This window comes from Janthinobacterium lyxosi (genome assembly GCF_051380665.1).
Classification (GTDB): domain Bacteria; phylum Pseudomonadota; class Gammaproteobacteria; order Burkholderiales; family Burkholderiaceae_D; genus Janthinobacterium.
The window spans coordinates 1-107,500 of sequence record NZ_JBNYXM010000018.1; the positions used below are offsets into that span (position 1 = coordinate 1).

Genomic DNA, 107,500 nt, shown 5'->3' on the forward strand with positions numbered 1-107,500 from the left:
CCAGTCATACGCGATGCTCAAGGCTGGTATGAGCATCCTGAGCTGCCACCCTTTGACGAAGGCGATGCCGCCAAATTCAAGGAATGGATAGACGCCCAGGAGCTGGAGGTGCAGCGCATCTGGATGGATGGCGATGCACCCGACTTGGCAGAGCGTTACCTGGAAGGTGATGGCGATCCGAGCGCATTGGTCGACTGGCAGCCCACGGCGCCAGGCCCAGGCTGGTTTCTGCTTGCCCTGTATGACGAAGAGAACGACGGCCCTGTCGCTTGGTTCGGTCGCCGCAAGCCGGCGGCGCAATGAGCGCCCGCCAAGCAGCGCCGGCCGAATCGCCGCGCGAGCTGGCCTGGTCTTCATGAATGACGGCGCCGAGCCGGCCTACAGCAAGCTCGATTGTCCTGCTTGCGGTGGTAGCGGGCACGCCGCCGATGCGGCGACCGAGAACCAATCAAAAGGCACTTTGAAACTAACTGAAAGCGAAAAATGAGCGATATGAGCGAAGTACGAAAATTCCTGCGCCTGCCATCAGTGATCGAGATCGTCGGCATCCAGCGCACTGCCATCTACGACCGCATCAAGAAGGGCACCTTTCCGGCACCGATCAGCCTGGGGCCGCGCGCGGTGGTGTGGGATTCGAGCGCGATCACTGACTGGCAGGACAAGATCATCGCTGAAGCGCACGGGCAAACGGCAAAAAAGTAATGGGGGTAGAGATGTGGGTAGGGGAAAAAGAAAAAGCCCCTTCACAGGGGCTTTTTCACAATACTGGCGGAGACGGTGGGATTCGAACCCACGATACAGGTATAAGCCGTATGCATCCTTAGCAGGGATGTGCCTTCGGCCACTCGGCCACGTCTCCTAGCTGATTACTCAACTATGTCTTTGCAGCTAACTGCGCTGCAGCGACGAACGTCATAATATCGATTGCCCCCCCTTTGGTCAAGGGCGTGGGGCAATATTTTTAGATATTTAAGCTTTTTCCAGCTCGAACGCTTTATGCAGCGCGCGAACGGCCAGTTCCATGTACTTTTCATCGATCAACACGGAGATCTTGATTTCGGAAGTGGAGATCATCATGATGTTGATGCCCTCTTCCGACAGGGTACGGAACATTTGCGATGCCACGCCAACATGGCTGCGCATGCCCACGCCGACGACGGACAGTTTCGACACTTTCGCGTCGCCCGTGATGCTGGCAGCGCCCAGCGATTCACGGTTCGCTTCCAGCACGGCCAGCGCGCGCGTATATTCGCCGCGCGAGACGGTGAAGGTGAAGTCCGTTTTACCGTCGACCGACTGATTCTGTATGATCATGTCGACTTCGATGTTCGCGTCCGCCACCGGCCCCAGGATGTGGTAGGCCACGCCTGGGCGGTCGGGCACGCCGAGCACGGTGATTTTGGCTTCATCGCGATTGAAGGCGATGCCGGAGATGACTGCTTGTTCCATGTTTGTATCTTCCTCAAACGAAATCAGGGTGCCTGAATTGGCTTCTATTTCCAGCGGCAACATCGGGTCGGTCAGCGACGACAGTACGCGCGTGGGCACGCGGTAGTTGCCGGCAAATTCCACCGAGCGCGTTTGCAGCACCTTGGAACCCAGCGAAGCCAGTTCCAGCATTTCTTCAAAGGTGATGGTCTTCAGGCGGCGCGCCTCGGAGACCACGCGCGGGTCGGTCGTGTAGACGCCATCGACGTCCGTGAAGATCAGGCATTCAGCCGCCTTCATGGCGGCGGCGATGGCCACGGCCGAGGTGTCGGAACCGCCACGGCCCAGGGTCGCGATGTTGTCGTTCTCGTCGACGCCCTGGAAACCGGTAATGATGACAATCTTGCCCGCATCGAGGTCGCGTTTGACTTTTTCGTCATCGATCGACTGGATGCGTGCCTTGGTAAAGGCGGAATCGGTCTTGATCGCGACTTGCCAGCCAGCATAGGATACGGCTTGTTTGCCGATCGCCAGCAGTGCCATCGACAATAGGCCGACGGACACTTGTTCGCCTGTCGAGGCGATCATGTCAAGTTCACGGGGATCGGGTTGATCCATGATTTCCTTGGCCAGTCCAATCAGGCGGTTGGTTTCGCCCGACATGGCCGATGGCACCACCACGATTTGATGCCCGGCGTCGTGCCACTTGGCAACGCGCCTGGCGACATTCTTGATACGGTCAGTCGAGCCCATCGACGTACCGCCATATTTGTGGACGATTAAAGCCATAAGAGTGAAGTTTCCGCTCAAGAAGAATAAAAAAGGAGGGCTTTACTCTACATGCCGCAATGCAAAATAACAAGCTAAAAAGCGCATTAGCTCATACCGATTGCGCATATGGAAATAACCAATCCATGCAGTCGGGAGCGCATGGGCAGCCACTTGCCGGCCACCCCGAGAGTGGCCGTGGCGGCTACCCTTACGCTCAGCAGGAGATCCAGCGCAGGGCCACGCGGGGACGATCCAGCAGACTCAGGCAATGGCAATCGAGGCCAATACCCGCCGCATACAGCAATTGTTGCGCCGCACAGACAAGGGGCAGGCGTTCGCGCTCCCAGGCGGGCACGTCAAACGCCTGGTAATGGTATTTCAAGCTCTTGGTGGGACGGTTCAGGGCCAGCTTCAGGCGCTCGCCGCCCTGGCGGAAATCGATCGTCAAGGTTTGAGCTTGCAACCAAGCAATATCGATGCCTTGGCCACCCGCTTCCACCGCATCGAAATGCAGCACGCCGCCATACGCGGGAAACGCCAGGCTGGCTTCGCCCTGCCACGAAAATTGCTGGCTGGCTTTTTCCAGGCCGGGAATGTTCGCGTCGCTCTTGTCGCGCATGCCCGCCAGGTCATCGAGCTTCGGCGTCAGATACAGCCGGTCGCGGTGGCGCCGCACGTGGCATTCGGGATGCGTGACCAGCAATTGCGCATCGGGCCGCGCTTCCAGCAACTGTGCCAGCATTTCCGCCAGCCACGCCGTCGATGGCATGCGCAAGCCGCGCGTGCCGAACCAGTGACGCAGCAGGTTGTAGCAGCGGTCCGCGCTCAGCTCGCGCAATTTCGCCAGCTCGATGCAATCGCCGTCCAGACAGTTTGTCAAATCCTGCGTCGCCAGTTCCGTCAGCAGGCGCTGCGCCGACTGCGCATGCTGGGCGCTGCGGGCGAAGCGTTCCTGGAAACCGGGAAAGGCCTGCGCCAGCACGGGCATCACCTGGTGCCGCAAGGCATTGCGGGCAAAACGGGGATCATCGTTTGATTCATCGTGGATGTGCGCAATCGCATGTTTCGCTACATACGCTTCGAGCTGCCTGCGCGACACGGGCAGCAAGGGGCGCGCCATCACCAGGTCCGGATTGCCCAGCAGCTCAGGCGCGCTATTGGCGCCATCCATGCCGGACAAGCCCGCCGTGCCGGAGCCACGCAGCAATTGCAGCAGCACCGTTTCAGCCTGGTCATCCTGATGGTGGGCCGTCAGCAGCAGGCGCACGCCATGCGTGGCGCACAGCTCGCCCAGGGCCGCGTAGCGGCGCTTGCGGGCCGCCTCTTCCGTGCCCGTCTTCGCATTCTTTTCCAAGGTGACCTTGCGTGCGTCAAAGGCAATGCCCATGCCGGCACACAATTGCTCGCAGTGCGCCAGCCAGGCATCCGCATTCGGGCTCAGGCCGTGGTGCACGTGAAACGCGTGCAGGGTCACGCCCTGCTCCTGCGCCCAGGCATGCGCCAGGTGCAGCAGGGCCGCGGAATCGAGGCCGCCGCTCAGGGCAATGCCGACGGGACCGCCCGCTGGCGGCACGCAGGCGTCCAGCGCGCTGGCGAAAATATCGGCGACGGTGGCGGTTTGTTGCTTTTTCATAAGACTCCAGGAATGCAAAGAGGGACAGGCGGCTAAACGGATGGGTTCGTTTAGCGGACTGTCCCTGGTGTTCTTGCTGCCGGCTCGTGCCGGCGATGGCTTACTCGCTCGGCGTCGTTTCCTTGAACTTGCCGTAGCTCAACAGTTTTTCATGGCGCGCCTGCAGCAAGTCCTTGGTTTTCATGCCATGGAACTGGCGCAAGGTGTCGGCCAGGGCGCGCTTCAGCAAGGTCGCCATCTGTTTCGGATCGCGGTGGGCGCCACCCAGCGGTTCGTTGATGATTTTGTCGATCAGGCCCATGGCTTTCAGGCGGTGGGCAGTCAGGCCCAGCGCTTCAGCCGCGTCGGAAGCGCGCTCGGCGCTCTTCCACAGGATGGAAGCGCAGCCTTCCGGCGAGATCACGGCATAGGTCGAATATTGCAGCATCAGCACGGCGTCGCCCACGGCAATGGCCAGCGCGCCGCCGGAGCCGCCTTCACCGATGATGGTGGCGATCAGCGGCACTTTCAGTTCGGCCATCACGTACAGGTTGTGGCCGATGGCTTCCGACTGGCCGCGCTCTTCCGCGTCGATGCCGGGGAAGGCGCCTGGCGTGTCGACGAAGGTGAAGATGGGCAAGTTGAACTTTTCAGCCACTTTCATCAGGCGCATGGCCTTGCGGTAGCCTTCCGGCTTCGGCATGCCGAAATTGCGCAGGGCGCGCTCTTTCGTGTCGCGCCCCTTCTGGTGGCCGATGATCATGCACGGCTGGCCGTTGAAACGGGCCAGGCCGCCGACGACGGACAAATCGTCCGCGTAGCTGCGGTCGCCATGCAATTCGTGGAAATCGGTAAAGATTTCATTCACATAATCCATGGTGTAGGGACGCTGCGGGTGGCGCGCGATCTGCGCCACTTGCCACGGCGTCAGCTTGGCGTAGATATCTTTGGTCAGCTGCTGGCTCTTCTTGGCCAGGCGGTCGATCTCTTCCGAGATGTCGACGGCCGAATCGTCTTGCACGAAGCGCAACTCTTCGATCTTGGAATCGAGTTCCGCGATCGGCTGTTCAAAATTGAGGAAAGTCGTTTTAGTCATTGTACCTCCAGGTTTTACCGGCCACGGCGCCAGGGCGCGCGGCGTTATCTATGTTTATTTTACCGTACCGGCTGCTGCGCCGGGGGCTGCATCGGGTGCGGCAGGGGCGGCTGCGGGATCGAGACTGCGCCACAAATACCAAGTGGCAACGGTGCGCCACGGTTCCCAATTGGCGGAAACTTCGCGTGCATCGCTGCGGGAAACAGGTTCGCCGGAGAAATAATTGACGCTGATACCCTGGATCAAACCGGGGTCGTCAAGCGGCAAGACATTCGGCCGTAGCAGATTAAATATCAAAAACATCTCCGCTGTCCAGCGCCCGATGCCGCGGATCTGCACCAGTTCGGCGATGACGGCTTCGTCATCCATCTGATCCCACTGGCTCGCGTGCACGCGCTTGGCCTTGAAATGGTCGGCCAGGTCGAGGATGTATTCGGTCTTGCGTTTGGACAAGCCGCAGGCGGACAGTTGCTCGGCGCCTGCCTTCAATACTTGCGAGGGCGTGCATTTCGGGCAAGCGGCCAACAGCTTTTTCCAGGCAGCATCCGCCGCTTTGGGCGTAATCTGTTGGCCCACCAGCGAACGGGCCAGGGTGGTAAACGGGTCGCTATGGCCGACCAGGTGCAGGTCGCCAAATTGCGGGATGAGCTTTTTCATGATGCGGTCGCGCTTCATCAGCTCGATCTTCGCCTCTTCCCAGTAGTGCGGCACCTGGATCACCTGCGCCAAGTCCGTCACCTTGGGCGCTTCCCCGTTTTCCCTGGACGTTGGCATCATGCGCGGCGCCAGTTGGTCGAGCCGTCAGGCTTGTCTTCGAGAATGATGCCTGCCGCTAACAGTTCGGCGCGGATCTTGTCGGACTGGGCAAAGTCGCGCGCCTTTTTCGCCGCGCTGCGCGCCGCGATGGCCGCTTCGATGCCGGCCGCCTCGTCCTCGCCACCGGCGGCAGCGCCGACGGTCGCTTGCAGGAATTGCTGCGGCGTACGCTCCAGCAAGCCGAACACGCCTGCCAGGCCTTTCAGCTGGCGCGCCAGGGCCGGCGACTTGCTCTTGTTGACTTCCGTCGCCAGGTCGAACAGGGCGGCCACGGCCAGCGGCGTGTTGAAATCGTCATCCATGGCCTCGGCCACGCGGGCGGCATGCGCCTCGCTCCAGTCGATGGCGCCCTCTTCCACCACCACGTCGGCCAGCGCCGTGTACAAGCGCGTCAGGGACAGGCGCGCATCATCGAGGTGCACATCCGAGTAATTCAGGGGGCTGCGATAGTGCGCGCGCAGGATGAAGAAGCGGATCACTTCGGCATCGAACTTTTGCAGCACTTCGCGGATGGTGAAGAAGTTACCGAGCGACTTGGACATTTTTTCATTATCCAGGCGCACGAAGCCGTTATGTATCCAGTAATTCACGCTGGTATGGCCGAACGCGCCTTCGGATTGGGCGATCTCGTTTTCGTGGTGCGGAAATTGCAAGTCCGCGCCACCGCCGTGGATGTCGAACTGTTCACCGAGCAAGGCGCACGACATGGCCGAGCACTCGATATGCCAGCCCGGGCGACCCTTGCCCCATTTCGAGTCCCATTTGACTTCTTCCGGTTCCGACTCTTTCGACGACTTCCACAGCACGAAGTCGAGCGGATCACGCTTACCCGTGTTCACATCGACACGCTCGCCCGCGCGCAGGTCGTCGAGCGACTTGCCCGACAGCTTGCCGTAGTGTGAGAAGTTGCGCACAGCGTAATTGACGTCGCCATCGGCCCCCTGGTAGGCCAGGTTCTTCGCTTCCAGCTGCTCGATCAGGCGCAGCATCTGCGGCACGTACTCGGTGGCGCGCGGCGTGTGGTCGGGCGTCAAGATGCCCAGCGCGGCCGTGTCTTCATCCATGTAGCGGGTGAAACGCGTCGTCAACTGGGAAATCGTCTCACCGTTTTCCACGGCGCGGCGGATGATCTTATCGTCGATGTCCGTAATGTTGCGCACATAGGTGACATCGAAACCGGAGGCTTTCAGCCAGCGGTAGATGACGTCGAAGGCCATCATCATGCGCGCATGGCCGATATGGCAATAATCGTAGATGGTCATGCCGCAGACGTACATGCGTACCTTGCCAGCTTCCATCGGGACGAATACCTGCTTCTCGCGAGCCAGGGTGTTGTAAATCTTTAGATTGCTCATCGTACTTTGCAAGTGGAGCGGTCGCCAGCCTGGCAAAACGACAGACAGGCGCGGACACCGGGGGTGCCGCGCCACTGAACTGCCGTGTGCGCCAAGACTGGTCGAGCCGCTATAGTGTTGTTCTTGTTTGTTAGAATTAGGGCGTTAGCGGTCAAGTATAACATTGATAAAAACCATACTGGCCCGATATGAATCAGGTTTTTACGCTGCTCAAGCAATTTTTCATTTCTTTACAATTAAAGCAAGTTTAGAGAAAAATAACGATCAAGGACACCTTCATGCAAGAAATCAAATCGAAACGCCTGTCTTTCCTGGCCCGCTTTTGTACCCTGTTTGCCGGCCTCACCCTGGGCAGCGCCGTCGTGGCAGCCGCACCTGCAACCCCTTCGGCTGCCCTCGACCCCACGCCGCACGTGGCCCTGAAAACCAGCATGGGCGAGATCGTGCTGGAACTGGACCAGGAAAAAGCCCCCCTAAGCGTGGCCAATTTCTTGCAGTACGTCAAGAGCGGTTACTACAAAGGCACCGTGTTTCATCGCGTCATCGACGGCTTCATGATACAGGGCGGCGGCTTCGACAAGAACATGAAGCAGAAAGCGACAAAAGCGCCGATCAAGAACGAGGCGCAAAACGGCTTGCAAAACGTCAGCTACAGCATCGCCATGGCGCGCACGGGCGACCCGCATTCGGCCACCTCGCAATTTTTCATCAACGTCAACGACAATGGCGCACTCGACTACCCTGGCCGCGACGGCTTCGGCTACACGGTGTTCGGCAAAGTCGTCAGCGGCATGGACATGGTCGACAAGATCAAGGCCGTGCCCGTTGCCGACAAGGGACCGCACCAGAACGTGCCGGTCACCCCCGTGGTGATCGAATCGGCGACTTTACTCAAATCAGCGCCCGCAAAACTGTAAAATAGCGTTTTTGCGGCCCTGAACCACGGGGCCGTCGAATCATTCTTCATCTAATTTATTAAGGATCATCATGACCTCCGTCATCATCACCACCAATCTGGGCAAGATCACCGCTGAACTGGACGCCGAGAAAGCGCCGAAAACGGTTGCCAATTTTCTGGCCTACATGCAAGCCGGTCACTACGACAACACGATTTTCCACCGCGTCATCGACGGCTTCATGATACAGGGCGGTGGTTTCGAGCCAGGCATGAAACAAAAACCTGCCGACACCACCGTGGAAAACGAAGCCAAGAACGGCCTGAAAAACGATACCTACACGCTGGCCATGGCCCGCACGTCGGACCCCCACTCGGCATCGGCCCAGTTCTTCATCAACATCAAGAACAACAGCTTCCTCGACTATCCAGGCCAGGACGGCTGGGGCTACGCCGTGTTCGGTAAAGTCACGGACGGCAAGGAAGTCGTCGACGCCATCCGCGCCGTAAAAACCTCGCGCACCGGCATGTTTGCCGATGTGCCAGTGACCGACGTCATCATCGAGAAGATAGAAGCCGCTTAATCAGGCTCTGGCATCATGAATAACAGGCATTGCAGCGTTTTCGCCTCTCCATGCACTTCACTTTTTGGGAGCGTTGAACGATGACAATGCCTGCCGCACTCTTTATTTCCGACCTGCATCTGCAGAGCTCGCACCCGCGCACCAGCGCGGCGTTTCTTTCTTTCCTGGAACACCATGCGCAATACGCGCAAGCGCTGTATCTATTAGGCGACCTGTTCGAATACTGGGCCGGCGACGATGACCTGGAAGACCCGTTCAATGCGCGCATGACGGCTGCCATTCGCGCCGTCAGCGATGCTGGCGTGCACGTGTACTGGATCGCCGGCAACCGCGATTTCCTCGTCGGCTCCGGCTTTGCCGCCGCCGCTGGCGCCACCCTGCTCAGCGAACCGCATGCGGCCACGATTGCCGGCCAGCGCATCGTCTTGCTGCATGGCGACGCCGAATGCACGAAAGACGTGCAATACATGGAGTTTCGCGCCATGGTGCGCCAGCCCGCCTGGCAAAAACAGTTCCTGTCCATGCCGCTGGCACAGCGCAAGGCCATCATCGACGGTTTGCGCCAAAGCAGCCGCGAGCACAATGGCGAAAAATCCATGGACATCATGGATGTCACCGCCGACGCTGTCGCGCAAGTGTTTGCCGAACACGCCAGCACCGTGATGATTCACGGCCATACGCACCGCCCTGCCCTGCATGTAGTCGACAATACCTTGCGCTATGTCCTGCCCGACTGGGAATGCGACGTGACGACGCCGGAACAGCAACGCGGCGGCTGGATCGCCATCGATGCGCGCGGCAACATCACGCGCCATGATCTCAACGGCGACATCATCGACTAGGCCTGCGCCGACCACCGCACGGGCATTTGTCCGATAGCCGCGCCCGCCTGGCCTTGCTGTAATGGCGCCATGCATACTGTTTACATCGGCACGGCCGGCTGGAGCCTTTCCAGCGCCGCCGCCAGCCACTTCCCCCTCGATGGCAGCCACCTGCAGCGCTATGCCCAGGTGCTGGACTGCGTGGAAATCAACAGCTCCTTCTACCGCCCGCACCAGAGCGCCACTTACGCGCGCTGGGCCGCCAGCGTGCCCGAACATTTCCGCTTCAGCGTGAAATTGCCGCGCAGCATCACCCACGAACGGCGTTTGCGCGACTGTGCGGCCGAACTGGATCGCTTTGCGGGAGAAGTCATGCAACTGGGGAGTAAGCTGGGCTGCGTGCTGGTGCAGCTGCCGCCCAGCCTGCATTTCGAGGCGGACGTGGCCGCCGCATTTTTCCATGCGCTGCGCCAGCGCTTCGACGGCATGCTCGCTTGCGAAGCGCGCCACCCCAGCTGGTTCGAGGCAGGCGCGACCGAGCTGTTAACGATGCAGCGCATCACGCGCGTGCGGGCCGATCCGCCCGCGGGACAGCCGGGGCCGCACGTGCCGACCACGAGCGTGGCCTACCTGCGCCTGCACGGCAGCCCGAAAATATACCATTCGGACTATCCGGCCAGCTATCTGGCGACGCTGGCCGCCGAATTGCACGCATCGGTGCAGGCGGACAGCTGGTGCATCTTCGACAATACGGCGGCCGGGGCCGCCCTGTTCAATGCGCTGGACTTGCAAGCACAGATCAGCGCCTAGGGCAACGGCGTCTGCAGCACCGCCTGGGTCGTGAAGCCGTACAAGGTACCGTTGCCGAAGGCGAGGATACTGATGTCCGGATGGCCCCATGCCAATGCTGGCGTGGAAATGACGCCAGCCGTATCGATCTTGCGCACCCAGCCTTGGCCGCTCAGGTACAGATTGTCGCTCGCATCGAAGGCCAGGCTGGACGCCCCCGAAAACGGCAAGCCGCCTACGCCTGGCGGACCATCGCCGCCGCTGCCCTTGTTGAGGGTACCGGCAAAAACGCTGGCCCTGCCTGTGCGATCGGCCCTGAAGACGACTTGATACACACTATCGTCAAAATACAGATTGCCCTTGCTGTCAAAAACCAGGCTGCCCGGGTCCATGTGTTCCCAATTGTAAGCAGTCTCGCCCAGCGAGAGCATCATGGCTTCAAATGACAGGAACGCCGAGAACGTTCCGCCGGGAGGGCGGCGGAAGATGCCGTCGGGGCCCCAGCCCAGCCAGGCCATATAGCCCTCCTTGTCGATCGCCAGCCGATACTGCAAAGGCTTGCCGGTACCGGCAGGCAAAGCTTCCTGTGTCGACACCTGTCCATCCTTGCTGATCTTGCGCAGGTTAAACGCGGCGCCAGCCGCTGCCTTGTCGGCAAAATATACGGCGCCATCCTGGTCGCAAGCGATCGCGACAGGACCAAACATGGTCGCACTTGCGCGCGGCCCGTCATTGCTGCCGGCGATACCAGCGATGCCCGCGTAGACGCTGAAGACACCGTCCGGGGTGACACGGCGCAACACCTTGTTTGGCATATCAAGCAAATAGACGTTGCCGGCAGGATCGCTGCACATGCCCGAGCTCCCCACGTATCCCACACGGGCCGCCCCGCCGACAGCTCCGACCACCCGCCTATTGCCCGGCATGAAAGGCATGGCGGACAACACCTTTGCCGTGTCAAACCTGTTCAAACGGTGCTTGCTGACATCGTGGACTATCATGCTGCCTGAAGGCTCCAGCAAGAGCGAACCGAGGTTTGTCCAGCCGGCCGAAGCCCCAGCCGCATCGCTCACCGTCCCGCCCACCAGGGTCGTCACGCTGCCATCCGGAGTAACCCGGCGAATAGAGGCGGAATCGGCCAGCAGCACATTACCGTCACGGTCAGTGACCATGCCTCGGATGTTACTAAAACTGGCGGCGGCGCCTTTGCCGTCCGCGCTCACGCGCTTGTTGCTTCCCGCGACCACGACGGCCACTCCCTGCTGCCAACGAAATATCCGGCTGCCAGCCCCTTCACTGAAGTAAATCGTGCCGCTGGCATCGACGGCAATTTGCGATGGGGATATCCGGTACCCCTTGCCATCAACCAGCTTTTCGGAGCTGACGAGGCCAGCGGGCGTCACCCTGCGAATCATTTGCTGCACCGCATTCGCAAGCAGGATATCGCCATTGCTATCCATGGCCATGCCCGTCGTCCAGGCGAACTGCGCCTGAGCCCCTTGCCCATCGGCGGCCACTGTCTCAGGAGTTGACCAATCGCAGGCTGCGCCGCGCTGTCCCGCCACCGTGCTGACCACGCCAGCTGGCGTAATCTTGCGCAAGAGGGTATTGCAATTCTCGAAGAGATACAGATTCTCTGCACGGTCGATGGCCAGGATCGACACACCGCTACTCATGTGGAAAGTGGCTGCCGCAGCGGCGCCATCGTCGGCGCCTGGCTTGCCGGAGATGCCCGCGTACACGCTCAAGGCGCCGGCAGGCGTGACCTTATGGATGACTTGTCGCACAGCATCGGCGATGTAATAGTTGCCGGCCGCATCTTGCACCATGCCAGACACATTCTGGATTTTCTCCTGCACGCCGGCAAGCACAACAGGCAGGCAACGCACGGCCAGCGTGTTGACGTCGGAATTACCCACCGTCGCCGCGCCCTTGGCGATGCTGCAACCGAGGCCCTCGGATGTGCTTTCGATCTTGCCATCATAGCTGGCGCCCGGCGCCAGCTTGCCCGCAAAGTGAAAGGCGCCGTTGGCCGTGACGGTGACTTTGTCGCTACCGTTCACCAGCACCACCTGAGCGCCGGACACCAACCCGCTTACCGTGCCGCCTAGCAGGTAGCTAGGCGCCTCGGCCACCGGCACGACTGGTGCGACCGGCGCACCCGCATCGCTGGAACCACCGGAACCGCCGCCGCAGGCGCTCAATCCGATTAACAAGGTAAGGCCGCAGGCCACGCGCCCGAACAGATTCTGTTTCTCCATGCACTTTATTCTCATCGTTGCTTTCATTGCTGTTGAGGAAGATTTCCGCCGAATAGTTTCCAATAGGCATTATTCGAGAGCCAGCATATTACCCGTTTAACAATGTTGAAAATACACAGATTGTATTGACATCCAATTTTTTACTGTTATAGTTAACTACAACACCAACTCAATACATCACGGAGCTTCGATGCCTACAGCATTTTTCACGCGCCGCACCGCCCCGCCCTTGTCGGAGCGCATCCCATGAGCGCGGAATGGAACGACAATAGCCCCATCTACCGCCAGCTCAAGGCCAGGGTGGTGGGCATGATGCTCGATGGCGTGCTGCAGTCCGGCGACGCCTTGCCTTCGGTGCGCCAGGTGGCGGCCGATTATCAATTGAATCCCATCACGGTCTCGCGCGCCTATCAGGAACTGGTCGACGATGCCCTGGTGGAAAAACGCAGAGGACTCGGTATGTATGTCTTGGAAGGCGCCCGCGACAAATTGCTGGCCAGTGAACGCGAGCGCTTCCTGCGCGAAGAATGGCCAGCCTTGCTGGAACACATCACCCGCCTGGGCCTGGACCTCGACCAACTACTGCAAGCGAGCCGCGACGGCGGCGCACACGGAGAGAACGCATGAATGCATTGAACAAGGACAGCGTCATCAGCGCACGTGGCCTGCGCAAGCAGTATGGCAAGCAGGCGGCCATCGACGGCATCAGCTTTGATATCGCGCCGGGGCGCATCGTTGGCCTGATCGGACCTAACGGTTCCGGCAAGACCACCACGCTGAAAGCCATCCTGGGCTTGACAGGCTTCGAGGGCGACTTGTCGGTGCTGGGCCGCGATCCCCGCGTGCAGCGCGACGCGCTGATGGAAGACGTGTGCTTCATCGCCGACGTGGCCATCCTGCCGGGCTGGCTGCGCGTGGCCGACGCCATCGATTTCGTTGCCGGCGTGCATCCACGTTTCGACCGCAGCAAGGCCGAACGCTACCTGGCCCATACCAAACTGTCACCGAAGATGAAGGTCAAGGCCATGTCGAAAGGCATGGTGGTGCAGCTGCACCTGGCACTGGTGATGGCGATTGACGCCAAACTGCTGGTGCTCGACGAGCCGACCCTGGGCCTGGACATCCTGTACCGCAAGCAGTTCTACCAGAACCTGCTGGAAGACTATTTCGATGAAAACAAGACCATCGTCATCACCACGCACCAGATCGAGGAAGTGGAACACATCCTCAGCGACCTGATGTTCATACGCGACGGCAAGATCGTGCTGGCCTCGAGCATGGAAGAGGTGGGCGAGCGCTACATCGAGGTGATGGTGGGCCCGCAGCACGTCAATCCGGCGCGCGCCCTGCAGCCGATCAGCGAACGCAGCGTGTTCGGCAAGTCGGTGATGCTGTTCGACGGCGTCGCCCGCACCCAGCTGGCCGCCCTCGGCGAAGTACGCACGCCCAGCCTGGCTGACCTGTTTGTCGCGACCATGAAAGGATCGTACCAATGAGTATTTCGCCTGCAAACAAGCTGCAATGGCTGCTCCGGCGCGAATTGTGGGAACACAAGGGCATGCTGGTGTGGACGCCGGCCCTGATCGGCGTCGTCATGACGGTGCTGGGCGCCCTGATGGCGGCCGCGACCGTCGCAAGGACCAAAATGCACACGGCGCTCATCGTCAATGGCGAGGAAATTTCCTGGAGCACCGTCTTCAATACCCGCACCTTCGGTCCGCGCCGCACGGAAATCATCGACGCCGTCGCCAACAACTATACGTACGCGGCTGCGCCACTATTCCTGGCACTGGGCTTCCTGGTATTTTTCTATTGCCTGAGCGCCTTGCATGACGACCGCCGCGACCGCAGCGTGCTGTTCTGGAAATCGCTGCCCATCTCGGATGCGCAGACGGTGCTGTCGAAAGCGGCCATCGCCCTGCTGGTCGCGCCGCTGATCGTGGCCGCCGCCGCCAGCCTGACTTCGCTGGCCCTGATCCTGATCCTGAGCGGCGTGCTGGCGGTCAACGGCATCCACGTGTTTGCCGAACTGCTTGGCTCTCCCGGCCTGTACCTGGGACCGCTGCGCGTATTCGGCTTGCTGCCCGTGTACTGCCTGTGGGCCTTGCCGACGGTTGGCTGGTTGCTGATGGTCTCGAGCTGGGCCAAGTCGAAAGTCTTCCTGTGGGCCGTCGGCCTGCCGCTGCTGTTGCTCATCCTGACAGTCTGGGCCGGCAAGCTGACGCAGACGGAAAGCGATGTCAGCTGGATACAGATGAATGTCATCGGACGCGCCCTGCTGGGCACCCTCCCCGGCAGCTGGTATCTGTTTGAACCGGAACTTCTGCCGCGCATGCACGCCCTGGCAGAGGGGGGATCGCACATGGCACGCATCGATGTGTTCAGCAATTCCTGGTCCAGCCTGGCCCTGCCAGCCGTCTGGCTGGGTGCGGCGGCAGGCGCGGCGCTGATTTACGCCGCCATCCGCCTGCGCCGCTGGCGCGAGGAAGGCTGACAAGCGCCCTATCGCATCCCCGAAAAAACGCCCCGCCCGTCGGGGCGTTTCCCATTTCCGCACCCCCCAGGCACCTGAAATAATAGCTACTTTCCTGATAGTTATTATCAACGCATCTCCGCATCAAATAAAGGCTATTCAATCGATAGTATTAAATAAATGTGAAAATTATAAATAATTATTTCTATCGCATTGTATTAGCAATCACATTTTATAATCAGCGAACAAAAAAACAACAACTAGCAATCCGATAGCGGGATGGCTTTTGGGATAAAGGGCGCGGAAATACTGGCGCATGGCAGAAAACTCAGTAGAAATATCCCATTTCGTGACAATTCGTGACTATCCCTTTGCGCAAAGCTTGACAGAATAGTGTCATGGGAAGTGATAAAAATGAAATTTAAAGTTTCAAAATTGAAACACTCATCATAGTGAGCGCAGGTGCGGACCTCATAAAAATACGCTGTCCTGCCAGCGAATATCACCAGGTAAGCCAGTTGCAGGCGAAACAAAATGCAAGAAATAATCACCCTGCGAAACAAGTGCAAAATCAGCATTTTTAATGCTGCTGAATTAGCGCTCTTTTACGCCAGCGATTTTTTTCCATTTATGTTTTACTTGTCACTATCAACATCGGCAACACCAAAGTTCGACCACGGCCCAAGCCACGCCGGAGTAAGTAAGGAAACGAACTTAATTATTAATTTTTTAATATTTTAAAAAATTGAACGAGTATATAACCTCTTCCGGAGACTTTCAAATGGCCACCACCCAAAATCCAGCACAAGTTCCCGTCAATGCCGATGGCGCTGGCGCCAAGATCGCCACGCCGGCAAAAAAAGCCGTCGACCCGAAAACCGGCGACCGCAAGCAATATGACGAAGATGAACTGATAAAAGGAGCCGATGCCAGCCAGACCATGCCGCCTGAAAATGTCGTCGAAGTCACGGGGAGCGCCGATAGCGGCAATGCCGGCGCCCTGGGCGCGGCGGCGGCGGTGGCTGCAGCCGCCTTGGCCGCGGGTGGCGGTGGCGCGGCTGCAGGCCAGGCCGGCACCGGCGGGGCCGACCTCGGCACGCCGCAAAGCGATAACAATGGTGGCGCCGCTGGCGCGGCCGGCACTGGCGCAGGTACCGCCGGCATCCCCAGCGGCAGTGTCGTGGACGTTGCCGGCGCGTCGGCTGGCGCGGGTGGCGGCGCCGGCGCTGCGGGCGGCCTGGGCGGCCTGGGCGTGCTGGGCGCGCTCGGCGGCCTTGGCCTGGTTGCCGCCGCCGCTGGCGGCGGAGGCGGTGCCGCGGCCGGCGGGTCCGGCACGGGTGGCACGGGAACCGGCGGCACGGGAGGCGCGGGGACGGGAGGAACGGGCACCGGCGGCACCGGTGGTACAGGCACGGGCGGTACTGGCGGTACGGGTGGCACAGGTACGGGAGGCTCGACCGGCGGCCAGGGTGGCACGGGGAATCAATCCACCACCATCACGGTGACTGACGCGGCCGTGCTGGCCGCCGCGGCCGCCGTCGCCGCCGCCGCCAATGCCCTGGCCGATGACGCCAGCGCCGCCGCCGCAGCGGCCACGGCAGCAGCTTCGCTGGCAGCGGCAAATGCCGCCATCCTCGCCGACCAACTGGCGGCACAGGCCGCCGCTGCCGCGGCGGCCGCCTTGCTCGCCGCCAATAGCGCCAGCAGCGACGATGTTCTGGCGGCCAGCACGGCCGCCGCCGTGCCCGGCGCGCAGGCAGCCGCTACCGCCGCCACAAATGACGACAGCGCGGCAGCCGCCGCCGCTGCCGCCGCTACCACATCGCAGGCCGCCACCACGTCGGCACAAAATGCTGATGCGGCTGCCGCCACGGCCGCGGCCAACGCCGCCGCCGCGCACGCCGCAGCCGATGCGGCGCAAACGCAAGCGGACCAGAGCAACGCCCCGGCATTGCAAGTCATCGCCGATGCAGCCGATGTAGTCGCCGCTGCAGCCAACACCCAGGCAGCGCTGACCGATGCAGCGGTGCTGGGTGTCATCTCGGCCAACGATGCCGCCGCTGCCGCCGCTGCCACGGCGCTGGCCAATGCCACGGACGCCGCCGCGCTGGACCTGGCGGCGTCCGCCGCCGCCAATGCAGCCGTCACGGCAGGCATACAGGCCAGCCTGACGGATGCCGCCGCCCTGGCGCTCATCTCCGATGCCGATGCCGCCAGCGCCGCCGCTGCTGCCAGCGTGGCCGCCGCCACCGATGCTGCCGCTCTCGCCGCCGCCTCGAATGCCGCCGCCACCACGGCAGCGAATGCCGCGACAGCCGCCAATGCCAGCGACGCAGCGGCACTGGGCATCGCCGCCACCGCCGCCACGAACGCCGCAGCAGCAGCCAGCACGCAAGCGGGTCTGACAGACGCCGTGACGCTGTCCATGGCAGCGGACGCCGCTGCCGGCGTCGCCGCCTGGGATGCCTCGATCGCCAACGCCACCGATGCTGTCGCCCTGCAGGCCGCCGCCGACGCCGCCGCCACGAACGCGGCAAACGCGCAGACACAGGCCAACATGACGGATGCGCCCACCCTGGGGCTGATCGCCGATGCCGCTACCCTGGTATCGGATGCGGCGCAGGTGCAGGCCGGCCTGACCGACGCCGCCGCGCTGGCCTTGATTTCCGATGCCGATGCCGCCGCGGCGGCTGCCGCCGCATTGGCCGCCAGTACCGATGCCGTCGCGCTCGACGCCACCGCCGCCGTTGCCGCCAGCGTGGCGGCGAATGCCGTCGTCACAGCCAGTCTGAGCGACACGGCGGCCCTGCAAATCACGGCCAATGCGGCCGCCAGCACGTCCGCCAGCGCCGCCACGCAAGCGGGGCTGACCGATGCCGCCGCGCTGCAATTGATTTCCGATGCCGATGCCGCCGCCGCGCTGGCGGCGCAAACGACGGCCAACCAGACGGACGCGGCGGCCCTGGCTGCCGCCGACGCAGCCGCCGCCAGCGATGCCGCCAATGCGCAGACAGTTGCCGACCAGACCGATGTTGTCGCCCTGCAGCAAGCCGCCGACCAGGCCGATGCCGATGCGGCCGCCGCCAATGCACAAGCTACCCTGCTGGACGTCAATATTGCCCTGAATGCTTTCAATCTGGCCAACCTCGCCGCATTGACTGCCAACGTCACGGCCGGCCAGACCAGCGTCATCGACCTGACGGCCACCGTCAATGCCTTGCAGCTCGATGCCGATAATGCCGATATCACTGCCGGCCTGACGGATGCCCTCGCTCTTGCCGTCACCTCTACCGCCGATGCCGTGCTGGCGGCCGGCTTGCAAGTCACCGCCAACCTGACCAACGCCGGGGCGCTCATCACCGCTGCGGCCACCGCCGTCTCGGCGGCGGAAGCGGCTGCCCTGCTGGGCGGGATCGATATCTCGGCCGTCAGCGCAGCTGCCGCGGCACAGGCCGCCGCCGCGACTGCCGCCACCGCGGCCGCCCTGACCGATGCGGGTGCGCTGGCCCTGGTTTCCACTGCCGATGCAGCAGCTGAACTTGCCGCCCAGACTGCTGTCACCAACTTGAGCGTCGCCAATACGCTGGCGCAAAATGCCCTGACCACGGCGCAATTTGTTGCCAACCAGACCGATGCCGTGGCCCTGGGCCTGGTCTCGTCGGCCGCCAATGCGGCCTCCGCCGCGGCCGTCACGACCGCTGGCCAGACCGATGCCATTTCGCTGAGCCTCATCTCCACCGCCGATGGCCTGGCTGCCGCGTCGGCCGCCAACCTGGCGGCGCTGACGGATGCGACGGCGCTGGCACTCATTTCCACGGCCGACGCGACCGCCGCCAACGCCTTGCAGGCAACGGCCAACCTGACGGATGCCGCCGCACTGGGCTTGATCGCCACGGCCGCTGCCGCAGCCGCCAATACGGCGACGAATGTTGCCAACCTGACCGATGCGGTGGCCCTGGGCACCGTCTCGACAGCCGCCACCACGGCCGCCAACACGGCTGCCGCCAGCGCTGCATTGACGGACGCCACGGCATCGGGCCTGGTCGCCACGGCCAATGCAGCGCTGGCCGCCACGGCGCAAACGACGGCCAATCTCACCGACGCCGTGGCACTGGGCCTCGTTTCAACGGCTGCCAACACGGCCGCCAGCGTTGCCGCCACCACCGCCAGCCTGACCGATGCCGTGGCCCTGGGCACCGTTTCGACGGCCGCCACGGCCGCCGCCAACACGGCTGCCGCCACCGCCGCCCTGACCGACGCTGTCGCCCTGGGCTTGACGGCCACCGTCGACGCGGCTGCCGCCACCGCCGCGCAAACGACGGCCAACCTGACGGACGCCGTCGCCCTGAGCCTGGTGGCGACCGTGAATGCCACCGCCGCCACGGCCGCCGCCACCGTCGCTGGCCTCACCGATGCCGTCCTGCTGGGTACTGCCCACACGCTCGACGTCACGGCCGCCACCGTGGCGGCCACCAAGGCGGCGCTGACGGATGCCGCCGCCCTGACCACCATCGCCAACAACGATGCCGCGAATGCCACCGCCCTGGCCGCCTATTCGGCCGAGCATCCATTCGACCTGGTGGCAGCGCTGGCAGCCACAGTCGCCGCCACCACGGCGGGCTTGTCGAACACCGCGGCGCTGGCGGCGCAAGCCGATGATGCGGCGGCCGCCTCGACAGCCGCGACGGCGGCAGCGTCCCTGACAGCCCTGAACAATGCGCTCGCGGCCGACAATGCCGCCACCGCCGCCGCCACCCTGGCCCTGACTTCCCAGGCGGCAGCCACGGCGGCGCAGCTGGACGACACCCTCGCGGCCACCGCCGCCGGCGTAGCTGCCACCTCGCTGGCAGCGGCCCAGGCGGCGCAGGCGGCCGATACCGCCGCCGCCGCGACGGCAGCGACGGCCGCCAATGCCCTGGCCGCCCTGAATGCCGCCCTGCAAGCGGACGCGAATGCGGCCGCCACGGCCGCCGCCGCCGTGACGGCAAGTGCAGCCACCGCCGCCGCCGTCGCCGACGATCTGGCAGCAGCGACGGCCACTACCCTGGCCGCCACCTCGCTGGCCGCTGCGCAGGTAGCACAAACGGCCGACAACGCCGCCGCCAGCGCCGCCACCATCGCCGCCAACGCGCTGGCCTCCCTGAATGCGGCACTGGCCGACGATGCAGCGGCCGCTGCGGCTGTGCTGAACTCCAGCAACGCCACGGCCGCCGCCGTTGCCGCTACCGCCGCCGACACGGCTGCCGCCGCCGCCGCCGCCGTGGCCGCCATCTCGGCCGCCGCCACGCAGCACGCGCAAGCCGACGATATTGCCGCCGCCGCGGCCGCCCTCACGGCGTCCATCTCGCTGGCAGCCACGCAGGCCGCGCAGGCAGCCGATCTCGCCGTCGGCACGACTGCGGCAGCGGCAGCGAACGCGCTGGCCACGCTGAACCAGGCCCTGGCCGACGACAGCCTCGCCGCCGCAGCAGCCACTGCGGCGACCAACGCCCAGGCAGCCCTGAATGCGGCCACAAGCACACTCAACGCGGCGATATTGACGGCCAGCGCCTCGCTCGCCGCCACCAATGCCGCCTTGGGCGTCGACGCCACGGCGGCCAGCACGGCGGTCGCTGCGGCAGCCGCACAAGTCATTGCCGATGCCGCGTTGGCGGCCGATGTCGCCCTTGCGGCCCTTGCCACGTCGGCCAACAACGCACTGAACGCCGCCAGCGCAGCGCTGGCCGCCGACAATGCCGCCGCCAATGCCGCGCATACGGCCGCCCTCTCGGCGGCGGCCACCCTGGCGGCGCAACTGGCCGACACAGCGGCTCTCAATGCCCATGCCGCACTCAACGCGGCCATCGCCAACCTGAGCGCCGCCGTAACGGCCGATGTCAACGCCACGGATGCCGACAATGACAGGACGCTGAAACTGAACCTCCTCCTCACCGCGCAGGGTGCGGCCGATGATGCGGCCCAGGCCAATGCCAATGCGGCAGCTGCCCATGCGGCACTGGCAGCGGCCCAGGCCGACGATACGGCGGCCGCCACCGCTGCCGCCAATGCGACTGCGGCGCATGCGGCGGCCGTCGCGGCGCAAAATGCGGATGCCGCCGCGGCAGCGGCAGCGGCGCAAGCGGCAATCTCGCTGGCCGCCACGCTCAATGCCCAGGCGGACGATGCCACCGCGGCAGCCGCCGCCACGGCCGCCGCGAATGCGCAACTGGCGCTGGATGCGGCCCTGGCAGCCGACGCCAACGTCGCCGCCACCGCTGCCACGGCAGCGGCCGCCCAGCTGGCGGCGCAAAATGCGCATGACGCCGATGTTGCCGCCGCGGCAGCGGCCGTCGCGGCTGCCATTACCCTGGCAGCCACGCAGGCGGCGCAGGCCGATGATGCGGCGGCCGCGCTGGCAGCGGCCAACGCGGCCAACGCCCAGGCAGCGCACAACGCCGCCGTCGCCGACGACCAGGCCGCAGCGGACGCGGCGGCCGCCGCCTCCCTCGCGCAAGCGGCTGCCACGGCCGCGGCAGCAGCCGATGCCGCCGCCATCGCCAGCGCAGCGGCAGCGGCATCCGCGCTGCTCGCCGCACAGGCAGCACAGGCCGACGATACGGCCGCCAATCAGGCAGCGGCGAATGCCGCTGCCGCCACCGCCGCGCATACGGCGGCCATCGCCGCCGATGCGCTCGCCGTCAGCGCGGCGGCAACAGCGGCCAGCGCACTGGCAGCGGCCACCGCTGCACAAAACGACGATGACGCCGCCGCGGCAGCTGCCGCTCAGGCAGCCATCTCGCTGGCACTCACGCAGGCGGCACAGGCCGACGATGCGGCGGCTGCCGCTGCCACCCTTAACGCCAACAACGCGGCAGCAGCCGCGCTGGCCGCCCATGCCGCCGATGCGGCGGCCCCGCTGGCGCAGGCACAGGCAGCGGCATCCCTGCTGGCCCTGCAAGCGGCGCAAGCCGACGATGCCGCCGCCGCCAGCGCGGCAGCAGTAGCGGCGCAGGCGCACGCCAATGCCAACGCGGCCTATGCGGATGACGCGGCGGCAGCCCAGGCCAATGCCGACGCGCAGGCAGCCGACATCGCCCTGGCGCAGGCAAATGCCCTCGCCGCGCAGACCGACGCCAACGCCCTGGCGGTGATATCGAATGCGGATGCCGCCCACGCCGCCGCGGTGCAAGCCATCGCCGACCAGACCGATGCCGTGGCACTCACCCAGGCTGCCGATGCGGCAGCGGCAGCGGCGCTGGCGGCGGCGCAAACGGCCAACCTGACGGACGCCAGCGCCCTGCACCTGGCCGCCGATGCGGCAGCGGCCGCCGCCCTGCAAGCACAGGCGCAGGCAGACCTGACGGACGCGGGCTCGCTGACGGTGGCGGCGAATGCCGATGCCGCAGCGGCGGCAGCGGCCCAGGCCCTGGCCGACCTGACGGATGCGAGCCAGCTGTTCGTGCTGAGCCAGAATGCCCTGCACAACCCGCTGACGGTGGCCGACTTCAGCACCGGCCTGCCGGCCGCTGGCGGCGACGTGATCGACATGTCGGCCATCGCCGACCTGACGGCGTCGGTGGCGGTGGGCGTCAACGTGGGCACGGACTTTGGCAACGACAACCTGTTCATCTTCGACGGCACGTCCGTGTCGATCGGCGCTGCGGCCAGCGCCATCGCGGCCGACAACAGCGTCTTGTCAGGACAGGGCTACATCGTCATCGCCGATGCGCAAAACAGCGGCGCCGTGACGGTGTATCACTCGACTGACCTGAGCAACGCCAACGCCATCGACACGGCGCTGGTGCTGCTGAGCGGGGTAAACATCACGCAACTGACGGCCGCAAACTTCGTCGTCTGACGCCGTGCACCCACGCCAGGCGCCGCGCCTGGCACGGCAGCGGGAGCGTGCAGCAGCGCGCTCCCGCCCCTACCTTGAAATGCGTCAGGCCTTGGGCCAGAAAAGCACGGGATGAGATTACGCGGTTTCCCAGCATTGTTTTTACTGCCACGTGGCGCAGCCTTGCTGGCGGCCATGGCCATGGCATCCATCAGCTCCTTCGCCCATGCCCAGGGCGCCACGGCCTGGAGTTTCGACCAGGTCTTGCAGCAGGCGCTGCAAAGCCATCCCGCCGTGCAGGGCAAACGCTCGGCGCAAGCGGCCGCGCGCGCCGACCTCGATGGCGCGCAGTGGCAGCGCTTTCCCAGCCTGTCGGCCGAAGTCCCAACAGGTTCGCAGGAGACGGGCGGCGTGGTGCGCATCGAGCAGCCGCTGTGGAGCGGCGGGCGCATCGACGCCGGCATCGATGCCGCCGGCAGCCGGGTCGACGCGGCCGGCGCCGCCATCGAAGAAGAACGCCTGACTCTCTCCCTGCGCGTGATCGCCGCCTACACCGAGGCGCTGCGCCAGACGGCGCGCGTGCGCTCGGCCGAAGCAGGCCTGGCCGAACACCAGCGCCTGCTCGACATGATCAAGCGCCGCGTGGTGCAGTCGGTCAGTTCGCAGACGGACCAGCGCCTGGCCGAATCGCGCACTTACCAGGCTGCCAACGACGTGTCGAATGCGCGCCAGGCGCTGGAGAACGCGCTGGCGCAGCTGTCGCAACTGGCCGGCAAGCCGGTGCGCCTGGTCAGCGCCACGGGCATCGGCGTGGGCGAACCGCTGCCCGACGCCAGCCTGGAACGGGTCATGCGCCAGGCCATAGCCTACTCCCCCACCCTGCACCGCCTGGAGTTCGAGGCGCAGGCAGCCGATTCCGAGATCACCCTGCAGCGCTCGGCCTACATGCCGAAAGTCGTGCTGCGCATGGAAAAGCCCACGGGCGGCATGAATGCCGATAACCGCACGCGCGCCATGCTGGTGCTGCAGGCGCAGCCGGGCGCCGGCTTGTCTGCCAAGGCTGGCGTGGACGCCGCCGTGGCCCGGCGCGAAGGCGCGCGCGCCGCGCACGACGTGGCCGAACGCGAGGTGCGCGAACGTTTCACGCTGGACTGGAACGAGGCCGAAGCGAGCCGCCAGCGCCTGGGCAACGCGGGCGAGGCCAGCACCACTTCAACGCAGGTGTTCGAATCGTATGCGCGCCAGTACGTGATCGGGCGCAAGAGCTGGAACGACGTGCTCAATGCCGTGCGCGAAGCGACCCAGGCGCAGTTTTCACTGGAAGACACGCGCGCGCAGGCGATCGCCGCCAGCCTGCGCTTGGCAGCGCAAACGGGCACCCTGGCCGGACGCACGGCGCCAGCAGGCATGGCGCGCGCGCACTGACACCGACATGATGCACACAGGAGACAGCGTGGATACCTCCATCAAACATGGCTTGCTGACACTCATCGAGCGGGCCGCGCGCCTGACGGGCCAGCACGTGCCCGCCGCGCGCCTGGCCGACCTGCAGCGCCGGCTCGATGACATCGATGACCATGGTGCGCCCGCCATGGTTCTTACCACCATCTGGCAGGCGGCCGGGCTGGAAGGCGTGGCGCACCTGCTGCACGAGCCGACGCCGGGCGAGCTGCCGTTCGCCGCCTACAGCGCCAGCACGGGCTGGGGCTTGCTGCAGTCGCGCAGTGCCGACGGCACCTGGTGCGGCGAAGGTATCGATGGGCGTGCCTTGCAACTGGCGACACTGGCCGGCCTGGCTTGCGTGGGCCTGCCGCGCCGCAGCGAAAAAAGCGGCGCCCGCCCCGGTGCCCTGGGCCTGGTGCGCAACGCCCTTTGGCTGAAGAAAAGCGTGTTTGTCGACGCCGTGCTGGCCACCGCGCTGGTGACCCTGCTGACCATGGCCACCTCGCTGTTCTCCATGCAGGTGTACGACCGCGTGATCCCGAACCAGAGCTTCAGCACCCTGTGGGTGCTGGTGGTGGGCGTGGCCCTGTCGATCGGCCTGGAATTCATCCTCAAGCAGGTGCGCAGCCGCATCGTCGACCATTCGTGCAATGACGTCGACCATGAATTGTCCGAGTGGTTTTTCCAGCGCATGCTGGGCATCCGCATGGAAGCGCGCCCCGCCTCCGTCGGCACCCTGGCGGCGCAAGTGAAAGGCTTTGAAATGGTGCGCGGCGTGCTCACCTCGACGTCGCTGTTCGTGCTGACGGACGTGCCCTTCGCCCTGATCTTCCTGGCCATGATCACCATCATCGGCGGGCCGCTGGTGGTGGTGCCACTGGTGGCCTTGCCCCTGGCCCTCGTGTGCGGGCTGATGTTCCAGCGCGCCATCCAGGCTCACACGCGCAAAAACCTCAACGCCAGCAACCGCAAGGCCGGCTTGCTGGTGGAAGCCGTCGATGGCGTGGAAACGCTCAAGGGCAGCAGCGCCGAATGGATGATGCAGGCGCGCTGGGCCGAACTGGTGGCCGAGACCAGCCACGCGGAGCAGAATATCCGCGACTATGCGGCCCTGTCGCAAAACATCACGGCCGCCTTCCAGCAGCTGACCAACGTGGCGCTGATCTCCATGGGAGCGTGGTTCGTGGCCGAGAACCAGATGACCATGGGCGCGCTGATGGCGTGCACCATCATCAGCAACCGCGCCCTGATGCCCATCGTGCAGCTGCCCGCCGTGATGGTGCAGTGGGCGCACGCGCGCGCCTCGATCGATGGCCTGGAACAGGTCATCAGCCTGCCCAATGAGGCGGACAACGCACAGTTCGCGCTGACGCCGCGCAGCCTCGATACGGGATTGCGCTTCGAGCGCATCCGTTTTACGTATGGCGGCGCGCAAAAGGTGGCGCTGGAAGTGGACAACCTCACCATCCGCCCCGGCGAGCGCGTCGGCCTGGTGGGCGCCATCGGCTCGGGCAAGAGCACGCTGCTGAAACTGGCCTCGGGCCTGTACCAGCCGGCCGAAGGCAAGGTATATCTGGGCGACGTCGACATGGCCCTGCTGGCGCCGGCGGTGGTGCGCGAAATGATCGGCTACCTGCCGCAGGAAACGCGGCTCTTCAGTGGCACCCTGCGCGACAACCTGTTGCTGGGACTGGCCGACCCGGGCGAGGAAGCGATCCTGGCGGCAGCCAGACGCACGGGCTTGATCGAGCTGATACTGGGCCAGCCACGGGGGCTGGCGCTGGGCATCACGGAAGGAGGACGCGGCGTCTCGGGCGGCCAGCGGCAATTGATCGCCGTCACGCGTCTGCTGCTGGCCAAGCCGCGCATCTGGCTGCTCGACGAACCGACGGGCGCCATGGATGCGAAGACGGAAGCGCGCATCGTCGGGCTATTGGGCGAACTGGCGGCCGAAGGCGTGACCATGGTCGCCACCACGCACAAGAACGCCCTCTTGCCCCTGCTCGACCGCCTGGTCGTGCTGCAGACGGGGCGGGTGCTGCTTGACGGCCCGCGCGACTTTGTCCTGGCCAAGCTGTCGGGCAAGCCGCAGGCCGTACCCAGTCCCGCACCTGCGCCGGTGGCGCAAGGAGCGGTGGCATGAAACTGGCCCGTGTCGAAACGAAAGAGGAAGCGAAACGGGGCCGGCTGCTGATCTGGAGCTGCACGCTAGCGCTGGCTTGTGTCATCGCCTGGGCTTCATGGGCGGAGCTGGACCAGGTCACGCGCGCCAACGGCCAGGTGATCGCCAGTTCGCGCAACCAGATCATCCAGGTGGCCGATGGCGGCGTGCTGGCCGAGCTGCGCGTGCATGAAGGCAGCGTGGTGAAAAAGGGCGAACTGCTGGCGCGCTTCGACCGCACGCGCGCGGAAACGAGCTACCTGGAAAGCACGGCCAAGGCGGCCGGGCTGAAGGCGGCCGTGGCGCGCCTGCAGGCGGAAGTGTTTGGCGGCGCGCCGAAGTTCCCGCCCGAGCTGCAAGCGTTTCCGGAATTTCGCGCCAACCAGCTGGCCCTGTTCAGCAAGCGCCAGGGCGCCGTGCAAGCGGAAGTAAGCTCGCTGGAAAGCGCCATGAAGCTGATCAAAGAAGAGCTGGAAATGAACTTGCCGCTGTTGGAAACGGGCGATGTCAGCCGCGCCGAGGTACTGAAACTGCGGCGCCAGGTGGTCGACATCCAGGCGCAGATCACCAACCGGCGCAACAAATACCTGCAAGATAGCCAGACGGACCTGGTGAAGGCCCAGGAAGACCTGGCCGGCGTGCTGCAGACGGTGACCCAGCGCAAGGAGCAGCTGGGCTCGACGGATATCTACGCGCCCACCGACGGCATCGTGCGTAATGTGCGCCTCACCACCCTGGGCGGCGTGGCCAAGCCGGGCGAGGAAATCCTGCAAATCGTGCCCACGGACGACGACCTGATCATCGAAGCGAAAGTCAAACCGGCCGACATCGCCTTCATCAAGCCCGGCCTGCCCACGGCCGTCAAACTCGACGCCTATGACTACGGCATTTACGGGCGTTTGCGCGGCACCGTCAGCTACATCAGCGCCGATACTTTGAGCGAGGATAACAAGGGCAACGAGCAGCCATACTACCGCGTGCAGATCAAGACCAGCGGGCGCAACCTCATAGGCAAGAATGGCGAGCCGATCTTGATCCAGCCCGGCATGACGGCCACCGTGGAAATCAACACGGGCCGCAAAACTGTCTTGCGCTACCTGACGAAACCGATCACCAAGACGTTTTCAGAGTCGATGGGGGAGCGGTAATGTAGCGGGCTACTTCAACTGACCGATGACGCTGGCCACCTTGGCGGTAATCATGTCGACCGCGGGGCCATTGGCGCCATGCGGCAAAATGACATCGGCATTGCGCTTGGTGGGTTCGATGAATTGCTTGTGCATCGGGCGTACTGTTTCCAGATACTGCTCGATGACGCTTTCCACCGAGCGACCGCGTTCGGTGATATCGCGTTGCATGCGGCGGATGAAGCGCACGTCGGAGGCCGTGTCGACAAAGATCTTCAGCGACATCATGTCGCGCAAGTCCGCGTCATACAAGGCAAACAGGCCCTCGATCACGATCACCGGGGCCGGCTTGACTGGAATGGTCCTGCTGGAGCGATTGTGCAGCGTGAAGTCGTACTCGGGCATCTCGATCGCCTCGCCATTGCGCAAGGCCTGAATGTGCTGCACCAGCAATGGCCACTCGAACGCCTGCGGATGGTCGTAATTCTGCTGGCGGCGAACTTCAGGGGAGAGATGGGTTTGATCGCGGTAGTAGTCGTCCTGCATCACGACCGAGACCATGTCGGCGCCAAAGGACGCGAGCACCTGCTGTGATACGGTTGACTTGCCACTGCCGCTTCCGCCAGCGACACCAATAACAAACGGTTGGAAAGAAATCTTATTCATGCCGAATGATACCGGAAACGCGATCGAACTGACAGGGAGCGGCTGAAAAGCCGGGCCTGTCACGCGCCATGCACCAGCCGCGCATACAGCTCGGCCACGCGCTCGGCCGTGATGCCGTCGCGCTGTTCGATGGCCAGCGGGTGGTCGGTCGGCTCGAGCTCGATGTACGGGTGCACGCCATCGTCGCGCAGGTGCACGCGGGTTTTCAGGTTCAGGGTATCGGGATACACGGGCAGCTGCGTGCTGAGCCAGCCGAAGAAGGGGCCGATGTGTGTACGCCTGGCTTCATTGAAGCAGGCATCCCAAGAGTCGAAGCTCTCACCGCTCAGCGATACCCACACGCCCCAGCTGAACGGCTCATCCGAGCCATGCACGGGGATGTCGATGGTGGCGCGCACGAAGCAGTACGCTTCGTCGACGACGCAGGCGTCGCTGTCGATTTGGCAGCGCGCCGTCCGTTCGGCTGGCGCCATCTGTTCGTACAGCCACGGCGCATCGGCGCCGAAGCTGGGCATGCCCGTGTGGGTCTCGCCGCAGGAGCGGCAAAGGAAGGAAAAACTCATGCGTGAAGGCCGCCTATTCGAATTGTTTTGTGGTGTTGCATGCAAAATAGTTACTTAGGGAACCTGTGCGCTTGGTATTCGAGCAAGATGATATTCTAAACAAGCTCAAGATGCGCAGACGGGACGACTCGCGCCACCGGCATTGCATGCTTGACCTCTTTCAGTATCGATTGACTATTTACCAGGAATAAACAATGAACGAAGAAAAATTCTGGCAGCTGATAGAGCAAATCGACCGAGAGGCCATGGAAGACGGCGACGCCGATGCCGCGGTGGAAGCATAGACCGAAGCGCTCGCCGAGTTGCAGGTCAAGGACATCAAGGGCTTCGAGGAGTGCCTGGCTAAGGCACTGTACAAGCTCGATGACAAAGTGTTTGCGGACCATGCCGGTGCATCAGGAAAGTCGGATGACGGTTTCCTGTATGCGCGCTGTTTCGTCGTCGGCTCGGGCAAGGCTACTTATGACAGCGCTCTGGCCGACCCCACACTGATGCCCGATCAAATGGACGACTGGCTGGAAGAACTGTAGAGCGTCGCTCCCGAGGCTTGGTCCGAGAAGACAGGGCGTGACACCGATGACTGGGATTTTACCGCCAGCGTCGATTATGAAACCGGAAGCAATTCCGCCGCCTGGCCTGGCGAAGGCGGCAATGGACGCTATCGCCGCAAGCAAGGCGCATATAAAGCTGGCCGAAGACGATGCCGGGCAATCGGATGCGCACATGGCGGCAGCTGAAGCCGTGTTACGCAGCGCCTTGCAAACGGCCCAGCAAGACACCGCCCTGATCACTTGCCTGGGCGCCGTGCTGTGTGACCAGGGTAAGTACAGGGAAGCCGTCAACGTACTGGAAACGGCGCTCAAGCTGGGCTCGACGGACAGCCATACCCATTACAACCTGGGGGTGGCCCTGGCGGGACTGGCAAAACCCCGCAAGGCCATGGCGCAATTTGACAAGGCGCGGGGCCTTGCCGCTTCCAGACAGACCTGGACCGCCTATTTCGACCCGCAGGCCCAATAGGTGCATGCTCGGAAAATTATTCGAACTGCTTGCGGAACGCCTCGAACTGCGCCGCCAGGCCATCGAAGTCGCTGCGCAATTGCAGCACTTCCTGCTCCAGCTGGGCCACACGGCTGCCCTGCTGCGGCGTGCTGACGGCACCGGCAAAACCGGCCGCCGTCTCGATCTGCGCCAGTACTTCTGCCCCGCCCAGCAAGTGGCCGTAGCGCGGTTCCTTGGCGCCGGGGGCGACGGCCAGCTTGGCCACCAGCGGCGGGTATTTATCGATGAGGAATTGCAGGCCGGATTCCACTTCCGCCACCGACTTGAATTCATGCACGCGGCCGCTGCGGCTGCGGATTTCGCCCGCCGTCTGCAAGCCGCGCAGCATCAATATCGTCAGGATGGCCAGCTTGTCCTGCTCCAGCGACCACTTGATGCGCATGCGGTGTTCGTACTTGGCGACGCGCGCGCCCGCCTGCGTGATGCCATTGACGAATTTGCGCTGCATCAAGCGCTGCAGCACATCGTAGACGGTTTCCTCGGACAGGGCCATGACGGGGTCGCGGCTGGACAACTGGTTACAGCCGTTGGTCAGGGCGTTGAGCGACAGCGGGTAGCTGTCCGGCGTCAGCGCTTCCTTTTCGGCCAGCACGGCCAGCACGCGGATCTCGAAGGGGTCGAGCATATTGGGATTGTCAGTACTTTTTTCGCCTGCCATCACATCAGTATTCATGCCTATATCCTTAATCAACCAGCTTGTTCATTTGCTCGGAATCAAATTTATCACACTCGGGCACAGCCTGGCAGCATATGCCCGCCGCCTTCAGGGTGGCGAGGATGGTTTCGATGCGCTGTTCCTGCGCCACGGCATGCGTGATCAAGCCTTGCAAGGCTTTCGACAGCGGATCGTCACCGTTGGGCGTGACGCCATACGCGGCGAACAGGTGGGCCGTGCTGCCCTCGCGCAGGGCGTTGACATCCTTTTGCACGATGTGCGCCGGGTTGCCCACGGCCGTGGCGCCGGACGGCACGGGTTTCAACAGCACGGCGTTCGAACCCACCTTGGCGTACTCGCCCACCGTGAAGCTGCCCAGCACCTGCGCGCCGGCGCCGACGATGACGCCCCGCTCCAGGGTCGGATGGCGCTTGGCTCCGCTGTGCAGCGAGGTGCCGCCCAGGGTCACGCCCTGGTAAATGGTGCAGTCATCGCCGACAATGGCCGTCTCGCCGATCACCACGCCGAAGCCATGGTCGATGAAGACGCGCCGGCCGATGACCGCGCCCGGATGGATCTCGATGCCCGTGATGATGCGGCCGATATACGAGATGAAGCGCCCCACCCACTTCATGTGCCGCGTCCAGCACCAGTGCGCCCAGCCGTGCATGACGATGGCATGCAAGCCCGGGTAACAGGTCAGCACCTCCCAGCCATTGCGGGCGGCGGGGTCACGTTCGATGATGCTGTTGATGTCTTCGCGCAGGTGGTGGAACATAAGACGGATTTCTGAATAGGTAAGAGACAAGACGCAAATGGTAGCGTATTCGGCGGGGAACTGCTGGAGGGAGCTGCCGTTGAGAGGCTCCTCAACGGCAAGCAGGGGTCAGACCCGACGGGTCTGACCCCAAATGACGCTAACTTAAGCTTCTAAAGCAATCCGCTGGCGGCGCGCTTCGTACAGACACACGCCGGAAGCGACCGACACGTTCAAGCTCTCGACGGAGCCGAACATCGGGATGCTGACGAGGATGTCGCAGGTATCGCGCGTCAAGCGGCGCATGCCTTCGCCTTCGGAACCCATGACGAGGGCCGTCGGGCCCGTGAAATCGGCTTCGTACAAACCTTTTTCGCCATCGTCGGTGGTGCCGATCAGCCAGATGCCGCGCTCCTTCAGTTCGCGCATGGTGCGCGCCAGATTCGTCACGGTGATGTACGGGACGGTTTCGGCGGCGCCGCTGGCGACCTTGGCTGCCGTGGTATTCAAACCCACGGCGCGGTCCTTCGGCACGATGACGGCATGTGCGCCGACGCCGTCGGCCACGCGCAGGCAGGCGCCCAGGTTGTGCGGATCGGTGATGCCGTCGAGAATCAACAGCAGTGGCGGGCCATCGATGGCGTCCAGCAGCTCATCGAGATTGCGCGCCAGCGACAGCTGCGAGGCAAAGGCGATCACGCCCTGGTGGCGGCGCGTGCCGACGATCTTGTCCAGGCGCGACGAGTCGACGGGCATGACGCGCACGTTGGCAGCCTTGGCGGCGGCGATCATGTCCTTCATGCGGCCGTCGACGCGGCTGGCATCGACAAAAATTTCTTCCACGGACGACGCTTCGTGACGCAGGCGCGAGGTGACGGCGTGGAAGCCGAAAATCATTTTATTCTTCATGTGTTATCGCTTCTTTTAACGCTTGCTTTTGCTTGTTTTTGATACAGTTTTTGCTGCACGTGGTGCCGCTGCGGCAGGTGCCGCGGCAGGTTTCTTGCTGCGCTTCGGCGCGGCGGCCTTGGGGGCTGCCGCCTTGGGGGCTTCCTTCAGGGCTGCCTTGGCTTGCGCCTTGGCTGCAGGCTTGGCGCCGTTGGAACGGCCGCCGGAACCATTGCCGGCCTTGGCGCCAGTTGTAACGCTGGCTTTGATCTCGTGGCGTTGCTCGGTCGCGGGACCGGGCTTGACCATGGATTTCTTTTCGCCCTTGCGTTTGCCGCCCGACTGCTTGGCCGGCGCTTCTTCGCCTGCCAGTTCCGCATCGGTGACCAGACGCAGGTCGATCTTGCGCGTTTCCAGGTCGACACGCGCCACTTGCACCGTCAGACGGTCCGTCAGCTGGTAGCGCTTGCCCGTGCGTTCGCCGCGCAATTCATGGCGCGCATCGTCGTACTGGAAGTAGTCGGTGCCCAACTCGGTGACGTGCACCAAGCCTTCGACAAACAGGGTGTCGAGCTGCACGAACACGCCGAAGGTGGTCACGCCCGTGATGGTGCCGGTGAATTCTTCGCCCAGCTTGTCTTGCATGAAGTAGCATTTGAGCCACGCTTCCACATCGCGCGACGCTTCGTCGGCGCGGCGCTCGTTGGCCGAGCAATGCACGCCCAGCGCGTCCCAGATAGTCAGGTCCGTCTTTTTCGGCTTGCCGTCGGCCTTGTCCTTGGCCTGCTGCTTGCGCGTGGCGTTCGATACGTTGGTGTTCAACACGACTTTATCGGACAGCTTCGGCTCGTATTTCTTGCCTTGCAAAATAGCCTTGATGGCGCGGTGCGTCAGCAGGTCGGGATAGCGGCGGATCGGGCTGGTGAAGTGGGCATACGCCTCGTACGCCAGGCCGAAGTGGCCGATATTGTCCGGGCTGTAGACGGCTTGCTGCATCGAACGCAGCAGCATCGTTTGCAGCAGGGCCGCGTCGGGACGCAGCTTGATCTGCTGCATCAAGGTCTGGTAATCCGATGCCGATGGCGTGTCGCCGCCCGTCAGGTTCAGGCCGACTTGCTTGAGGAAGGTGCGCACTTGCGTGAGCTTTTCCTTGGTCGGGCTGGCGTGGATGCGGTACGTGCCTGGATGCTTGTTGCGCAGCAACAAGTCGGCCGCGCAGACGTTGGCCGCCAGCATGCACTCTTCGATGATCTTGTGCGCTTCGTTGCGCGTGCGGGGGATGATCTTTTCGATCTTGCCGGCGCTATTGCAGACGATATACGTTTCCGTCGTCTCGAAATCGATGGCGCCCCGCTCCGTGCGCGCTTTCAGCAAGGCGCGGTAGACGGCTTCCAGGTTTTGCAGGTGCGGCAGGATGTCCGCGCGGCGTGCCGCTTCGGGTCCCTTGGTGTTGCCCAGCACGGCAGCGACTTCGTCATACGTGAGGCGCGCGGCCGAATGGATGACGGCCGGGTAGAACTGGTACGCCTTCAGCTCACCCTTGTCGCTGACGACGGCGTCGCAGACGAGGGTCAAACGGTCGACAGCCGGATTCAGCGAGCACAGGCCATTCGACAGTTTTTCCGGCAGCATCGGGATTACGCGACGCGGGAAGTACACGGAGGTGCTGCGTTCAAGCGCATCGATATCGAGCGCGTCGTTCGGTTTCACGTAATGGCTCACGTCGGCAATCGCCACGATCAGGCGGTAGCAGTTGGCGCGGCCAATCTTGACGGGTTCGCAATATACGGCATCGTCGAAATCGCGCGCGTCTTCGCCATCGATGGTGACGAGCGGCACGTCGCGCAGGTCGACACGGTCTTTCAGGTCGGCGTCGCGCACTTCGAATGGAAGTTTTTCAGCTTGCTTGATAGCGGCGGCGGAAAAGATGTGCGGCACGTTGAATTTGCGCACGGCAATTTCAATTTCCATGCCGGGATCATCGAGCGCACCGAGCACTTCGACGATCTTGCCGACAGGCTGCTTGAAGCGCATCGGTTGCTCGGTCAGCTCGACGCTGACGATCTGGCCGGCCTTCGCCTTGCCCACCGAACCGGTGACTAAAATGTCCTGGCCGATGCGCTGGTCTTCCGGCGCCACGACCCAGGTGCCGTTTTCCTGGATCAGGCGGCCGATGACGTGGCTATTGGCGCGGTAAGTGACTTCCACGATCGTGCCTTCCGGGCGGCCGCGGCGATCCGTGCCGACGATGCGGGCCATGACCTTGTCGCCATGCAGTACTTTCTGCATTTCTTTCTCAGGCAGGAACAGGTCGGCGCTGGCGTCGTCGGGAATGACGAAACCGAAGCCATCGCGGTGGCTCGTGACGCGACCGGCGACTAGCGCGCTCTGGTCGGCCAGGCTGAAAACACCGCTGGCGTCAGACTTGAGCTGGCCGTCGCGCTCCATCGCCTTCAGGCGACGGACCAGGACATCCATGGAATCGGCATGCACTTGCAGCGTTTTCCCGAGAGACTGCGGGTCGAGAGGCGCGTTGACGCTGCGGAATATGCCGAGAATGTCCTCCCGGCTGGGGATGGTGTGGTTATTTTGGCTCAAAAGTATTTCTATAGTTGTTATTGACAGTGATCAAACGGAAGACAAAGACCGATGACATCACCGTCAATATTGACACGGTGATGTCCGGTAGTGTACCGGAGGACGCCTTGATTTGCCTAACGGACAGCGTAGCGGAAACCGAACAAGTACCCCGCCGATGAAAAAAAGGAGAAAAGCTGCGCAATGCATTTGACTTCGGCAAATATTGCTCTATAATCTCTGTCTCTTGCAGCGACAAACCCTCACGGGGATGCAGTTGCAGGGAAGCGGTACAGGGTTGATGTGCAGTATGGAGCGAAAGCTCATCTGGCGCAAAACTCTTCAAGTCGCTATAATAGCAGAATTGTTGTGAAGTTATTTTTCAACAAGTACTCGAGCAGTAAAGTAATAAGTCACAGCAGCATCAGTGCCCACGTGGCGGAATTGGTAGACGCGCATGGTTCAGGTCCATGTGCCTTCGGGTGTAGGGGTTCGAGTCCCTTCGTGGGCACCATTACCTAATTCGCAAAAAGGCCGCAAACTTTCACGAGTTTGCGGCCTTTTTCATTTCCGAGACGAAAATCCCCCTCCCGCCAGCCGGCCACACTGCCGCAGCCAAGCAGCACGCCCCTCCTACGGACAGAGACAGGCGAAAAATCGCTGAAAAAATAGGCATATTTTGCCTTTTCTCATAGGGAACGACCGTTTTCAGGCGAAAAAACATGTTTCTTGAAGAAAAGTGCAAAATGTTGATTGACCGAATGCGCGCCAGCCCTTATGATTTTGTCCTCGCTGCAGAACACGCAGCGACAAGCAGCAAGCAGTAACAATGCCCACGTGGCGGAATTGGTAGACGCGCATGGTTCAGGTCCATGTGCCTTCGGGTGTAGGGGTTCGAGTCCCTTCGTGGGCACCAGCAGCAAGTTGTTGATTGTTGTGATCCGCAGTAAAGTAGTAGGCAATAGCAACAAGTAGAAAAAGCAGGACAATGCCCACGTGGCGGAATTGGTAGACGCGCATGGTTCAGGTCCATGTGCCTTCGGGTGTAGGGGTTCGAGTCCCTTCGTGGGCACCACCAGCAACGAGTTGTTTTCGTTGTAGTCCGCAGTAAAGTAGTGAGACAGTCGCAATAAGCAGCATCAGTGCCCACGTGGCGGAATTGGTAGACGCGCATGGTTCAGGTCCATGTGCCTTCGGGTGTAGGGGTTCGAGTCCCTTCGTGGGCACCATTACCTAATTCGCAAAAAAGCCGCAAACTTTCACGAGTTTGCGGCTTTTTTTCATTTCCGGATGCCGCGCGGCCTCCCGGCCTGCGGCACCCTCCCTTATTTGGCCAGTACCGCCTTGACGGCGTCAAACAGGCTCGTCGTCGGACGGCCAATCAGCGCGCTCAATTGCTTGTCATTGTCTTCCAGGCCGCCCCTGGCCGCGCCCGCATCGGAATCGGCCAGCAAGTCGGCAAAGCCTTCCGGCACGCCCACGCCCACCAGCGCCGCCTTGAAGTCCACCTGCGGCAAATCTTTATACACAATCGCCTTGCCCGACTGGCGCGCCACTTCGGCCGCGTACTCGGCCAGGGTAAAGCCCTGGTCGCCGGCCAACTCATAGATGGCGCGCGGCTGCTCGGCCGTCAGGATGGCGGCAGCGGCGGCAGCGTAATCGGCGCGCGCAGCCGACGAGAAGCGGCCATTTTGCGCCGCGCCCAGCACGACGCCATGCTCGAGCACGGGCGCCAGGTGTTCCGTATGGTTTTCCAGGTACCAGCCGTTGCGCAGCAAAGTGTACGGCAGTCTGGACGCGCGGATGGCCGCTTCCGTGATGACGTGCTCGGCGGCCAGGCCCAGCGGCGACGTGTCGGCGCGCAAGACGCTGGTGTAGGCCAGCAGGGCCACGCCGGCGCGCTTGGCCGCATCGATGACGTTCTGGTGCTGCTGCGCGCGCTGGCCCACTTCGCTCGACGAAATCAGCAAGATTTTCGTTGCGCCTTTGAAGGCCGAATCGAGGCTGGCGCCATCGTTGTAATCGGCCTGGCGCACTTGCACGCCCAGCGCGGCCAGGTTGGCGGCCTTGGCCGGGTTGCGCACGGCGGCGATGATGTGCGCTGCGGGGACGGATGTGAGCAGGCTGGCGATGACGTGCTGGCCCAGATTGCCTGTGGCGCCGGTGATGACGATCATGATTTCTCCTTGGAGGGTGGGTGGTAAGACCCTATAATAGGACTATTACTTACTTATTGTAAGTACGTACCTTTTGGTAAGTATTAATTCAAACGACAATTGTTAAGGCCAACTATCATGTCCACAGACACTCCCGGCGCCAGCCTGCGCGCCGCCCTCGCCCGCCAGAACCAGGGAGCGCAATTGCTGGTGGCCGCCTGCCCGTCGCGCGCCGTGCTCAGCCACCTGACCAGCCGCTGGGCCGTGCTGGTACTGGTACTACTGCTGAGCGGCACGCGGCGCTTCAGCGAACTGCGCCGCGAAGTGGGCGGGGTCAGCGAAAAAATGCTGGCGCAAACCCTGGAAGCGCTGGCGGGCGACGGTTTCGTGCTGCGCCGGGCGTATCTGGTGATACCGCCCAAGGTGGAATACAGCCTCACGCCGCTGGGACGCGAAGCGGCCGAACGCCTGGCCGTGCTGGTCGACTGGATCGAGGATAATTACCCGCGCATCGAACAGGCGCGCGCCGAACTGGCGCCGCAGAACGCGCAAAACGCGGCGTAAACAGCGCACAAACGCATTGCTTTTGGTCATCAAGAATTATCGTTTACTCCTACTTGCCTTGATGTAATACTAGCCTCACGATACGCGTAAGGGCGCGACACCATGAATCAGTTGATTTCCTCCATCGCCGACCGGGCCAAAGTGCTACTGGTGAGCAATTCGCCTAACGATGTGCGCGAACTGCTGTATGTGCTGGACCGGCATAACCTGGGCACGGGACTGGCGGGCGATATCGACGAAGGCGTGGAACTGGCAGCCGGCGGCACGGACCTGATCCTGCTCGACGCGGCCCTGGCCGGCACGAATATCGGCGCCACCTGCATGCGCCTGCGCAATGCGGGCGGACGCCATGGCGTGCCCCTGCTGCTGATGTCGGCCACCCCCAGCGCCGAAGAACAGGGCCGCAGCGTGGGCGCCGGCGCCAGCGACTACATCAAGATGCCCTTCAATGCGCGCGACGTGGCGGAAAAAATCCTCATGGAACTGGCGCTGCACAAGGCCGAGGCGCCCACACCGCGCGCCATCACGCCACCGCGGCCCCTGCATCCGCAAACGCTGGAAGTCAATTACCATTCCATCCTGGCCGGTTCACCCGACGCCGTGCTGCTGTTCGATATCGATAACCGCCTGCTGATCGACGCCAACCACCTGGCCGAAGGATTGTTCGGCATGCCGCTGGCCGAGCTGTTGCAAGGCGGCATGGAGCCGCTGTTCCCCAGGCATCAGGACGATGGCCGCGCCTCGCCGCAACTGCTGGAAGAAAAGATCCGCGATACCTTGCAAGGCAAGATCGTCGTCTTCCGCGCCAGTTGCTGCCACCGCGACAGCCATCCGATCGCCTGCGAAATCCGCTTGATGCGCCTGTCCGTGCCGGGCCGGCAGCTCGTGCATGCACGCATCATCGACTTGACCGAACGCAACCTCGCCGAAGCCATGCGCGCGGGCCAGAGCACCCTGCTGGAAATGGTCGCCAAGGGCGCGCCCCTGACCCCCACCCTGAACCAGCTGCTGCTGCTGATCGAAGGCCAGTCGCGCGGCGTGGTCTGCTCCATCATGCTGCTCGACGACGACGGCATCCACATGCACAGCGCGGCCGGCCCCAGCCTGCCGCCCGACTACATGGCCCTGCTCGAAGGCGTGGCCATCGGCCCCGGCGTGGGCTCCTGCGGCACGGCCATGTTCCTGCGCGAACCGGTGGTAGTCAGCGACATCATGCACGACCCGCTGTGGGCGCCCTACCGCGAGCTGGCCGCGCCGTTCGGTTTGCGCGCCTGCTGGTCGCGCCCCATCTTCGGCCAGGATGGCGCCGTCCTCGGTTCGTTCGCCATGTATTACCGCGAAGTGCGCAAGCCCGATGCGCGCGACCTGGAGCTGATCGACACGGCTACCGACCTGGCCGGCATCGCCATCGGCCGCATGCGCCATGAACGCGAGCTGCAGCGCCACCGCGCCCACCTGGAAGAACTGGTGGACGAACGCACAGCCGCCCTGACGCTGGCCAAGGAACACTCGGAACAGGCGAACCGCGAACTGGCCGCGGCGCTGGAAAACCTGTCCATCACGCAGGAAGAACTGGTGCGCCGCGACAAGCTGGCCGCGCTCGGTGCGCTGGTGGCCGGCATCGCGCATGAACTCAATACGCCGATCGGCAACGGCCTGGTGGTAGCCACCACCATGGCCGAACGCACGCGCGAAATCCAGGCCAGCTTCCTCGATGGCCTGCGCCGCTCCGAACTGGGCGCCTACCTGACCCAGGCCAACGAGGCGGACGCCATCATGCTGCGCAACCTGCAGCGCGCCGCCGACCTGGTCTCGAGCTTCAAGCAGATCGCCGTCGACCGCGCCAGCTCGCAGCGCCGCCACTTCCTGCTGCGCCAGTTCGTCGCCGAGCTGGTGCTGCCCATGTGCACGCCGCTCAAGGCCGCCGGCCTGAGCCTGACGCAAGACGTGCCGGACGACCTGGCCATGGACAGCTACCCCGGTCCGCTGGGCCAGGTGCTGAGCAATCTGCTGGAAAACTGCCTGCGCCATGCCTTCGAGGACCGCAGCGGCGGTAATATCGCCATCACCGCGCGCGGCAGCGACGACGGGCAGACGATCACCCTGTCCATCAGCGACACGGGCGTGGGCATCGCCGCCGACGACCTGGCACATGTCTACGACCCCTTCTTCACGACCAAGCTCGGTTCGGGCGGCTCGGGCCTGGGCCTGCACGTGGCGCACAACATCGTCACGGGCGTGCTGGGCGGCCATATCGACGCCACCAGCAGCACCGGCGCCGGCAGCGGCACCACCTTCACCCTGCAACTGCCCGCTGCGGCGCCGCAATCGCCCGCTCCCTGAATGGCAGGCGCGCTACAATGCCCGCAGGCTTTTCTTTCGGAGCACTTATGAAATACCTGATCGCCACGGCCCTGCTGGCCGCCTGTGCCTGCGCAACGGCCGGACCGGCGCCCTGGTACCAGTGGCGCAGCAAGGTCGACGGCACCCTGTCGTGCGCCCAATCGACCTTGGGATTTGGCTGGGAACTGGCCTCTGGCCCCTACAAAGATAGCCGTTGCGAAAAACCGGCGCTTGTTAAATAATGGGGGCATGACCACACGGGGCACCGGCTTGAGATCAAGCGATGGCATTGCGGCGTCGAAAGAGTATGGAACGATAAGAACGTATCTATTCAAACCGAGGAGACCACATGTTTACGAATCCCGAACAATTCGCATCGGCCACCAAGGCCCTGTTTGAATTCCAGCTGATGACCTTCAACACCCTCACCTCCAAGGCCGTGCAAGGCGTGGAACAGGTGCTGGCACTGAACATGGCCACCGCCAAGTCCGGCATCGAGGATGGCCTTGCCGCCGGCAAGGAAATCAGCCAGGCCAAGGATCCGAAGGCCGCCATGGCTGCCGCCGCTGCCCAGCTGCAACCGGGCGTGGCCGGTGCAAAAGCGTATAAACAGCAACTCGACGACATCATCAAGGAAATCCACACGGAATTCACCACGGCCGCCGAAGCCCATGTGGCCGAAGCGAAAAGCAATTTGAGCGCCCTGATCTACGACGTCACGAAAAACGTGCCGCCGGGCTCGGAAAATGCCGTGGCCATCGTCAAGGCCGCCATCGACAATGCCTTCCTCGGTTATGAACAAGTGACCAAGGCCACGAAACAGGCCGTGAAAACCGTGGAAGATCAAATTGCCAAGGCCAGCGCGCAAGTGGCGCAGGCAACGGAACAGGCCACAGCAGGCGTACAAGCTGCAGCTGAAAAGGCGGCGCCGGCTGCCAAGCCGAAGGCGGCTAAAAAGTAACACGCCCCAAGAGCAGATACCGGGGTCGTACCCAGCAGGGTACGACCCCGGCTTTTTGCCGGACTCACTTCACCGGCATGATCCGGTACACGCAGCGCCTTCCCCCCTCCAGCAAATACTCGCTGCGCTCCACCGTGCAGTCCTCCCCCAATACCCGCTGAAAAATGGCCAGCTCCGAGCGGCAGAAATTCTGGCATGCCGTGGCCGCCGCGCAAATCGGGCAATGGTTTTCCACCAGCAAGACACTGCCATCGTCCTGCGGCTCAGCATGCGCCATGTAGCCCTCGCCATCGCGCGCCCGCGCCAGACTGTCCACTCTTTGCGCCAGCGCAAGCTGCGGGTCGACCAGCTTGGCGTAGGCGGCTTCGCTGCTGCGCTCGCGCGCGCCGATCAGTTTATCGAGGCCTTCGTCGCCGAACAGGATTTTGACTTGCGCGATCAATTCCAGCGTCAGATCGGCATGGCGGTCGGGGTAGTGCGCATGGCCCTCGCGCGTCAGCGCCCAGCGCCGCGACGGGCGGCCCACCTTGTCCGACACGTCCTCAAAAGCCACCAGGCCACGCTCCAGCGCCGCTTCGAGCTGGCGCCGCGCACCCATGGACGTGATATCGAGCAAGGCCGCCAGTTGCTGCGCCGTCTGCGGCCCGCGCATTTTGAGCAGGAACAAGGTCTGCTCGGACGTGCTCACGCTCATGCCACGGCCTTGGCATCCACGGCGCCGTCCAGCTGGCGACGCCAGGCGGCCATGCGCCACGCGGCCCAGGCGGCGGACACGGCACCCGCGACGAGGATCAGCCGCGTGTCGATCAGGGTCAGCACGGAGCCGCTCAGGGCCACGACGATGTTGGCGATGCAAAAGGTGGTGGCCAGCAAACCCATCACGGCGCCCTGTCCGTGCGCGCTGAAGCGCTCGGCGCACCAGCCCTGGATCACCGTGTTGTACAGCGCATTCGGAATGCCGAACAGCACGATGGCGGCGATGCCCACCCAGATATTGCCCAGCGCCAGCACGCCTACGGCCAGCGCCACGCCGCAGGCATACCAGCTGGCGCGCAGCAGCGGCGCATGGCGGCTGGGACCGCCCGCCAGCAGCGAGGTGATCGTCATCGTGCCGCACAGGCCCACATTCACCCAGGCAATCTCCTGCGCATGGTAACTGGCCGTCTCGACCAGCCACAGCGGATAAAATTCGTAAAAACTGGCCACACCGCAGGTCAGCGCCAGTTGCACGATGAACAGGGTACGCAACTCCTCATGGCGCAGCAGGTTCAGCGAATGCCGGTCGCGCGCCACTTGCCACCACGACGTCGTCAATAGCGAGGGTGTTTCGCGCGGCAAGCCGGCGGCCACCAGCACGGCGACGAGCATCAGGGCGGCGGCGGCGATCCAGAACGGCACCGTCACGCCCCAATGCAGGGTCGCGCCCGCCAAGATCGGGCCCACCAGCCAGCCCAGGTAAAACGCGCCGTTCAACCACGACATGGCGCGCAGGCGCAACGGTCCCGTCAGCTGGTCGGCCAACATGGCGCGCGCCACGGCGCCGTTTCCCTCCAGCAAACCCGTGATGAAACGGGCCACGATGAACAGCGGATAGGACTGGATCACCAGCGCCCAGGCCGTGATGGCGTGGCCGATGGCCGCGCCCACGGCCGTGCGCATCAGCAAGGGACGGCGGCCATAGCGGTCCGACAGCGGCCCCAGCAAAGCCGAGCCGATCAGCAAGCCCAGCGGGTTGATGGTCAGCGCCAGGCCGAACAGCAGTTTCGACGGCAAGCCGAGGAAATTATTGAAGGCATTCGGCGCCTCGGCCGCAAACAGGGGCGGCAGGATCGGATACGGCAGCGAGGCGCCGATGGTCGATAGCAGCGCCAGCATACAGGCGGCGGAAATTAAAATGATGTTTTTCATGCGGCCTCGGCGGATTGTGTCTGGCAAGCATACGTGGCCATGCCATATAAGTAAACTAAAGTGTTTATTAATTATACCCATCATTGCCCATGGCGCGAACCGTGCGCGCCATCGCCTCGGCTATCATTGCCCCATGAATCACGCTTAACAGGGCAAACATGACACTGTCAGAAATTGAACACCAACACGGCTTCACCTATCCCTCGCTGTATCGCCAGCTGGAGCGCGACGGCATGCTCGACATGGGTGAATACGGCCCCGACTGGTACAAGCTGGTCTATCCCACCTTGAAAGACCGGCCCACCGTGCTGCTGCATGCGGACGATTTCGAATTGCTCAGTATCAAGGCCGTTGCCGACGCCGTGGATACGCTGCTGGACGCGGGCGACTATCGGAAAATCGATTCCGCCTTCCAGTTCATCCCGTTTGCGCATACGGGCGCCGGTGACCACTACTGTTTTTTCGCTTCAGGCCAGCAGGATGGCGAGATGCCCATCGTGCTGCTGTGGCACGACCAGAATGAAGCCCAGTCTCTGGCAAAAAACCTGCAAGACTTCCTGTTTCAAATGTTGTTAAATAGCATGGCGGACCAGGATACGTACAACGACGTCAGCAACGAGGAATTCAGGGATCAATTGACAAAAACCCTGGGCACGCATGCGCGCTACCTGACAGCGCGGCAAGCCGAGGTGCTACAAGCCTTGCTGGCCAGGGACATCATCGATTACGAGGTGGTGCTGCCGAAAGGACGCAAGGAAGTGCACCGGGGCTTGCTGACCGATATCGAACTGGCCAGCCTGCGCGAGGAACTGATTCCCTACGAAAAATTCGACAGCTGTTTTGCCTACAGCACGGCTGGCTGAACATAATTCGCTGGGCAAGCGACGGATGAAGGTTTAAACTGTATATAAACACAGTAAAACCTATCACCTTGCATCTTGCCTTATTGCCATCACCATGCTGAGAGTCCTGGAAAATCCCCTGTATTATCTGGATAATTTCCAGGATGTGCTGAGCTGGATAGGCGCGCGTTACGCCGATCTGCTGAGTCTTGAGGAAACGCAATTCATCGCCGCATTCGGCGCGCTGCCGCAGCCGTCGCGTGCCCTGTTCGTGCGCCTGGTCATGCGCAAAGGCTGTCTGTTTCGCGCCAGCAAGCTCAATTACCCTGAAATCGGCGACACGCGCGCGGCCGCCCTGCCCTTGCTGGCCACGGGCTGGGTGGTAGCCGATCCTGCCATCTCGCTCGATGCATTGTTCGAGCAACTGCTGAAAGGGGAAATCGTCCAGGCCTTCCGCCTCGCCGCGCCCCTGAAGGCGGCGCGCAAGGCGGAGCAATTGGACGCCTTGCGCGAACAGCATACGGACGAGAAACCGTTTTCCGCATGGCATCCGGCCTGCACCGATGTGCTGTACCGCATCGGCCTGCAACCCCTGTGCGACCGCCTGCGCCTGATTTACTTTGGCAACTATCACCAGGACTGGTCGGAATTCGTGCTGTCCGACCTCGGTGTGTATCACTACGAAAAAGTGGAATTCTCGCCGCAATCGCGCGGCTTTCGCACGCGCCAGGATATCGAGCACTATGAAGTGCTGCACCAGTGCCGCGAACGCTACAACGACAGCGCGCCGGCGGACGAAGTGCTGCAGGAACTGGCTGCGCTACCTTTGTCCCAGGACAATACCTGGCTGACCAGTCGGCGCGACAAGCTGCGCTTCCAGATCGCCCAGCATCTGGAGAAATGTCAGGACTGGCCGGCCGCCTACCGCGCCTATGCCGATTGCCGCTATCCGGGCGCCCGGGGCCGTGCCATCCGCGTACTGGAAAAAGATGAACAGCCGCAAGCGGCCTACGAACGCCTGACGTTCGCCCTGGCCGCGCCGGAAAGCGAAGCGGAACAGCAATTGCTGCTGCGCATGGCGCCCCGTTTGCGGCGCAAGCTGGGCCACGCAAAACAGGCGGCCAGCGCCCCCGCCACCGTGGAGCGCATCGAGCTGCTGCTGCCGTATCCTGAACAAGCGTGCTACGTGGAAGGCGTGGTGCAGCAACATCTGATGCAGGATGACGCGCCCGTGTATTACGTGGAAAACACCCTGATCAACTCGCTGTTCGGCCTGCTGTGCTGGCCCGCCATCTTCAAGGCCATGCCAGGCGCCTTCTTCCACCCGTTCCACCGTGGCCCGGCCGACTTGCACAGCGCCGATTTTTACCAGCGCCGCAGCCTGGACTTTGCCGCCTGCCTGGCGCAGCTGGACGACGGCACATATCAAGCGACGATACGCACCACGCTTGCCGCCAAGCAGGGCATCGTCTCGCCCTTCGTCAGTTGGGAGGTGCTGGACGGCGGCTTGCTGGACCTGGCGCTGGCCTGCATCCCGGCCGGCCACCTGAAAAAGGCGTTTGAACGCATCTTGCTCGATATCAAAAGCAACCGCAGCGGCTTGCCTGATTTAATCCAATTCTGGCCGGCAGAGCAGCGCTACCGCATGATCGAAGTCAAGGGTCCGGGCGACCGCCTGCAAGACAACCAGCTGCGCTGGATCGCGTATTGCGCCGAGCACGCCATGCCCGTCAGCGTGTGCTACCTGCAGTGGGAGGCCGCGTGAAGTACACGATCGCCGTGCGCGCCCTGTGCGAATTCACCGCCAAGGTGGGCGACCTGGACTTGCGTTTCACGCCCTCGCCCACGGCGCAGGAAGGCATGGCCGGCCACGCCACCGTCACCGGCCGGCGCGACGACGATTACCAGCGCGAAATCAGCCTGTGCGGCAACTTCGGCCCCCTGCATGTACGGGGCCGCGCCGATGGCTACGACCCCGCACGCCGCCAGCTGGAAGAAATCAAGACCTACCGGGGCGACCTGGATGCCATGCCCGCCAACCACCGCCAGTTGCATTGGGCGCAGGCGCGCATCTACGGCCACTTGCTGTGCCAGCAGCTGAACTTGCCCATGCTGCGCGTGGCGCTCGTGTATTTCGACATCGCCAGCCAGAAGGAAACCGTGATGCACGAGGAATGCACGGCCGAGGCACTGCGCCTTTTCTTCGAACAGCATTGCGCACTGTTCCTCGACTGGGCCGAGCAGGAAATGGCGCACCGGGCCAGCCGCGACGCGCAACTGACGGCCATGGCCTTTCCCCATGCCAACTTCCGTCCGGGCCAGCGCCAACTGGCAGAGGCCATGTACAAGGCCAGCAGCCGCGGCTGCGGCTTGCTGGCGCAGGCGCCCACAGGCATCGGCAAGACGGTGGGCAGCCTGTTTCCCATGTTGAAAGCCACCGCCGCGCATGGCCTGGATAAACTGTTTTTCCTGGCCGCCAAGGTGCCGGGACGCCAGATGGCGCTCGACGCCTGCGCCATCCTGAAGGATAGCGCGCCCCTGCTGCCCCTGCGCGTGCTGGAACTGAGCGCCAAGACCAGCGCCTGCGAACATCCGGACAAAGCTTGTCACGGTGAATCGTGTCCGCTGGCCAAGGGTTTTTATAACCGCTTGCCGCTGGCACGTGAAGTGGCGCTGGCCAGCGGCTTGATCCTGGACAAGGAGGCCGTGCGCGCCATCGCCTTGCAGCAGGGTATCTGCCCCTACTACCTGGGCATGGAGCTGGCACGCTGGAGCGATGTCGTCATCGGCGACTACAATTATTACTTCGACCTCAGCGCCATGCTGTACGGCATGACCCTGGCCCACGACTGGAAAGTCAATGTGCTGGTCGACGAAGCGCACAATATGGTGTCGCGCGCGCGCAGCATGTATTCGGCCGAACTGGCACAGATCGACTTGAAAATGCTGCGCAAGTTCGCGCCCGAAGCCTTGAAAAAGCCGCTGGACCGCCTCTCGCGCCAGTGGACGGCCCTGCTCAAGGAACAGGATGGCGACTACCACGTGCATCCTGCCTTGCCGGACAAATTCTTTGGCGCGCTGCAAGGCGTGGCCACGGCCATCGGCGACTACCTGGCCGAGCAAGCGGGGGCGCTGGACGAAGACTTGCAGCGCTTTTATTTCGACGTGCTGCTGATCAACCGCCTGGCAGAGAGTTTCGGCGCGCATTCGCTGTTCGATGTCAGCAAAACAGGCACGGGTACCACCGTGTGCATCCGCAACATCGTCCCTGCCCCATTCCTCAAGGAACGCTTCGCCGCCAGCCATAGCACGGCCCTGTTTTCCGCCACCCTGAGTCCGTGGAATTATTACAGCGACACCCTGGGCATGCCGGCCGACACGGCCTGGGTCGACGTGGAATCGCCGTTCCAGGCGGAACAGCTGGCCGTGCGCGTGGCCGACACCATTTCCACGCGCTACCAGCACCGCGCCGCCTCGCTGCTGCCCATCGCCCAGCTGATGGCGCGCCAGTACGCAGAAACGCCGGGCAACTACCTGGCCTTTTTCAGCAGCTTCGACTACATGGAAAAGACGGCCACCCTGTTTGCCCAGCATTATCCCGACGTGCCCATCTGGCAGCAGCCGCGCCGCATGGATGATGGTGCCCGCGCACAATTCCTGGGCCGCTTCGGCCTGGAGACGCGCGGCATCGGCTTTGCCGTGCTGGGCGGGGCCTTCGGCGAAGGCATCGACTTGCCCGGTGCGCGCCTGATCGGCGCCTTCATCGCCACCCTCGGTTTGCCGCAGATCAATCCCGTCAACGAACAGATCCGCCAGCGCATGGGCGACATCTTCGGCGCCGGCTACGACTACACCTATTTGTATCCGGGCATGCAAAAGGTGGTGCAGGCCGCCGGCAGGGTCATCCGCACGCAGTCGGACAAGGGTGTCGTGTATCTGATCGACGACCGTTTTTCGCGCCCGGAAATCCGGCAACTCTTGCCCACCTGGTGGAATGTGCAACTAGCCAACCAGTAATTTCAGCTTCTGGTAGCCCGCCTTGCTCACGGGTATCCTCGTGTCATCGCGCAGGATGGCCACGTGACTGTCTTTGGTGGCCGCCTCGATACGGCGGATGCCGTCGATATTAAGCAGATACGACCGGTGCACGCGCAGGAACTTGGCGGGATCGAGCTGGGCTTCCAGCTCCGCCAGTCTCTGGCTTTTCAGGTAGGACTTGCCTTCGGAACGGATGCTGATGTAATCGTCCTGCGCCTCGATGTAGTCGATGCGCGCGCTGGCGATGACGTGGACCTTGGCGCCGTCGCGTATCAGCACGCGGTCCAGGGGCGCTGCGCGCGTAGCCGCCTCGCGCGCCACCGTCAGCACAGTCTCGGGCGTGCTGCGGTTGGCGCGCGCATGGGCCAGCGCCTGCTCGAAGCGCTGTTCGCTGAACGGTTTCAGCAGATAGTCCAGGGCATGGCATTCAAATGCTTTCAAGGCATGCTGGTCGTAGGCAGTGACAAAGATCAGCTTTGTCTTCGCGCCGATCAGCTCCGCCACCTCGAAGCCGTCCAGGCGCGGCATCTGGATGTCGAGAAACACCAGTTCCGGTTCCAGGTCCGCGATGGCCTTGACGGCCTCGAAGCCGTTGGCGCACTCGGCTACGATGTCGATATCGTCATGGCGCGCCAGGTATTCGCGTAGCACGCTGCGTGCCAGCAATTCATCGTCGACGATGGCTACCCGCATTTTTGCCTGCATCATGCTTCCTCCGTGTCGCCGGTCTGCGCCGGCATGGAAATCATCACCTCGAAATGGCCGTCGCGCCGGCCCCAGTGCACGCTGGCCTCGTGGCCATAGGCGCCGGCCAGGCGCTGGCGCACATTCTCCAGGCCCACGCCATTGCCGCGCTCCGGCCTTTGATCCGCATCAACCGGATTGCGCACGGTAATCTGCAACAGGCTGCCTGCGCGCCTGGCCTCGATGGCGATCAGGCCACCCTCCGTCAAGCCGCAGATACCATGCTTGACGGCATTTTCCACCAGCGGCTGTATCAGCATGGGTGGCAGCAGGCAGGCCAGCGCGGCGGCGTCGATGGCTACAGCCACTTGCAGACGCGCGCCGAAACGCACTTGCTCGATGGCGAGAAAGTGGCGGATCAGCACCAGTTCCTCTTGCAGGGTGATGTGCTTGTGCGCTTCCAGGCTCAGGCTCTGGCGAAAGAAACTGGCCAGCTGCACCGTCATCTGGCGCGCGCCCGCCGCATCGATGGACGTCAAGGCGCTGATGGAGTTCAGGCTGTTGAACAGGAAATGCGGATCGATCTGCGTGCGCAGCATGCGCAGTTGCGCTTCCTGCGCCATCAGCTGCGCTTCCAGGCCCCGCTGCTCGGCCATCCTGGCACGCACGAATTCCAGCAACAGATAATGCACGGCGGCAGCCAGGCAATACAGCAGCACGCCCAGGCCGAAGAACAGGGCCAGCAGCGATTGCGTCAGGTTCACGCCCAGCCAGCGCAGCTCCAGCAACAGACTGACGCTGTTCAAAAATTGCAGCAAGGTGGCCCACAGCAAGCCCGCAAACAGGGCCGCCACACCCATCACGCTGGCAATGGCGAGCGGATGGCGGGCGTGCAAGGGATAGGCGCGGCACAGGTAAAACGCGGAAAAACCCGAACCGATCGCATACACGAGCGTGGCGGGCACCACCAGCAAGACGGCGTTGAGCCAGGGCGCATGGGCCACCCTGGCCAGGATGAAGGCCAGGGCCAGGCCCAGCGCGATGCAGACCAGGAACACCACTACGGCGCCACGCCGCTTCGACAAGGGCCCGGACATGCGCGCCTAGTTGCGGATTTCCAGGCCGCCCATGATGGCGTAGCCCGTCACGTACAAACGCTTGTTCTGGTTCGGCGGTACGATGGTCTTTTCTTCGAAGCCGCCCAGGATGGGCGTGCCCTGCAGCACCACGCTCCAGTCGGGCGGAATCTTGATGGTGACGCCGCCGCACAGGGCAAACACGTTGAGCACGGCCTCGCCTTCCATCGATGCCTGGCGCAAGTCGATTTCGCAGCCGGCCATGATGACATTGATATCGCCGCCCCTGAAGCGCTGCGACGACACGCGTCGCACATAGCCGCCCAGGATGGCCGTCACTTCGATGATGCTGTCATCGTCCGCCTGCCCGTCTGCGCCGGGCGCTGCCGCCACGCCTTCCTTGTCCAGGGAAACGGCGCCATTCCTGGCCTGGCCAAACGAATCAGGCTGTGCAGTGCTGTCTTGCTGTGCGGCAAAGCGCCGGCGCCGCTGGCGTTGCTGCGCGCCGGGCAAGGACTTCGACACCACGGCCACGCCCAGGCCGATGATCAGCAAGGGCCACAGCAAGTCCCAGTTCAGGTAGAAGATGCCCATGTGCTTGAGCGTCCAGACCACGCCCAGCAGCACCAGCATGCCGCCCAGTAAATAGCCGTTCGCGCTGCGGCTTTGCGACAGTTTCAGCAAGCCAAACACGATCAGCGCCGTGGGCCAGAAGCGGAAGGTGTAGCGCACATTGATGAAGCCGAGATTATCGAGCAGGAACAACAGCCCCAGGCCGATGACGATGACGCCCAGCACGATCTGCGATGGCGAGTGCAGCGGCGGTTTATTTTTCATGCTCGGACTCCCGATAGGCAATAAAATGTTTGTTCAGCAGCGGTTCCAGCACGAGGCCCACGCCCCAGGCGATCAGCAGGGCCGGCCAGCTGTTATAAAAATTCAAGTTCCACAGTTCTTCATACGACACATACCACCAGGCAGCGAAAAAGATCAGCCACAGTCCACTCAGCACCTGCTTGGCGGACACAGGCGTAAGCAGCTTGTTCAGGCCGAAGACGACCAGTATCAGCGGCCAATAATGCCATAGTGCATAGTAATCGTGGAGATAGATCACATCGAGCCGGTCCAGCAGGATGACGGCGCCGATGGCGATCAGCAGCACGCCCCACAGCAGCTGGGTACGGCGGCAATAAGCTGGTTCAGGTTTCACGGCCCCCCCCTTTGAGTTGGTTGATCGTAAAGATACGCGGATTTCGGGCGCGCGAAAACACCGCTTCGGCGAATGGCGGACAGGTGGCGGTGAATGGCGCAAGGGCAGAAACGACAGACAAAAAAAGACCGGCTAGAGCCGGCCGTGAAGGGGTTCGCAGTACACACCGCGACCTGGAGTTGCAGTGCACAGCCGCATGCGCCAACGCGCCGGCAGCGGAAATCTGGTGCCGATCCTTGAGGCGACCGGCTGACCTGCTGGAAGATCGAACATGCCGCCCACTTCACGGCAGTGCGTCTCAACCAAGCAAAGCCATGATACTCCTGATCGCCATACAGCACCGTTCGCTAGCGCACACTGATGCGGTTTTGCTGAGCTGCATCAAACGGCGTTGGCCTGCGGCGGCTGCAGCATGTCATTCCGGATCCATGCCAGCACCGATGGCCCCTGAGGCTGCCAACCCAGCAAGGTGCGCGCCCTTGCGCCGCGCACGCGGCTGTTGGAGCCGAGGCCGTAGGAAGCCATTTCGTAGCCCCATTCGGCAATCGCCTCGGGCAGCGGCCAATCCCGCGCAGGCTCCAGCTGCAATGCCTGGGCGATGGCGGCCGTCATGTCGCGGAAGGCCGCTTCGCCCGACTCGACAAAGTAAAACGTGCCGGCGGGCGACTTTTCCAGCGCCAGCAAATACAGGCTGACGACATCGTCGATATGCACGTTCGACCAGATGTTGCGGCCAGGACCCACGTGGCGCACGATGCCGCTCTTGCGCGCCTGCTTGAGCAAACGGGGCAATTGCACGCTGTCGCGCGGCAAGGCGCCGTGGCCGTAGATCAGGGTGTTGCACAGCACGCTGGCGCGTATGCCCTTGTTTGCACTGGCCAGTACCAAGTCATCGATGGCGACCCGTGCCGCCTTGTCGGCCGTGGGCGCCGGCAACTTGTCTTCGTCATAAATCTGTTCCGTCCCCTCGCCGCCCGAGGCATCGCCCACGATGGACGAGCCGCTCGTGTGCAGGAACACTTTGTTGGTGCCGGCCAGCGCTTCAAGGATGGCTTCCACGGCGCCCCGGTGGTCGCTGTTGGCCGCATTGATGACAGCGTCTGCCGCCTGCGCCTGTTCGATGAGCAATTCGCGGTCGTTCAAATCGCCCGGCACACCCAACACGCCGACCTTGGCCAGCTCGGCCACCTGTTCCGGTTTGCGCACCAGGCCCGTGACCTGATGACCGGCGCGCACGAGGCCCGCCGCGATGGAACTACCGATGAAACCTGCCGCGCCTGTCAAGAATACCTTCATGCCGTTCCTCCTTTGTTGGTTCAGATCGATTGCGATCACATGAACAAAGTATGCCCGCTTTCGTCTTTCACAAAAAGCAGCTACACGGCAAAAGATCTATGACTTGGGCGCAACAATCTTGCTTTTCAGCTGCAGGGCGGCGATGTAGCGGCTCCGGTAGGCGGGGTCTTGCGGCGTGAGCAAGGTGAGCCTGTCGCGCGCGCGCGTGGCGGCCACATAAAAACGGTTTTCCTCTTCCAGCGGGTCAGTCTTGCTGCGCGGGAACTCATCGACGGCCAGGTAAGGCAAAATCACGTGGTTGTACTCGAGGCCCTTGATCTGGTCGATGCAGGCGATGACCAGTCTGGCCTTGCCGGTCGCGACCGTCACGGCCTCTTCCATCTCGCCCAGCCAGCCGGCAAAGCCGCCCAGTGCCACGCCCGCTTCGCTGCATACGGCAATAAAACCGTGCAGGGAACGGGCCACGACCCGCGCCTGTGCCGGGTCGACATAGATGCGGCGCGCCGTCTGTTCCAGCTGCATCAGGCCAAAGATGTGCTGCAGGGCGTCGCCCGCCAGGGCATCGGGGGGCAGCGCGCGCAGGTAATCGACGGCGGCCTGGGTCAACGCCGCCTTGGCCTGGTTGTGCGACTTGGCCAGCTGGTTCGTCAAAAAGCCTTCCAGCAAGTCAGGGTAATTGGCCACGTCGGCCTTGGCTTGCTGGAGCTCACCGCGCGTAAACGGGATTTCCGCAAACGCCACCAGGGCTTCGAGGATCTCGCCGCGGCGCGGGCCGCTCTTGATCGCATGCAAATCCTTACGGGCAATGGCCACCATGCCGCGCAGCATCAGCACTTCCAGGCTCAGCAGATAACTGTTCATGTCCACCAGGCCATACGCGATGCCGCTCTGGAATAGCGCCGTTTCCACGCGGATGGCCTGGTCGCGGTCGCGCAGCAAAATGGCCGTCGTGCCCGCATGCGCGTGTTCGAGTGCGGCGATCAGCTGGGCGCTGCACGCTTGCGGCTGCGTATGGTCGTACTCCAGCAGCTCGATGTGGGTGGCGCGCGACAGGGCCGACACGCTGGCCTTGTTTTTCAGCACGCCCACGGCCTGCGCCAGTTGCGGGCCGTAGCGGTAGGATGCCGTCAGCGGCAAGCGCTGCAAGGTGGGGAATTCCTGCTCGAAGCGCTGGCGCAAAAAGCGGTGGTCGGCGCCCGACCACGTGTAGATCACTTGATCCTTGTCGCCGGCGCCGCAGAAAAACGCGTTGCCACGGCGTATCAGCATGGTCAGCAGGCGGAACGACGCTTCGTTCAAATCGTGCAATTCATCGGCCACGATGATCTGGAAGGCCGGCAATTGCTGGCGCAGCGGCTCGTCGCCATCGAGCATGCGCACCAGGTCGTAGGTGGCGTCGAACGGTGCGCGGAACTGGATATCGCCCGTGTCGGCGCCGCGCAAGCCTTCATATTCGCGCAGCCACAGATAATGCGTGCGCGACATGCCCAGCATTTCCAGGTTATCGTCCAGCGAGTTGCTCTCAAAGTCAGGATTTTGAAAATCCAGACGCGCCTTGGTGCGCAATTGCAATTTCAGGAATTCGGCAATCGCCCCGTTGGTCGTATTGATTTCCAGCGGATAACGGTCAGCATATTTCTCGGAGACCACTTCCAATGCTTCCCAGGCCACCGGGCGCAGCTCTTCATCGCTGCGCATGGATGCCACCTGCATGTTTTCCAGCTGCAACAGCACCTTGGCGGCAAAGGCGTCGAAGGTGTCGATGACGAGGCGCTTGACGACACCGAGCGGCACGCCCACTTCCAGCAGGCGCTGGCGCAGGGCCACGCGCGCCGCCTCCGTGAAGACCAGCGCCAGCATGCGCTCGGGCGCGCGGCCACGGTGCAGCGCCTCGGCCAGGCGCAGGGCCAGGGTCGTCGTCTTGGCGGCGCCGGCATTGGCATCGATCAAGACCACTTTCTTTTGCGACGTCTGGATGGCGACCTGCTCCGGCGTGGGCGTGATGCGTTTGGGAATGAACTGCGGGGCGTTATCTGTACTCAAAAGAATTCCTGAAAAGGGTAGCAGCTGGCTGTCTCGGACTTAGCAGGCGCAGGTGCGCAGGCCGGCAAAGATGTCGCCGCGCTCAGGCGCGTGAAAGGCGCGCATGCGGGCCGAATGCAGGCGCGGCGACGTGGCGAAGGCGGCGCCACGCAGCACCTGGTGCTGCATGAAATATGGCACCGAGTATTCGCGCCAGGCATCGGGCGCAAAGCCCGGATACGGCTCGAACGGCGTCGCCGTCCACTCCCACACCTGGCCCCAGTGAAAGCGCGGATGGCCGGACAGCGCAGCATACTCCCATTCCGCCTCGGTCGCCAGGCGCCGTCCCGCCCAGGCGCAATACGCTTGCGCTTCATACAGGTTGACATGGCGCACGGCTTCATTCGGCGGCAAGGTCGTGCGCTGGCCGAAACGCATGGTGCGCCACTGCGTCGCTTCGCGCAGCCAGTACAAAGGCGACGAGCGCTCCTGCTGCATCAGCCAGGCGCTGCCGGCCGCGCTCCAGAACTGGCGGTTCTGGTAGCCGCCATCGGCGACAAAATCGGCAAACTGGGCGTTCGATACGGCGCAAGCATCGATGGAAAACGGCGGCACATAGCAGCTATAGGGTGGCGATTCATTGTCGAAGACAAACCCGGCCCCGCGCGGCGAGCCCAGTTCGATGCTGGCGCCAGGAAAAGCGATCTCCCCCGCCGCTGCCGGCAAGGCGGGACTGGCGGCCAAGGACTCGGGGGCTTCCAGGCCCAGCCATTGCAAGCCGGCCAGCATTTCCTCGCCGCACAAATCCTCATGCGCCAGCGCCAGCCGGTACGGCGCCAGGGCGCTGTCGACATTGGCTTCGCGCGACAGCTTGTCCAGCACCCGGTCGAGTACTTCGTGGCAATACGTTTTCACGGCACCCGGGCTGGGCAATTCCAACTTCCAGCGCGCGCGGTGCTCGACCATGTTGGCGTCGAACAAGTCGTCGCCGCGTGTCAGCAGGGAATTGTAGATGGCGTCGGCCGGATGGCTGGAAGCGGCTTCGCGCAGGATGTACCACTCGGCAAACCAGGCGATGTGCGCGAGTTGCCATAAGGGCGGATTGAGGCGCGGATGGCGGGGCAGGCCCGCCACCACGTCCAGGCCGGCACTGACATAACAGTCGAACAGGGACAGGGTGTCCTGGCGCGCAGCCTGCAGCGACTGGGCCAGTTGCTGCGCGCCGGCGTGGCGAAAAGAAGTGTTAATTAAAGTCATGGCCTGATTGTAACGACTTATGCCAACATTTCACCAGTCGCCGAGGAAACAGGGAGGGCACTGCCCTCCCCCGGACTACTTGACCAGCAGCTCGCCCTGCAGCGGCGTGACGACGGACTTGGGCATGCTGACGATGAAGCTGCTGCCCTTGTCGGCCACGGACTGGATGGCCAAAGTCCCCCCATGGCGCAGCAGCACGTGCTTGACGATGGCCAGGCCCAGGCCCGTACCCTGGGTTTCGCGCGAACGGCTCTTGTCGACGCGGTAGAAACGTTCCGTCAGGCGCGAGATATGCTCGGGGCTGATGCCGATGCCCGTATCTTGCGCAATGAATTGCGGTCCGGCCGGGCCATCCTGCCAGCGCAGGGTGATGGCGCCACCGGCCGGCGTATAGCGCACGGCGTTCGAAGCCAGGTTGCCGAAGGCGCTGTACAGCTCGTCGTAGCTGCCCAGCACGTCCGGGCCGTTGCATTCCATCTTGATCTCGTGCTTGCCGGCCGACAAGCCCTTGGCGTCGCGCAAGACTTGCTGCATGAGCTTTTTGACATCCACCGGCTCGGGACGCAGCGGATAGTCGACCGATTCCAGGCGCGACAGGGTCAGCATGTCTTCGATCAAATGCTGCATGCGGTGGCCCTGCTCCGTCATCAGCTTGAGGTGGGCGGCGCGCGTGGCGGCATCCAGGTCCAGCTCGGCAGAGGCGATTTCCAGGAAACCGACGATGACCGTCAGCGGCGTGCGCAGTTCGTGCGAGGCGTTGGCGATGAAGTCGCGGCGCATCATTTCGATGCGTTCCGTCTCCGTCACGTCGTGCGTGACGAGAATCTGGCGGCGGTTTTCAAACGGGATGATTTGCACGATCAGCTTGCGGTTGCGGAAGGTGATCGTCAGCGGCTGGTCGTAGCGGCCAAGGATGATGTAATCCATGAACTCGGGGCTGCGGATCAAATTGGTCACGCGCATGCCCTTGTCGCGCTCGTGCGTGAGCCCCAGGTGTTTCTCGGCGGCCGGATTGCACCATTCGAGGAATAGCACATCGTCCATGATGACGACGCCGTCCGGCAACAGGTGCATGGCCTGGCGGAAACGCGCCAGCCATTCCGTCAGCTCGGCCTGGTTTTTCTCGTCGTCGCGGCGCATGCGGTACAGGCGCGCGAAGATGCTGGTCCAGGCGCCCCAGCCGTCGGGCAGCTTGGCGCTTTGCGGATTGTCCAGCCAGTTACTCAGCTGGAACAGGTACGACAGCTGCACGAACACCATCATGGCCATCAGCACGAAGGCGATGCCCAGCGCATACGTGGCGCCAAACAGATACCAGACGACGGCAACGCCCAGCAGCGCCAGCACCATGCGCAAGGCGGCCGGCACCCAGAACAGCAATTTCGGATTCATAGAGGCCAGCTTTACTTTTCAGACAACATGTAGCCGACGCTGCGTACGGTCTTGATCAGGCTTTCCGCCTCTTTCAAGGCTTTGCGCAAGCGCAATACGTGGACATCGACCGTGCGTTCTTCGATCACCACATGGTCGCCCCACACCTTGTCGAGCAGCTGGCTGCGCGAAAACACGCGTTCCGGATGCGCCAGCAGGAATTTCAGCAGCTTGTATTCGGCATGGCCGATGTCGATCTTCTGCTCATCCATCATCACGGTGCAGCTGACGGGGTCCAGCGCCACGTTGCCGGCGCGCATGGGCGCCTGCGCGTGCTCCGGACTCTTGCGTCGCAACAGCGCTTTGGCGCGCGCCAGCAGCTCGCGTGGCGAGAACGGCTTGGTGACGTAATCGTCGGCCCCGCTGTTCAGGCCGGCCAGCTTGTCTTCTTCCATGCTTTTGGCGGTGAGCATGATGACGGGGATGGCGGCGAAATTGCGGTCGGCGCGGATGCGCGACAGCAGACGCAAGCCCGTCTGGTCCGGCAACATCCAGTCCAGCAGAATCAGATGCGGCGTGCGGTGCTGGATAAATTCCCAGGCATCGGCAACGTTTTGTACGGAACAGCAATTCCAGCCGGATTCGCGCAGCGAATAGGTCACCAGTTCAACGATGGCCGGTTCATCTTCAACAATCAATACTGTGGTTTTATCAGATGCCATAAAGCTTACTCAGGGAGCTCCTCGGAAATGGCGGGAGCAGCCACCTTGGTATGGCGGATGTCCTTGCCTTCAACCACGTAAATCACGTATTCGGCGATGTTTTTCGCATGGTCGCCGATCCGTTCGATGGCCTTGGCCACCCACAGGGTATCGAGCGCCGCCGAAATCGTGCGCGGATCTTCCATCATAAAGGTGATCAAGTTGCGCATGATAGACCGAAATTCATGGTCGATGATGGCATCTTGTGCAATTAATTGTAAGGCCTGCTTGCCATCGTTGCGGGCAAACGCGTCCAGCGCGTCGTGCAGCATGTCGGTGGCCGTATTGGCAATGCCACGCACCATCTCGTAATGGTTGACGACGCCGTTGCCCCGCTTGTGCAGATTCTTCGCCACGCGGGCGATTTTGGTCGCCTCGTCGCCTACGCGTTCGAGGTCGGTAATCACCTTGATGGTGGCCATGATGGTGCGCAAATCGTTGGCGGCCGGCTGGCGGCGCACGATCAGATGGCTACAGGCGTCGTCCAGTGACACTTCCAGCTGGTTGACGACGTCGTCTTCGCGCATCACGCGGTCGGCGCGTTCCGGGTTGCCGATGCGAAAGCACGTCATCGCGTCGAGGAACTGGGTTTCAACGATGCCGCCCATCAGGAGCACTTTCGAGCGGATCGCTTCGAGTTCGTTGTCGTATTGCTTGGATGAATGTTCGCCTATCATGCCGTCTCTCCGTATTCAGTTGTCTTGTATATATAGCTATGCGGGTGGATCAGCCGAAGCGGCCCGTGATGTAATCCTGCGTTTCCTTGCGTGCCGGATTCATGAAAATCTGATCCGTTTCGCCGAATTCCACCAGCTCGCCCAGGTACATATAGGCCGTGTAGTCGGAACAACGCGCCGCCTGCTGCATATTGTGCGTCACGATGGCGATCGTGTAATCCTGTTTCAGTTCGCTGATCAGCTCTTCCACTTTCGACGTCGAGATCGGGTCCAGCGCCGAGGTCGGCTCATCGAGCAGCAAGACGTCCGGCTTCACGGCCACGCCGCGCGCGATGCACAAACGCTGCTGCTGGCCACCCGACAGCGACAGGCCGCTCTTCGAGAGTTTATCCTTGACTTCGCCCCACAGCGCGGCTTTTTTCAAGGCCCATTCCACGCGCTCGTCCATCTCGCCCTTCGACATGTCTTCATACAGGCGCACGCCGAAGGCGATATTGTCGTACACGGACATGGGGAACGGCGTCGGCTTCTGGAACACCATGCCAACCTTGGCGCGCAGCATGTTGACGTCCTGGTCGGCGTCGAGCACGTTACGGCCGCGGTACAGGATCGAGCCTTCCGCGCGCTGGCCCGGGTACAGGTCGTACATGCGGTTCAAGGTGCGCAGCAGGGTTGATTTACCGCAACCGGACGGGCCGATGAAAGCCGTGACCTTCTTTTCGTGGATGTCCAGGTTGACGTTATGCAAGCTTTGCGTTTTGCCGTAAAAAAAGTTCAGGCCCGAAATTTCGATGGTTTTTTTCTTTGGTGCCAAGTCTTGGGCTGGATTCATTTGCGTATTCATATGGGTTCGCTTCGCTCGATATCTGTTTAATTAGGGACTTTTTGGCTGAACACGGTGCGCGACAGGATATTCAAGGCCAGCACGCTGAAGGTGATCAGCAGTGCACCACCCCAGGCCAGCGAGCGCCAGTTGTCGTACGGGCTCATCGCAAACGATGCGATGACGGACGGCAAGTTGGCCATCGGCGCATTCATGTTGAAGCTTTGGAACTGATTATTCAGGGCCGTGAACAGCAGCGGCGCCGTTTCGCCGGCGATACGGGCCAATGCCAGCAGCACGCCGGTGATGACGCCAGCCTTGACGGCGCGCAAGCGCACCAGGGTGGCGACCTTCCAGCGCGGCGCACCCAGGGCAAAGGCGGCTTCGAGCAGGCTGTTCGGCACCAGGCGCAGCATGTTGTCCGTCGTGCGCACCACCACCGGCACGGCGATCAGCGACAGGGCGATGGCGCCTGCATAACCTGAAAAATGTTTTACCTGGGAAACATACAGCGCATACACGAACAGGCCGATGACGATCGATGGCGCCGACAACATGATGTCGGTGACGAAGCGCGTCACTTGCGCCAGCTTGTTTTCTTCGCCGTATTCGGCCAGGTAGATGCCGGCCAGGATGCCGATCGGAGTGCTCACCATGGTGGCCAGGCCCACCATCAGGGCGCTGCCGACGATGGCATTGATCAGGCCGCCGCCTTCGCTGCCGGGGGCCGGCGTCGTTTGCGTGAACAGGTCGACGGACAAGGCACCGAAACCCTTGATGATCAGGGTGAACAGTATCCATACCAGCACGGCCAGGCCCAGGGCCATGGCGGCCACCGACAGGGCGATGCCGATGCGGTGCATCAACAGGCGCTTGCGGTAGACGGGGTTCATGGCCGGCTTGGCCGGAGCGTCGTGGGTGCTAACTTGGCTGAGCTGGCTCATTTCGTGCCTTCCTTGCGGGACATGCCAGCCAGCATCAGCTTGGCGGCGGATAAGACGATAAAGGTGATGACAAACAGGATCAAGGCCAGCGAGAACAGCGAGGACACATGCAGCTCGGATTGCGCTTCGCCGAATTCATTCGCCAGCAGCGAGGTGATGCTGTTACCGGCGGCAAACAGCGACCAAGACAGCTTGTTGGCGTTACCGATGACGAAGGTGACGGCCATGGTTTCGCCCAGCGCGCGGCCCAGGCCCAGCATGACGCCACCGACGACGCCGGTCTTGGTGTAAGGCAAGACGATCTTGCGCACCACTTCCCAGCGCGTGCAGCCCAGGCCGTAGGCCGATTCCTTCAGCACGGCGGGGACGATTTCAAACACGTCGCGCATCACGGAAGCGATGAAGGGGATGATCATGATGGCCAGCACCAGGCCGGCCGTCAGCAAGCCGATGCCCATCATGGGGCCGCTGAACAGCTGGCCGATGACGGGCACGTTGCCCAGGGTGGCTTTCAGGATGGGCTGGACGTGGTCGGCAAACAGGGGAGCAAACACGAACAGGCCCCAGATGCCATAGATGATCGATGGCACGCCGGCCAGCAGCTCGACAGCCGTGCCCAGCGGGCGGCGCAGCCAGGCCGGGCAGATTTCCGTAAGGAACAGGGCGATGCCGAAGCTGACGGGAAAGGCGATCAGCAGGGCAATTACCGACGTCACCAGGGTACCGATGATGGGGATCAGGGCGCCGTACTGGTCATTGACGGGGTCCCATTCTGCCGACACGATGAAATGCAGGCCGAAGGTCTTGAAAGCCGGTATCGATTCCATGATCAGCGAAATGATGATGCCTACCAGGACGATCAGCACCGACAGGGCGAACAGCATCGTCACCTTGTGGAACATGAAATCCTGGAAGCGCTGCTTGCGCATGGTGGAAAGCATTTGCGCGTGACTGATGGAATCGGTCATGGTGCCGCCTGGCATGGGGATCGTGGAGGAGGTAGATTGTGCGCTCATATTGTGCCAGATGTGGGTGGTACTGCCGGTATTGCTGTTTTGAACTCTTGTTTTATCTTGCTTTTTTAGCCAGGACCGCCTGCAAAGGCTTGCGGGCGGTCCTGGCTAACTCCCTGCCCCACCGTGCTGCTGGCGGGGGGGCAAGGATAGCGCAGTACTTACATGGTCAAGCTATCGAATTAATAGATGGCTTTGCCCGATGCGTCTTTCAGGTTGGCTTTCCACGATTCCTGCACCAGTTTCACGACCGATGCTGGCATCGGCACGTAGTCCAGTTCAACAGCGGCGGCGCCACCGTTCTTGTAAGCCCAGTCGAAGAATTTCAGGACTTCTTTTGCCTTGGCTGCGTCAGCCTGGACTTTGTGCATCAGGATGAACGACACGCCGGTGATAGGCCAGCTGTTCTTGCCAGCCTGGTCGGTCAGGACCACGCCGAAGCCTGGGGTTTGCGTCCAAGGTGCCGAAGCGGCTGCTGCCTTGAAGTTTTCGTCGTCAGGTTGCAGGAAGTTGCCGTCCTTGTTTTGCAGCTGGGTGTGCGACATCTTGTTTTTCTTGGCGTAAGCCCACTCGACGTAGCCGATCGAACCCTTGATACGCTGTACGTTGGCGGCGACGCCTTCGTTACCCTTGCCGCCTACGCCGACAGCCCATTTCACAGCCGAGCCAGCACCGATTTTCGATTTGAATTCCGGGTTGGTTTTCGACAGGAAGTCGGTGAACAGAAAGGACGTGCCCGAACCGTCTGCGCGGTGTACCACGGTGATTTCCGTGTCCGGCAGCTTGACTCCCGTGTTCAATGCGGCGATTTCAGGAGCGCTCCACTTGGTGATCTTGCCCAGGTAGATGTCGCCAACGACCTTGCCCGTCATCTTCAGCTGGCCTGGGGTCACGCCGTCCAGGTTGACGATGGTGACCACGCCGCCCATGATGGCAGGGAACTGCATCAGGCCTGCTTCTTCCAGCTCTTCTGCCTTCAAAGGCATGTCCGAGGCGCCGAATTCAACAGTCTTGGCCTTGATTTGCTTGATGCCAGCGCCGGAACCGACGGACTGGTAGTTCAGGCCGTTGCCGGTATTGGCTTTGTACGTCTCGGCCCATTTGGCGTAGATCGGGTACGGGAAGGTTGCACCAGCACCTGTCATATCTGCCGCCATGACGGAAGCGGAAGAAAATGCCATCGCTGCCGAAGCACCCACGACGATAAATTTGAACATTTGCTTCATTTGCATATCAAGTCCTCAGGGTTGTTAGGGCTCAAAGTCCCGGTTGAATGCTGCGCAGTCTAGCAAGCGAATATGACAGCTTTATGACATGGGTGAAAATTCCTGAAATAATTGGCTACGCCCCGAGGATTGCCCTTTTCGGCGTAAAAAATGACAGGACGGGCGACGCTTTATGACAGCTTATGTCACGCTTACGTCATATTTCATGATTACACTCACAACGCGTCATACATGATGAAATACGGCTAGAATTAACTATCTGCAAAGACAAAAGAATATGAAACCTGAACTGCACACGGAAGTGACCAAATCGGGCATCCTGCTTGACCGCGAACTGTCGCAACTGACTTTCAACCGGCGCGTGATGGCCCAGGCGGAAGACCCGAACATTCCGCTGCTCGAGCGCCTGCGCTACCTGTGCATCGTCAGCAGCAATATGGATGAGTTCTTCGAGGTGCGCGTGGCCAGCCTGCTGGCGGCCGGCAGCATCGGCGGTTCGCTGGCGGGCCACCCTGCCCTGGCGGCCAACCTGGAGCGCATCGGCAAGGAATGCCATGCGCTGGTGGAGCGCCAGTACGAGATATTAAATAACGACGTCCTGCCGGCCCTGCGCGAAGCAGGCGTGCATTTGCTGCGCGACAGCGACCGCAACGAGGCGCAGCGCGCGTGGGTCAAGCAATATTTCGACCGCGAAGTACGCCCCCTGCTCACGCCCATCGGCCTCGACCCCGCCCACCCCTTCCCGCAAGTGGTGAATAAAAGCCTCAATTTCATCGTTTCGCTGAGCGGCAAGGATGCGTTCGGGCGCGGCACGGCGATCGCCATCGTCAAGGCGCCTCGCGTCTTGCCGCGCGTCATCAAGTTGCCGGACGAGATATCCGGCGATGGCGTGTCCTTCTGTTTACTGTCCTCCGTCATCCATGCGCACATCTCGGACCTGTTCGCCGGGCGCGAGGTGATTGCCTATTCGCAATTCCGGGTCACCCGCGACAGCGACCTCTGGGTCGACGAAGACGAAGTCAAGAACTTGCGCCAAGCCTTGAAGGGCGAACTCGTGGGGCGCCAGTTCGGCACCTCCGTGCGCCTGGAAGTGGCGCGCAATTGCCCGCCAGAACTGTCACAGTTCCTGCTCGACCAGTTCAGCCTTGATCAAAGCCGGCTGTACCGCGTCAACGGTCCCGTCAACCTGGTGCGCCTGTCGGAAATGATCGACCACGTCAAGCAGCCCGAGCTGCGCTTCCCCCCCTTCTTCCCCGGCCTCGCGCATAAAGCCATCGGCAACGACATCTTTGCCGCGCTCAACAAGCACGACATCCTGCTGCACCACCCCTACCAGTCGTTCCAGACGGTGATCGACTTCGTGCGCAGCGCCGCCTACGATCCATCCGTCGTCGCCATCAAGCAAACGATCTACCGCACGGGCATGAATTCGGACTTGATGGAGTCGCTGATTACGGCGGCGAAAATGGGCAAGGAAGTGACCGTCATTGTGGAATTGATGGCGCGCTTCGATGAAGAAGCCAATATCAACTGGGCCGACAAGCTGGAACAGGCGGGCGCGCAAGTCGTGTACGGCGTGGTGGGACTGAAAACCCATGCCAAGGTGGCGCTCGTCATCCGCCGCGAAGAAGGCGCGTTGCGCTTCTATGCCCACCTCGGCACTGGCAACTATCACCCCACCACCACCAAGCTGTACACGGACTTCGGCTTGCTGACGGCCAACCAGGACCTGGCCGTGGAAGTAAACGAAGTCTTCATCCACCTGACCAGCCTGACCAAGCCGCACAACCTGAACCACCTGTGGCTGGCGCCGTTCGGCCTGCAAAGCGAAATCATCAAGGCCATCCGCAACGAGGCGAAGATCGCCCGCTCGGGCCGGCGCGGGCGCATCATCGTGAAAGTCAACGCGCTGGTCGATGAATCCGTGATCCGCGCCCTGTATGCGGCCTCCACCGATGGCGTGAAGATCGACCTGATCGTGCGCGGCGCCTGCACCCTGAAGCCGGGCGTGCCTGGCCTGTCGGAAAACATCAAGGTACGCTCCGTGATCGGCCGTTTCCTTGAACACAGTCGCATTTATTACTTCCGCAACGACCTGGCGCACGATGTCTACCTGGCCAGCGCCGACTGGATGAGCCGCAACCTGTTCCGCCGCGTAGAAGTGGCCTTCCCCGTGCTGGACCGGGCGCTGAAGCGGCGCGTGATCGCCGAGGGCCTGAATCCGTATTTGAAGGATAATACAAATGCATGGGAACTGGAGCCGACGGGCCACTACGCGCGCCGCAAGCCGCGCGGCAAGCAAACGCCGTTCAGCGCCCAGCAGTATTTGATGCACACACTAGGCACGCCGGGCGCGGAGGTCGGCGAATAGGCAATTCTACACAGAGGAGCACAGCATGGATCTCATCTTGTGGCGACACGCAGAAGCGGAGCCGGGCCTGCCCGACCTCGAACGCGCCCTGACCGTCAAAGGCCAGAAACAGGCGCGCCGCATGGGGGAATGGCTGGCTTCGCAACTACCGGAAAATTGCCGCATCCTCGTCAGCCCGGCCCTGCGTACCTTGCAAACGGCGCAAGCGCTGGGACGCAAGTTCAAGCTGATGCCGGAACTGGCGCCTGGCGCCGAGGCGGAAGACATCCTGAAGGCGGCCAACTGGCCCGCCGGCAAGGAAACCGTGCTCATCGTCGGCCACCAGCCCACGCTGGGACAGGCGGCCGCCCTGCTGCTGACGGGCGAAGAGCAAGAGTGGGAAATGCGCAAGGCCAGCGCGTGGTGGTTCTCGCAACGCGAACCGGGCGACCCCATCAGCGTTTATCTCAAGGCGGTGATGGCGCATGACCTTGTGGTGAAATAGGGATGCTCAAGCAGGGAAATGCGCAAGGCCAGCGCAAGGATGGACAGGTTCTCGCAACGCGAACCGGGCGACCCCATCAGCGTTTATCTCAAGGCGGTGATGGCGCATGACCTTGTGGTGAAATAGGGGTGCTCAAGCAGGGAAATGCGCAAGGCCAGCGCAAGGATGGACAGGTTCTCCCAGCACGAGCCGGGCGACCCCATCAGCGTCTATTTAAAGGCGGTGATGGCGCATGACCTGGTGGTGAAATAGGGATGCTCAAGCAGGGAAATGCGCAAGGCCAGCGCAAAGATGGACAGGTTCTCGCAACGCGAACCGGGTGACCCCATCAGCGTTTATCTCAAGGCGGTGATGGCGCATGACCTGGTGGTGAAATAAGGGAAATGCGCAAAAAGTGTGCTGGGACAAATACTAGCAGGAATTACAACTCAGCAGCCTTGCAAAGCGCTGCCGATCTGCTAGAGTTTAATTGCATCAACTACGTGTTGGAGCGCTGCTCTGGCACCTTGAGCAACCCAGCGGACAGCCGTCCAACAGCGGCTGAAAGATCATGTTAACCTTCCTCGTTTTTCTCTTCATCGCCATCTTCGCCGCCATCATCGGCTTCGTCGCCTTTGAACTGATCGAAGAAATGCGCGGCAGCCACCACAAGCTGATGGACCGCTACCACGAGTAGTGTTCACCTCGGCAATATCGCATGGCGCCAGCGACGGCCACCAAGCCCGTCTCTCGCGCCATCCTTGTTTTTATACTCCCGTTTTGAACTTCGTATAGATGCGCGTCATCAGGCGGCGGATATCGGCCGTGGTCGCTTCCGGCGCGGCCATGCGCTGCTTGTCGGCATCCGACAGGAAGATGGCCTTGTTCTCGCCGATATCCTTGCGTACATACTTGATGCTGGCCGGATTCGGATTCGCGTAGAACACCTTGTTGCTCAGGCTGGCATGCACTTGCGGACGCAAAATGTAGTTGATGAACAGGTGCGCATTGTTCGGGTGCGGCGCGTCGGCGGGGATAGCCATGGTGTCGAACATCAGGGCGGCCGTCTTCGGCACCAGCACCTGGATCACATTGCCATTTTTCGCATCGATGGCGCGCTGGCGCGCGATATTGATGTCGCCCGACCAGCCCAGCGCGACGCAGACGGAACCGTTGGCCATGTCATTGATGTAGCCTGACGAGCTGAACAGGGTCACGTAAGGACGGATCGCTTGCAGCACCTTGCCCGCTTCCTGGTAATCGGCGGCTGCTTTCGAGTACGCGGGCTTGCCCAGGTATTGCAGGGCGGCCGGCAGCACTTCCGACGGCGAGTCGAGGAAGGACACGCCGCACGATTTCAGCTTCGCTGCATATTTCGGGTCGAAGATCAGATCCCAGGCATTGTCGGGCATGGGCATGCCGCCCAACGCGGCCTTGACCTTGTTGACGTTGATGCCGACCGTCGTGTAGCCCCACAGCCAGTCGACCAGGTAATCGTTGTTCGGGTCGATCTTCGACAGCTTGGCCTGCAGGCTGGGGTCCAGGTTGCCCAGATTCGTCAGCTTGCTCTTGTCGAGTTTGCGCAGCAGGCCCGCGTCGATCTGCAGGCGCGCCCACTGGGCCGTCGGCACGACGATATCGTAGCCGGACTTGCCCGCCACCAGTTTCGCATTGAGGATTTCGTTATTGTCGAAAACGTCGTAGCGTACCTTGATGCCCGTTTCCTTCTCAAAATTCTTGATCGTATCGTCGCCGATATAGTCCGACCAGTTATAGATGTTCAGTACTTTTTCTTCCTGAGCCTGGGCAGGCAATGCCAGCACGGCCGCCGCCAAGGTCAATCCCACTCCAATGCGCCGCCCTGCTTGCCATGTGTTTGCCATCGTACCGCCTCCGGAATTAGTCAGAAAATAGTGACGATGATAGCAAGAAGGGCGCGATCAGGTCCAGCCTGATCGCGCCCTTGCTTATTGCGGCTAAATCAACCCCTGCTGCAAATACCGGGGTCGGACCCTGAGGGTCCGACCCCAGCCTTTCGCCGTTGGGGCAAGAATTACACCTTGTCCAGCCCCACTTGCGCCCCCGTAAACACCAGGTTGCCGTTCCGGGCGTCGATGCGGATCTCGTCTTTCGGGCCAAACTTGCCTTCCAGGATCAGCTTCGACAGCGGATTTTCGATCTGCTGCTGGATTGCCCGTTTCAAAGGACGGGCACCATACACCGGGTCGTAGCCCGCTTCGGCGATTTGCTGCAAGGCCGCGTCCGTCAAGCTCAGCTGCATGTCCATGCGCGCCAGGCGTTCTTCGAGAATTTTGAGCTGGATCTTCGCGATGGCGCCGATGTTTTTCTCGTCGAGGCCGTGGAACACCACGATTTCGTCGATGCGGTTGACGAATTCGGGACGGAAGTGCGAGCGTACCTCGGCCATCACGGCCAGCTTCACGACACCGGGATCATCGCTTTCCATGGCCTGGATCTTATGCGAACCCAGGTTCGAGGTCATGATGATGACGGTATTCTTGAAGTCCACCGTGCGGCCCTGGCCGTCCGTCATGCGTCCATCGTCGAGCACTTGCAGCAGCACGTTGAAGACGTCGGCATGCGCCTTTTCCACTTCGTCGAGCAGGATCACGCTGTACGGCTTGCGGCGCACGGCTTCCGTCAGGTAGCCGCCTTCGTCGTAACCCACATAGCCGGGCGGCGCGCCGATCAGACGGGCCACGGAATGCTTCTCCATGAACTCGCTCATGTCGATGCGGATCATCGATTCTTCCGTATCGAACAGGAAGGTCGCCAGCGCCTTGCTCAGCTCGGTCTTGCCCACGCCCGTCGGCCCCAGGAACATGAAGGAGCCATATGGACGGTTCGGATCGCTCAAGCCGGCGCGCGAGCGGCGGATGGCGTCAGCCACGGCCGTGATCGCTTCATCCTGGCCCACGACGCGCTCATGCAGTTTCTCTTCGATGTGCAGCAGCTTGTCGCGTTCGCCCTGCATCATGCGCGATACGGGTATGCCCGTCGCGCGCGACACCACTTCGGCGATTTCCTCGGCGCCCACTTCCGTGCGCAGCAGCTTCGGCTGGTCGGGATCGCGTTTCGGTATGCCGCTGTCAGCCTGCTTGAGCTGGGCTTCCAGCTGCGGCAGCTTGCCGTATTGCAATTCCGACACTTTCTGCCAATTGCTCTCGCGCGTGGCCTGCTCCATCTGCAGCTTGACTTGCTCGATCTCTTCCTTGATGTGCGTGCTGCCCTGTACCACGGCTTTTTCCGCCTTCAGGATTTCCTCGAAGTCGTTGTATTCGCGCTGCAGCTTGACGATCTCTTCCTCGATCAGGCCCAGGCGGCGCAACGACGCTTCGTCTTTTTCCTTCTTCACGGCTTCGCGCTCGATCTTGAGCTGAATCAAGCGGCGCTCCAGCTTATCCATCACTTCCGGCTTCGAGTCGATCTCGATCTTGATCTTCGCCGCCGCCTCATCGATCAGGTCGATCGCCTTGTCGGGCAGGAAACGGTCCGTGATGTAGCGGTGCGACAGCTCGGCGGCGGCGATGATGGCCGCGTCCGTGATTTCCACCTTGTGGTGCAGCGCGTATTTATCCTGCAAGCCGCGCAGGATGGCGATCGTCGCCTCCACGGTCGGCTCGTCGACCAGCACTTTCTGGAAGCGGCGTTCCAGCGCGGCATCCTTCTCGATGTACTTGCGGTACTCGTCGAGGGTGGTCGCTCCCACGCAGTGCAGCTCGCCGCGCGCCAGCGCCGGTTTCAGCATATTGCCGGCGTCCATCGCACCCTCGGCCTTGCCCGCGCCCACCATGGTGTGCATCTCGTCGATGAAGACGATGGTTTGCCCTTCATCCATGGCCAGTTCCTTCAGCACGGATTTCAGGCGTTCCTCAAACTCGCCGCGGTATTTCGCGCCGGCCAGCAAGGCGGCCATGTCCAGCGACAGTACGCGCTTGCCTTTCAGCGATTCGGGCACTTCGCCGTTGACGATGCGCTGCGCCAGGCCTTCGACGATGGCGGTCTTGCCCACGCCCGGCTCGCCGATCAGCACGGGGTTGTTCTTGGTGCGGCGCTGCAATATCTGGATGGTGCGGCGGATTTCATCGTCGCGCCCGATCACAGGGTCGAGCTTGCCCTTGCGCGCCCGTTCCGTCAGGTCCAAGGTGTATTTTTTCAGTGCTTCGCGCTGGCCTTCGGCCTCTTGTGTATCGACCTTATTGCCGCCGCGCACAGCGCCGATGGCCGCTTCCAAGGCCTTGCGAGTCAGGCCGTTTTCACGCGCCAGCTTGCCGCAGTCGGACTTGTCGTCCGTCATGGCCAGCAAGACCATTTCGCTGGACACGAACTGGTCGCCCGCCTTTTGCGATTCCTTGTCGGCCAGATTCAGCAAGGCCACGAATTCGCGGCTGACCTGCACATCGCCGCCCGTGCCGGAGACTTTCGGCAAGCGTTCAATCGAGGCGCCCAGGGCCTTTGACAGGCCGCCCACGTTGACGCCGGCCCGCTGCAGCAGCGAGCGGGCGCCGCCGTCGTCCTGGTTCAACAGGGCCGTCAGCAGGTGGACTGGTTCGATATAGGGGTTGTCATTGCCCACGGCCAAGCTTTGCGCATCGGCCAGGGCTTCCTGTAATTTGGTGGTGAGTTTGTCTTGTCGCATGAAAAGCGCTCCCGGTTAATTAGTTGTTAACCAAATTGGGGTGAGGCAGTACTTTTCAAGCATACACAAAGCAGAAAACCGATGCACTTGGGCAAATGCTACCGTGTGGGGCGCGTCCGATTCAAATGGAGCTTGCTTTTGCCGTCCATTTGTCCAGCGCCGTCTCGTCGCTGTCACGCGCATCGACCCAGCGCGCGCCTTCGGGCGTGTCTTCCTTCTTCCAGAACGGCGCTTCCGTCTTCAGGTAATCGATGATGAACTCGCAGGCGGCGAAGGCCTCGCCCCGGTGGGCGGACGAGACCGCCACCAGCACGATCTGCTCCTGCGGCAGCAGGGGTCCCACGCGGTGGATCACCAGCGCGCCGGACAGGGGCCAGCGCTGCCGCGCCTGCTCGACGATCGCCACAATGGACTTTTCCGTCATGCCCGGATAGTGCTCGAGCTCCATGGCGGCCACGTCCAGCCCCTCGTTCATGTCGCGCACCGTGCCGACAAAGCCGACGACGGCGCCCACCTTGGGGTTGCCTGCACGCAATTGTGCAATTTCTTGACTGAGGTCAAAATCGGCTTGCTGGATGCGGACGGAAGTGCTCATTTGGCGTGGCCTCCTATGCGCCGCAGCAGGGTTTCGATGCGGCTGGCCGTGCGCGCATCGGTGGCGGCGGCTATCGTGCACAGCTGCATCAGCTGCGACACTTGCGTAAGCGGCTTCTGGCCTGATTTGAGTGACGATTGCAGCACTTCCACCTGCATTTTCAGACGCTCGCGGGCAAACTCGGCGCCGCTGTCGACGCCGGCGACGATTTCCAGGCGCAAGACTTCATCGAGCAAGCGCTCCTGGTTGGCCTGCAATTGCTGCACGTAGGCGGTGCTGCCCTCGCCCAGCGCGGCCTGGGCGGCGGCAAAGCGCTGCTGCAGGCTGCGTTCATATTGCGTGTCCAGCGCTGGCAAGGCGCTCCAGCGCTCACTCCACGCTTGCGCGTCGGCGCCGGCGTCACCCTCAGCCAGTGCGGCTTCCAGCGCCTGCACCAGGCGCAGCTTGTCGCGCAGGGCGTTGACCTGGGCCGCACCGGCGCGCTCGGCGATGGCGTCCGCTTGCGCTTGCACGCCGGCGACAGCCGCCTGGTAGCGCTGTTCGATCTTCGCTTCGTTGGCGCGCGGCACGGGGCCCGTGGCATTCCAGGCGGCGCGCGTGTCGCGCAGCAAATGGTGGATGAAGGCGCTGCGGCTCTTGTCATCGCCCTCGGGCACGACGGCCGTTTCCAGCGCGGCGCACAGCGCTACACGCGCATGCAGATGTTCGCGGCGCTCGTGGTCGGCCGCGTGGGCCGTTTCCTTGCGCTTGGCAAAAATATCGTCGCAGGCGGCGCGGAAGCGCTGCCACAGCGCCTGTTCCGCGCGGCGCTCCAGCGGCAGGGCTTTCGCCAGTTCCTGCCATTTGTCCTGCAAGGCTTTCAGCATGTCGACCGTATTGCGCTCGGACGGTTTGAGCAAGCCCACTTCGACGATCAATTGTTCGCGACGCGCCGTCTCGATCTGGCGCTGCGTGTCCAGCGGCTTCGACAGGGCGTCCAGCGCGGCGCCAAACTCCGTATCCAGGCGCTTCTTTTCCTTGCGGTCGATGGTGCCCAGGCGCGTCCACGCCTGGCGCAAACGCTGCGAGGCGGAAGCAACGTGTTTCCAGTCGGTACTCTCTTCGGCCGCCAGGGCCGCCGTTTCCGCGATCAGTTCCTGGGCCTTGGCCGCATTGCCGTGGCGCTCTTCGGCCAGCTGCTTGAAATGCTGGGCCGCCGGTGCGTACGCGAGGCTGCAGGCCGCGTCGAAACGCTCCCACAGGGACTTGGGCGCGGGGCCGGACAAGGTGTCGAGCGACTTCCAGCGCTCGCGCAGGCTGCCCACTTTCTTGGCCAGCTCGGCCATCGGCAGTTCTTGCGCCGGCAATTCCTCGCCCGCCTTGACCAGTTCCTCGCGCGACACGTTGCCGCCCCAGCGCGCCCAGTCGGCCAGTTGCTTGAATTGCCCGCGAACATGGGCCAGGCGATCCGCTTGCGCTGACGTCAGGCGGCCGTGCTTGCTATCGCGCAAAACTTTGTCGTGCTCGGAGGCCACGTGCAGCAGGCCTTCCTGCAGCGCCGCTTCCATGGCGTCGAGCATCTTGACGAACTGCTCCGTCGCTTCTTTCGACACGGGCGCGTGTTCCTGGCGCGGCTTGCGCGGCGCCGGTTCGGCTTCTGGCGCTGCAGCCAGCACGGGCGCCGGCGCGCTGGCCAGCAGGGCTGCAAATTGCTGCTGCAAGCTGTCGGACAAACTGGATTCGGGCAGGCGCGGCAGGGCTTGCCAGGCGCGTTTCAGGGTATCCACGTCCAGGGTGGCGGCATCTTGCGCCTGCCATTCGGCCAGCGCGGCCTGGCGCGCATCAAACACGGCCTGGTGCTGCTGCAAGGCTTGCAAGGCGGACTGCGCCTGTTCGCGCGCCTGGATGAAATCGCTTTCCAGGTGTCTCGGCAGCGAAGCGCGTTCTGGCGATTGCGCATGTTGCGCATGTTCCGCATCCAGGCGGGCCAGCGCCTGCGCCAGTTCCCCGGCGGTCTGGCCATTGCTCGCCAGCGCGCGCGCGGCGGCGACGGCGTCGATCACGGCGCGCTGCAACACCACTTGCGCTTCCAGGCGGGCTGCCAGCGCGGCACGCGCGGCGGTAAAGGCGGTCGCCAGTTCGGGCGCGGCCTTGATGACTTGCCATTGGCGGTCCAGTTCGGCTACCTGGTTCGGGCTCAGCTTGTCATCGTTCAGCAGGCGCTGGGCGGTATCGATGCTGGCCTGGGCGCGCTGGGTTTCCGCCGCCTGGTGGCGGATCAGGTCGATGCGGCCTTGCATCAGCTTGGCCACGCGGCGGTCCGTATTGCGCATGGCCTGGTGGACTTTTTCCAGCAGGTGCAAGGCATGGACGTGTTCGGCCGCGATCAGGCGGGCATCGGCAAATTCGCTGGACACAATGAATTCAAAGGCGGCGGCTTCGTCGCCCGCAACGGCGTGGGCACGCGCAACCTGTTCGGCGCGGCGCGATGCGCTCTGCGCCGAGGCGGCGGCCTGCTCTGCCACAACAGGGTCTGGTGCGGAAGGCTTGCTGGCAGAACGCTTGAAAAGAAATTCGAACATGACGGGTTTCGCGTGGATCAAAAACACCATCATAACAAAGCCCGGGGTATTACATCGGACAGGTCTGTACAAGTTGCCAAATGAGTAACGCAACATGTCTCCCATGCTGGCACCTTCGCAAAATCAGGAGCGTGGAGCCGGCGCAAACAACGGACGGACGGGGGTGTGCGCTCGCTACCCGCTCAAGCCTGCGCGCGCAGCGGCTGTGGCACGGCAGGCAAGGCATCCGCGGCGGCGGTGCCGGCGATGCCCGGGGTTTCAGCGGCGTCAGCAGGCGTGCCCGACGCAGGTAAGACGAAAGGCAGCACTTGCGCCTTGCCGCGGCGTGCTTCGTGCGCGCGCGCATCGTGGGCGAGGAACTGATAAGCGATGGCAAACCACGCTTCGCCCACGATGACCTTGCGCGCCAGCGCGAACAGTTCGCGCTCTTCTTTTTCCAGGCGCTGCAGCAAGGCCGCGCAAAAGGTGTCGATGGCCGCGCACAGCTGCTCGGCCTGCTGCTCGGAGCTGTCGAGGGCGGCACCTGCGCGCTGCTGCACGACATTGATGCTTTCCAGCGCCGCGTGGTTCAAGCCGTTGAGCTCATTGAGCAAGCCATCGGCATGCGGCGTGGCCTGGCGAATGGCGGGGATCAGATACATCTCCACCTTGCGCCAGTAGCCCCCCTGGTACAGCCGGTTCAGCCAGTCGCCCGTGTACTGCAATTGCGCCAGGCTCAGCCTGCTTTGCTGGCGCAGCTGCATCTGCATGTATTTTTGAAATGCCAACAAACTCATGCGGATACTTGCCTGTTCCACCGACAGGGAAACCAATATATATGTTGCCGTAAGCATGTACTCACTCCCGAAATCGCACTGAATGTCTCAGCCTGGAAGTGAAAGTGTAAAGACTACCGACAGGGGCGGGTTTGATCCAGCACAAACCTGCGGCTAGCCCCCCTGTACTTTTTTTAAGGCGCGCGCAGCCCGATATGCAAGTTGACCACGCCCGGCTCTTCCGACGGCGAGACTTCGCCGCCAAAACTTTTCACCAGCCGCTGCATGCCCTTGTTGCGCGCCATCGCCTCGCCCACCAGCGCTTCCGTGCCGCGACTGCGGAAGTAGTCGACCAGCTTTTCAAACAGGATGTGGCCCAGGCCCTTGCCTTTCAGGGCCGAACGCACGGCGATGGCGAAATCGGCGTGGATATTGTCCGGATCGGCCACGGCGCGCACCACGCCCAGGGTCTCCGGCTTGCCGTCCGGCCCCGTGTGCGTGGCGATGAAGGCCATGGCGCGGTCGTAATCGATCTGCGTCAGGCGCGCCAGCTGGGACACGGGCAGCTCGCGCATGGAAGTGAAGAAGCGCAGGCGCACGTCGTCCGGGTCCAGCGCGTGGAACAGGTCCATGTGCTGCGGCGCGTCCTCGGGGCGGATGGGGCGCAGCAGGATGGGCTGGCCCATCCACGTCACCTGCTCTTCCAGCTCCTGCGGATACGGGCGGATGGCCAGGCGGTCGCTCTTCTGGCCCGGCTGCAGACGGATGCGCGCATCGAGGGCGATCACGCCGTCAGCGTCGGCCACCAGCGGGTTGATGTCGAGTTCGGCCAGTTCGCCGATGTCGGCCACCAGTTCGGCCACCTGGATCAGGGTGTAGCAGATGGCGTCGATGTCGGCCGGCGGCTGGTTGCGGTAGCCGGCCAGCAGTTTCGACACGCGCGTGCGCGCCAGCATGTCGCGCGCCAGCACCATGTTCAGCGGCGGCAAGCCGATGGCGTGGTCCGCCGTCACTTCCACGGCGATGCCGCCCTGCCCCACCAGGATGACGGGACCAAATGCGGCGTCCGTGGTGACGCCGACGATCAGTTCATGCGATTGCGGCCGGCGCGCCATCTGCTGCACCGTAAAGCCGTCGATCAGCGCATCGGGGCGCATACGGCGCACGCGCTTGAGCATGGCGGCGGCGGCCGTGCGCAGGATGTCGGGCGTGTCGAGGTCGAGCGCCACGCCGCCCACGTCGGATTTGTGGGCGATGTCGGGCGAATGGATTTTCAGCGCCACCGGGTAGCCAATGTCCGTCGCCACGGCCAGCGCCTCTTCCACGTCGGCCGCCATGCGCGTCATCGCCACGGGAATGCCGTAGGCGGCCAGGATTTCCTTCGAGCGGCATTCGCCCAGCACCGTCTGGCCGGCCGCCAGCGCGGCGGCGACGATTTCGCGCACGCGCGCGCGGCGCGGCGTGGCCGACATGGGCAGCTGCGCCGGCACCTGCATCAGGGTTTCCTGGTTGCGCCGGTACTGTACGATCTGCATGAAGCCATGCACGGCCTTTTCCGGCGTGTCGTAGGTGGGAATGCCGGCCCGGTTGAAGACCTGGCGCGCAGGCGCCACGGTGGTGCCGCCCAACAGGCACGACAGCACCGTGCGCGAAGTGGCCTTGATCAGCGGCGTGACGGCTTCGGCGATGTCGATCGACGAGACCATGGCCGTGGGCGCGTGCAGCAGCAGCAAGGCGTCCGCCTGAGGCTCGTCGAGCAGCGGCTTGATGGCGTCGACATAGCGCTGCACGGGCGCGTCGCCGGGCAAGCCCACGGGGTTGTCGTGCGACCAGCCCCGTGGCAGGGCCTTTTCCAGCGCAATCACGGTATCGGGTGACAAATCGGCCAGCTTGCCGCCGCTGCCCACCAACGCATCGGTGGCCATCACGCCCAGTCCCCCGCCATTGCATAAAATCGCCAGGCGCTCGCCGCGCTGGGCGCGGATATGCGTGAGGGTTTCCACAGCGTCGAAGAGTTCCTCGGCCGAATACACGCGCAGCATGCCGGCGCGGCGGATGGCCGCGTCATACACGGCGTCGGAACCGGCCAGCGCGCCCGTATGCCAGGCAGCCACCGCCGCGCCCTCCGCCTCGCGTCCCGCCTTCAGGACGATGACGGGCTTGCTGCGCGCGGCCGCGCGGGCCGCCGACATGAATTTGCGCGCCGCCTGGATGTCTTCCATGTACAGCAGGATGGCGGCCGTATCGATGTCGCCGGCCAGGTAGTCGAGCAGGTCGCCGAAATCGATGTCATAGCTGGCGCCCAGCGAAATGAACTTGGAAAAGCCCACGCCGTGCGCATTGGCCCAATCAAGCACGCCCGACACCAGCGCGCCCGATTGCGAGACGAAGGCGATCTTGCCGCTGGTCGCGCCCAGGTGGGCGAAGCTGGCGTTCAGCCCCAGTTTCGGCACGAGTAAGCCCATGCTGTTGGGCCCCAGGATGCGCAGCAGATGCGGCTTGGCCGCCTTCAGCATGGCCAGGCGCAGCGACTGCTCGCGCACGGGGTCGAGGCCGGACGTCATGACGATGGCGGCGCGCGTGCCCAGCGCGCCCAGTTCGCGGATCAGGGCCGTGATGGTGGCGGGCGGCGTGCAGATGATGGCCAGGTCCGGCGCCTTCGGCAGTTGCGCCAGCTTGCGGTAGCATTTCAGGCCCATCAGCTGGTCGTACTTGGGATTGACGGGCCAAATCTCTCCTTGGTAGCCGCCGCCCAGCAGGTTATACAGGGCGATGGCGCCCAGCTTGCGTTCGCGCGCCGTCGCGCCGATCAGGGCCACCGAGGCCGGCTTGAACAGCTTGTCGAGATTACGGATACTCATGTTCTGGCCTCATGGATTGCCGGAGCGGCTGCTCCAGTGTATAGGATGCGTTGCCAAAAAAATTTGACCTTGTCGCGCGTTTCGCAAAAAACCAGGTACCTACCAGCGCGAGCGGTGGCTTTCCGTCACCCCGGCCAGCTGCGCCACAATGCGCTTGGGCGACTCCGCGCTGGTGCGCACCCAGCCGCTGAAAGTGCCGATGGGCTGGATGTAGCGGCTAGCGGCGATCCACAGGTTCTTGTCCTCGCGCCGCGCCCCTTCCGGCTTGAAGTGCAGGTCCAATAAATCGTCGTCCGTCCACACATGCCATGGCGCCAGCGGGTTGTCGGGATTGAAGTCGAAATGCGCACGGCCCAGCGGATACAGCTGGCCGTCGAGCCACAACGCGTTTTCATGTGCGCCGAAATAGCCGGCCTGCAGATTGAAACCCAGCTCCAGGCTGTGCGCCGAAGCCCAGCGCCATTCCGTTTCGCGCGCCAGCAAGCCGTTCGAATAATCGAAGCTGGCCACGCCGTCATCGAGGCTGTAGCCCATGGCGCCGCAGCGCACGCTGCCCCACAAGGGCAGGCCGCCCGACTTTTGTGTCGCATGCACGCTGCCGCCCTCGCCCACTGGCCCCACGGCCAGCAAGGTGGGCGCCACGGGCGGGCCGAATTCCGCATCGATGCCGAAATGACCGCAATCGAGCTGCAGGCGGTAGCGCTGCTGCGGCTGCGCTTCGATGGAAATCACTTGCGAGAGGAAACGGAAACGGCTGCTGGCAGCAGCATGCGGCGCTACCGATGCGCACAGGCCGGGAATGCCATCCTGCGAAAAGGCGGCCACGATCTTGCCCTTGTGGCGATCGAAGGCATACGCGAACGCGGTGCTGGTCCAGCCCAGGTCAACGATGGCCACGCCGCAGAACAGGGTGGGCGTGGACAAGGCCACGTAATGCCAGCGCTTGTGGTGGAACAAACGCCAGAGGGCGCCGCGCGCGTGCGGCGGCGCCAGCGCGGCCCAGTCGAATGCGTTCAATTGCCCCGTGTAGCGGCCAAAACGGGGCTGACCGGCGGCGTCTAGCAGCGCGGGCGGGGCTGGTGGCAGCATCATGCGGCCCGCCTTGCGGCAGCGCCGCTGTCGTACAGGGCCTCGGCCAGCTGCGCGCCAAATAGCGCCGGCTGCGCTTGCGCAATATCAATATCCGGGCAGGCATGCCAGAGCGCCAGCCGCTGCACGGCGCCAGCCACGTCCTGCACCAGGCGAGCACTGAGGCGCACGCCGTCTTCCAGCGCCAGCGACTTGATCTCGAAGCGCCCCTGCGCGCGGTGCGCCTTGGCGTCCAGGCGCCCCACCAGCGCGCCGCGGCGCAAAATTGGCAGGGTGAAGTAACCATGGCGGCGCTTTTCGGCTGGCGTATAGCATTCAAGCCGGTAGTCGAAGCCGAACAACTCGAGCACGCGGCGCCGGTCCCAGACGACGGGGTCGAACGGTGACAATATCGTCGTCAGGGTGGGCGCCAGCTTGCCGGCGGCCGCGTCGCGCGCCAATTGCGCATGTTCCGCATGCACGTAGACAGCGTCAATCCAGCCGGCCACCGTGCAGCGCAGCAGCGCGCCCTCCTCCACCAGTGCCTGCAAATCGTGCGCCAGGCTGGCCCGCGCTTGTTTCGTGCGGAAGTAGTCGCTGATCCAGCTTGCCCGCGCCAGGCCCAGCGCCTTCACGCTGGCCAGCAGCAGGTGCCGGCGCACCTGTGCTTCGGGCGGCAGCAAGCCGTCGTGCCAGCCCGGCAAAACGCGTTCGGCCAGGTCGTAATAGCGCTGGAAATTGTGGCGCTTGGCGATCATCAGCACGCCCGACGTAAACAGCACTTCGAGCGAGCGCTTTTCCGGCTTCCAGCTCCACCAGCCGCCCGCCTGGCCATCCGTGCGCTCAAAATCAGCGGAGCGCGCGGCGCCGTTGACGCGGATGTGCTCCAGCACGGCAGCCACGGCCTCGCCCTGCTCGGCCATCCACTTTACCGAGTATTTCCAGCCCATGGCCGCCGGGTCCAGCATGCGGTGGCGGTACAAGCCGTAATCCTCGATGGGCACGAAGCAGGCTTCATGCGCCCAGTATTCGAACAGCGCGCCCTCGGCCAGCAGTTGCTCCAGCCACGGCTGCGGATAATCGCCCAGCCGGCTCCACAGCACCAGGTAGGGGCTGCGCGCCACCACGTGAATGGTGTCGATCTGCAGCACGCCCATCTGGCGCACGGCGGCCAGCACGTCGGCCTTGACGGCCTTCTTGCGGCGCGCCTGCAGCAATCCCTGCGCGGCCAGGTGCAAGGCGCGCGCGGCAGCCAGCGATAAAGGGGGGAGGTCGGGAGAAATGTGCTTGTCTGGGCTGTGCATAGCTGAAAGATACCGCATTCCGCGTGACACTTGCACGTTTTATCGCTATCGGATCCCCCGGCCCTTGCCCACCTTGCCCGGCAACGGCACGCAGCCCAGGCGCACGATACCGCAGCCGACGACAAGCAGGCGCTGCGCATTCCCGGCCAGCTCACGCCAGGACATTCGCATGGGTGTACCTGCGGGCGCGTTTGCAGCTGGCGACCAGCTTGTTAAGAATCTCTTAAGAACTTCTGCGCATGATTCGGAGCGAAATATTTTTTGGGAAGCCAGGTCTGTAATTGTAAATGATTCTTATTGCTTTCATGATTCCCATTACCTCAGAAATACAAACCAATAACTAATCAACCCTCCAGGAGTTTGCATGTCCAACAGCACCCGCCGCGCGCGCCTGCCGCGTCCCACCACCCTGGCCCTGGCTTTGGCCGCCCTGTCCTGCCTGCCGGCTCACGCCCAGACGGGCACGCCTGCCAGCATGCCGGAAGTAGTGGTCTCCGCCTCCGGTTTCGAGCAGGATATCAAACAGGCGCCGGCCTCGATCACCGTGCTGACGCGCGCCGAGCTGTCGAAAGAGCGCTTCGGCAACCTGACACAGGCGCTGGAAAGCGTGGAAGGCATCGACGTGGGCGCGGCGGGCGACAAGACGGGCGGCATGAACATCAGCATCCGCGGCATGCCCAGCGACTACACCCTGGTGCTGATCGACGGGCGCCGCCAGAACGCGGCCGGTAACGTCACGCCGAACGGCTTCGGCGGCACGCAAACGAGCTTCATTCCACCGCTGGCGGCCATCGAGCGCATCGAGATCATCCGCGGCCCCATGTCGACCCTGTACGGTTCGGACGCCATGGGCGGCGTGATCAACATCATTACGCGCAAGGTGGGCAAGCAGTGGATGGGTTCCGTCTCGGCCGACTACACCTTGCAGGAAGAATCCGATTTCGGCGACGTGAAAAGCGGCCGCTTCTACCTGAGCGGCCCTCTCGCCACCGACCTGCTGGGCCTGTCCCTGCGCGGCAGCAAGCAGCGCCGCGACGCGGCCGACATCCGCCACAGCAATGCGGCCGGCGAGCAAGTTCCCGCCAGCATGGGCGCCAACCCCGTGCGCGCGGACATTGAAAACTTTGGCGCGCGCCTGGCCTTCACGCCGAACCGCTACCACACCGTCATCCTCGACGCGGACGCGGGCCGCCAGACCTACGACAATTCGAACGGCCAGCTGGGCAAGCAATCGGTGCAGGGCGGCTACGGCCCCGAGCAAAAATACAAGCGCGACCAGTGGACTCTGTCGCACACGGGCCGCTTCGGCTTCGGCACCCTGGACAGCAGCTACATGGTAAACAAGACGGAAACCCTGGGCCGCACGATTCCGCCAGGCACGCCAGGCGCCGTCGCCGGCAGCGCGCGCACGCTGGAAGTGGAAAGCCAGGTCTTCGATACCAAATTGGTCATGCCTTTGGGCAAACACATGGCCACCATCGGCGCGCAATGGTGGAAAGCGGAAATGACGGATGGCGTGGCGCCGAAAAAATTCGAGTTCACGCAAAAAGCCCTGTTCGTGGAAGACGAATGGCAGGTGCTGGAGAATATCGCGCTGACCTTCGGCGCCCGCTATGACGATCACAGCATCTTTGGCGGCCAGACCAGCCCCCGCGCGTATGCCGTATGGAACGCAGCACCAAGCTGGACCATCAAGGGCGGCGTCAGCAAGGGCTACAAGACGCCGCGCGTGGAACAACTGTCGCCAGGCATCAACGGCTTCGGCGGCCAGGGCACGATCCCCCTCGTCGGCAGCCCGGACCTGAAGCCGGAAACTAGCACGACGACGGAAATCGGCGCGTATTTCGACAACTTGGCCGGCTGGACCGCCAGCGGCACCGTGTTCAACAATACATTCAAGGACAAGATCACGACGGGCACGGGCCTCGTCAACTGCGACTACCGTCCATCGCCGAACCGTCCCGGTTGCGTCAGCTTCGGCAACTGGCCCAACGTCGATGCGTTTGGCCAGTCGGTCAACGTGGATGAGGCCGTCACGCGCGGCGTCGAGCTGAACACCCGCTTCCCGCTGGGCAAGACGCTGTCGGCCAGCGCCAACTACACGTACACGGAAAGCGAACAGAAGAGCGGCAGCAACGCCGGCAAACCCCTGAGCGACACGCCCAAGCACGCCGTCAACGCGCGCCTGTCGTGGGATATCTCGCGCGAATGGAACGGCTGGCTGCGCGCAGAGTACCGCAGCGAGCGCTTCCGCGATCCTGGCACCTCGGCTTCCACGCGCGCCGCCAAGGCCGCGCTGGGCGACTACAAGGGCTACACCATGCTGCACCTGGGCAGCAGCTATCAGCTGAACCAGCGCGTGACCCTGAACGCGGCCGTGTACAACCTGCTCAACAAGGACTTCATCGACTATCAGCCGTACCGCGCACCGGCATTGACCTACGCCAACCGCTATGTCAACAGCATGGACGGTCGTCGCTTGTGGCTGTCGGCCAGCGTGGATTTCTGATGAGGTAGTCAATCACCATCCGACGGGCTGCCTCAGGGCGGCCCGTTTTTTCGTCAAGCCGCTTTAGGCTTGTCGATGCAATAACCGATCGCATGCACGGTGCGTATCAAGTCCCGACCCAGCTTCTTGCGCAGGTGGTGGATATGCACTTGCACGGCATTGCTTTCCACTTCATCACCCCAGCTGTACAGGTTTTTCTCCAGCTGTTCCCGGCTCAGCACCCGGCCACCGTGTTCCAGCAGCAGTTGCAGGATGCGAAACTCCTTCACCGTCAAGGCCACGGGCAAGCCCCCTTGCGTCACCTGCCGGTCCGCGATATCGAGCACCAGGTCGCCGTGCACGAGGTTTTCGCGCAGGCGACCGGCGGCGCGCCGGCAGGCGCTGCGGATGCGCGCGGCCAGCTCGTCGAGGTCGAACGGTTTCACCAAAAAATCGTCGGCGCCCGCGTCCAGGCCGGCGATGCGCTCGCCCACCTTGTCGCGCGCCGTGACAATCAGCACGGCGCCGCTGTAGCCATTGTCGCGCAGCACGCCCAGCGCCTGCATACCGTCCTGCCCCGGCAAGCCCAGGTCGAGCAGGATGCAACCATAGTCGTGCAGACGCACGGCCGTGTGCGCCTGCTCAGCGCTCGTGACCCAGTCAACGGCATAGCCGCCCTGTTCCAGGCCGATCTGCGTGGCGCGGCCCAGTTGCGGGTCGTCTTCAGTCAGCAAGATGCGCATGGGTGGGGAGCCGGGCGGGCCGCTCAGTCCTTTTTCTTGATCAGGCCGGCCAGCGCGGCGAAGGGATTGTGCGTGGCGGGCGCCACCTCGGCCGACAGCAGGCCGGCGCCACGGTCCGCTTCCAGGTAGCGCGAGTGCTCATTGTCGTGGCAATACAGGCACAGCAGTTCCCAGTTGCTGCCGTCCGGCGGATTGTTGTCGTGGTTATGGTCGCGGTGGTGCACCGTCAGTTGTTGCACGTTGGCACGCGTAAATTCGCGCATGCAGCGGCCACACACCCACGGATACATCTTCAGCGAGCGCTCGCGGTAGCCGCTCTCGCGCTGGTCGGCGGCGCGGCGCGCTTCGGCCACGATCTTGTCCAGTCTTGCCGCGTCGGGCTTTTTACTCTGCATGACAACTTTCGATATGGGAGGTAGAAGCGCTCATTTTAATGAGGATGGGGGCGCAATTGTACTTTTTCTGCCACGCCGCCAGCCCGTGTCGCCGCCGGCGTGCTTTTTTTAGCGTGCGCAGCACCACAGATACTTGATTTAACGCAAAATAAGCCTAGCAACAGACTGCGAACAGACGATGGAAGCGGCGGCAACAGGGTTACGCGCAAGGCAGCCGATTTCGGCTATCATGCGCGCCACGCCGCCCCTCCCCTTTTCCATGAATATAGCCTGCAAGCGCCCGTGATAGCGATAACAAGATCCCTGCAACGCCTTGCCCGCCGCCTGTACCGACTCAGCCTGGTGCCCCTGTTTGCGCTTATATTGCTGCTGGCGCTCTGGGCGGCCGTCTTTTACCAGGTGGGCCAGGAGCGTGCCAGCGCCGTGCGCGACGCCGTGGCCGTCAGTCAGTCGCTGGCGCGCACCCTGGCCGACCATACCAGTTTCACCCTGCGCCAGACCGACCATGCCACCCAGTTGTTCAAGCTCAAATACGAGGAAACGGACGGCGCCCTGCGCCTGAATGAATTCACGCGCCGCCAGGGCCTGCTCGACAGCGTGCTGCCATCGAAGCTGGCACTGCCGATCGCCCTCATCGACGCGCAGGGCAATGTGCTCGACAGCGCCAACGCCTATTTGCCGGAAAATCTGGCCACACAGGCATTTTTCAGGGCGCTGGCCGCCAATGCGTCCGACACGGCCCTGGTCGACACGCCCATGCTCGACGCAGACAGCAAGCACTGGACCATCCGCCTGGCGCGCCGCCTGAACGATGGACAGGGCCGCTTCGCCGGCGCCATCATCATCCTCGTCGACCCCACTTATTTTATCGACGATTACGACCGCCTGGACCTCGATGAGCATGGCGCGCTGATGCTGGTGGCGCGCGACAGTGGCCTGACGGTGGGGCGCATCGGCGAGAAATTGATCCTCAGCGACCGCATCGACTTCCGCATGCCCGGACCGCCCCAGCATGCGCCCGAAGAACTGCTGATCGAACCGCCCGTCGACGCGACGGCGCGCATCTACAGCTACCGTGAGCTGCCGCGCTACCCGTTGCTGGCCGTGGTGGGCGTCAGCCGTGCCGTCGCCGTGACGCGCTTCGAACACCGCCGCCTGGTGTATATCGGCGCGCTGCTCGCCGCCAGCGTGCTCATTGCCGGCTTTACGGCCCTGCTGATGCGCCAGAGCGCGCGCCTGCGCCGCAGCATCCGCCAGGCCAAGGAAACCCAGGCGCTGCTGCGCGCGGCGCACCAGGGCAGCCTCGATGCCGTGCTGCTGCTGAAGGCCTGGCGCCCCGCGCCGGGCAAGCCGGTGGAAGACTTCATCTTCGCCGACGTCAACGAGCGGGCCGCCGACATGCTGGGCAAGCCACGCTCCGAACTGCTGGGCCAGCGCGTGCTGCCGCAGGTGCCGCTGCTGCGCGGCGAGCGCTTTTTCAAGCGCTTCGTGCTGGTGATGGAAACGGGCCAGCCGCTGGAGGATGAATTCGAGCTGACGCTGGCCTCGGGCGGCACGCGCTGGCTGCGCCACCAGGTGGTGCCCATCACCGACGGCGTGGCCGTCACCTCGCGCGACATCAGCGCGCGCAAGCATGACGAACTGGCGCTGCAGGACAACCGCAGCTTCCTGCAGTCGCTGATCGACCATTTGCCGGTGCTGGTCTACGTGAAAAGCGCGCGCCCCGAAAACTTCGGCCAAATGGAAGTGTGGAACAAGGCGGCCGAGGATATCACCGGCCACCTGGCCGCCGACGTCATCGGCAAGACCGATTGCCAGGCCTTCCCGCCCGACTTCGGCCTGCACGATGCAGAGGACGACCGCGCCATCCTGGCCGAGCGCGGCGTCATCGAGCATACGGAAAAGCCGCTGCGCCTGCGCGATAGCAGCCTGCGCTACCTGCGCGCCGTCTCCGTGCCCGTGTTCGACGAGCGCCAGCAGATCGAACATATCCTGTGCATCGCCGAGGATATCTCGCAGCGCCGCCAGCAGGAGCTGGAACTGCGCCAGAAACAGGCCGAACTGACCGCCGTCAATGACGCTTCGCCGCTCGGGCTGGTGCGCCTGGACCGCCAGCGCCGCTGCACTTACGTCAACCGCACCTTCGAATCGATCACGGGCCTGCCGCGCGCGGCCGCCCTGGGCGCCGGCTGGACCAGCGCCCTGCACCCGGACGACTATCCGCTGATGCACGTGGCGCTGGAACAGCTCACGCGCAACCATGCCCCATTCCAGTCCACCCTGCGCTGCCTGCAACGCGACGGCAGGCTGGTCTGGGTCTCCGTGAAGATCGCCCCCATCCTCATCGACGGCAAGATCGAAGGCTACGTGGGCAGCCTGGACGACATCACCACCTTGCGCGAATCGGAAGTGGCGCTGCTGGAAAGCGAAGCGCGCCTGCGCACCATCGCCGACACCTTGCCAGCCATGATCGCGTACATCGACGCCGACCAGGTCTACCGCTTCCTGAACATCGCCTATGAACGCGAATTCGGCCTGACGGGCCGGCAGGCGCTGGGCAAGAGCGTGCGCGATACGGTGGGCGAAGCGCGCTACCGCACGGTCGCGCCGTATATCGAAAGAGTGCTGGCGGGCGAAACCCTGAGCTTCGAAGAAGAAGATGAAAAAGAAGGCATCGAGCGCTGCATGGAAGTGATCTACATCCCGCAGATCGGCGAAGACAAGCTGCAAGTGGCGGGTTTTCACGTGATGCGCCAGGATATCACCGTGCAAAAGCGCGAGAAACAGCGCTTGCTGAAGCTGGCCCAGGTCGATGCGCTGACCGGCTTGTCGAACCGCGCCGGCTTCCAGCAAAAACTCAGCGACGCCATGCACGCCAGCCGCCAGCAGCAGCACCTGATGGCCGTCATGTACATGGATATCGACCGCTTCAAGCCCGTCAACGACACGCACGGCCACGGCACCGGCGACGCCCTGCTGCGCGCCTTCGCCCAGCGCCTGACGCAGACCATGCGCGCCACCGACATCATCGCCCGCCTGGGCGGCGACGAATTCACCATCATCATGGAACAGATCGCGCGGCCCGACGACGCGGCCGTCCTGGCGGAAAAAATCGTCGCCGCCATGCAGCAGCCGTTCGAACTCGATGGCATCACCGTGCGCATTTCCGCCAGCATCGGCCTGGCTTTCTACCGCGACGAAGACATTTCCCCCGCCGTGCTGCTGCAGCGCGCCGACGTGCTGCTGTACCAGGCCAAGCAGGATGGCAGGAACACGTATCGCGCAGGTGCTGCAGTGCTTTGATCCAGCCGCTGGCGCCTGGCGCCATACCTGCTATATTGGCGCCTGTCTTCCCTACCCTTGCCATACCATGCGCCTGCTGCACACTTCCGACTGGCATCTGGGCCAGACCCTGCACAATTTTGAACGAGGCTACGAACACCAGCGCTTCCTCGACTGGCTACTCGACACACTCGTGGCCGAAAACGTCGACGTGCTGCTGGTGGCGGGCGACGTGTTCGACAACGCCAACCCGTCGGCCGCCTCGCAAAAGCAGCTGTACGTGTTCCTGCAGCAGGCGCGCGCGCGCCTGCCCGCGCTGCAGCTGGTCGTCGTCGCCGGCAACCACGATTCGGCCGGACGGCTCGAAGCGCCCAGCCCCCTGCTGGCCGCGCATGGCACGCACGTCATCGGCCACCTGCTGCGCGGCGAGGATGGCGACATCGACCTTGAACGCCTGCTGCTGCCCTTGTCGGGCGCCGATGGGCAGGTGCAAGCCTGGTGCCTGGCCGTGCCTTTCCTGCGCCCCGGCGACGTGCCGAAGCTGCCGGCCGGCGATACCCAGGATGCCTACCTGGGCGGCATCGCCCTGCTGTACCGCCAGTTGACGGATCTGGCGCTGACCCGCCGCCAGCCCGGGCAAGCCATCCTTGCCATGGGCCATTGCCACATGGTGGGAGGCGAAATGTCGAACGATTCCGAACGCCGCATCGTCATCGGCGGCACCGAGATGCTGCCATCGGGGATTTTTGATACTGCCATTGCATATGCGGCGCTGGGCCACCTGCACAAGGCGCAAGCCGTGGGCGGCCAGGAGCACATCCGCTACTGCGGCAGCCCGATACCCCTGTCGTTCGCGGAAGTGAACTACCGCCACCAGGTGCTGTGCCTCGACATCGACGGCGAAACGCTGCAGTCCGTGCGCACCATCGAAGTGCCGCGCGCCGTTCCCCTGCTGCGCGTCCCCGCCACGCCGGCGCCCATAGATGAGGTGCTGGCGCAGCTGGCAGCCCTCGACGTGCCCGCTGCGCCAGCGGAAGCGCAACCCTTCCTGGAAGTGCGCGTGCGCCTGGACGCGCCCGAGCCGGGCCTGCGCACGCGCATCGAAACGGCGCTCGACGGCAAACACGTGCGCCTGGCGAAGATCGAAACGTCGAGCGCCGCGCGCAGCAGCGCGCCGGAAAACATGACGCTCGACCAATTGGGCCAGCTGCAGCCCGACGACATCTTCCGTCGCCTGTACCTGCAAAAATACGGCCGGCCCGCGCCGCCCGAACAACTGTCGGCCCTGGCCGAACTGCTGCTGCCCGGCGCCTGACTGCACCAGAAAAACCATGAAAATCTTGAAAATCAGCGGTAAAAACCTGGCCTCGCTGGCCGGCGAATTTGAAGTCGACTTCCAGCAGGAGCCGCTGGCGTCCGCCGGCCTGTTCGCCATCAGCGGCCCCACGGGCGCGGGCAAGAGCACCCTGCTCGACGCGCTGTGCCTGGCCCTGTACGACGCCACGCCGCGCCTGTTGAAGGTGCTGGGCCGGGGCAGCGCCCTGCCCGACGTGGGCAAGGAAACCGTCAACGCCCAGGATACGCGCACCTTGCTGCGCCGCGGCACGCCGGACGGTTACGCGCAAGTCGACTTCGTCGGCAACGACGGCGCAAGCTACCGCGCGCGCTGGAGCGTGCGCCGCTCGCGCACCCGGGCCGAAGGGGCGCTGCAGGCGACCGCCATGAGCTTGCACCAGTTGCCCGCGCTGCAGCCCATCGGCGGCACCAAGACGGAAGTCAAGGAAGAGATCGAAAAACGCATCGGCCTGTCGTTCGACCAGTTTACGCGCGCCGTGCTGCTGGCGCAAAACGAGTTTTCCACCTTCCTCAAGACGGAAGACAATGAACGAGGCGAGTTGCTGGAAACCCTGACGGGCAGCAGCATCTATACCGACATTTCCGTGCGCGCCTTCGAGCGGGCGAAAAAGGAAAAGCAGGTCCTCGAACGCCTGGGCGAAAAGCTGGCCGACCAGCGGCCCCTGTCGCCGGAAGAACGCGCCGACACCGAGGCGCTGTGCAGCGTAGCCGAGGCTACCCTGCAGCACATCGACTTGCGCAAGGCGGTGCTGGAACTGCAGCAGCGCTGGCACCAGGAGACGCACAAGCTGCAAACCCAGGTGAGCGCCGCGCAAGAGGCGCTGGGCAGCGCGGATGCCGACCGCGCCGCTGCAGAAGAACGCCGCACGGCGCTGGCGCAGTGGGAATTGCTGCAGCCGGCGCGGCCCTTGGTCGACGACGTGGTGCGCCTGGCCAGCGAGATCGCCGGCACCGGCGCCGCACTGGAAGCGTCGCGCGTGCAGGCGGCGCAAGCCATCGCCGCCGAAGCGCAACTGGCTGCCAGCGTGCAGCAAGCGGCAGCCGCCTTGCAGACGCAGGAAGCGGCGCAGCGCGATGCGGCCCCCCTGCTCGATAGCGCCAAGGCGCTCGACGCCAGCATCCTGGCGCAACTGCCCGCGCATGGCCAGGCAAGGCAGGCCGCGCAAGGGGCCGACCAGGCCAACGAATCGGCGCGCAGCGCACTGCAGGTACTGCAGCAGCGCCAGCACGCCGTGCAGGCGGAGCAGGAAACGGGCCGACTGTGGCTGGCATCGCACCAGCACTGGCAGGCGCTCGCCACATCGTGGCAATTGTCGGACCAGCTGTTTGCCCAGGCCGGCCAGGCTGCCGCGCAAGCCGATGCGGCCGACGCCAGCGTGGCCGCATCGGCGCAGCTGGTACGCCACGCCAGCGATTCTGCGCGTGAGGAGCACGCCGCGCTGGCCGCTGCCGCATTGGCGCTGGCCGCGCGCGATGCCGAGCGGCGCGAAGCGGCTGGCGCCGTGCAAGCCATCGATGGACAGCTGTTGCAGCAACAGCGCTGCCAGCTGGAAGAGCATGCGCGCCAGTTGAATGCGGCGGAAAAGACATGGACGGAGCTGGCGCGCAAGCAGCAGGAACTGGCGCGCGGACAAACCCGGGCCGCGCAACTGGCCCAGGCAGTGCAGACGGAAAACACGGCGCTGGCGGCGCAAGCCGCCCGGACGGCGCTGCTGGAAGCCGGCCTGGCGCAGGCAGAAAAATCCTTGAAGGGTGCAGAAGCGGCATGCGCGGCCAGCGTCGAACAGCTGCGCGCGACCTTGCAGGACGAGCAGCCTTGCCCCGTCTGCGGCGCGCTGGAGCACCCGTATATCTACGCTGGCCACGCCGACAACGCCTTGCACGCAATGCTGGCCAGCTTGCAAGATGAAGTGCTGGTTTGCCGCACGCAGGCGCGCAGCAATCTGGAGCAGTTGGCCACGCACAAGGCGGCGCTGGCCGGCTATGCGCGCGAACAGGCACAAATAGAAGTCGAACTGGCGGCCCTGCCGCCCGCCATCGACAACTTGAACGCGCAATGGCAGCCGCATGGCGCTACCTTGCAACTGCCGCCGGAAGCCCGGCGCGCGGATTGGTTCACGCAACAATTGACAGCCAATGCAGCCGGCTTGCAGGCGCTGGCGCAGCAGGAGGCGGCGCTGCGCCAGGCCAGCGTGCGGCGCGAGCAAGCGCAGGCGGCGCACGAACTGGCCGGCGCCGAACACGCGCGCCTGACGGCCGCCATCGCCGAAACGCAGACACGGCTGGCGCAGTTGCAGGCGCAGCAGGCGGCCAGCCAGGACAAGGCGGAGACGTCGCGCAGCATGCTTGACGACTTGCTGGCGCAGCTCGATGCCGCATTTGACGACGTGGAAGGCGCCGAAGGCTGGAAAGATAACTGGCTCGCCGGCCCCGCCGCCTTCCGCGCGGCGCGCGACACGGAAAGCCGGCAATGGCTGAAACAGCAGACAGACCAGGACAAGCGCGGCCACGCGCAGGCGACCCTGGCCGCGCAGCTGGAAGCGGCGCTGCTGGCCGCTGGCAAGGCACAGCAAACGGCGCAGGAGACCCACGCCGCCTTTGCCGCCGTCGACAAGCAGCTCACGACACTGCAAGCGGCGCGCAACGCGCTATGGCAAGGCCAGGGCGTCGCCGAAGTGGAACGCAGCCTGACAGCGACCATCGCGCAGGCCAAAGACCGGCTGGTACAGCAGCAAGCGGCAGCCCATGCGGCCAGCCAGCAACGCGCGCGCCTCGACGAAGCGTGCGCGCAGCTGGCGCAGCGCCTGGCCACCCTGCATGCACAGGAAAATAGCGCCGCCGCCGCCCTGCACGATTGGCTGCGCCAGTTCCAGCTGGCCCATGCCAGCCAGGCGCCCGCCACACTTGAAGAGCTGCGCGCGCACCTGGCCGTCTCCGTGGAGACCATGCGCGCCGAGCGCGACGACCTGCAAGTGATCGCCGACCGCCATACGGTGGCGCTCTCCGTGCTGGCCGAGCGCCGGCGGCAACTGGCGGCCCATGTGCAGCAGCCGCCGGAGGCACTGGAAATGGACGTGACCGTGCTGCATTCGGCACTCGACGCACTGGTGCAGGAACGTCAGGCAGCCAACCAGGAAGCGACGCGGTTGCGCCTGGCCATCGCGCTGGACGACACCAGGCGCCACGGCGCGCAATCGATGCTGGCGCAAATCGAGGCGCAAGCCGTCATCGAACGGCGCTGGGCCAGCCTGAATGAATTGATCGGCTCGGCCGACGGCAAGAAATTTCGCAACTATGCGCAGCAATTCACGCTGGAAGTGCTGCTCGGCTATGCCAACGCGCATTTGAACCACCTGGCGCGCCGCTATCAGCTGGAACGCATCGACAACCCGAACAATCCATCTCTCGGCCTGATGGTGCGCGACCAGGACATGGGCGGCGAACTGCGCTCCGTGCACTCGCTGTCGGGTGGCGAATCATTCCTCGTCTCGCTGGCCCTGGCGCTGGGCCTGGCCTCGCTGTCCTCGAACCGGGTGCGCGTGGAATCGCTGTTCATCGACGAGGGCTTCGGCAGCCTGGATACGGAAACCCTGCGCGTGGCCCTGGATGCGCTCGACGGTTTGCAGGCGATGGGCCGCAAGGTGGGCGTCATCTCGCATGTGCAGGAAATGACGGAGCGCATCGCCACCCGCATCCTCGTGCAGCCGGGGTCCGGCGGCAAGAGCGTGGTGACGGTGCGCTAACGCATCAACGAGGTATGGGCTCGCGGCCCAGCCTGAGCAAATCCCAGCCCAGTTCGCGGCGGATCTGCTCAGGGTCGGGCGGCGGGCGGCGCTGTTCCAGTTCCGCTTTCAACCACCTCCTGACCAGCTCCTTGGCGGGCTGTACAGGCTTTTCCTTGTCATGCTTTTCCATGGTGCTGCCTCTTCAATGGCGGTCAGACGACCTCCTATATACGTTCAACGTCATGGCGCGGATTCAGTTGACCTGCGCGTGGCGCAGATGCAACAACGTGTAACGATGGCCGGAGTGCGTTAAAATCGCCGCCTTCGCGCAGGTACCGCCTACGCCCCGCAACAGTTCAAGGAAACCCATGAAAGCCGCCCGCAGCCTCACCTTCAAGTGCGTAAAATGTCACAAATCGATGCAGGTCTACCTGCAAAAAGTCTCCGCCTGCTCGCATATCCAGCCTTACCAGGGCATTTGCGCATGTGGCGAACTCAAGCGCCACGCCACGGGCCAGGCCGATGCCGTCCAGTCCTACCTGGCATCGGCGGACGGTAGCTGGTCGCACCACCACTAATGGTTAAAGTACGGGGAGATATTGCCGTTAATTCGCATATCTTCCCCATTTGAACCGACCATGTCCCAGCTTCCCGCCCTCGCTCCTCCCCTCGGCCCCGGCTCGCGCCAGCCTGCCGCCACACCCCTGGCAGGGCAAGCGCAGCAAAAAACGGGCGCCGGCACGTCCGGCCTGGCCGCTTCGCCCTTGATGCAGCGCACCGCGCAAGACGTGGTGGCCCTGTCGAAAAATGGCCTGGACCTGTCGGCCAAGGGACTGGAACAGCGCACGGACGCGCTGGGTAACGCCACCGTCGACGTGGCGCAGGATTTCCTCTCCAGCATGACGCGCCAGCTGTTCGGCGACGGCGCCAGCATCGCCTTCAATTCGGTCGACCTGCAGGCCGGCTCCAGCTTCAGCAGCGGTAGCGCCAGCGTCTCGGGCGCTGGCAGCAGCAGCCGCGCGGCCGCCTTCAGCCTCGATGAAAACGCGCATTTCATCGGCAAGGGCAAGATCACCACAGCCGATGGCCAGACTTTCGACTTCGAGCTGGAAGTACAATATCAATCGAACATCAGCGCGGGCGCATTGGCGCAAACGCAAGACGATGCGCAGGAAGTCCCACCATCCGATGACGCCGCCCTGCCCGCCAAAGAGTTGCCCGCCACGGCCTTCGCCGGCAATCTGCACGAGCTGTTCAAGCTGCTCAACCAGCAATTGCACAGCAGCATATTCAATCAGCAATCCGATGGCGCCAGCGCCAGCGGCAAGGAGGGCGACCTGGCGGGCAGCCTAAGCTTGCGTTTGCTCAAACTGGTGCAGCCTGACAATACCGCCGAGGCCGGCAAGAAAGCCACGGAATCCACGCCCGACAACCAGGCGCGCGCCCGTGCGCTGGCACTCGCCTATGGCACGGACACCGTTGACAGCACGGCCAGCGACGTATAATGGAAGACGGCCTGCGCAGGCGACCATGCCGCGCGCCCCCTTCTATCGATTGAATCCCATGTCCGACACTTCTTCACCTACCGTCCATCCGCAGATCCACTGGAGCGAAAACGGCGCCGAGCATTCGGCCCGCTGGCGCTCGGAAAGCGGCATGCCGCCGCCCAAGCGCGTCGTCATCGCCGATGACCGCACGACGGCCGACCAGGCTTACCGCCTGGCCTGCGAAGGCACGGCCATGCTGTGGCGCGGCGACTTCCAGAACGCGCGCCAGCTGCTGCAGGCGCTGGCGCGGCGCGCCGACCACAAGAACGACAAACCGAGCAAAAAAGCCAAGGCCGCCAAGCTGGCGCAACCCGAACCATCCGCCACGCAAGCCTTCCATCTGCACCGCCAGGCCCAGTCGCAGCGCGCCCGCACCCTGGCCATGCTGCTGCTGCCCTTCGATGCCGACTACACGATCCCGCTGCGCCGTGCGCCGGACGTGAAACTGGCCTGCAATGAAGCGTATGGCCGCGGCGAAGAAGCCTTCGTCGCCTCGCTGCGCGAGCTGCTGGGCCTGATCGGCGCGCACGAATGGCGCCGCACTGGCGTGGAACTGCCGGCCCTGGGCCAGCGCATCCACCCGCATTACGGCGTGTTTGCGCCCATCCGCAGCGAGTACGTGGGCCTGGTGGCTGAAGCGCCACTGCCGCCGCGCGCCAGCCTGGCCTTCGACATCGGCACCGGCACGGGCGTGCTGGCCGCCGTGCTGGCGCAGCGCGGCATCCAACGCATCGTTGCCACCGACCAGGACCCGCGCGCCCTGTCCTGCGCGCGCGAAAACCTGGCACGCCTCGATCTGCTCGACAAAGTCGACGTGGTGCAGGCCGACCTGTTCCCCGCCGGCCGCGCGCCGCTGGTCGTGTGCAATCCGCCATGGCTGCCCGCGCGCCCAAGCTCGCCCATCGAATACGCCGTCTACGATCCGGACAGCCGCATGCTGCGCGGTTTCCTCGCCGGCCTGGCCGATCACCTGGAGCCGGCTGGCGAAGGCTGGCTGATCTTATCGGATCTGGCCGAGCACCTGGGCCTGCGCCCGCGTGCGCAACTGCTCGAGTGGATAGCGCAAGCGGGCTTGAAAGTGGTCGACCGCCTGGACGTCAAACCCACGCACCCGCGCGCGCAGGATGCCACGGACAGCCTGCATGCGGCCCGCTCGAAGGAAATCACGTCGCTGTGGCGCCTGGCGGCAGCCTGATTCCAGATCTGCTGCAAAGCCATTGCGCATTGCAGCAAACCCCGCTATAATTCGTCTGCGGGGTGGAGCAGTCTGGCAGCTCGTCGGGCTCATAACCCGAAGGTCACAGGTTCAAATCCTGTCCCCGCAACCAGATACATGAAAGCCGCTGATTCTTGCAAAGGGATCAGCGGCTTTTCCCATTGCGTCGCGCTATACCCACGACCATCATGCAAACCAAATGCCATCCGCTCTTTCGCAATGCAACAAACTCGTATATAATTCGCCTGCGGGGTGGAGCAGTCTGGCAGCTCGTCGGGCTCATAACCCGAAGGTCACAGGTTCAAATCCTGTCCCCGCAACCAATACATGAAAACCGCTGACTCCTGCAAGGGATTCAGCGGTTTTTTCATTCCAGGCCTGGCCTGACCCATACTTTTACGCGGTGACGCTGGCCCTGATCTGCCTGGCCGCCGCATGCAGGCTGGCCGCCACTCTTTCCAGCTTGTCGGCGCCCGCCGTTTCAGCCAGGGCGGCAAAGGCGCTGATATGAAAGGTAGCCACCATCGCCGGCGAGATATCGAGCTCCAGCGCGGTCTTGCTCAATTCCGTCGACGCCTCGAGGTAAGGCTCGCTGCCCGCCTCGAAGGCTTGCTTCGTTTCCAGCAATTCCTGGCCACCCTCCGCCTTGGCCAGGCAATCGTCGACTTTTTGCTGGAAGGCCGGCAAGGTATCGCGCGCCGGCCCGGGTTCAGGCGCTGGTTCCGGTTCCGCTGGCGCGGCTGGCGCCGGCTTGTCCACCGTCGGCATGTCACGCAGGGTGAGCCAGCGTTCGACGGCGAGAAAATCGGCAAACGGCTCCTCCACCTTGGGATTCATCAGCCAGACCTCGCCCGTGCGCCAGTCGATCCGGGCGCCGCGCTCATTTCTCGCCAACAAAATATCCTTGCCGCCATCGGCATTCGACACCCGGCCGATGTCGAGCCAGTTCATCAGTTCCGCCTGGCGCGACATCGCGTTGACCCGATGAAAAAAGGCCAACCATAAAAATCTGGCGACCAAAAGAACCAGGACACCGCCAACCATCCACATCATTTTGCGCTCCGCACCACATCGACAACCCGCATTTTCTCACATGAAAGCTTGCGCCAAAGAAACTTTTACATCTGCCGTGCGGCAGCGCAAAGCCACCACCGCGCGCGGCCCAGGCACGCAGTCGCATTTCAACAACGCCACGTTTTCCTGATTGCCTGCCGTGCGCCGCCGCGCTATCATGAGAACAATTCTCATTTAGATTAAGATGTCCTGTACGCATGCTGTCCGCCCCTTCCCTGCCGTCCGACTTCCAGGCCTTGTATGCCGAGCACCACGCCTGGCTGCTGCACTGGCTGAAGCGCCGCCTGCACGATGCGGGGCTGGCAGGCGATCTGGCGCAGGATACCTTCCTCAAGATCTTCCTTGCGCGCAGCAGCGCCGGGATCGTGCAGCCGCGCCCTTTCCTGGCCACCATCGCCAAGCGCCTGCTGGCCAACCACTGCCGGCGCGAAGAGCTGGAGCGGGCCTACCTCGACGCCCTGCTGCATCAGCCGCAAGCCTGCGCGCCCTCGCCGGAAGCGATGTCCATCCTGCTTGAATCGCTGCAGTTGATCGACCGCGCGCTGGACCAGCTCTCCGCCAAGGCCAAGGCCGCCTTCCTGCTGGCCCACCTGGACGGCATGAGCTACGCCGAGATCGCCGCCGAACTGGACACCACCACGCATTGCGTCAAAAAATACCTGAGCAAGGCCAATTTGCTGTGCTTTTTTGCCGTGCCCGATTTTGCCGCCGCCTGACATGCGCACCGCCACCGTCTATGCACTGGGCCAGCCCATCGACCTGGCCATCGCCATGCAGGCAGCCGAATGGCTGACCACCCTGATGAGCGGCGTCACCACGCCGGAGGAAAAGACGGCCTGGCAAGCCTGGCGCCAGGCGCACCCCGACCATGAACGGGCGTGGAAACACATCGAAAGCGCCAGCGGCGGCTTGCGGCAACTCGATGCCCAGGCCAGCCGCAAGGCGCTGCTGCAAAGTCCCAGTTCGCGTTCCATCTCGCGCCGCAATAGCCTGCAGTTGCTGGCGTGGATCTCGACCATCGGCATCACGGGCTGGTTCGGCGCGCGCTCGCCCTACGCGCCCGACATTGCCCGCGCCGCGCTGGCCGACCTGTCCACCGGCGTGGGCGAACGCCGCGAGCTGACCCTGCCTGACGGCAGCCGTTTGCACCTGAACAGCGGCAGCGCCGTGAACATCCGCTACACGGGCACGCAGCGCCTGCTGCAACTGGTGCGGGGCGAAGTGTTCATCGCCACCGCCCGCGAAACGGGCCTGCCCTACCGCCCCTTCCTCGTCGAAACTGCGCATGGCCACGCGCAGGCGCTGGGCACGCGCTACTCGGTGCGCCAGGCGGACGGCAACACCCTGGTCGCCGTCGCAGAAGGCGCCGTGCGGCTGACGCCGCGCCATGGCGACGGCAACCGCGTGATCCACGCGGGCCAGGGCGGCGGCATGACGGCGCAACAAATCCTGCCCGCGCACGCCGTCTCGCCCGACATCTGGGCCTGGCGCCGGGGCTTGCTGCTGGCCGACGCCATGCCGCTGCGCGACTTCCTGCATGAACTGAGCCGCTACCGCCACGGCTTGCTGGGCTGCGACGATGGCGTCGCCGCGCTACGCATTTCCGGCGTCTTCCCTCTGGCCGACCTGGACGCCGTGCTGCTATCGCTGCCCAATTCCCTGCCGGTGGACGTGCGCCTGCGCACGCGCTACTGGGTGCAGGTGGAAGCGCGCCAGCAGCGCTGAAAATTTATTTTGACGCCAGCGCAAAAAAACAGTACCCGCTTTCGCTTTTCGCGTGACCTGTGTAGGCAACGTTCTTTTTGACGACTACACCACAAGGTAACCATGTCCCAAGCTATGTCTTTCAGGCCGCGCATCAAGCGCATGGCGTATGCCATCCAACTCGTCTTCATCGGTTCGGCCCTGCTGCTGAACACCCAGGCGCCAGCCCTGGCGCAGGAAAACACGGCAGCGCCAGCGACCAACCAGGACTTCCAGGTGTCGGCCGGCGACCTGGCCGCGGCGCTGCGCCAGGTCGCCAGCCAGTCCAGGGTCATCCTCAGCTTTACGCCGGAACAGACGCGCGGCAAGACGTCCACAGGCTTGAGCGGCCGCCACGACGTGCTGACCGCCCTGAACGGCGTGCTGCGCGGCACGGGCCTGAAGGCCGAGCGCAGCGCCAATGGCAGCTATGTGCTGCGCCAGGCCGATGCCGTAGCGGGCGGCGAGGCGCTGTCGATGATGCCGGAAGTGTCGGTCAAGGCGCAGCAGGACGCGACGGAAGGCTCGGGCGCATATGTCTCCACCCTGCCGGTTTCCACGGCCACGCCGCTGGGCCTGTCGATCAGGGAAACGCCGCAGTCGGTCAGCGTCATCACGCAGCAGCGCATGCAGGACCAGGGCCTGAACACCATCGCGCAGGTCATGGCGCAAACGCCGGGCATCACCCTGTTCTCGCTGGGCAGCGAACGCTCCGGCTTTACTTCGCGCGGCTATGCGATTACCAACTACCAGCTCGATGGCGTCAGCACGCATTCGGAAAACCTGGGCCTCAATGCGATACCGTCGCAAAGCCTGGCCGACATGGCGCTGTACGACCGCATCGAAGTGCTGCGCGGCGCCTCGGGCCTGATGACGGGCGCGGGCGATGCCTCGGGCGCCATCAACATGGTACGCAAGAAGCCGACGGCGCAGTTCCAGGCGTCCATCGAGGGCGAGCTGGGTTCCTACGATGAACGGCGCGCCATGGCCGACATCGCGGGTCCGCTGAACGAGGCGCGCACGGTGCGCGGCCGCCTGGTGACGGTGTACGAGGAAGGCGACGGCATCATCGACGGCTACAGCCGCGACAAGAAAGTGCTGTATGGCGTGGTCGAGGCGGACCTGTCCGCCGGCACGAAACTGACAGCCGGCGTCACGCACCAGCGCAAGCGCTCGAACGGATCCCTGTCCTACCTGGGCTTCCCCCTGTTCTACAGCAATGGCGCCATGACGGACCTGCCGCGCTCCTTCAGCCCGGCGGCCAAGTCGAATCGCTTCGACACCAATTCGACCGACCTCTTCGTCACCCTGGAACACGCGCTGGCGAACGACTGGAAGCTGAAAATTTCGGCCAACCGCGTGCAGTCCTCGCAGGAAGAGCGCTCCGTGTTCATGAACGTGAGTAGCGCCTTTCCCGACCAGGCCACAGGCGCTGGCCTGCGCATGAGCGCCGACTACCGCGATTACCAGCTCCAGGTCAACAGCGTGGACGTCAACGTGCGCGGCCCGTTCAGCGCGTTCGGCCGCCAGCACGAACTGGTACTGGGCATGGACTACAACGAATTTCAAAGCACGACGGATGGCCGCCGCGACAAGAACATCCAGGGCACGCCCGTCAACCTGTACCGCTGGAATCGCATGGCAACGCCCGTGTTTGGCGATACCTTCGTCACCTACGACAGCACGCGCCGCCAGGCCAGCGCCTACGCGGCCAGCCGCTTTACGCTGTCCGAGCGCCTGAAACTGATCGCCGGGGCAAAAGTACTGCGCTACAGCGAAAACTACATCTCGGACGCGCCTAGCGTGCAATTTTTCAGCGCGTCGCCAGCCTCGGACAGCAGCGTCTTCACGCCGTACGGCGGCCTGGTGTACGACATCGACGGCACGCACAGCGCCTACGCCAGCTACTCCACCATATACCAGCCGCAAGCCTCGCAAGACCGCTACGGCAAGCTGCTGGCGCCGCGCGAAGGCAAGACCTTTGAAGCGGGCATCAAGAGTGGCTGGTTCGATGGCCGCCTGAACACGGCCGCCGCGCTATATCTGATCCGCCAGAAAAACCTGGCCGAATCGGACCCTGGCCACACCCTGCCCGGCTCCAACGATCCTGCGTTCCGCACCATCAAGGGCGCCGAAACCAAGGGCATCGACCTTGAAGCGACGGGCGCCCTCACGCCAAGCTGGAATGTGTCGGCCTCGTGGTCGTACAGCCAGACGGAAAACAATGCCGGCAAGGCGATCCAGACCACCTTCCCGCGCCATCTGGTGAAGCTGTGGACCACTTATCGGCTGCCTGGCGAGCTGAATCGCCTGACGGTGGGCGGCGGCATGAACTGGCAGAGCCGCGTGTATTCCAACATCGAGGCGTGGCAGATCAACAGTACCCTGCACTGGGAACAGAAGGCGTACTCGGTGGCCAGCCTGATGGCGCGCTACGACGTCAACGACAAACTCTCTGCTACCGTCAACGTGGCCAACCTGTTCGACAAGCAGTACACGGCTTCCGTGTCGGACTGGTGGTACTCGGGCATGTATGGCCCGGCGCGCAAGGTGGCGTTGACCGTGCGGTATCAGTTCTAGGAGCAGCTGAATAGTTCACACCGACGCAGGGCCGGTGATACAATTTTCCCGCTTCACGGGCGTTGCCGGCCATTGCCGCCAACGCCCGTGCCCATAGAGACACCCAAGGAGAATGTGTGAAGGACCTCGCCCCCGCCCTGCCAGCCGATCCGGCCGACCAACCCGCCAATCCCTCGCGCCGGCGCATTTTCCAGGCCGCTTCCGCAGTCGGCCTGGCCGCCAGCCTGCCGGCGCTGGCCGACGCCGCGCCAGCCAGGAAGACCATCGCCAAGGGTTCGCTCGACGCGAAACTCAAAGCGCACGTCAAGAACGTGGTCGTGATTTATCTGGAAAACCGCAGCTTCAACAACCTGTTCGCCAACTTCCCCGGCACCAGCGCGCCCCTGTCCGCCGTCACGCAAGAACAGGCGCAGCAGCTGGACCGCGACGGCAAGCCGCTGGCCACCCTGCCCAAGATCTGGGGCGGCCTGGTGCCGAACCAGCAAAATATCGGCGGCGTCGATTACCTGATCAAGGAAGACCAGATTTCCGGCCTGCCGAACGCGCCCTACAAACTGAGCGACGCAGCCGGCAAGCCTCTGCCCGAGAGCATCATCACGCGCGACCTGGTGCACCGCTTCTATAACAACCAGATGCAGATCAACGGCGGCAAGAACGACGGCTTTGCCGCGTGGGCCGACAGCGGCGGCCTGGTGATGGGACATTACGGCGAAACGGCGAAAAACCTGAACCTGTGGCAGATCGCCGAGCAGTACACCCTGTGCGACAACTTCTTCATGGCGGCCTTCGGCGGCTCCTACATGAACCACCAGTTCCTCGTCACGGGCCGCGCCAACGAATATTTCAATGCGCTTGATACGGCAGCGAAGAAAAAGATCGCCGTGCTGTCCGACGGCCCGCAAGGCGTGCGCCTGGCCATTTCGCCCGACTGCCCCGCCTCCGCGCTCGATGGCAAGCCGAAGTACGTGAACGACGGCGCCCTCACGCCGGACGGCTATGCAGTCAACACCATGGCGCCGCCATATCAACCGAGTTACGTCCGCCCCGCCTTTGACGGCGATCCGCTGCATGCCGACCCGGCCGACGCGAACACCTTGCCGCCGCAAACCTATGACACCATCGGCGACCTGCTGTCGCGCAAGGGCGTCAGCTGGGCGTGGTATGGCGGCGGCTGGCAAGCGGCGCTCGAGCACAAGGGCGGCGGCAGCAAGCCGAACTTCCAGTTCCACCACCAGCCGCTGAACTACTTCAAGCAGTTCGCGCCAGGCACCGCCGCGCGCGCCGAACACCTGCGCGACGGCGGCACGGGCGACAGCCCGATCTCGAACAAATTCCTCGCCGCCGCCGTGGCGGGCAAGCTGCCCGCCGTGACCTTCTACAAGCCGCAGGGCAATCTGAACCTGCACGCGGGCTACTCGGATATCGAGTCGGGCGACCAGCACGTGGCCAACGTCATCCAGCATCTGAAGGAATCGCCGCAGTGGAAAGACATGATCGTGGTGATCACGTTTGACGAAAACGGCGGCTGGTGGGATCACGTGGCGCCGCCAAAAGGCGACCGATGGGGGCCGGGCACGCGCATTCCCGCCATCGTCATCTCGCCGTACGCGAAGAAAGGCGCCGTCGACCACAATTTCTACGACACCACGTCCATCCTGCGCCTGATCACGCGCCTGCACGACCTGCCGCTGCTCGAAGGCCTGAAAGTACGCAACGATGCCTTTGCGGCGCGCGGCGCGCTGCCGCCGGGTGACCTCACAGGAGCACTGAGCTTCCGCTGATAGCGCATCGGTACATTGCGGCGCCTCCCACAGCGCGGCACGCCTGTGATACACTGCGTGCCGCACTTAAATCCGCGGGTCTGCTTTTCCTGCCGATGATATTCACAATGAGCCCGACTCCTGTAGCCGGGCTTTTGTTTTGTGGATGAAGTTAAAGCGTATAGACATAGGCGGACAGCAGGTTGCCCGCCCCTTGGCCTTCGCAAGCCAGGGACCAGAGGTCCAGAAATGAGAGATAAAAAAGACAACGCCACCATCGACTTGCCCGGCTTCGGCCCGCTGCCAGCGCACGAGGCGCCAGAACCGGCGCGGGAACCGCAGCGCCGCGCGCGCGCGCGCAAGGTGGCGTTGAAGCAGGTGCAGCTCGAATTGCTGGAGCCGACCGATGCCACGGGCCTGCCCGTGTGGACGCGCGACGCCGGCCTTGATCTCACCGGCTTGCCCATCTGGGCGCCTGACAACTGACCCCAACGCCGGCGGCCGTTTGCCGCCAGCTTCCACACCACCATCCGCACAAGGGCGTAGAACGCCTGTAGACTGTGCCCATCCACCCGCTTTTTACCGGCTCCGCCCCTATGAACACCACCACCACCGCCACCAATTCTTTTTCCAGCCTGCCGCTGACGCCCGCCTTCCTGGCCAATCTGGACTCGCTCGGCTACCACGAGATGACCACCATCCAGGCACAAAGCCTGCCGGCGGTGCTCGATGGCCGCGACCTGATCGCCCAGGCCAAGACGGGCAGCGGCAAGACGGCCGCCTTCGGCATCGGCATCCTGCACAAGCTCAATCCGGCCTGGTTTGCCGTGCAAGGCCTGGTGCTGTGCCCCACGCGCGAACTGGCCGACCAGGTGGCCAATGAGCTGCGCCGCCTGGCCCGCGCGGCCGGCAACATCAAGATCCTGACCCTGACGGGCGGCGCGCCGATGCGCCCGCAAATCGCCTCGCTGGAACACGGCGCCCACATCGTGGTGGGCACGCCGGGCCGCATGCGCGACCATCTGGGCCGCGGCACCATCAATCTGAACCATGTGCAAACGCTGGTACTCGATGAAGCGGACCGCATGACGGACATGGGCTTTTACGAGGAAATCGCCGGCATCGTCAGCGCCTGCCCCGCACGCCGCCAGACCCTGCTGTTCTCGGCCACGTATCCGGAAGATATCCGCCGCGCCACGGCATCGTTCCTCGTCAATCCCCTGGAAGTGACGGTCGAGGCGCAGCACGACAACGACAAGATCGAGCAGCGCTTCTATGAAATCGGCTTCGACGAGCGCAATAGCGCCGTCGGCAAGCTATTGAAACACTTCAAGCCGGAATCCACGCTGGCCTTCTGCAACACCAAGGTGCATTGCCGCGAACTGGCCGAAGAACTGCGCCAGCAAGGCTTTTCCGCGCTGGCCCTGTATGGCGAGCTCGAACAGCGCGAGCGCGATGAAATCCTCGTGCTGTTTGCCAACCGCAGCTGCTCCGTGCTGGTCGCCACAGACGTTGCCGCGCGCGGGCTCGACATTTCCGACCTGGGCGCCGTGATCAACGTCGACGTCTCGAAAGACACGGAAGTGCATATCCACCGCATCGGCCGCACGGGCCGCGGCAGCAAGAAGGGCCTGGCCCTGTCGCTGTGCGCGCCAAACGAGAAAAAATGGGTCAAGCTGATCGAGCAGTACCAGAACAGCGCCGCCGAATGGCACGACCTGAAGGAACTGGCTGAAGATGACGGGATCGAGGCGCTGCCGGCGCCGATGGTCACCCTGTGCATCATGGGCGGCAAGAAGGACAAGCTGCGCCCGGGCGACTTGCTGGGCGCGCTGACGGGCGATGCGGGCCTGACCAAGGAGCAAGTGGGCAAGATCAACGTGTTCGAGTTCATGACCTACGTGGCACTCGATCGCAAGGTCGCAGAAGCAGCCTTCAAGCGCCTCAACGCCGGTAACTCCTTGGGCCGCGACTTCGGCAACATCAAGGGCCGCAGCTTCAAGATGCGCTTTATCGAGGCGTAAGCAGCGCCAGTGCACGCAGGGCCGCCATGGCCCTGCATCCCGGATAGTCTTCCCATGCGGGGTAGCGCCTGCGGTAGTAGCAGTGCCAGTAGCTGACGGCGCGCCGCTCCAGCGTGGCGAGATACGCGGGATTCCCCCGCAGGTAGCGCGCCAGCGCCTGCGCATTCCAGGCCGGCAGTACCGCGCCAATTCTTTCGACAATCTCCAGCACATATTCGCCGCACAAGTGCACGACGAACGGCACCGTCCACGCCCGCTCCTGCAGCAACAGCTGTCTTAAACACGCTTCGCGCAGATGGCCGTCATGGTGGCGCGTGCCCAGGCACAGGGCGAGCACGCCTGCGTCGCCTGCCAGCTGCGTACAGGCCAGCAACTGCTCGCGGTCATAGTAAGTGCGCACGGGAATGCGCAGCAGGCGGCCATCCTGATGCACGTCAAACGGTTCCGACGGCCCATGCAGCTGGCCTGTGGCCAGCGCGGGCAACAACTGCGCCAAGGTGCCGGCCAATGCCGCCGGAAAGGCGTCGGCTTCAGCCATCGCTCCCCTCCTGGCAGACTTTGCGCACGCCCAGCGCAGGCTTGTCCATCTTTTCAAAGATCACATTCGAATACCATTCAGCAGGATCGCCTTCGGTGGGTTTGCCCAGCGAGATATAAAAGCCGCCATGCGTGAACAGGGCCGTGGTTTCCTTGCCCGGCCTGGCGGCCTGCAGGAAGGCCGGATAGGCCGCCTTGTCGACCTGGCTAAAATGCGCGGCCAGCAGCGCTGCCAAGCGCGCGTGCGAGTCCGGCGCATACGGGAACAGATACAGGTATTCGACCAGTTCACCGCCATCGGCCAGGCGCGTGATGGCGGCCGTCGCCGCCTCCACGTTCTCCTTGTCAACGCCAAAGCGGCACAGCACCCCACCGCTGTACGCAAAATCAATGATGGTTTTCGGCGCGCACGCCTGCAGCTCGCGATCGATGCCGACGGGCGGCAATGCGCGCAGCTGCGCCAGCAGCGCCTCGCCCGACGTAGCCAGTGCGGGAAAGCCCGGACACTCGCTGGCCGCCTGGGCAGACGAGAAGGCAAGACAACAACTCAACAACAGTACGCTACGCTTCACGGCATCTCCAGTTTCATCTGGCGGCCATTATGCCGCACTGGCACGGATAGCATCGTCACAAGAGACGCGCCTGCTGGCCCTGCGGCGTATCGTCGATGTCATAGCCGGCCGCGCGCGCCAGGTCGCGCAAGCGGTCCGCCTCGGCCCACAGGCGCTGCGCGCGGGCGCCGGCCCGCTCCACCATCCACGCCTGCACCTGCTGCGGTAGGTCCACCTGCGCCGGCTGCCAGGCCAGCAGATCGAGCCCCAGGGCTGCATCGAAGCGGGCCAAGGTAGCCTTTTTCACGGCATCCGCGAGCCCGCTTTTCAGCAGTTCCCAGGCCACGGCCAGCGCGCGCGGATAATTCAGGTCATCGTTGATGCACGCCGTAAAACGCGCCAGCCACGCGGGATCGGCCTCGCCCCGCGCCTCGCCAAGGCTTTGCACGGTAGAGCGCAGGCGCGCCAGGCCGCTGGCGGCGGCGCGCAGGGCGTCGTCCGTAAAATTGAGGCTGCTGCGGTAATGGGCGCCCAGGCACAGGTAGCGGTATGCCAGCGGATCGACACCCTGCTCCAGCAGGCTTTGCAGGCGCAAAAAGTCGCCCGAGGATTTCGACATCTTCGCATCCTGCGTCTTGAGGAAGGCGCCATGCAGCCAGAAATTGGCCAGGCGCGTGCCGTGGCGCGCCTGCGTTTGCGCGATCTCGTTGCTATGGTGGACGGCCACGTGGTCTTCGCCGCCGCAATGGATGTCGAAGTACGTCCCCAGGTGCTTTTCCGCCATGGCCGAGCATTCGATGTGCCAGCCCGGAAAACCCAGGCCCCAGGGGCTGTCCCACTCCATCTGGCGCTGGCCCGGCACGCCGCTGAACTTCCACAGCGCGAAGTCGCAGATATCGCGCTTCTCTCCCAGCTCCACCCTTTTTCCCGCCTGCAGGCCATCGCGCTTCAGGCGCGCCAGCTTGCCATAATCGTCCTGGCGCGTGGTGTCGAAATAGATGCCGTCGTCGGTGCGGTAGGCATACCCCCTGGCTTCCAGATCGAGGATGAAGGCGATCTGTTCGGCGATGTGGTCGGTGGCGCGGCACCAGACGGTAGGCGGCAGGATATTGAGCTGGCGCAGATCGCCCTCGAACGCGCGCGTGAATTCGGCAGCGATGTCCCAGGCGGACTTGCCGCTGCGGGCGCTGCGTGCCTCGATCTTGTCGTCGCCGCTGTCCGCATCCGACGTCAGGTGGCCCACGTCCGTGATATTCATCACGTGGCGCACCTGCAGGCCGTTGAACTCGAGCGCGCGGCGCAAGCCGTCGACGAACAGATAGGTGCGCAGGTTGCCGATATGCGCGTAATCGTAGACGGTGGGGCCGCAGGCGTACAGGCCCGCCTGGCCCGGGGTGATGGTCTCGAAGGGCCGCAGGCTGCGGCTATACGTGTCGTACAAATGGAGTGTCATGCGGGACTTTCATTGGCGCTGCAGAAAAAGAAAATGGCCACAGGTTTTTCAACACTGTGGCCATCGGAATGAGGAGTAAAAAGTTTAACGGCGCCGGGCCGCATCCTCACGAAGCCAGGTACACGGACACAGCGCAGCGGCGGCGCGGTATGCAAAAACTGGATGGAGGATGGAAGAGATCATGGGAAGAATATCGCATGCGCGCGGGCGGGCCGTCAAGCCCTCCCGCGACGCTGGCTTATTTTTTCGCCTGCTCGATATGCGGCAGCAGCACCGTCAGGATGCCCAGCAGCGGCAGGTAGGAGCAGACTTTGTACACATAGGCGACGCCAGCCACGTCGGCCAGGTGGCCCATGGCGGCGGCGGCGATGCCGGAGACGCCGAACATCAGGCCAAAGAAAATCCCCGCGATCATGCCCACCTTGCCCGGCACCAGTTCCTGCGCGAAGACGACGATGGCGGAAAACGCGGACGAAATCACGAAGCCGATGATCACCGTCAATACGGCCGTCCAGAACAGGTCGACATACGGCAGCAGCAAGGTGAAAGGCGCGGCGCCCAGGATGGAAATCCAGATCACGCGCTTGCGGCCGATGCGGTCACCGATGGGGCCGCCCATGAAGGTGCCGGCCGCCACGGCGGCAAGGAACAGGAACAGGTACAGCTGCGCCGCGCCGATGGACAGGTGGAACTTGTCCATCAGATAAAAGGTGTAATAACTCGACAAGCTGGCCATGTAGATGTACTTCGAGAACACCAGCAGGGCCAGCACGCCCAGCGCACCGATCACCTTGTTGCGCGACAGATTCGGCCCATGGCCGCCCGCTTTCGGCTTGAAGCTGGCCAGGTGGCCGCTGTACCAGTGGCTGACCTTGTACAGCACGCCGATGGCCAGCACGGCCAGCAGACTGAACCAGGCGATATTGCCCTGGCCGCGGTTCACGATGACGGCGGCCGCCAGCAACGGCCCCAGCGCGGAGCCCACATTGCCGCCCACCTGGAACAGCGATTGGGCAAAGCCGTAGCGCCCGCCCGACGCCATGCGCGCCACGCGCGACGCTTCCGGGTGGAAGGTCGAGGAACCGACACCGATCAGGCCCGCGGCGATCAAGAGGGTCGGGAAGGTGGAGACGATGGACAGCATCAGTACGCCGGCGAGCGTAAAACACATGCCGACCGGCAACAGGAATGGCAGCGGACGGCGGTCCGTGTACAAGCCGATCCAGGGCTGCAGCAACGATGCCGTGCACTGGAACGTCAGGGTTATAAGGCCGACCTGGGTAAAACTGAGTGAAAACTCGGCTTTCAGCATCGGGTAAATCGACGGCAATAATGCCTGGATCAAGTCATTGAGCAAATGCACGAAGGCGACGGCGCCCAGGATGTGCATGGCCAGACCAGATTGTTGTTGGGAACTATGAAGCGAGGGAGCCGCCGGCACAGGCGTGGCCAGTGCTGGGGCAGGTGTGATTGTGTGCATGTATCTTCCGCAATGATCGGGCACAGCGGGCGGCCCGACAAAGAACCCAGTATAGTATGGCCACTGAACTGATAACTTCCAATAATCGTCGCTTAAGTGACAACTGAGTGACAATCAGGTGACAATCCAACGGCCCACATGTACACCCACCAACCCGCCCAGACCCACCCCGATGGCGTGCCGTTCAGCCGCAGCACCAGCTCGCACGATTACCAGCACGTGCCGCGGCCCGTGACGGCCATGTCCAGGCAATATCCGGCGGGAGACTACACGGCGCCGCACAGCCATGTGCGGGCACAACTGCTGTATGCGACGGAAGGCGTGATGCGCGTCTCCACCGAGCACGGCGTATGGATCTTGCCGCCTCGACGCGCCCTGCTGATACCCGTTGGTGTCGTGCATGAAGTCCACATCTTGAGCGAACTGAGCATGCGCACCGTGTACATCGATGCGCAGGTAGCGGCCCCCCATGGCGCCGGTTGCAAGGTGCTGGAAGTGAGCCGGCTGCTGCGCGAGCTGATCCTGGCCTTGCTGGCCGAACCGATCGAATATGCGCTGGCGGGGCGCGGCGACTGGCTGGCGCACCTGATCCTGTCGGAGCTGACAGCAGCCGATACCGTGCCCATCGCCATACCCTGGCCGCGCGACCGGCGCCTGGTGGCCGTCTGCTCGGCCATCATGAGCGCCCCGGGCAGCCGGCGCAGCATCGAGGACTGGGCGCAGGATGCGGGCGCCAGCGCGCGCACCCTGATCCGTCTGTTTCCCAAGGAAACGGGCTTGCATTACCGCCAATGGCTGCAGCAAGTCCACCTGGCCGAGGCCTTCTGCCGCCTGGACCGGGGCGAAGGCGTGGCGGCCATCGCCTATGCGCTGGGCTACGCCAGCCCCAGCGCCTTCAGCGCCATGTTCCGCCGCATCCTGGGCCGCACGCCGCAGCACTACCTGAGCGAGTGGCGCGCCGCCGAGTAAATGAAGAAAGCAGCCCGCAGGCTGCTTTTTTTTCATGGTGCGCCCGGCAGGGCGCACTTACTTGGAGGTGCAAGTCCTCTACTCGCCCGACAAGGGGAAGAGTTAGCCGAACGGCAAGGGTGTCGCGGGCGACTGCGAATCTGGAGGAAGC

83 protein-coding genes, 7 tRNA genes and 3 pseudogenes are annotated in these 107,500 nt (G+C 63.5%); 46 read left to right on the forward strand and 47 right to left on the reverse strand.

Going from position 1 to position 107,500, the window contains the following annotated elements; genetic code table 11:
• The 3 genes and pseudogenes from ACQ4WP_RS18970 to ACQ4WP_RS18980 all read left to right on the forward strand — a co-directional run.
• Positions 1-303: pseudogene (locus ACQ4WP_RS18970) on the forward strand (hypothetical protein); the annotation flags it as partial.
• 52 nt (positions 304-355) lie between these two features.
• A complete protein-coding gene (locus ACQ4WP_RS18975) occupies positions 356-487 on the forward strand; it encodes a hypothetical protein (protein WP_436523327.1) in 132 nt (43 codons plus the stop codon).
• A complete protein-coding gene (locus ACQ4WP_RS18980; RefSeq protein ID WP_436523329.1) occupies positions 484-702 on the forward strand; it encodes a helix-turn-helix transcriptional regulator in 219 nt (72 codons plus the stop codon). Before ACQ4WP_RS18975 ends, ACQ4WP_RS18980 begins: the two co-directional genes overlap by 4 nt.
• A gap of 64 nt (positions 703-766) precedes the next feature.
• Here ACQ4WP_RS18980 and ACQ4WP_RS18985 read toward each other — a convergent pair.
• The 6 genes from ACQ4WP_RS18985 to cysS (ACQ4WP_RS19010) form a co-directional block, all read right to left on the reverse strand.
• Positions 767-859: transfer RNA gene (locus tag ACQ4WP_RS18985), tRNA-Ser, on the reverse strand.
• 110 nt (positions 860-969) lie between these two features.
• Entirely contained in the window at positions 970-2,217 is a 1,248-nt protein-coding gene (locus tag ACQ4WP_RS18990) for an aspartate kinase (protein ID WP_426072226.1), read from the reverse strand.
• A gap of 196 nt (positions 2,218-2,413) precedes the next feature.
• Positions 2,414-3,832, reverse strand: coding sequence for a tRNA lysidine(34) synthetase TilS (tilS, locus tag ACQ4WP_RS18995; RefSeq protein WP_436523331.1), 1,419 nt, complete (start codon positions 3,830-3,832; stop codon positions 2,414-2,416).
• Positions 3,833-3,932: 100 nt separating this feature from the next.
• Complete coding sequence (locus tag ACQ4WP_RS19000) at positions 3,933-4,907, reverse strand: acetyl-CoA carboxylase carboxyltransferase subunit alpha (protein ID WP_436523333.1); 975 nt, start codon at positions 4,905-4,907, stop codon at positions 3,933-3,935.
• Between the two features lie 54 nt (positions 4,908-4,961).
• A complete protein-coding gene (locus ACQ4WP_RS19005; protein WP_289953354.1) occupies positions 4,962-5,681 on the reverse strand; it encodes a DNA-3-methyladenine glycosylase family protein in 720 nt (239 codons plus the stop codon).
• Complete coding sequence (gene cysS / locus ACQ4WP_RS19010) at positions 5,681-7,078, reverse strand: cysteine--tRNA ligase (RefSeq protein WP_436523335.1); 1,398 nt, start codon at positions 7,076-7,078, stop codon at positions 5,681-5,683. Before cysS (ACQ4WP_RS19010) ends, ACQ4WP_RS19005 begins: the two co-directional genes overlap by 1 nt.
• 278 nt (positions 7,079-7,356) lie before the next feature.
• Here cysS (ACQ4WP_RS19010) and ACQ4WP_RS19015 point away from each other — a divergent pair, with 278 nt between their 5' ends.
• The 4 genes from ACQ4WP_RS19015 (at position 7,357) to ACQ4WP_RS19030 (ending at position 10,188) form a co-directional block, all read left to right on the forward strand.
• Positions 7,357-7,995, forward strand: coding sequence for a peptidylprolyl isomerase (locus ACQ4WP_RS19015; protein WP_436523337.1), 639 nt, complete (start codon positions 7,357-7,359; stop codon positions 7,993-7,995).
• A 70-nt stretch (positions 7,996-8,065) separates the two neighbouring features.
• Entirely contained in the window at positions 8,066-8,557 is a 492-nt protein-coding gene (locus tag ACQ4WP_RS19020) for a peptidylprolyl isomerase (RefSeq protein ID WP_436523339.1), read from the forward strand.
• 86 nt (positions 8,558-8,643) lie between these two features.
• The gene (locus ACQ4WP_RS19025; RefSeq protein ID WP_436523341.1) at positions 8,644-9,399 is read left to right on the forward strand and encodes a UDP-2,3-diacylglucosamine diphosphatase; all 756 of its coding nucleotides are present in this window, start codon (positions 8,644-8,646) and stop codon (positions 9,397-9,399) included.
• A gap of 69 nt (positions 9,400-9,468) precedes the next feature.
• Positions 9,469-10,188: a DUF72 domain-containing protein gene (locus tag ACQ4WP_RS19030; RefSeq protein ID WP_436523343.1), complete on the forward strand. Its 720-nt coding sequence runs from the start codon at positions 9,469-9,471 to the stop codon at positions 10,186-10,188.
• Here the strand turns inward: ACQ4WP_RS19030 and ACQ4WP_RS19035 are convergent.
• The gene (locus ACQ4WP_RS19035) at positions 10,185-12,428 is read right to left on the reverse strand and encodes an NHL repeat-containing protein (RefSeq protein WP_436523345.1); all 2,244 of its coding nucleotides are present in this window, start codon (positions 12,426-12,428) and stop codon (positions 10,185-10,187) included. The genes ACQ4WP_RS19030 and ACQ4WP_RS19035 overlap by 4 nt on opposite strands.
• A gap of 246 nt (positions 12,429-12,674) precedes the next feature.
• On the opposite strand from ACQ4WP_RS19035, the gene ACQ4WP_RS19040 reads away from it, so the two are divergent.
• The 7 genes from ACQ4WP_RS19040 to ACQ4WP_RS19070 all read left to right on the forward strand — a co-directional run bounded on the left by ACQ4WP_RS19040 (position 12,675) and on the right by ACQ4WP_RS19070 (position 27,469).
• Positions 12,675-13,055: a GntR family transcriptional regulator gene (locus tag ACQ4WP_RS19040; protein ID WP_077402228.1), complete on the forward strand. Its 381-nt coding sequence runs from the start codon at positions 12,675-12,677 to the stop codon at positions 13,053-13,055.
• Positions 13,052-13,924, forward strand: a complete 873-nt coding sequence (locus tag ACQ4WP_RS19045) for an ABC transporter ATP-binding protein (RefSeq protein WP_436523347.1) — start codon at positions 13,052-13,054, stop codon at positions 13,922-13,924. The genes ACQ4WP_RS19040 and ACQ4WP_RS19045 overlap by 4 nt, the downstream gene beginning before the upstream one ends.
• Complete coding sequence (locus tag ACQ4WP_RS19050; protein WP_436523349.1) at positions 13,921-14,922, forward strand: hypothetical protein; 1,002 nt, start codon at positions 13,921-13,923, stop codon at positions 14,920-14,922. The genes ACQ4WP_RS19045 and ACQ4WP_RS19050 overlap by 4 nt, the downstream gene beginning before the upstream one ends.
• Before the next feature lie 760 nt (positions 14,923-15,682).
• Complete coding sequence (locus ACQ4WP_RS19055) at positions 15,683-22,738, forward strand: hypothetical protein (RefSeq protein ID WP_436523351.1); 7,056 nt, start codon at positions 15,683-15,685, stop codon at positions 22,736-22,738.
• 180 nt (positions 22,739-22,918) lie between these two features.
• Positions 22,919-24,142, forward strand: a complete 1,224-nt coding sequence (locus tag ACQ4WP_RS19060; RefSeq protein WP_436523353.1) for a TolC family protein — start codon at positions 22,919-22,921, stop codon at positions 24,140-24,142.
• Positions 24,143-24,170: 28 nt separating this feature from the next.
• On the forward strand, positions 24,171-26,303 hold the full coding sequence (locus ACQ4WP_RS19065; protein WP_436523355.1) for an ATP-binding cassette domain-containing protein: 2,133 nt from the start codon (positions 24,171-24,173) through the stop codon (positions 26,301-26,303).
• Positions 26,300-27,469, forward strand: coding sequence for an HlyD family type I secretion periplasmic adaptor subunit (locus ACQ4WP_RS19070; RefSeq protein WP_436523357.1), 1,170 nt, complete (start codon positions 26,300-26,302; stop codon positions 27,467-27,469). The genes ACQ4WP_RS19065 and ACQ4WP_RS19070 overlap by 4 nt, the downstream gene beginning before the upstream one ends.
• A gap of 9 nt (positions 27,470-27,478) precedes the next feature.
• On the opposite strand, the gene udk is transcribed toward ACQ4WP_RS19070, so the two are convergent.
• A complete protein-coding gene (gene udk / locus ACQ4WP_RS19075; protein ID WP_436523359.1) occupies positions 27,479-28,177 on the reverse strand; it encodes a uridine kinase in 699 nt (232 codons plus the stop codon).
• Entirely contained in the window at positions 28,174-28,677 is a 504-nt protein-coding gene (locus tag ACQ4WP_RS19080; RefSeq protein WP_436523361.1) for a DUF2199 domain-containing protein, read from the reverse strand. The genes udk and ACQ4WP_RS19080 overlap by 4 nt, the downstream gene beginning before the upstream one ends.
• Positions 28,678-28,976: 299 nt before the next feature.
• Between ACQ4WP_RS19080 and ACQ4WP_RS19085 the strand changes: the two are divergent.
• Both ACQ4WP_RS19085 and ACQ4WP_RS19090 read left to right on the forward strand, forming a co-directional pair.
• Positions 28,977-29,207, forward strand: a pseudogene (locus tag ACQ4WP_RS19085) (DUF4240 domain-containing protein); the annotation flags it as partial.
• Positions 29,208-29,283: 76 nt separating this feature from the next.
• Positions 29,284-29,697: a tetratricopeptide repeat protein gene (locus tag ACQ4WP_RS19090; RefSeq protein ID WP_436523363.1), complete on the forward strand. Its 414-nt coding sequence runs from the start codon at positions 29,284-29,286 to the stop codon at positions 29,695-29,697.
• Positions 29,698-29,713: 16 nt separating this feature from the next.
• On the opposite strand, the gene ACQ4WP_RS19095 is transcribed toward ACQ4WP_RS19090, so the two are convergent.
• From ACQ4WP_RS19095 to rnr, 4 genes are all read right to left on the reverse strand, one after another.
• Positions 29,714-30,412 carry a YceH family protein gene (locus ACQ4WP_RS19095; protein ID WP_436523365.1) on the reverse strand — a complete coding sequence of 233 codons (699 nt, stop codon included), beginning with the start codon at positions 30,410-30,412 and terminating at the stop codon, positions 29,714-29,716.
• Between the two features lie 10 nt (positions 30,413-30,422).
• Entirely contained in the window at positions 30,423-31,172 is a 750-nt protein-coding gene (gene cysE / locus ACQ4WP_RS19100; RefSeq protein ID WP_436523367.1) for a serine O-acetyltransferase, read from the reverse strand.
• Positions 31,173-31,316: 144 nt separating this feature from the next.
• Complete coding sequence (gene rlmB, locus ACQ4WP_RS19105) at positions 31,317-32,060, reverse strand: 23S rRNA (guanosine(2251)-2'-O)-methyltransferase RlmB (protein WP_071078185.1); 744 nt, start codon at positions 32,058-32,060, stop codon at positions 31,317-31,319.
• Positions 32,061-32,075: 15 nt separating this feature from the next.
• The gene (gene rnr, locus ACQ4WP_RS19110; RefSeq protein ID WP_436523369.1) at positions 32,076-34,637 is read right to left on the reverse strand and encodes a ribonuclease R; all 2,562 of its coding nucleotides are present in this window, start codon (positions 34,635-34,637) and stop codon (positions 32,076-32,078) included.
• Between the two features lie 408 nt (positions 34,638-35,045).
• Between rnr and ACQ4WP_RS19115 the strand changes: the two genes are divergently transcribed.
• The 4 genes from ACQ4WP_RS19115 (at position 35,046) to ACQ4WP_RS19130 (ending at position 35,845) form a co-directional block, all read left to right on the forward strand.
• A tRNA-Leu gene (locus tag ACQ4WP_RS19115) sits at positions 35,046-35,130 on the forward strand.
• Between the two features lie 317 nt (positions 35,131-35,447).
• Positions 35,448-35,532: transfer RNA gene (locus ACQ4WP_RS19120), tRNA-Leu, on the forward strand.
• Between the two features lie 74 nt (positions 35,533-35,606).
• A tRNA-Leu gene (locus ACQ4WP_RS19125) sits at positions 35,607-35,691 on the forward strand.
• A gap of 69 nt (positions 35,692-35,760) precedes the next feature.
• A tRNA-Leu gene (locus ACQ4WP_RS19130) sits at positions 35,761-35,845 on the forward strand.
• A 96-nt stretch (positions 35,846-35,941) separates the two neighbouring features.
• Here ACQ4WP_RS19130 and ACQ4WP_RS19135 read toward each other — a convergent pair.
• Complete coding sequence (locus ACQ4WP_RS19135; protein WP_436523371.1) at positions 35,942-36,793, reverse strand: SDR family oxidoreductase; 852 nt, start codon at positions 36,791-36,793, stop codon at positions 35,942-35,944.
• A gap of 117 nt (positions 36,794-36,910) precedes the next feature.
• Between ACQ4WP_RS19135 and ACQ4WP_RS19140 the strand changes: the two genes are divergently transcribed.
• The 4 genes from ACQ4WP_RS19140 (at position 36,911) to phaP (ending at position 40,640) form a co-directional block, all read left to right on the forward strand.
• The gene (locus ACQ4WP_RS19140; RefSeq protein WP_436523373.1) at positions 36,911-37,336 is read left to right on the forward strand and encodes a winged helix-turn-helix transcriptional regulator; all 426 of its coding nucleotides are present in this window, start codon (positions 36,911-36,913) and stop codon (positions 37,334-37,336) included.
• Between the two features lie 102 nt (positions 37,337-37,438).
• On the forward strand, positions 37,439-39,679 hold the full coding sequence (locus ACQ4WP_RS19145; RefSeq protein WP_436523375.1) for an ATP-binding protein: 2,241 nt from the start codon (positions 37,439-37,441) through the stop codon (positions 39,677-39,679).
• A 47-nt stretch (positions 39,680-39,726) separates the two neighbouring features.
• The gene (locus ACQ4WP_RS19150) at positions 39,727-39,921 is read left to right on the forward strand and encodes a hypothetical protein (RefSeq protein ID WP_436523377.1); all 195 of its coding nucleotides are present in this window, start codon (positions 39,727-39,729) and stop codon (positions 39,919-39,921) included.
• Between the two features lie 107 nt (positions 39,922-40,028).
• Entirely contained in the window at positions 40,029-40,640 is a 612-nt protein-coding gene (gene phaP, locus ACQ4WP_RS19155) for a TIGR01841 family phasin (protein ID WP_436523379.1), read from the forward strand.
• Positions 40,641-40,704: 64 nt separating this feature from the next.
• On the opposite strand, the gene ACQ4WP_RS19160 is transcribed toward phaP, so the two are convergent.
• On the reverse strand, positions 40,705-41,334 hold the full coding sequence (locus ACQ4WP_RS19160; RefSeq protein WP_436523381.1) for a helix-turn-helix transcriptional regulator: 630 nt from the start codon (positions 41,332-41,334) through the stop codon (positions 40,705-40,707).
• Entirely contained in the window at positions 41,331-42,548 is a 1,218-nt protein-coding gene (locus ACQ4WP_RS19165) for an MFS transporter (protein WP_436523383.1), read from the reverse strand. Before ACQ4WP_RS19165 ends, ACQ4WP_RS19160 begins: the two co-directional genes overlap by 4 nt.
• 158 nt (positions 42,549-42,706) lie before the next feature.
• On the opposite strand from ACQ4WP_RS19165, the gene ACQ4WP_RS19170 reads away from it, so the two are divergent.
• The 3 genes from ACQ4WP_RS19170 to ACQ4WP_RS19180 all read left to right on the forward strand — a co-directional run bounded on the left by ACQ4WP_RS19170 (position 42,707) and on the right by ACQ4WP_RS19180 (position 47,407).
• Positions 42,707-43,411, forward strand: a complete 705-nt coding sequence (locus ACQ4WP_RS19170) for an SMI1/KNR4 family protein (RefSeq protein ID WP_436523385.1) — start codon at positions 42,707-42,709, stop codon at positions 43,409-43,411.
• Between the two features lie 94 nt (positions 43,412-43,505).
• Entirely contained in the window at positions 43,506-45,155 is a 1,650-nt protein-coding gene (locus tag ACQ4WP_RS19175) for a VRR-NUC domain-containing protein (RefSeq protein WP_436523387.1), read from the forward strand.
• Positions 45,152-47,407, forward strand: a complete 2,256-nt coding sequence (locus tag ACQ4WP_RS19180; protein ID WP_436523389.1) for an ATP-dependent DNA helicase — start codon at positions 45,152-45,154, stop codon at positions 47,405-47,407. The genes ACQ4WP_RS19175 and ACQ4WP_RS19180 overlap by 4 nt, the downstream gene beginning before the upstream one ends.
• Here ACQ4WP_RS19180 and ACQ4WP_RS19185 read toward each other — a convergent pair.
• From ACQ4WP_RS19185 to pstS, 14 genes are all read right to left on the reverse strand, one after another.
• Complete coding sequence (locus ACQ4WP_RS19185; protein WP_436523465.1) at positions 47,393-48,121, reverse strand: LytR/AlgR family response regulator transcription factor; 729 nt, start codon at positions 48,119-48,121, stop codon at positions 47,393-47,395. The genes ACQ4WP_RS19180 and ACQ4WP_RS19185 overlap by 15 nt on opposite strands.
• A gap of 11 nt (positions 48,122-48,132) precedes the next feature.
• Positions 48,133-49,209, reverse strand: coding sequence for a sensor histidine kinase (locus tag ACQ4WP_RS19190; RefSeq protein WP_436523391.1), 1,077 nt, complete (start codon positions 49,207-49,209; stop codon positions 48,133-48,135).
• A 6-nt stretch (positions 49,210-49,215) separates the two neighbouring features.
• Positions 49,216-50,025, reverse strand: coding sequence for a LiaI-LiaF-like domain-containing protein (locus ACQ4WP_RS19195; protein ID WP_436523393.1), 810 nt, complete (start codon positions 50,023-50,025; stop codon positions 49,216-49,218).
• Positions 50,015-50,398, reverse strand: coding sequence for a LiaF transmembrane domain-containing protein (locus ACQ4WP_RS19200; protein WP_243420173.1), 384 nt, complete (start codon positions 50,396-50,398; stop codon positions 50,015-50,017). Before ACQ4WP_RS19200 ends, ACQ4WP_RS19195 begins: the two co-directional genes overlap by 11 nt.
• Before the next feature lie 381 nt (positions 50,399-50,779).
• Complete coding sequence (locus tag ACQ4WP_RS19205) at positions 50,780-51,694, reverse strand: NAD-dependent epimerase/dehydratase family protein (protein WP_436523395.1); 915 nt, start codon at positions 51,692-51,694, stop codon at positions 50,780-50,782.
• A gap of 96 nt (positions 51,695-51,790) precedes the next feature.
• Positions 51,791-53,737 carry a UvrD-helicase domain-containing protein gene (locus ACQ4WP_RS19210; RefSeq protein ID WP_436523397.1) on the reverse strand — a complete coding sequence of 649 codons (1,947 nt, stop codon included), beginning with the start codon at positions 53,735-53,737 and terminating at the stop codon, positions 51,791-51,793.
• Between the two features lie 39 nt (positions 53,738-53,776).
• Positions 53,777-54,973 carry a selenoneine synthase SenA gene (gene senA / locus ACQ4WP_RS19215; RefSeq protein WP_436523399.1) on the reverse strand — a complete coding sequence of 399 codons (1,197 nt, stop codon included), beginning with the start codon at positions 54,971-54,973 and terminating at the stop codon, positions 53,777-53,779.
• 75 nt (positions 54,974-55,048) lie between these two features.
• Positions 55,049-56,365: a phosphate regulon sensor histidine kinase PhoR gene (phoR, locus tag ACQ4WP_RS19220; protein ID WP_436523401.1), complete on the reverse strand. Its 1,317-nt coding sequence runs from the start codon at positions 56,363-56,365 to the stop codon at positions 55,049-55,051.
• An 11-nt stretch (positions 56,366-56,376) separates the two neighbouring features.
• Entirely contained in the window at positions 56,377-57,066 is a 690-nt protein-coding gene (locus tag ACQ4WP_RS19225; RefSeq protein WP_034755074.1) for a response regulator, read from the reverse strand.
• A gap of 5 nt (positions 57,067-57,071) precedes the next feature.
• Positions 57,072-57,782: a phosphate signaling complex protein PhoU gene (gene phoU, locus ACQ4WP_RS19230; protein WP_034778131.1), complete on the reverse strand. Its 711-nt coding sequence runs from the start codon at positions 57,780-57,782 to the stop codon at positions 57,072-57,074.
• Positions 57,783-57,831: 49 nt separating this feature from the next.
• Positions 57,832-58,614 carry a phosphate ABC transporter ATP-binding protein PstB gene (gene pstB, locus ACQ4WP_RS19235; RefSeq protein ID WP_426072267.1) on the reverse strand — a complete coding sequence of 261 codons (783 nt, stop codon included), beginning with the start codon at positions 58,612-58,614 and terminating at the stop codon, positions 57,832-57,834.
• Between the two features lie 38 nt (positions 58,615-58,652).
• Positions 58,653-59,549, reverse strand: a complete 897-nt coding sequence (pstA, locus tag ACQ4WP_RS19240) for a phosphate ABC transporter permease PstA (RefSeq protein ID WP_436523404.1) — start codon at positions 59,547-59,549, stop codon at positions 58,653-58,655.
• Complete coding sequence (gene pstC, locus ACQ4WP_RS19245) at positions 59,546-60,517, reverse strand: phosphate ABC transporter permease subunit PstC (protein ID WP_436523467.1); 972 nt, start codon at positions 60,515-60,517, stop codon at positions 59,546-59,548. The genes pstA and pstC overlap by 4 nt, the downstream gene beginning before the upstream one ends.
• A gap of 227 nt (positions 60,518-60,744) precedes the next feature.
• Positions 60,745-61,779: a phosphate ABC transporter substrate-binding protein PstS gene (gene pstS, locus ACQ4WP_RS19250; RefSeq protein WP_436523406.1), complete on the reverse strand. Its 1,035-nt coding sequence runs from the start codon at positions 61,777-61,779 to the stop codon at positions 60,745-60,747.
• A 286-nt stretch (positions 61,780-62,065) separates the two neighbouring features.
• Between pstS and ppk1 the strand changes: the two genes are divergently transcribed.
• The 3 genes from ppk1 to ACQ4WP_RS19265 all read left to right on the forward strand — a co-directional run bounded on the left by ppk1 (position 62,066) and on the right by ACQ4WP_RS19265 (position 65,319).
• On the forward strand, positions 62,066-64,159 hold the full coding sequence (gene ppk1, locus ACQ4WP_RS19255; RefSeq protein ID WP_436523408.1) for a polyphosphate kinase 1: 2,094 nt from the start codon (positions 62,066-62,068) through the stop codon (positions 64,157-64,159).
• A 25-nt stretch (positions 64,160-64,184) separates the two neighbouring features.
• Positions 64,185-64,643, forward strand: a complete 459-nt coding sequence (gene sixA / locus ACQ4WP_RS19260; protein WP_436523410.1) for a phosphohistidine phosphatase SixA — start codon at positions 64,185-64,187, stop codon at positions 64,641-64,643.
• Positions 64,644-65,193: 550 nt separating this feature from the next.
• Complete coding sequence (locus ACQ4WP_RS19265; protein WP_254926692.1) at positions 65,194-65,319, forward strand: hypothetical protein; 126 nt, start codon at positions 65,194-65,196, stop codon at positions 65,317-65,319.
• Positions 65,320-65,389: 70 nt separating this feature from the next.
• Here ACQ4WP_RS19265 and ACQ4WP_RS19270 read toward each other — a convergent pair whose 3' ends face one another.
• The 9 genes and pseudogenes from ACQ4WP_RS19270 to ACQ4WP_RS19310 all read right to left on the reverse strand — a co-directional run bounded on the left by ACQ4WP_RS19270 (position 65,390) and on the right by ACQ4WP_RS19310 (position 78,597).
• Entirely contained in the window at positions 65,390-66,505 is a 1,116-nt protein-coding gene (locus ACQ4WP_RS19270) for a polyamine ABC transporter substrate-binding protein (RefSeq protein WP_436523412.1), read from the reverse strand.
• Positions 66,506-66,675: 170 nt separating this feature from the next.
• Positions 66,676-69,282 carry an ATP-dependent chaperone ClpB gene (gene clpB, locus ACQ4WP_RS19275; protein ID WP_436523414.1) on the reverse strand — a complete coding sequence of 869 codons (2,607 nt, stop codon included), beginning with the start codon at positions 69,280-69,282 and terminating at the stop codon, positions 66,676-66,678.
• A 121-nt stretch (positions 69,283-69,403) separates the two neighbouring features.
• The gene (moaE, locus tag ACQ4WP_RS19280; RefSeq protein WP_436523416.1) at positions 69,404-69,877 is read right to left on the reverse strand and encodes a molybdopterin synthase catalytic subunit MoaE; all 474 of its coding nucleotides are present in this window, start codon (positions 69,875-69,877) and stop codon (positions 69,404-69,406) included.
• On the reverse strand, positions 69,874-72,438 hold the full coding sequence (locus tag ACQ4WP_RS19285; protein WP_436523418.1) for a DUF349 domain-containing protein: 2,565 nt from the start codon (positions 72,436-72,438) through the stop codon (positions 69,874-69,876). The genes moaE and ACQ4WP_RS19285 overlap by 4 nt, the downstream gene beginning before the upstream one ends.
• A 182-nt stretch (positions 72,439-72,620) precedes the next feature.
• Positions 72,621-73,271, reverse strand: coding sequence for a hypothetical protein (locus ACQ4WP_RS19290; RefSeq protein ID WP_436523420.1), 651 nt, complete (start codon positions 73,269-73,271; stop codon positions 72,621-72,623).
• Positions 73,272-73,387: 116 nt separating this feature from the next.
• The gene (locus ACQ4WP_RS19295) at positions 73,388-76,054 is read right to left on the reverse strand and encodes a bifunctional acetate--CoA ligase family protein/GNAT family N-acetyltransferase (RefSeq protein ID WP_436523422.1); all 2,667 of its coding nucleotides are present in this window, start codon (positions 76,052-76,054) and stop codon (positions 73,388-73,390) included.
• 162 nt (positions 76,055-76,216) lie between these two features.
• Positions 76,217-77,146 (reverse strand): annotated as a pseudogene (locus ACQ4WP_RS19300) (DUF2804 domain-containing protein); the annotation flags it as partial.
• A complete protein-coding gene (locus tag ACQ4WP_RS19305; RefSeq protein WP_436523424.1) occupies positions 77,143-78,426 on the reverse strand; it encodes a winged helix-turn-helix domain-containing protein in 1,284 nt (427 codons plus the stop codon). The gene ACQ4WP_RS19305 and the pseudogene ACQ4WP_RS19300, both read right to left, overlap by 4 nt.
• Before the next feature lie 45 nt (positions 78,427-78,471).
• Complete coding sequence (locus tag ACQ4WP_RS19310; RefSeq protein WP_436523426.1) at positions 78,472-78,597, reverse strand: hypothetical protein; 126 nt, start codon at positions 78,595-78,597, stop codon at positions 78,472-78,474.
• A gap of 193 nt (positions 78,598-78,790) precedes the next feature.
• On the opposite strand from ACQ4WP_RS19310, the gene ACQ4WP_RS19315 reads away from it, so the two are divergent.
• Positions 78,791-80,935 carry a TonB-dependent receptor domain-containing protein gene (locus tag ACQ4WP_RS19315; protein ID WP_436523428.1) on the forward strand — a complete coding sequence of 715 codons (2,145 nt, stop codon included), beginning with the start codon at positions 78,791-78,793 and terminating at the stop codon, positions 80,933-80,935.
• A 53-nt stretch (positions 80,936-80,988) separates the two neighbouring features.
• On the opposite strand, the gene ACQ4WP_RS19320 is transcribed toward ACQ4WP_RS19315, so the two are convergent.
• Both ACQ4WP_RS19320 and ACQ4WP_RS19325 read right to left on the reverse strand, forming a co-directional pair.
• A complete protein-coding gene (locus ACQ4WP_RS19320; protein WP_436523429.1) occupies positions 80,989-81,657 on the reverse strand; it encodes a response regulator in 669 nt (222 codons plus the stop codon).
• A gap of 23 nt (positions 81,658-81,680) precedes the next feature.
• Positions 81,681-82,052 (reverse strand): YajD family HNH nuclease, encoded by a 372-nt coding sequence (locus ACQ4WP_RS19325; RefSeq protein ID WP_034755042.1) that lies wholly within the window; start codon positions 82,050-82,052, stop codon positions 81,681-81,683.
• Between the two features lie 282 nt (positions 82,053-82,334).
• Between ACQ4WP_RS19325 and ACQ4WP_RS19330 the strand changes: the two genes are divergently transcribed.
• From ACQ4WP_RS19330 to ACQ4WP_RS19340, 3 genes are all read left to right on the forward strand, one after another.
• Complete coding sequence (locus ACQ4WP_RS19330; protein ID WP_436523431.1) at positions 82,335-85,355, forward strand: PAS domain-containing protein; 3,021 nt, start codon at positions 82,335-82,337, stop codon at positions 85,353-85,355.
• A gap of 67 nt (positions 85,356-85,422) precedes the next feature.
• Complete coding sequence (locus tag ACQ4WP_RS19335) at positions 85,423-86,649, forward strand: exonuclease SbcCD subunit D C-terminal domain-containing protein (RefSeq protein ID WP_436523469.1); 1,227 nt, start codon at positions 85,423-85,425, stop codon at positions 86,647-86,649.
• A gap of 16 nt (positions 86,650-86,665) precedes the next feature.
• On the forward strand, positions 86,666-90,433 hold the full coding sequence (locus ACQ4WP_RS19340) for an AAA family ATPase (RefSeq protein ID WP_436523433.1): 3,768 nt from the start codon (positions 86,666-86,668) through the stop codon (positions 90,431-90,433).
• Between the two features lie 4 nt (positions 90,434-90,437).
• Here ACQ4WP_RS19340 and ACQ4WP_RS19345 read toward each other — a convergent pair whose 3' ends face one another.
• Positions 90,438-90,605, reverse strand: a complete 168-nt coding sequence (locus tag ACQ4WP_RS19345; RefSeq protein WP_436523435.1) for a hypothetical protein — start codon at positions 90,603-90,605, stop codon at positions 90,438-90,440.
• Positions 90,606-90,783: 178 nt separating this feature from the next.
• Here ACQ4WP_RS19345 and ACQ4WP_RS19350 point away from each other — a divergent pair, with 178 nt between their 5' ends.
• From ACQ4WP_RS19350 to ACQ4WP_RS19370, 5 genes are all read left to right on the forward strand, one after another.
• Positions 90,784-90,993, forward strand: coding sequence for a hypothetical protein (locus tag ACQ4WP_RS19350; RefSeq protein WP_436523437.1), 210 nt, complete (start codon positions 90,784-90,786; stop codon positions 90,991-90,993).
• A gap of 60 nt (positions 90,994-91,053) precedes the next feature.
• Positions 91,054-91,920 (forward strand): hypothetical protein, encoded by an 867-nt coding sequence (locus tag ACQ4WP_RS19355; RefSeq protein WP_436523439.1) that lies wholly within the window; start codon positions 91,054-91,056, stop codon positions 91,918-91,920.
• Between the two features lie 58 nt (positions 91,921-91,978).
• Complete coding sequence (locus ACQ4WP_RS19360; RefSeq protein WP_436523441.1) at positions 91,979-93,157, forward strand: methyltransferase; 1,179 nt, start codon at positions 91,979-91,981, stop codon at positions 93,155-93,157.
• Positions 93,158-93,213: 56 nt separating this feature from the next.
• Positions 93,214-93,290 (forward strand) — tRNA-Met (locus tag ACQ4WP_RS19365).
• Positions 93,291-93,424: 134 nt separating this feature from the next.
• A tRNA-Met gene (locus ACQ4WP_RS19370) sits at positions 93,425-93,501 on the forward strand.
• A 73-nt stretch (positions 93,502-93,574) separates the two neighbouring features.
• Here ACQ4WP_RS19370 and ACQ4WP_RS19375 read toward each other — a convergent pair.
• Positions 93,575-94,177 (reverse strand): hypothetical protein, encoded by a 603-nt coding sequence (locus ACQ4WP_RS19375; RefSeq protein ID WP_436523443.1) that lies wholly within the window; start codon positions 94,175-94,177, stop codon positions 93,575-93,577.
• Positions 94,178-94,452: 275 nt separating this feature from the next.
• Here ACQ4WP_RS19375 and ACQ4WP_RS19380 point away from each other — a divergent pair, with 275 nt between their 5' ends.
• From ACQ4WP_RS19380 to dbpA, 6 genes are all read left to right on the forward strand, one after another.
• The gene (locus ACQ4WP_RS19380; protein WP_436523471.1) at positions 94,453-94,968 is read left to right on the forward strand and encodes a sigma-70 family RNA polymerase sigma factor; all 516 of its coding nucleotides are present in this window, start codon (positions 94,453-94,455) and stop codon (positions 94,966-94,968) included.
• 1 nt (position 94,969) lies between these two features.
• Positions 94,970-95,977: a FecR domain-containing protein gene (locus tag ACQ4WP_RS19385; RefSeq protein ID WP_436523445.1), complete on the forward strand. Its 1,008-nt coding sequence runs from the start codon at positions 94,970-94,972 to the stop codon at positions 95,975-95,977.
• A gap of 102 nt (positions 95,978-96,079) precedes the next feature.
• On the forward strand, positions 96,080-98,575 hold the full coding sequence (locus ACQ4WP_RS19390; RefSeq protein ID WP_436523447.1) for a TonB-dependent siderophore receptor: 2,496 nt from the start codon (positions 96,080-96,082) through the stop codon (positions 98,573-98,575).
• Between the two features lie 116 nt (positions 98,576-98,691).
• Positions 98,692-100,356 (forward strand): acid phosphatase, encoded by a 1,665-nt coding sequence (locus ACQ4WP_RS19395; RefSeq protein WP_436523449.1) that lies wholly within the window; start codon positions 98,692-98,694, stop codon positions 100,354-100,356.
• 228 nt (positions 100,357-100,584) lie between these two features.
• A complete protein-coding gene (locus ACQ4WP_RS19400) occupies positions 100,585-100,821 on the forward strand; it encodes a hypothetical protein (RefSeq protein WP_436523451.1) in 237 nt (78 codons plus the stop codon).
• A gap of 110 nt (positions 100,822-100,931) precedes the next feature.
• Positions 100,932-102,359, forward strand: a complete 1,428-nt coding sequence (gene dbpA / locus ACQ4WP_RS19405) for an ATP-dependent RNA helicase DbpA (protein WP_436523452.1) — start codon at positions 100,932-100,934, stop codon at positions 102,357-102,359.
• Here the strand turns inward: dbpA and ACQ4WP_RS19410 are convergent.
• The 4 genes from ACQ4WP_RS19410 to ACQ4WP_RS19425 form a co-directional block, all read right to left on the reverse strand.
• Positions 102,346-102,897, reverse strand: a complete 552-nt coding sequence (locus ACQ4WP_RS19410) for a hypothetical protein (RefSeq protein WP_436523454.1) — start codon at positions 102,895-102,897, stop codon at positions 102,346-102,348. The two genes, dbpA and ACQ4WP_RS19410, sit on opposite strands and share 14 nt — an antisense overlap.
• Entirely contained in the window at positions 102,890-103,468 is a 579-nt protein-coding gene (locus tag ACQ4WP_RS19415; RefSeq protein ID WP_436523456.1) for a hypothetical protein, read from the reverse strand. Before ACQ4WP_RS19415 ends, ACQ4WP_RS19410 begins: the two co-directional genes overlap by 8 nt.
• A gap of 55 nt (positions 103,469-103,523) precedes the next feature.
• Entirely contained in the window at positions 103,524-104,900 is a 1,377-nt protein-coding gene (gene cysS, locus ACQ4WP_RS19420) for a cysteine--tRNA ligase (protein WP_436523458.1), read from the reverse strand.
• A gap of 238 nt (positions 104,901-105,138) precedes the next feature.
• Complete coding sequence (locus tag ACQ4WP_RS19425; RefSeq protein WP_436523460.1) at positions 105,139-106,290, reverse strand: MFS transporter; 1,152 nt, start codon at positions 106,288-106,290, stop codon at positions 105,139-105,141.
• A gap of 228 nt (positions 106,291-106,518) precedes the next feature.
• On the opposite strand from ACQ4WP_RS19425, the gene ACQ4WP_RS19430 reads away from it, so the two are divergent.
• Positions 106,519-107,349, forward strand: a complete 831-nt coding sequence (locus tag ACQ4WP_RS19430; RefSeq protein WP_436523462.1) for an AraC family transcriptional regulator — start codon at positions 106,519-106,521, stop codon at positions 107,347-107,349.
• Positions 107,350-107,500 lie beyond the last annotated feature (151 nt).

Bases quoted from the DNA above. Each gene is read 5' to 3' on its own strand.
- phoU (WP_034778131.1), bottom strand. From the start codon at position 57,782: ATGATAGGCGAACATTCATCCAAGCAATACGACAACGAACTCGAAGCG.
- ACQ4WP_RS19025 (WP_436523341.1), top strand. From the start codon at position 8,644: ATGCCTGCCGCACTCTTTATTTCCGACCTGCATCTGCAGAGCTCGCAC.
- ACQ4WP_RS18990 (WP_426072226.1), bottom strand. From the start codon at position 2,217: ATGGCTTTAATCGTCCACAAATATGGCGGTACGTCGATGGGCTCGACT.
- ACQ4WP_RS19320 (WP_436523429.1), bottom strand. From the start codon at position 81,657: ATGCGCATCTTGCTGACTGAAGACGACCCGCAACTGGGCCGCGCCACG.
- ACQ4WP_RS19030 (WP_436523343.1), top strand. From the start codon at position 9,469: ATGCATACTGTTTACATCGGCACGGCCGGCTGGAGCCTTTCCAGCGCC.
- ACQ4WP_RS19340 (WP_436523433.1), top strand. From the start codon at position 86,666: ATGAAAATCTTGAAAATCAGCGGTAAAAACCTGGCCTCGCTGGCCGGC.
- clpB (WP_436523414.1), bottom strand. From the start codon at position 69,282: ATGCGACAAGACAAACTCACCACCAAATTACAGGAAGCCCTGGCCGAT.
- ACQ4WP_RS19425 (WP_436523460.1), bottom strand. From the start codon at position 106,290: ATGCACATCCTGGGCGCCGTCGCCTTCGTGCATTTGCTCAATGACTTG.
- cysS (WP_436523458.1), bottom strand. From the start codon at position 104,900: ATGACACTCCATTTGTACGACACGTATAGCCGCAGCCTGCGGCCCTTC.
- ACQ4WP_RS19050 (WP_436523349.1), top strand. From the start codon at position 13,921: ATGAGTATTTCGCCTGCAAACAAGCTGCAATGGCTGCTCCGGCGCGAA.
- ACQ4WP_RS19140 (WP_436523373.1), top strand. From the start codon at position 36,911: ATGTCCACAGACACTCCCGGCGCCAGCCTGCGCGCCGCCCTCGCCCGC.
- ACQ4WP_RS19290 (WP_436523420.1), bottom strand. From the start codon at position 73,271: ATGCTTACGGCAACATATATATTGGTTTCCCTGTCGGTGGAACAGGCA.
- pstA (WP_436523404.1), bottom strand. From the start codon at position 59,549: ATGAGCCAGCTCAGCCAAGTTAGCACCCACGACGCTCCGGCCAAGCCG.
- ACQ4WP_RS19265 (WP_254926692.1), top strand. From the start codon at position 65,194: ATGTTAACCTTCCTCGTTTTTCTCTTCATCGCCATCTTCGCCGCCATC.
- ACQ4WP_RS19080 (WP_436523361.1), bottom strand. From the start codon at position 28,677: ATGAGTTTTTCCTTCCTTTGCCGCTCCTGCGGCGAGACCCACACGGGC.
- phaP (WP_436523379.1), top strand. From the start codon at position 40,029: ATGTTTACGAATCCCGAACAATTCGCATCGGCCACCAAGGCCCTGTTT.
- tilS (WP_436523331.1), bottom strand. From the start codon at position 3,832: ATGAAAAAGCAACAAACCGCCACCGTCGCCGATATTTTCGCCAGCGCG.
- ACQ4WP_RS19285 (WP_436523418.1), bottom strand. From the start codon at position 72,438: ATGTTCGAATTTCTTTTCAAGCGTTCTGCCAGCAAGCCTTCCGCACCA.
- ACQ4WP_RS19170 (WP_436523385.1), top strand. From the start codon at position 42,707: ATGACACTGTCAGAAATTGAACACCAACACGGCTTCACCTATCCCTCG.
- ACQ4WP_RS19310 (WP_436523426.1), bottom strand. From the start codon at position 78,597: ATGCGAATGTCCTGGCGTGAGCTGGCCGGGAATGCGCAGCGCCTGCTT.
- ACQ4WP_RS19190 (WP_436523391.1), bottom strand. From the start codon at position 49,209: ATGTCCGGGCCCTTGTCGAAGCGGCGTGGCGCCGTAGTGGTGTTCCTG.
- ACQ4WP_RS19315 (WP_436523428.1), top strand. From the start codon at position 78,791: ATGTCCAACAGCACCCGCCGCGCGCGCCTGCCGCGTCCCACCACCCTG.
- ACQ4WP_RS19335 (WP_436523469.1), top strand. From the start codon at position 85,423: ATGCGCCTGCTGCACACTTCCGACTGGCATCTGGGCCAGACCCTGCAC.
- ppk1 (WP_436523408.1), top strand. From the start codon at position 62,066: ATGAAACCTGAACTGCACACGGAAGTGACCAAATCGGGCATCCTGCTT.
- ACQ4WP_RS19195 (WP_436523393.1), bottom strand. From the start codon at position 50,025: ATGAAAAATAAACCGCCGCTGCACTCGCCATCGCAGATCGTGCTGGGC.
- ACQ4WP_RS19020 (WP_436523339.1), top strand. From the start codon at position 8,066: ATGACCTCCGTCATCATCACCACCAATCTGGGCAAGATCACCGCTGAA.
- ACQ4WP_RS19045 (WP_436523347.1), top strand. From the start codon at position 13,052: ATGAATGCATTGAACAAGGACAGCGTCATCAGCGCACGTGGCCTGCGC.
- ACQ4WP_RS19145 (WP_436523375.1), top strand. From the start codon at position 37,439: ATGAATCAGTTGATTTCCTCCATCGCCGACCGGGCCAAAGTGCTACTG.
- ACQ4WP_RS19015 (WP_436523337.1), top strand. From the start codon at position 7,357: ATGCAAGAAATCAAATCGAAACGCCTGTCTTTCCTGGCCCGCTTTTGT.
- ACQ4WP_RS19225 (WP_034755074.1), bottom strand. From the start codon at position 57,066: ATGGCATCTGATAAAACCACAGTATTGATTGTTGAAGATGAACCGGCC.
- dbpA (WP_436523452.1), top strand. From the start codon at position 100,932: ATGAACACCACCACCACCGCCACCAATTCTTTTTCCAGCCTGCCGCTG.
- cysE (WP_436523367.1), bottom strand. From the start codon at position 31,172: ATGTTCCACCACCTGCGCGAAGACATCAACAGCATCATCGAACGTGAC.
- ACQ4WP_RS19360 (WP_436523441.1), top strand. From the start codon at position 91,979: ATGTCCGACACTTCTTCACCTACCGTCCATCCGCAGATCCACTGGAGC.
- ACQ4WP_RS19150 (WP_436523377.1), top strand. From the start codon at position 39,727: ATGAAATACCTGATCGCCACGGCCCTGCTGGCCGCCTGTGCCTGCGCA.
- ACQ4WP_RS19095 (WP_436523365.1), bottom strand. From the start codon at position 30,412: ATGAATACTGATGTGATGGCAGGCGAAAAAAGTACTGACAATCCCAAT.
- phoR (WP_436523401.1), bottom strand. From the start codon at position 56,365: ATGAATCCGAAATTGCTGTTCTGGGTGCCGGCCGCCTTGCGCATGGTG.
- ACQ4WP_RS19355 (WP_436523439.1), top strand. From the start codon at position 91,054: ATGTCCCAGCTTCCCGCCCTCGCTCCTCCCCTCGGCCCCGGCTCGCGC.
- ACQ4WP_RS19205 (WP_436523395.1), bottom strand. From the start codon at position 51,694: ATGAAGGTATTCTTGACAGGCGCGGCAGGTTTCATCGGTAGTTCCATC.
- ACQ4WP_RS19430 (WP_436523462.1), top strand. From the start codon at position 106,519: ATGTACACCCACCAACCCGCCCAGACCCACCCCGATGGCGTGCCGTTC.
- ACQ4WP_RS19185 (WP_436523465.1), bottom strand. From the start codon at position 48,121: ATGCGGGTAGCCATCGTCGACGATGAATTGCTGGCACGCAGCGTGCTA.
- ACQ4WP_RS18975 (WP_436523327.1), top strand. From the start codon at position 356: ATGAATGACGGCGCCGAGCCGGCCTACAGCAAGCTCGATTGTCCTGCT.
- ACQ4WP_RS19400 (WP_436523451.1), top strand. From the start codon at position 100,585: ATGAGAGATAAAAAAGACAACGCCACCATCGACTTGCCCGGCTTCGGC.
- pstS (WP_436523406.1), bottom strand. From the start codon at position 61,779: ATGTTCAAATTTATCGTCGTGGGTGCTTCGGCAGCGATGGCATTTTCT.
- cysS (WP_436523335.1), bottom strand. From the start codon at position 7,078: ATGAGCAATCTAAAGATTTACAACACCCTGGCTCGCGAGAAGCAGGTA.
- ACQ4WP_RS19325 (WP_034755042.1), bottom strand. From the start codon at position 82,052: ATGCAGAGTAAAAAGCCCGACGCGGCAAGACTGGACAAGATCGTGGCC.
- ACQ4WP_RS19350 (WP_436523437.1), top strand. From the start codon at position 90,784: ATGAAAGCCGCCCGCAGCCTCACCTTCAAGTGCGTAAAATGTCACAAA.
- moaE (WP_436523416.1), bottom strand. From the start codon at position 69,877: ATGAGCACTTCCGTCCGCATCCAGCAAGCCGATTTTGACCTCAGTCAA.
- ACQ4WP_RS18980 (WP_436523329.1), top strand. From the start codon at position 484: ATGAGCGATATGAGCGAAGTACGAAAATTCCTGCGCCTGCCATCAGTG.
- rlmB (WP_071078185.1), bottom strand. From the start codon at position 32,060: ATGAAGAATAAAATGATTTTCGGCTTCCACGCCGTCACCTCGCGCCTG.
- ACQ4WP_RS19160 (WP_436523381.1), bottom strand. From the start codon at position 41,334: ATGAGCGTGAGCACGTCCGAGCAGACCTTGTTCCTGCTCAAAATGCGC.
- pstC (WP_436523467.1), bottom strand. From the start codon at position 60,517: ATGACCGATTCCATCAGTCACGCGCAAATGCTTTCCACCATGCGCAAG.
- pstB (WP_426072267.1), bottom strand. From the start codon at position 58,614: ATGAATCCAGCCCAAGACTTGGCACCAAAGAAAAAAACCATCGAAATT.
- ACQ4WP_RS19295 (WP_436523422.1), bottom strand. From the start codon at position 76,054: ATGAGTATCCGTAATCTCGACAAGCTGTTCAAGCCGGCCTCGGTGGCC.
- sixA (WP_436523410.1), top strand. From the start codon at position 64,185: ATGGATCTCATCTTGTGGCGACACGCAGAAGCGGAGCCGGGCCTGCCC.
- ACQ4WP_RS19165 (WP_436523383.1), bottom strand. From the start codon at position 42,548: ATGAAAAACATCATTTTAATTTCCGCCGCCTGTATGCTGGCGCTGCTA.
- ACQ4WP_RS19385 (WP_436523445.1), top strand. From the start codon at position 94,970: ATGCGCACCGCCACCGTCTATGCACTGGGCCAGCCCATCGACCTGGCC.
- ACQ4WP_RS19135 (WP_436523371.1), bottom strand. From the start codon at position 36,793: ATGATCGTCATCACCGGCGCCACAGGCAATCTGGGCCAGCACGTCATC.
- ACQ4WP_RS19345 (WP_436523435.1), bottom strand. From the start codon at position 90,605: ATGGAAAAGCATGACAAGGAAAAGCCTGTACAGCCCGCCAAGGAGCTG.
- ACQ4WP_RS19005 (WP_289953354.1), bottom strand. From the start codon at position 5,681: ATGCCAACGTCCAGGGAAAACGGGGAAGCGCCCAAGGTGACGGACTTG.
- ACQ4WP_RS19035 (WP_436523345.1), bottom strand. From the start codon at position 12,428: ATGGAGAAACAGAATCTGTTCGGGCGCGTGGCCTGCGGCCTTACCTTG.
- ACQ4WP_RS19390 (WP_436523447.1), top strand. From the start codon at position 96,080: ATGTCCCAAGCTATGTCTTTCAGGCCGCGCATCAAGCGCATGGCGTAT.
- ACQ4WP_RS19060 (WP_436523353.1), top strand. From the start codon at position 22,919: ATGGCATCCATCAGCTCCTTCGCCCATGCCCAGGGCGCCACGGCCTGG.
- ACQ4WP_RS19175 (WP_436523387.1), top strand. From the start codon at position 43,506: ATGCTGAGAGTCCTGGAAAATCCCCTGTATTATCTGGATAATTTCCAG.
- ACQ4WP_RS19055 (WP_436523351.1), top strand. From the start codon at position 15,683: ATGGCCACCACCCAAAATCCAGCACAAGTTCCCGTCAATGCCGATGGC.
- ACQ4WP_RS19305 (WP_436523424.1), bottom strand. From the start codon at position 78,426: ATGCACAGCCCAGACAAGCACATTTCTCCCGACCTCCCCCCTTTATCG.
- ACQ4WP_RS19040 (WP_077402228.1), top strand. From the start codon at position 12,675: ATGAGCGCGGAATGGAACGACAATAGCCCCATCTACCGCCAGCTCAAG.
- ACQ4WP_RS19090 (WP_436523363.1), top strand. From the start codon at position 29,284: ATGAAACCGGAAGCAATTCCGCCGCCTGGCCTGGCGAAGGCGGCAATG.
- ACQ4WP_RS19000 (WP_436523333.1), bottom strand. From the start codon at position 4,907: ATGACTAAAACGACTTTCCTCAATTTTGAACAGCCGATCGCGGAACTC.
- ACQ4WP_RS19070 (WP_436523357.1), top strand. From the start codon at position 26,300: ATGAAACTGGCCCGTGTCGAAACGAAAGAGGAAGCGAAACGGGGCCGG.
- ACQ4WP_RS19270 (WP_436523412.1), bottom strand. From the start codon at position 66,505: ATGGCAAACACATGGCAAGCAGGGCGGCGCATTGGAGTGGGATTGACC.
- senA (WP_436523399.1), bottom strand. From the start codon at position 54,973: ATGACTTTAATTAACACTTCTTTTCGCCACGCCGGCGCGCAGCAACTG.
- ACQ4WP_RS19410 (WP_436523454.1), bottom strand. From the start codon at position 102,897: ATGGCTGAAGCCGACGCCTTTCCGGCGGCATTGGCCGGCACCTTGGCG.